Raw genomic sequence first — 115,343 nt, 5'->3', positions numbered from 1 at the left:
TACTGTTTCAAATTTGGCAACTTACTGTGCCCTAATAGAGTTTTTTTAATTATACTGAATAATCGCTTGTGGTATATATCCACATATCGATTTAAAATTGAAACGTTTTAAGTTACCACCTAACTGGGATCGAAAAGGTGTCTTGCTATCAAGAACGGTTGCAGTTCAAGTCAGAGCGCTTATATACTGTTGGCTAATAGAAGTTTCGCCTTCTGATTGCCCACAATCCTGATTAAAGTATTTCTTTTTGAACGATCGGGATTCTTATACCGTAGCCATGTAGATTCTTAGTTAGTCCTAAAGTGGCAACTGCGTTTTCACGCAACTCTCTTGTTAATCTTACGAATTTTTGTGCAAAGTAATGGTCATGGCTCCTGCCAAGATTCTTGTTGTTGACGACGACCCTGCGGTTCGGAATTTAATCCAACGCTTTTTGATTAAGCAGAACTATCAGGTGGAGGCTGCCGAAGATGGAAAGACAGCCTTAACTCTATTTGAGCAATTTAACCCTGATTTGGTGATTCTAGATGTGAATTTACCTGATGTCACAGGGTTTAACCTCTGCCAAGAGATGCAAAGTCGTAATGGTGTTTTTGTTTTGATGTTGACTAGCCGTGCTGACGAAGCTGATAAAATTCGCGGCTTTGCTAAAGGTGCTGACGACTATCTCACCAAGCCTTTTGGGCTAGGAGAGCTAGAAGTCCGAGTTGGAGCTATTTTGAGGCGTCAGCGAGTGATAACTACGGCCGAGCAGAAACGCTTGGTATTTGAAAAACTTATGATCGATCCAGTGCGACGGGAGGTAGCACTTAATAACCAAGCAGTACCCTTAACTGCTCTGGAATTTGACTTGTTGCATTTTTTAGCTAGTCATCCAGGTCGAGTTTGGCGGCGGGCAGAATTAATCCAAGAGGTGTGGGATTATGAATATGTCGGCGACCAGCGGGTCGTAGATGTGCATATCGGCCAAATTCGCAAGAAGATTGAAATTGATGCTAGTCAGCCAGCATTAATTCAAACTGTACGTGGCGTAGGCTATAAGTTTGAATCTGCTGCTCACCCCCAGCAGTTGGAAGGCAAGTCCTGAGTTTATAGTCTAGAGTTTTTTAACTCTTGACTGTTAACTCTTGGGGGAGCCATTAGGGAATTTCTTTGGCTTTAGTAAAAGACAAATTTAGACAATCAAAATAGGTAGATATTCCTCAAATACAGACCAAACAGTTATTTGAGATATTTATTTATCTATTTAAAACAGTGGACAGGGGAGAGAGTCCATTGGAAAATATTTCTTTGTATGTGACCGTTTTGGTATATATAACGTCACTTATATTGGCGTTTGTAGGACACATAGCTGTGGATTAGCGTCAACTTAGGCTATAAGTCCCCTTAAAACTATTGTTTCTAGCCTCTGTCTGGAAACGCTGCTTCATTGGGCTGGTGCTGTAAGTCAGAGAAGCGACAGCCCCAAAATAGGCATTCCCAGTCGGAGACAGAGAACAAAGGTAAATTCTGCTTTATTACCAACTAGTTTTGGCAATAAGAGAAACTATTAGAACTTTTTTAAGGATCGGAATCTACCGATCTTTTTTATTGTAATATTGCCGATCGCTATTAGCTTAAGATCCCGTTAATGGGGCACGGCATACCGTGCACCATTAATCGGGGAATAACGCCCTTCATACCACTACCTATGGGGTGTCTAGTAAATTAGCTGTTGCTGGTGAGTCGGTACAGGGCATTTTTACTGTGGAGTGGTGAAACAAAGTTTCCAGATAGACTCGCGCAACCCGGCGATCGCTATCTCCATTTTGGAGTAAAAACAATGATAGCGCCGCCGTCAATACTCTGTTTTCATCCCAATCGGGATGGGTTTCTAAGTAGTATTTTAAGGATTCGTGGAGTGTTTCAGGAATTTCTGTAAAGATGCTAACCGTTGCTTTCATGAGATTTTCCTCCTATGAGGATAATCAAGAGGGACAAGTTGCTTGCGTTAAAGCGGTTTAGGGCTTCACACGCTCTTTCGCTATCCCGACAATCTGCACTTACATCTGGTAGTAATATATTTTACATATTTGATGTCAACAGTTGAACGGATTACAAAAGCAAGCCGCATCATTGTGCGCCAAGAGGGGGTGGGTTTGTCAATGCTGCGAAATGTTAAAAACGATTGTATAAAAAATAAATACGAACGAAACAATCGGACTTTAAGCCATTTTTTTGTTACTTTACTTCATATAAACTCAGTCCTTAAACTTCTTTGCTACTTCTAATCAACAATCCCCAGTCAGACAGCAAGAAGCTTATTAGCTCGTATAACACCTGTGGAAAACTGCTAAAATCCCTGTGGAAACCCTGTGGAATTAGTGAGGAAAATTGCAGCCAATGATAAGAATTACCAAAATGTCAAAAAACCATGACATTTAAACTCATGAAATTAGCTTCTCAATCTCACTTATCATCGTGGTTGCCCTCGATACATCCCCAAGTCTGGATTTTCGCAATTGGTAGATTTCTCTCGGAAGTTGGCACCGGCTTTACCCTGTTTTATGCGCCCATCTTTTTTGTTAATCAACTTGGTTTATCTGCAACCAGTGTTGGGGTAGCCTTGGGTAGCGCCTCGATTTCCGGCATTGTAGGGCGGATTGCAGGTGGTTCTTTGGCTGATTCTGAATACTGGGGACGCCGCCGCACTTTGTTGCTAGCGACGGCGATTTCAGCAATTGCTTCTCTAGTTTTAGCTGCAACCAATAATTTCACTTCCTTAGTAATCGGTAGCTTGATTAGCGGTTTAGGAATAGGTTTCTATTGGCCGGCGGCTGAAGTTGTGGTTGCTGACGCTAGCCAAATTGACAATCGCCGCGAAACTTTTGCGATCGCCCGACTAGCTGATAATCTTGGGTTAGCGATCGGAATTGTCCTAGCAGGGTTTTTAATCGCGATCGTTGGGAATTATCGATGGCTATTTATCATTGATGCCATCTCTTTTATGCTATTTTTTGGAGTTGTCTATGTAGGGATTAGTGAAACTGAGCAAGAGCAGACAGAGGAATCTGAAAAGACAGAACTTTTTGCTGCTTGGATGGCAGTATTAAGAGATGGGCGTTTCCTAGTCTACATAGTAGTTAATATATTTTTTACAATCTATATTTCTCAAATCCACAGCACCCTGCCGCTTTACTTCAAAAATTATGTCCTTGTAGAAAGTACTGCCAAGGGATTTACTGAAACTACCATTAGCGGACTATTTACTTGGCATCTGGTGTTCGCAATTATTTGTCAGTTGCCTGTCACCAGCATCTTAAAACGCTGTTCTCACACACTCGCACTTACTGTTTCTGCGATTTTCTGGGCAATTGGTTTTGGACTGATTTGGGTAAGTGGGACAGCCCCATCCGATCATTTGCTTTGGGTAACATTGGCATTGGGAGTATTTGCTGTGGCAATTGTTTCCTATACCCCATCTGCTGCCTCTTTAGTGACTGAGTTAGCCCCGAAAAATCAACGCGGCGTTTATTTTTCCATCAACGCTTTGTGCTGGGCTGTTGGCTCTTTTATTGGTCATCCTTTGGGTGGATGGGCATTAGATCAACCACAAATTATTACCAATACTTACTGGCTAGGCTTCATCTTCAGTGTAGCGATCGCTATAGCAATTTTACAGTACCTGAATCGAATTTTGGCTGAGTAGGGGCGCACATCTGTGCGTTTATTTTCCCTCTATTGACGACGTTCTTGCAGCTTGCGATATACAGATTTTAAATCCACTTGATGGTGAGCTAAGGCAACCAAAGTATGATATAGCAAATCAGCCACTTCACCTGCGATCGCATCTTCTTGATCATCCTTAAAAGCCATTACCACCTCAGCAGTTTCCTCACCGATTTTTTTCAAAATTTTGTTATCGCCACCTGCGAATAGTTTACAAGTGTAAGAACTTTCAGTAGGATTATCGCGGCGATCGCATATTATTTGAAACAATTGCGACAATGTATCACCTGGTGGTGCAACAATTTTACCTTCTATTTGGTGAAAACAACTGCGCTCTCCAGTATGGCAGGCAACATCCCCTAATTGCTCTACCCCAATCAGGAGCGCATCACTATCACAGTCATAACGGATACTTTGCACTTTTTGGATATGCCCAGAAGTCGCCCCCTTATGCCACAATTCTTGCCGGGAACGACTCCAAAACCAAGTTTCTTCAGTTTCTAAAGTCTTTTGTAACGACTCCTGATTCATCCACGCCATCATCAGGACAGTACCATCTAGATAGTCTTGGACAATTGCAGGCACCAGACCCCGTTCATCGTAGCGAATTTTCTCAACCGGGATGGTGTAATGCAGCGATCGCGAATCGTTAGAAGACATACCAGCTAGTTTGCTCTCATGAGAATAATTTATGGATTCACGATACCATTCAGAATAGGCTAGCTGGTATATTTTTTGGAATTAAATATCTAAAGTCAAGTCTTCATTGGACTTGCATAACATATTGTTATTTTTTTGGTTCAGCTAATTTTATAGGATAGAAATTCTAAGCAGTGTTTGACCCTATCCTAAGATAGAGCGTTTTATTGCCCACTGTTAGGAGAGAACTTTGGTAAATACCACAATTAAAACAACAAAATCACAAGAAGTCTTCGCCGCTGCTCAAAATCTCATGCCCGGAGGAGTCAGTTCTCCAGTTCGTGCCTTTAAATCTGTGGGTGGACAACCCATCGTTTTTGAGCGTGTTAAAGGCGCGTATATTTGGGATGTAGATGGCAATAAATACATAGACTACGTAGGCACTTGGGGCCCAGCTATTTGCGGTCATGCTCATCCAGAAGTAATTGCAGCGTTGCATGAAGCTTTAGAAAAAGGCACCAGTTTCGGCGCTCCCTCAGTTCTAGAAAATGTTTTGGCAGAAATGGTCATCGATGCCGTTCCTAGCATCGAAATGGTCAGATTTGTTAATTCGGGAACTGAAGCCTGTATGGGAGTTTTGCGGCTGATGCGGGCTTTTACCAACCGAGACAAAATCATCAAATTTGAAGGCTGCTATCACGGACACGCCGATACGTTTCTAGTAAAGGCGGGTTCTGGTGTTGCCACACTTGGCTTGCCAGACTCACCAGGAGTACCTAAAGCAGCAACTAGCACTACTCTAACTGCACCTTTCAATGACCTAGAAGCAGTCAAAGCTTTATTTGAAGAAAACCGCGACGAGATTGCTGGTGTCATTCTTGAGCCAGTCGTCGGCAATGCTGGATTTATTGCGCCTGACGCTGGATTCCTAGAAGGATTACGGGAATTGACTCATGAGTATGGAGCGTTGTTGGTATTTGACGAAGTGATGACAGGCTTCCGCATTGCTTACGGTGGCGCTCAAGAAAAATTTGGCGTCACTCCCGATTTAACAACCCTGGGTAAGGTGATTGGTGGTGGTTTGCCAGTAGGGGCTTATGGCGGCCGCCGAGATATTATGTCAATGGTTGCGCCCGCCGGCCCCGTATATCAAGCTGGAACTCTTTCTGGTAATCCTTTGGCAATGACTGCTGGTATTAAAACTTTAGAATTGCTGCAAAAGCCAGGTACTTACGAGTCTCTTGAGCAGATTACTAAAAAGCTAGCAGATGGTTTGCAGCAAATTGCCAAAGAAACTGGTCACGCAGCTTGCGGCGGTCAAATCAGCGCTATGTTCGGCTTATTCTTTACCTCTGGCCCAGTTCATAACTATGAAGATGCGAAAAAGTCTGATACAGCCAAATTTGGACGCTTCCATCGCGGGATGTTAGAGCACGGTGTTTACTTAGCACCCTCTCAATTTGAAGCTGGGTTTACGTCTTTTGCTCACACTGAAGAAGACATAGAGCAGACTTTAGCAGTTGCACGGGATGTAATGTCGAGCCTGTAACCTGTTTTTTAAGGGATTTCCAAATAAAAAATATTCTGTCAACTCCTGTGGGGTGGGCATCTTACCCCACAAAATGGATGATTTATAGGAAGTCCCTTTTTTAAGAGAGAAACAAGCCTGCGGAATTTTCGGACTCACTTTCAAGCATTACTTGCAGAACTTTCAGCAGTTAATGATGTTCAATCGTTTTGCGCGGTTGGGGATAAAAGAAATTTTTTAACAGGTTTGCTCTTTACCGTCATTACTCAAGAAAGGTCACATCTTTGTCATAATTTCGCAATGGCTTCGTCAATAGGATATGCAATATTTAGCCTACATTAAGATTTATAGTTAATCAGGCAGGATTAATAAATTATAGGAGGTTAAATCCTTCGCAACTAAGAAGTGGCAAGTTTTGTGGCTCTTGTCTTTATCTTCGTTACAAAACTGAATTACGAATTATTTTAATTGCCTTTTACAGTTCTCGAAATTCCCCTCATGCCCTATAGGTTACAAAAATTAATGCGTAAGAAGATTCTCAGCTTCATGGTGAGGGTTTTGCTTATAGATATTAGATTATTCATTGGGTAAGGTATTTTTTCAGAGTCAGGGTTGGAGCTAACTTTAAAAAATATACCAATCATAACTGTAGCTTGTATGGCAAGGCTTACAGAGTAGAAATATCTGCCATAATTATTGTGAAAAAAAGATGGTTTCACCTTGAAGGAGCTATGAAGTGGACGACAATAGGTCATTTTTTGGTCTGCAAAAAATATTAGTTACGTTGCTTGTCTTGAGTGGCAGTGTGAGTGCCAGCACGATGATGCTTATTAAGTCAAGTTCCTCTAATGCTCAAAGTACAGAGAATACAAATGTAAACAATCTACCAATCAAAGTTGGAATTCAGCAGCAGATTGAAGAACTAAAAGCGATAATGCTTCAAAGTTGGCAGCAACAAGTACAAACAAAAGGTTTTTCATATACTTTGCCACAGCGTTTTCAGGGAGCAATAGTTAATGCCGCAAAACTTGCTCCCGAACAGAAAGTAATTGCGCTCACCTTTGATGATGGGCCATGGCCTGAAAGTACCGCGCAAGTACTCGATATTCTTAAAAAAAATCAGATTAAAGGGACATTTTTTCTTATTGGGCAAAATGTGAAGAATTATCCAGGCTTAGTGAAACGGGAGATTGCTGAAGGTCACGTAATTGGTAATCACACTTGGCATCATTGGTATCAATTCTTGAATCCACAAGCAGCTGCCTATGAAATTGACCACACAGCAGACTTGATTTATCAAGTAACAGGGATTAAAACAAATTTATTTCGACCACCAGGCGGAATCATGCACAATGGGGTGGCTAGTTATGCTAGAAATAGCAAATATGCCATCATTCTCTGGTCATCTGACTCTGTAGACTATTCACGTCCTGCTGTACCAAAATTAATTAACAATGTGTTTAGGAGGGCCAAGCCAGGTGGAATTGTGTTAATGCATGATGGTGGTGGTAATCGCTCTAAAACTGTGCAAGCTTTACCAGAAATTATTGCCAACTTTCGGAAACAGGGCTATAAATTTGTTACTATTCCTGAACTTTTAGAAATGCAAGATAAAGATCAAAAGCTGACTGCAAACAAAAAAACCGTCCAAAATTAACATCTGAACGGAATTTTAACCTATTAATACTTTATGCAAATCTAGTTATATTGCCAGTTATACTGATACCGTACAACTACAAGTCAGGAGGTAAAATCACCTGATCGATTGCGTGGATTACGCCGTTACTACCTGTGATATCTGCCTGTGTGACTTTAGCATCATTAACGGTAACACCACTAGCAGGATCAACTTTTACGTTGATTGTTCCGCCTTCAAGGCTTTTAACTTCGCCAGACTTCAAATCAGTAGACAATAACTTACCACTCACCACATGGTAAGTTAAAATCTTCAGCAATACTTCTTTGTTGTCTGGTTTTAACAATTCTTGCAAAGCATCTGGTGGCAACTTAGCAAAAGCTGCATCTGTGGGTGCAAAAATAGTTAAGTTATCTTTGCCTTGCAAAGCTCCGGTCAATCCTGCTGCTTTCAAAGCCTTGGTCAACGTGGTAAAGGAAGCGTTTGACTCTGCCAAGGCTAACAAATTTTTGCCTTGATTGTCACTTGCCCCTGGTCCTGGTGGAGTTGTAGTCGGTGTCTGAGTCGGTGGTGTGGTAGGTTGAGTTTGTGGGATAGTACGTGGGGTGCGGGGTGTAGGTTCACTAGGGGGTGTAGATTCACTAGGGGGCGTAGATTCACTAGGTGTCACACTACCACCACCACGGTTATAGGGAGGCTCGTTGAAAATACTTGGTTTGGGATTTAGCGTTCCACCACTATTCTGTGCTACCGATTTGCGTTTGGTATTGCCCTTTTCTGTTTGGGAAACAGCCTCAGCAGGTGTGTATTGAGCGTTTGCTTGAAGGCGTTGACCCTGGTTATAGAGGGCTTCGTTGAAAATACTGGGGTTAGGATTTAGTGCCTCTTTCGCGTCAGATGGTAAAGTAATGAGGACGCTGAAACTACTCAATCCTGCTATGCCTGCCAACGTGGTCAGCAATTTGCTGTAATTTGTCTTCATAAATTTTGTTTTTCTTTTTGTCCACAGATTACATAAAGATTTATAACATTTTGCTATGCACAAAATCTAACTCAAGAGGGAAGTAAGGTTTTTCTCTAGAAGAGTTTGTGCTAGTGAGGTAAAATGTTTAACCTCCACTCAAACTGATAAGTATGAAATATATCTACCATATATTTAATGTAAATTGAGTAAATTTTCTCCATTACACGAAAATGAGTTAAAAGCCCCACTCGGTGTCACGTAAATTCTCAGAAAGTGTGAAAATCTTATATCTACAAGTTATGAGTTAGAATCAGCTCCAAAGAAAGATTATACTTAAAAGACAATTTATATACGAACTTGTACGTAAATTAGTAGTTGATTCATAAATCCTAAATTACATAGGGAAGAAGGTTATATCTCAGAATTGACCATTGATTATTCAGCAAAAGCATAGAAATTAATTACCGATATATTTTAACGTAGGCTAACGGTGACAGAAACTGAAGTAACTGTTGAAGACCTACGAATAAGGAGTTAGGTTTATATTTATATATATGCTGAATTAAATTACTTAGTTATTCGATATTTTAATCAATCAGAAAGTAATATTTTTTAAAATCGATAATTTTGCCAAAAATTAGGCATCAGTTAAACCCTAATGTCAATTAATATAGATAACTAAGCAACTAATATCAATAAAAATTACTTAAACTAAAGATACAATTGTAAAGTTAAGAAGTTGACCAGTTACAAGATATCCAAAATATGCTGGAATTATACCAATGGGAACTCTCTCAATACTCAGAGAAAGTGCGCCTAATTTTAGATTTTAAAGGACTAGATTACCGCAAAATAGAGGTGACGCCTGGGATTGGACAGGTAGAACTGTTCCGACTGACTGGTCAAAAACAAGTGCCAGTATTAAAAGATCGTAATAAATATATTGCGGATTCTACGGAAATAGCTAAGTATTTAGACTTAGAGTATCCCGATCGCCCGATAATACCGCAAGATCCTAAACAACGAGGTTTAACTTTATTAATAGAAGAATGGGCGGATGAGTCCATAGGCATCAAAGGTCGCAAAGCACTATTTGCTGCCATAAGCCAAGATCAAAATTTCCGTAAGTCTTTATTACCCACCTCAACACCAGATATATTTAAAAGTCTGGTTCAAGGAGTACCTAGTGACTTACTGACAGTGTTGGGTTTTGGCGTCGGTTACAGCCCAGATGTGATCAAGTCAGCGATCGCATCTTTAAAACAAGACTTGGAAGCCTTGACGTTATTATTGGCAGATAGTCCGTATTTAACAGGAGATGAGCCGACTTTAGCTGACTTAGCAGTGGCTGGCTTATCGATATTACTCAAGTTTCCCTCTGGGCCCTATCTGGATTTACCAGCTTCTATCAGAGGTAAAGGATTGCCAATCTTTGCCGAGAATATAGATTATGAACCATTCTTTACCTGGCGCGATCGCCTTTACGCTCAATTCCGCAAACCGTTAATTAGTACCACTCCACCAACGGGAAGTGCGCCAACTTCGATTCAGATTGATTAGATAATAGGGCATGGGAAATTGGGCATGGGGCATAGGGGATGGAGAAGAAAAACAAATGACCAATGACCAATAACCAATGACCAATGACAAATGACAAATGACAAATGACTAATCAGATGAATTCGGCACAGCCATTAGGTTCGGTCATTCAAGGTTCTCTAACTGAAGGTTTAGAAGTACGATTGCATCCTGACATTTCTGTGGAAGATATGCGGGTGGGTAAATTTCTTGTTGTGCAAGGGATGCGATCGCGTTTTTTTTGTATGCTGACAGATGTAGCATTGGGAGCTGCTAATGCGCGAATTATTGCTAATCCCCCCAGTTGGGAAGACACTTTTTTACGAGATGTTTTAGCCGGAAGTGGCACTTACGGTACTATCAACCTCGCGCCGATGTTGATGTTCACTCCCGAATCTGAAGAATCTTTTTCCCCAACAAATGGCAAATCGGCAAATCCTTTCCTCCCATCGATGACGGGTTTAGCTTCATTTGTGCCACAAACCAGCACGACAATGGAATTGTTGCCAGTTAAAACTATTCCTAGCCACTTTAGTCAAGTTTACGAAGCTAGTGTTGACGATTTTCGCCGGGTATTTGGTTGGGAAGATGACCCCCAAAGGCGCAATTTTTCCATCGGCAAACCTTTGGATATGGATGTGCCGGTTTGTATCGATTTAAATCGCTTCGTGGAACGGAGTAATGGGGTATTTGGGAAATCTGGTACTGGTAAATCTTTTCTAACGCGGCTACTGTTAGCTGGCGTTATCCGTAAAAATGCGGCAGTCAATTTGATTTTTGATATGCACTCTGAGTATGGCTGGGAAGCTGTTGCAGAAGGTAAAAATGTTAATACCGTTAAAGGATTAAAGCAACTTTTTCCTAGTAAAGTGGAAGTCTACACCCTCGACCCGGAATCAACAAAGCGTCGGGGTGTGCGTGATGCCCAAGAACTTTATTTGAGTTACGAGCAAATAGAAGTTGAAGATATTAAGTTATGTAGCCGAGATTTAGGACTCTCTGACGCAGCTTTAGATAACGCCAATATTCTGTATAGCGAATTTGGCAAGTCTTGGATTGTCCAGTTGCTGAATATGACTAACGAAGAAATCGAGATGTTCTGCGAGGAGAAGCGCGGACACAAAGGTTCGATTATGGCATTGCAGCGCAAACTCTTGCGGATGGATAGCTTGAAGTATATGCGAGCAGTTTGCCCCCAAAATTATATTAGTAAAATTGTGCAATGCCTGGAATCTGGGAAGAATGTTGTGATAGAATTTGGTTCCCAGTCTAATATGCTCTCTTATATGTTGGTGACAAATATGATCACCCGCCGTATTCACGAGCATTACGTCAAGAAAGCAGATAAATTCCTGCAAAGCAAAAATCCCAGCGATCGCCCGACCCCATTGATGATTACCATTGAAGAGGCGCACCGTTTCCTTGACCCGGCTATCGTCCAAAGTACTATCTTTGGGACCATTGCCCGCGAACTGCGAAAATATTTTGTCACACTTTTGGTAGTCGATCAACGTCCATCAGGCATAGATAATGAAGTTATGTCGCAAATTGGGACTCGCATTACCGCTTTGCTGAATGATGAAAAAGATATTGACGCGATTTTTACAGGGGTATCTGGTGGTAGCGGACTGCGATCGGTATTGGCAAAGCTAGACTCGAAACAACAAGCTTTAATATTGGGTCACGCCGTTCCTATGCCTGTAGTAGTGCGTACCCGTCCTTACGACGCAACTTTTTACGCAGAAATTGGTGAACCAGCCTGGGAAGAAAAACCTGACGCAGAAGTATTCGCCGCTGCTGAACTAGCTAAAGCTGACCTTGGATTTTAGATTGTCATTTGTCAGTTGTCCTACCCTGCGGTCAGCCGCTGATGCGTCTATGTCGTTTGCAAATGACCAATACAACTCTTGGAGAGGCTGCGCCAACGACTTACCTCGGCTCCGGCTCCATTGAGCGAAGTCGAGATGCTCGGTACAAGCGACAAATGACCAATGACAAATGACAAATGACAAATGACTAATTCGTGACATCCCTCCATTATCACAGCAAATTAAGTTCGGTTATCCCGCTAGTTTTGGCAACAGAAGAGGGGTTTTTGGCGTCACTATAGATGTAGTCAGTAATTTTAAGGGTCTTTAAAATTTTTTTATATAACGGCTGCTTTTAAATTATAATGATAGGTTTTATCTTAAAATAGTTTACTATTTGCCTGATTTATCGTATCATAAGTTAAGGAGAACTCATACCGACTTCGGTTTTGCCAATCGGTGTCAGTAACTGTCTAAGAGAAGGATTCTCACAAATAACCAGCGTGCTTATAAAAGATTGAAAATTTAGGGAAGGTAGGGGAACCTATCATTGGGGGCTTACCGTCTTAACAACGGCTGTATCAATTAATTAATTGTTTTTGGTCGCTCCCAATATTTCGAGATAGATGTACTACTTTTCCCATCCATTTTAGTAATAAAACATACATTATCTTTAGGAAGTAGAGGACATCGCACCAATGCCTACTGTCAATACCCAAACGGAAAACCTCAACACCAAATTCACGGCTGATATGGTGCGAACCTATCTGCGAGAAATTGGTCGTGTACCACTGCTAACCCGCGAACAAGAAATTGTCTTTGGGAAGCAAGTGCAACAAATGATGAAGCTCATCGACGCCAAGGAAGCTTTGGCGAAGAAGTTGCAACGGGAACCGGAGATGTCAGAGTGGGCCGATCACGTTCAACAATCGGAAACCGATGTGCAACAAACGGTGGCGCAAGGTAAGCGGGCAAAGCAAAAAATGATCGAAGCGAATTTGCGCTTGGTTGTCGCTATTGCCAAAAAATACCAAAAGCGGAATATGGAGTTTCTGGATTTAATCCAGGAAGGAACACTAGGATTAGAGCGGGGTGTGGAGAAATTTGACCCAATGAGGGGTTATAAGTTCTCGACTTACGCTTACTGGTGGATTCGCCAAGCAATTACTCGTGCGATCGCTCAACAAGGTCGGACTATTCGCTTACCGATTCATATTACCGAGAAACTGAACAAAATTAAAAAAGTGCAGCGCGAGTTAGCTCAAACCTTGGGGCGATCGCCGACTCCAGCTGAAATTGCCAAAGAACTAGAATTAGAACCGACTCAGATTCGCGAGTATCTGAATATGGCTCGTCAACCAGTGTCTTTGGATGTGCGAGTTGGTGAGAACCAGGATACTGAGTTGCAAGAAATGCTCGAAGATGATGGGCCATCGCCAGAGTATTACACCAACCAGGAATTTTTACGCCAAGACCTGAACAACCTGCTAGCAGAACTAACCCCACAACAGCGAGAAGTTGTAGCTTTACGCTTTGGTTTAGAAGATGGTAATGAAATGTCATTGGCGAAAGTCGGTGAGAGATTAAATCTTAGCCGCGAACGCGTCCGTCAGTTAGAGCATCAAGCTTTGGCTCATCTGCGTCGCCGTCGTGCCAATGTCAAAGAATACATTGCTAGCTAAAACTAGAGACGCAAAATTCCGCGTCTCTACATCACTTTGGTGATCCGCCTCTTGAATTCAGGGGGCGATTTTTTTTTGCTGAAAATCAAGAAACGCAGTTAATCAGGTATTTGCTATCGGGATGAAATGCTAATCCGATACCTGCGCTATGCGTGTTTGAGAAACGAAATCCAACATTTTGCCATTAATTATTTTGTATCGGCTGACGAAAGTATGTGTAGCCACGATTTCTAATTGCGAGGGCTACATCCGTTTCAAATCTTGTAAAACTGCGGCGGCTGATTGATAGCGATCGCTAAAATGATAGCAAACCATTTTATCTAAAATCGCCGCTAATTCTTCGCTGACTGGCGCTGTTTGTCGCCACATCACATTCCCTGTTTCTGGATCTGGGTGGAGTTCTTGCGGTGGTATCCCAGTTATGGCTTGAATGCCAATCATTCCTAAAGCATAAATGTCACTGCATAAACGCGGATGACCGGCAAATTGTTCTGGAGGTGCATAACCCCGCGTCCCGATGGCTACTGTGGCTAATTCTGTTTGCTCACTACTCGGCGGTTGCATCAATTTGACAGCACCAAAGTCAATCAATACCAGCCGATTATCTTGAGCGCATCTAATAATATTAGTCGGTTTGAGATCGCGATGAATCACTCGATGCTGGTGAACAAATTCTAGAACTTCTAAAACTTGTTTGAGCATCTCCATCACAAATGATTGGTTCTGCACATTCTGTACAGGTGGTAATTCTTCGCTTAGGGTATGCCCCTCAATATATTGTTGAATTAAATAGAATTCCTGATTATCTTCAAAATAAGCAAGTAGTTCGGGAATCTGATGATGTTTACCCAAAGTTTCTAAAATTTCAGCTTCATTTTGAAACAACCTACGAGCAACTTGCAAAAATCGTGTATCTTGACGGGCTGGCATTAACTTTTTAACTACACAAATCGGATTACCCGGTCGTTGAGTGTCCTGTGCTAAATAAGTCCGACCAAATCCACCTGCACCGAGAGTTTGAGAGATTTTGTAGCGTCCACTCAAAAGCAAATCACCTGATTTTATTTTTGGTGAATCAATTGGGGGAAGAAAGTCAATAGACGAGTCGGGAAGTGCTGTTTTATCTTCTAAGAGTACATTTAATTGAGCGATCGCTTCTTGTTGTTTTTCCACTTGTAGAACAATCACCTGAGTTTGCCGTTGATTTTGGTAGCTAGTATAAGCAATCACACAGATACTACTAGTCACCAAAGCAAGAGCAGGAGGAATTAACGGCACCCATCCAGCTTGCAAAAACAAAGCAACGCAGATTACTACTAAGCCAAATAGAGTTATCGTTCCCACCACTAGCAAAAGCAGCGGATTTTGCCACCGCCATGCTAAAACACCACCTAATAGGGACCAGCCCCATACCCAAATAAGTTCCGCCCAGTCGGGCCAATACCAAATCAAAGGTCGCCCATCCAACACTGTACTGATGAGTTGACTTGCTATCTGTGCATGAATAAATAGAGCAGGCATTCTAGCTGGTTGATCTGGTAAAGCGCTGTAGGGCGTATAAAAGCCACCTGGAGGGATATTAGCTGCCGTAGTGCCAATAATTACCAGACGGTCTTTGAATAAACTGGGGTTGACTTGGCCGCTAAGTACATCTGTAAGGGTTACTTGGTCAGCGAGGCTGTTGGGATGACGGTAATTTAATAATATTTGATAGCCCTGTGCATCCAGATGTTGGTAGCCACCGGAATTAGGTTGTAAACGCAAAAACAGGGTTTTGCCTAACAGAAAATCTCCTTTTTTAGTGAAATCATATTTAATACCTTGTTTTTGCAGATAATCAATTGCAATTAATGCACCAAATGCAAATGATGTTGTACATTTATTGTCTGTAGAGTTAGCAAATAATAAAGTACGGCGGAGAATTTGGTCGTTTTCATTGTCAGCAACCACATCGCTAAACCCAACATTATCTATAGGGACATTTGGCGGTGGGGGAATTTCATCTCTACCCAAGCTGCTGAACAAACAGGTAGTGACAATATTATCTTGATTTTGGAGATTAGCCGCCAAATTATTGTCTTCTGGTCGGAAAAGATATAAACCAACAATTCGCGGTTGATAAGACTCTATTTTCTTTAATAGCTGATTGATTGTCCGATCTGATATGGGCCATTTCTCTCGTTTGAGATCCTCATCAGTAATTTTTACTAGCAAAATCCGCCGATCGGGTGCTTGTGCGGGACGCGATCGCAACATCTGGTCATAAACTCTTAACTCCCAAGGCTGTAACCATTTGAGTTCCCGAACTCCCCAGATAAAGGCGGTGACTCCTATACTGGTAACAAAAATAATTTGCATCCAGCTTTTGCTCTTAGAAGTTTCACGGGAATCTTGAACTTTGACAAAAGGTACGCGGAGTTTTTCTAATAGTCCACTAATCACGGCGTTGAGGCGGTAGCCTGAATTGGGTAGATGTTGTAGGCGCAGAAGTCAATTTTCGGAATCTAGGTTAAAAGCTAGTTAACCTCAGCTTTTATTAATGTAGTAATTTACTTGCTAGTTAGAGACTTTGACCAGAAAGAAAAAGGTACAAGCCCCTAAATTTATTTATGGGATTCAAAATGTTTGACTTTTGACTTTTGACTTTTGACTTCCCCGAAGGGGTTGACGTATTGTTACTTTTAAAGCAAGCTTACGCCCAGTGTCAACTATAGAATCAGACAAGTGCTAATCATCTGTTTGAGATGTTTGAACATCTTCAACAGGACTGGTAATTGGGAAAGAAATCGGATTAGTAGATGGAGTTAGTGAATCTAACTGGGGTTGTTCAAGCGATGCTTCCATGCTTGAATCAGCAAAATAGGAGCCAAAAATTTTATCATAGTTAGAGGCAACAGCTAAAAAAGCGCCACCCAAAATATAGATAGGTAATGGCAGATTAAATTCTTGCAACCAGTCAAACAGTTCCGCTAAGGCAAACAGCACCAAAAAGCAGGCAAGCCAAACCTTCATATTCTTATCCCCTGAATTGAAACAATTCTATTACTAGCTTAAATAGCTTGCACGATCGTTGATGTAGTACATAATCACCAACTTACAATAAAGCGGATGGGCAGAGGAGAAAAATGATTTTCGGTACAAGCCTTGCCCCTTGTAAAGTCTTCTTTCCCCTATATTATCTTGCTCCCCTGCCTCTTATTGACAAGCTCTATAACCCTAGATAGGTGCAGTTAGAGTTATAGCATCTGCTATATTGCATTAGAAAAATAAAAATATATTTAGCTTATGCCAGCGATCGAACAGCCAAGGATTGCACAATTGGTTCGTGAGACTTGGCAGTGCCTCAAATTTACACAGGTAAAACTGGCAACCGTGTTAAGGGTTTCATTCCACACTATAAACCGATGGAAAAACGGACATACACAACCTTCACTACTGGCGATGAAACAAATTAAAGAACTATTACAGCAGATGAGAGAACCCGGTGAGTCGCTTTTAGCCAAATACTTTTAAAATGAGTGAGAACCTGAAAGCTCAAGAGGTTATTGAATTGCAGCAATATTTGAGCGAACAGCAAACTGCACTGCGCGATAGTGAAGCACGTTACCGTTCACTGGCAGAGGCAAGCGCATCAATTGTCTGGAGGGCAGCACCTTGGGGCAACGTTGTTGATGATATTCCAACTTGGCAGGCGTTCACAGGGCAAAATCCCGAACAATATAAAGGATGGGGTTGGGTTGGGGCACTGCACCCAGAAGATCGTGCTTCGATAGCGGAAATTTGGAAACAGGCATTTCCTACACGCAGCGTTGCAGTTGCTGAGTATCGAGTTCTGCGGCATGACGGGGAATACCGTTATATGAATATACGCGGTGTGCCGATACTCGACGAAACAGGCGAAATCCGCGAATGGGTGGGAATGTGCGTCGATATTACCGAACGCAAGCAAGCTGAGGCCAAATTGCGCGACAGTGAGGCGTGTTTTCGGCTGCTGGCTGAGAATTCAACTGATATTATTTCCCGGCATACAGTCGATGGAATTCTTCTCTACGTTTCACCAGCTTGCTACACAGTGCTGGGATATCAACCAGAGGAATTAGTCGGTCATCCTAGCCATGAGTTAGTTCACCCTGACGATTTGGTAGAGATTGCGAGAAATTACCCAGTCAATGGCGATTTACCAGATATTTATACTATTACTCACCGTGCGCGTCATCACCAGGGGCATTATATCTGGTTGGAAGCAACTATTCGAGCGATTCGCGATCGCCAAACTCAAGAAATTTTAGAGATGCAGGCGTCTTCGCGAAATATTACTAAGCGCAAGCAGGTGGAAGAGGAGCAGCGTTTTCTGGCTGAGGCTAGTGGGATTTTGGCTGCATCATTGGATTACGAGACAACCTTAGCAGGTTTGGCACGTTTGGCAGTGCCAAAAATCGCTGATTGGTGCTTAGTTGATATCATTAGTGACAATCAATTACTCCGTCGGGTTGCAGCAGCCCATGCCAATCCAGAGAAACAAGAATTGGTAGAACAGTTACAAAATTATCCGCCTGACTTGGCACAAACAGCAGGTGTTGCTGAGGTAATATGGACAGGCAAATCACAAATTATTCATTTGATTTCTGATCAACAGCTCCAAGAGGCAACCCACAACGCCAGTCACTTGAAAATATTGCAAGAATTAAATCCGACATCTGGTATGAGTGTACCGCTAATCCTTCGGGGACGGGTGTTGGGAGTTATGACTTTGGTATCTTCTTCAGGTCGTCGCTACGACACCAAAAGCCTGATGTTAGCTGAGGAGTTGGCTGGGCGGGCGGCGATCGCTGTTGATAATGCCCGACTCTATAGAGAAGCACAGCAATCTCAACAGGCGGCTTTACACGCAGCATCTCGCACTACCCGTCTGCAAACCATTACCGCTGCACTTTCTGAATCTTTAACTCCGACACAAGTCGCTGAAGTAATTGTAGAGCAAGGTATAGCAGCTTTGGGAGCTAGCTTTGTTTTTGTCGCACTACTGACTAAAAACGGCACTGAATTAGAAATTGTCCGAACTGTTGGCGATCAACAAGAAATAGTCGATTCATCGCGTCGATTCTCGATTAATGCACCCGCGCCACTGGCAGAAGCAGTAAGAACTAAGCAACCTATTTGGCAAGAGCCAAGCGAAACAAGGGTAGCTCGTTACTCAAATATGGCTCAGGAATACGCCCAGTACAACTACGGCGCTTGGATTTCGATTCCATTGATCATCGAGGGACGAGCTATCGGGGGAATGTCTCTAGCTTTTGCTGAAATTCAAAAGTTTAATCAAGACGATCGAGCCTTTATGCTGGCACTAGCACAGCAGTGCGCTCAAGCGATGGAACGTGCCCGCCTATACGAGGCAGAGCAAACTGCCCGCAAGGCAGCAGAAAACGCCAACCGGATTAAAGACGAGTTTCTGGCAGTACTTTCTCATGAATTGCGATCGCCACTCAACCCAATTTTAGGTTGGTCAAAGCTACTCCAAACCAAAAAGCTTGATGAAAAGACAATTCCTCAAGCGCTAAAGACTATTGAGCGAAATGCGAAGTTACAGGCTCAATTGATTGAAGACTTACTGGATATCTCCCGGATTTTACAAGGTAAAATCAGCTTGAATATCTACCCAGTCGATCTGACATCTGTGATTTCGGCAGCAATGGAGACAGTGCGGTTATCGGCAGAAGCTAAATCAATTGAGATGCACATCAGCCTGGAACCAAATTTGGGACAAGTTTTGGGAGACTCCAACCGATTGCAGCAAATCGTTTGGAACCTGCTCTCAAATGCAGTTAAGTTTACACCAGAGGGCGGACGGGTTGATATTCGACTATCATCATGTTCTAAGTCAAATTCCAACTCAGCAATCATTCAAGTCAGCGACACAGGGAAAGGCATTGACCCCAATTTTCTGCCTTACGTGTTTGAATATTTTCGCCAAGAGAACAGCAGCACCACCAGAAAATTTGGTGGATTGGGGTTAGGATTAGCGATCGTCCGTCACTTAGTCGAACTGCATGGCGGCACAGTCCAGGTAGAAAGTGAGGGCGAAGATCGGGGGGCAACTTTTACTGTAAGACTACCGTTAATCCAAAATCAATTAGAGATTAAACAAGACAGTAGCGACTCAGAGCCATCCTCAAATTTGAATGGTGTGAAAATTTTAGTAGTAGATGATGATACAGATACGCGAGAATTTATTACCTTCTTACTAGAGCAATATGGGGCAAATGTGACAGCAGTAACATCAGCCAATGAAGCTCTAGCGACTTTAGCCCAATCCTTGCCAGATATACTTTTAAGCGATGTTGGGATGCCAGATGTGGATGGATGTATGTTCATGCGACAGTTGAGAACATTGCCACCAGAGCAGGGAGGGCAAATTCGAGCGATCGCACTTACCGCTTATGCTGGAGAAATTAACGCCCAACAGGTACTAAAAGCCGGATTTAACAAGCATATTGCCAAACCAGTAGAGCCAAGCGAGTTAGTAGATGCGATCGCCAACTTAATCGCTGAATAAACCTGCCTCTACCTGTTCACCGTTACTTGATACGTTGAGTGGAACATTTTAGTTAAGACTAATAGTCACTCCCAAATCATATCTGTAAAAAGATTCGCGATCGCTTGTTCCTTCCTCGGTTTTTACTTAACCAGACAATAGGCTTAACAAGTTAGTTGAGCAACTTGTTAAGCCCCTTGTTAAAGTTAGGCAAACTTCCGCTACAGTGTAATAGCTAGCCAAGTTAATAGCTGAATAAACCTGCCTCTACCTGTTTACCGTTACTTGATATTATCAGGAACGATAGCTTTATATTCTAGATCAGAAAGAATCCCTTGTTTGATATCTATCTTACGCGAGATGACTTTTTCTGCAAAATAGAAATCAGCAACGCCCTGCTGTTCGGCAATGATAGCAGGTGTCAGTCTTCTCAATTTATAAGTACGACGGCTTGCCACCTTTAGTGCAACTGATGGATCTAATTTCTGTTCATCAGCTAAAATTTTGGCATAATCGCTTGGATCTTTTTCAGCCTGTTCTCCTACCTTCTGTGCTTCCTCTAAAAACACTCGCACCAATTGCGGATTTTGGGTGACAAATGCACGCCTGCCAATATAAAACCCGTTGAGAGTGTTAATTCCTTTTGCATTTCTCAGATTCCGAATCGGGGTAGCCTTTTCCACAGCAGCTAAAAGGGGATCGCCACCCACCCAGGCGTCAGCCTTGTCTTGAATAAAGGCATCGCGGGCTTCAGTTGGAGTCAAAGCAACGATTTGAATATCGCTAATTTTTAACCCTACCTCTTTCAAAGCTTTTGCTAGTAAATACTGTGCATTCGATCCTACCTGAAAAGCAATTTTCTTACCTTTAAGATCCGCTACTTTCTTAATGGGAGAATTAGCTTTCACCACAATACCTTGGTTTGTACCATCGGTGGGCGTGCGTCCAGTAAGATAGACAACTTCAGGGATGAGGCCTGGGCGTGCGGCTTGGTCAAATATTGGAGGTGTCTCTCCGAGAGTACCGATATCCACTTTACCTTCATTCAGCGCTTTTATCAATTGCGGCCCTGCTGCAAATGGCCCAACCCAATTCACGGTTATACCCAATGCTTTGAAACGTGGCTCAACAGCTTTTTTGGACTTGACAATATCACCAGAAGCTTGATACGCCAAGTTAATTACTTTGGCAGGCACCGCTTGAGTGGTTTGCATAAGGCTACCAGCCAAGGGAGATAATAAAGTAAACAGTCCCAATGCAGAATATTGGACAATACGCTTTAAGACTGTACGGCGTTGTGGTTGAAATGACTTGTTCATCAGTTGTAATTTTCCTTGTAAATTTTAGCTTTTACGTTGTCAGTCTTACTTTCTTTCAGTAAGTAAGATAATAGGAAGTTGCTATTTAAACCTCCTAAAACACCAATTTATGAGGAAAATTTGAGATTATGCTAATTTAACAAATCTCCTTTTTTCATTTAGTAAATTGGTATTGTAGTTTGTTTAGAAAAACAAACTTCATATCTGATTATTCTCTACTTTTCACTTATCAGTGTTGGTGGAGTAATAGCTGCATATTCTTGAGGCGTGAGCAATGCTTCGCGAACATCAATCTTTTTGGGTAAGATTTTTTCGTTATAAAACAAATCAGCAACACTTTGTTGGCTTTGCATTAGTTCTGGAGTAATTCCTCTTAAGCGATAAGTAGCACGACTAGAAATTACTTCCTGAATAGGTAAATCAATTTTGAGTACAGGTGCTATGAGTTTGGCTACTTCTTTACGATTAGCTTCTGCCCATTGACCATTTTTATCAATTTCTTCTAAGATGATGCGAATTAATTCAGGATTTTCTTTAGCAAACTGACGTGTTCCTATGTAATATCCGCCTGGAGTACCAATATTTGTAGCATCTCGCAATACACGGGCACCGTAGAGTTTTTCTACCAAAGCTAAATGAGGATCGCCAGTTACCCAAACTGGAATAGTTCCCTGAATAAATGCACCACGTGCTTCAACATTGGGCATACTCAGAACTTTAATATCACTATATTTTAGATTCACCTCTTCTAAGGCTTTGATAATAAAATAGTGAGAAGCCGAACCTTTTTGAAAAACTACTTTTTGACCTTTAATTTGAGCTAAAGTTTTAATTGGAGAATTTTTATGAACTGCGATCGCACTACCTTTACCGGAATTAGGGCCAAGTCTTCTACCAGCCAAATAGATAATTTTTGCACCCGCAGCTTGGGCAAAAATCGGAGGAGTTTCTCCAACTGAGCCAATATCAATTTTACCCACATTCATAGCTTCCATGAGTTGTGGTCCTTGAGCAAATTGTGACCACTCTACTTTCAAGCCCAAAGGCTCCAAACGTTTTTCTAAAACTCCTCTGACTCTAACTAAATCACCAGAGCTTTGATACCCTATTCGCAGTAACTTTGTTTTAAAAGTTATAGTTTTAGCCCCTGCTGGTTCTGCTTTAGGCTCAGTTCCTGTATTTGTGTTAGATACAGTTGACGTACAACTGATTAGAGTAGTAGATAAAGCTAGAAAATCAGGTATTGTAAACAAGGCAAATTTACTGATTACTGTTGTCTTAGGTTTCAGGAAACTTTTAAACATTTTTGCACCTCAATTTTTGATGAAATATTGGTATAAAACCATCAGTCAATAAATTAGAATATCCAATTTGTTAAAGTTGATTACAATGATTTACTTATTAGATTTAATTGAATCAGGTGTGAATGCTGCATATTCTTCTGGAGTAAGTACTCCATCTTTGACATTAACTTTTTTTGGTATAAGTACTTGTGCTATAAATCAGCTATTTTTTGTTGTTTTTTAACAACTTAATCAGTGATTGGTAGCAGACCATATACTGCTTTACTATGAATTTTTTTGAGAGTAAGTACATCAATACCAACGTCACCCGTCTCAAGTTCTGCTAGCTTATCAATATTTTTCTGCGACCAATCTTCAGCTTTGATAAACTCCTCTAGAAAAACTTTGATAATCTCAGGATGCTCTTTGGCAAATTTACGTGAGGTAGTATAAAAGCTACCAAGATCCTGAAGTTCTTGTCCATCTATTAATACACGACGAAGATTTCCTTGGACATTTCTGGTAATGTAAGGTTCCCAAATTACCCAAACATCAATTCCTCCCTGACTAAAAGCCACATTTGCATCTGGAGGTGGGAGAAAAAGGGATTTTACATCACTCAGTTTTAGTCCCTCTTTTTGCAATGCTTTTAGTAAGACTTTAGTTAAATTTAATAATTTTCGTTGTAGCGTTTTTAATAATTGCTAACAACTATCAATTTCAGTCTAAAGTGTATCAATTTTGATCTGTAAATAAAGTATTCAGTAACACTTGTTTTGAAACAAAAAATATTTTTTTACTATTTTTGATTTACAAGCATAGAGTACAATCTTCAGACAAGTTTTATTGGTCAATAGTCCAGAATAACTCTTGACTATTGACAAATAAAATGTATATTTAAACGCCCATTTACTTAATGGGTAAAATTAAATGTAAAACCTCACCCTGCCTCCGGCTTCCCTTTTTGTGAGTTCGCAGAGGGATTGAGGGTGAAGTTTTATCTTATGTTTAATTACGCCTACCTACTTAGCTTAATCTTCTGAGCTATAAATCCTAAAAGGGACGACTACCTGCAAGGCTAACCCGCTTTAATACTCGTCGCTCATTCGGATTGAATGCTTGGCGGTAATGTAAGGTAGCTTGATTATCCCAGTAGACAATATCGCCTACAGACCATTTGTGTTGGTAGTAGAATTTGGGTTGATTTAGATGTTGCCTCAACTGTTCAATTAGTTTAGATCCTTCTTCTGGCTCTAACCCGACAATTTCCACTTCTGTGGCAGCATCTAAGTAAAGATGCTTTTTACCACTCTCTGGATGTGTTCTAACTAAAGGATGGGGAAAAACAGGACTGATTAAAGGAATATTCTTGTCCAAACGATATAAAGGGCGCGGTGCATTCCGGTTTTGTAAGAATGGGTTGTAGGTAATTAGCTGTAAATCTGCAATCCTTTGTTTAGTGGTTTCATCTAACGCCTCATAGGCCAAATTGGTATTTAACCAATAAGTATCTCCACCTTGAGAAGGTATTTCCAAAGCATAAAGAAGTGAACCACTAGATGGAGTGGGAGTCCATTTGTGATCAGAATGAAAAGTTAGTTCTCCAGTACCGGTGTAGCCGCCATCGACATTGGAAATCGGAATCACCACCGGAGTTTCTCCTGGTTTAGAAGCCAATACTGGAGTTTCATCAGATGGTACAAAGAGTGCGCCAAAGTATAGAGAAAAGTTCAAAAGCTGTTCATCAGAGAGCTTTTGGTCTTTGAAGATTAAGATGTGGCGATCGCGCAGTGCTTGCTTCAGTTGTAATATGACTTCAGGTGCGATCGCTTGAGTGGCATCAAAATCGGTAACTATCGCTCCCAAAGGGGCATCAATAGGACTAATTTTAACTTCTGTCAAAGTCGAGGTAGGCATAATACTCTCCTGTGCTTTAATTTTTTTTTAGATAATTACTTATTCGCTAACACGTCTGAGGGAGTAATTTTGGCGTACTCTTCAGGCGTTAAAAAGCCATCTCTAACATTCACCTTCTTGGGGATAAGTCCGAGGCTGTACCACTTATCTGCAACTTCCTGTTGCTTGATAATAGTTTTCTCTGTAATTGGTACTAGCCCATAATCATATTTCTTATGCATTATTTCTAGAGTCGGTGGATCTAGCTGAGTTACAGGAGCAAGCAGTTGTGCTACTTCTTTGGGATGATCCTTAGTCCAGATTTCTGACTTTTCTAGCTCCTCTAAAAACACTTTGATTACATCAGGATGAGCCTGATAAAATTGACGCGAGGTTGAGTAAAAATTGCCCGTATCCCTCAACTTCCCGCCATCTGCTAAAACACGAGCGATTTTATTTTGTACATTTCTAGTACCAAATGGCTCCCAAATATACCAAGCATCCACCTTATTTTGACTGAATGCCGCATTTGCATCTGCCGGTGCTAAAAAAACTGATTGGACATCGCTCAGTTTCAACCCTGCATCTTCTAATGCTTTAACTAATAGGTAGTGACCAATGGAAGCTTTCTGAAAAGCCACTTTTTTACCCTTCAAATCGGTAACACTTTTAATTGGAGAGTTTACAGGAACTAAAAGTGAAATAGCTTTACCACTAGGGCGTGTAGTAGCTAGATAAACAAGAGGCACTCCTGCTGCTTGTGAAAACACAGGAGGCGATTCGGCTGTAGATGCAATATCCAGTCCATTTGCATTTAGGGCTTCTAACTGTTGTGGCCCAGCCGCAAACTCAGCCCACTGGACTTTAAAACCCAGAGGCTCTAATCGCTTTTCTAAGGAACCCTGTTTTTCTAAAACTGCTAAAGCGGAAAGTTGTTTGGAACGTACAATCCGTACTACTTGTTTCTCAGTTGACTTCTCTGTAGTATTAGATGAAACTACTGATTCAGGGGAAGCTGCCGACTGTTGAGTATTATTTTTGGCTTCACCACAACTTGATAGGGTCGTCGATAGCATTAAGCAATAGCCCAAAGCAAATAATAAAGACCGACGTGTTGTTCTCGGGCTTTTTCTGAATTCAAACTTTCCTTTTAAAGCTGGCATGGGTTGTTTTCTTTATTTTCCTCTAAGTGGCTAAAACAGTGATGATTAATTGCAATACAAACAAACAAAAAATCTTTTTTATTAGTTTATTTAATGATTAAAGTAAATTATTTTTTAATCTAAAAGCTTTATATATAAAATTAAGAAATAGGTGGGTTATACCCACCCTAAAACGACTCGAGGAACTGAGAATTTAATAGTTAAGAGGCAAAAATTTAGGAAGTGGAGTGAGAAAGACCCACTTCAATGTCATGCTAGTGGAAGATTGAAATTTGTGAATGGAACTCTGTTTTATTTGCGTGCAATTTTGCTAGTACAACACGGCGTAAATAAACCACCCATTCCAAATCAATAAAACATTTATGCTGTATTCATTTTGACTTTTGACTTTTGAGTTTTGACTTCCGCCTTGCGGCACTAGTGCTTCCAGGCGACTAGGATTGTAGCTTTGAGTTCTTCTGTAAAATGTCCAGACGGTTCAGCTGCTAGTAGCGCTTCTTTGAGATCCGTTTCAAATGCTGGGGCGTTATCGCCATAGAAAATTTTGAGAGAGAAGGCTGTAGTGTATAAGTAGCCAAGATAGCTATCGATAGTCCAAGATTTTTCAAATGGCACTTCATAGGTTTCTTGACGAGCAAAAGCTGAATTGCCAATTACGACTTCGTGGGGAGGATCGACTGGCTTACGAGTCCCTTGTCCTCGTTGTCCAGTTCGGCGTTCTTCACCTAGCCATTTTTTTACTACTCCAACAGCAGCTTGTTTCCAAGGTAGATTGCTTTCCCAAGGATTGTCACTAGTTTGAAGCAGTGCTAATCCACCATCATCAGTGAGCAATTCATAGAGGCGTTCAAGCACTAATTCGCGTTCCATCCAATGGAAGGCTCTACCAATAGTTGCTAACTTAAATTTCCCTAAACTAGAGTCGATTAACTCGGCTCCTTGTTCTAACCAAGTAATATTATTTGCTCCGACTGCTGCTGCTTGACGTTTAGCTTCTGCAATCATGTCAGGATCGGGATCGATCGCTACAACTTCCTCAAATTGGGTTCGCAGAGCAATTGAAATTAATCCTGGGCCAGTACCTAAATCAAGGAGTCGTCCTTCACCATTGAGATTAAATATTTCAGCTAGTTTATCGAATACAACCGGTGGGTATTTAGTTCTATATTGAGCGTAGCCCTCTGCGGCTCCCTCAAATAAACTTGGGTCGTATGTAGGAAGTGTTTTTAGTTGAGTCATATCAATTTTGGATTGGGGAGCATGTAGAGACGCGATTCATCGCGTCTTTTAGGATAAAGGTGGAGAAAGAAATAACCTATGCTCTAAGAATATTGCGTGATAACGGGTAGCTGCTCGTTAAGTACCCAATCGCCGATCGCTCGCAATTTGTAGTCCACAGGATCGTGGAGGGTAAAAGTTCGCAAATCCCGCCAGTAACGGTCAAATCCATATTTAGTTGCAGTGGCGCGGGTTCCGGTAAGTTCAAAGATGCGGTTGGTAATATTTATACCTACACGGGTCGCTAATGCTTTGGCTGCGGAAACTGCGATCGCAACTTCTCCCCTCTCCTGATGAGTGAGTTCTACATCTTTGTCCCAGGCTGCTTGCACCTTTTCGGCTACTTGGTCGGCTAGAGCGATCGCAGCTTGAATTTCCACCCAAAAGTCACCGTAATGATGCAGAATATATGGATCTTGAGTAGCACTATCTACTCCTGATGTAATCCACGGTTTAGTAGTAGTTTTAGTGTACTCACGAGCGGCGGCGAAGGCTCCTTTAGTAATTCCCAGATAAACGTTGGTTTTTGTTAGCTGGGCAATAATGCCAAGAAAAGTTGAGAAGGCGCTATCAGGGGGATTTGCTGGCCCCAAAATCTCATCTTTTTCTACTAGAACATTATTAAATGTATAACTACTGCTATCAGTACGACGTTGCCCAATATTGTCCCAATCTTGATTAGAAACTAACCCTTCCCTGTCTTTGGGAATTATGAATATGAAAGGCAATTCTACGCCATCTTCCAAAGCGGAGAATACCCGGTAATCTGCAACAGAAATACCTGTACCAAAGCTTTTAACACCATTAACCCGAAAATTCTCACCTTCTGGGTTAATTTTCAGCCTAGTATCCTTTGTATTGATAGCATTTGCCCAAAATAAGTTATTTTTAGCAGTTTCTCTATAATATTTTTCCTTTTGGGCTGGTGTACCGGAAACATGACCCAAAGCCGTCAAATTAAGATGATTACCATACAACTGACCAATTGAACCATCTGCTTTTGACAGCTTTCTGACAATTTTTAAGGCATCAATCCAAGTTGCACCAATCCCACCATATTGCTTGGGTACAATCAGTGGTAGCAGTCCAATTTCACGCAGTTTATTAATTTCCTCTTCTGGAACTCCAGCTTTAGCATCCCGTTCAACTGTGGATTGAGCAAGTTCCTTGGATAGAGAAGCTGCTAGGTCAATGTAATCCTTTGGTTTTGTAATATCTAGCACCATAATTAAATCATCCTTGGTATTGTTTCAGCAGTAGGTAGCAATCAGACGCAGAATTTAGGAGAAATGTAGAGTGGGCAAGACCCACCCTACAAGTGAACAGAGGAAATGGAACATGGAACGTTGTAAAGATGGGTATTGAGCATTGGGCATGGGACATAGTTATTCTTTCCCTACTCCCCATTCCCCATTCCCCATTCCCTATTCCCCAGCCAGATATTCGTTTGCGGCTTTCTCAACACCTGTACCTTTGAAGAAGTCTTGATTGAGACTGGTGTACAACTCCAAAGGATGGATTGAGAGGAAGTAGCGGAGGTCTTCTTCGGTAATGATTTCGTGTTCTGCCATTGAGTAGGCGTTGGCAGTAACGGCGGTAATATCTGGCACATCCCAGTGACCAGAATCAGAACCCAAGAAGGCTTTAACTCTATCGCCAAAGGGATTAGCTGCACGGTTAAATGCTTGGCTGACACGGGTATCGTCTGATTCTGTACCGAAGTAGAAATGATTCAAGAAGCGATCGCGCACATCTTCTGGCTGATCAATTCCTGCTAGTTCAAATTCGTCGAGTTCGCCTGGATCTTCTGGGGCTAATAGTTGATGGTGGAATCCTAAACCGTCCCCAATTTGATCTAAGCGTCCATCTACAAGTTCGCCACCGTAGCGGGTGTACAACTCTACTAGTGCTTCCTTATCGATAATCGCAGGATTGTTATTTGACAACAAATGTTGTTTGTTGCGGGTTTCCCAGTGCCAAATAATATCAGCGTATAGACTAGCACCCCAAGCTGAACCACCTTCTAAGAAGGCAAACTTTAATTGTGGGAAGCGACAAGTTACACCACCAAAAAACAACGATTTGCATAATGCTTCTGCTGCAAAGGCAAAGTGATTAATGTGATTATACTGGGCGTTGGTGACAGAACGCTGAGTTGTCCAACCTTGGCTAGATGCATGAGTTGTGGGTACAACTTTCAGTTCTACGCACTTAGCCCAGAATGGATCGTAATCATACTGGCTGTCTAAACCAAAGTTATCAATCCAAACCACTTCGTTAGCCACTTCTTTGCCATACTTTTCAAAGGCAGGAATTGGCCGACGGACGTAACCAGGAATTTGAATTGCTTTGAGTCCCAGAACATTCACCGCATATTCCAACTCTTCAATCCCTTCTTCGGGAGTGTGCAGGGGAATGGCGGCGATGGGTGTTAAGCGATCGCTATAAGGGCGGAAAATGTCAGCATGGTAGGTGTTAACTGCCCGACAAACAGCCCGTCGCATTTCTTCGTTGCCGATATTCGGGGCCATCGTTGCCAAGTTGGGGTACACAACGGCAAAGTCTGTACCTGCTTCTTGCAAGCGCTCATGCAGCAACTTGGGTAAGCTAATGGTAGCCAAATTCAAAGTATTTTTTGTGGGACGACCCCACCAGTTAGGGCGATTGCTGCGATAAGCAAAACGTTCTTCCCAAGTTTGTTTATACCACTTAAAGCGGGAAGATCCTGGTAAATTTTCTTTGAAACGTTCGACAAGTGCAGTTCCACCAACTTGCTCTAAATAATCCAAAACTGCTGGTTCAAATTCTTGGGTATGTACATCGGTGTCAATGATTGGATAACCAAGTTTTTCTCGAATTTGAGCAGACCTGGTTTTTTGTGCGCCGTCTAGAGCGATCGTCATGATAGTTTACCCTCATCAAATGTTTATAGGCATTGGCAAAGACGCGATAAATCGCCGTCTTTACAAGAATCAATCCTTTGTAGAGACGGCGATTTATCGCGTCTCTTAAACCGAACCGTATTGCCTAGCCCCTAATCCCTTTCCCAGCCAAAAATTCATCTGCTGTTTTCTCGACAGCCGTACCTTTGAAGAAGTCACGATTCAGGCTGGTGTATAACTCCAAGGGATGAATTGACAGGAAATATTGCAAATCTTCTTCACTGATAATCTTGCGTTCTACCATTGAATAGGTATTAGCTGCGATCGCAGTAATATCAGGTACGTCCCAGTGACCAGAATCGGAACCTAAGAATGCTTTAACACGGTCGCCATAAGGATTAGCTTTACGGTTAAAGGCTTGAGCTACACGGGTATCATCTGATTCTGTCCCGAAATAGAAGTGATTCAAAAAGCGATCGCGAATATCCTCTGGCTTCGTTACTCCTGCTACGGCAAATTCATCCAAATCACCTGGCTCTAAGGGAGATATTAAGTCAGCGTGGAAACCTAGACCGCTACCTAGCTGATCCAAACGACCCTGTATTAATTCATCACCATAGCGGGTATAGAATTCTAGCAGTTCTTCATAATTAACATTGGCAGGATTGTTATTTTCCACCAAATGAGCTTTATTGCGGGTATCCCAGTGCCAAATCAAATCGGTGTACAAGCTAGCACCCCAAGCTGCACCTCCTTCTAAAAAGGCAAACTTGAGTGTGGGGAAGCGGTGAGTTACACCACCAAAGAACAGAGATTTACATAGTGCTTCCGCAGCCGATGCAAAGTGACCAATATGGTTGTATTGGTAATTGCTAATGGAACGCCGATTGATCCAACCCATACCGGAAGAGTGGGTGGTGGGTACAACTTTCAGTTCTACGCACTTCGCCCAGAAGGGATCATAATCATATTTGCTATCCAAGCCAAAGGTGTCAATCCAGATGGCTTCGTTGGCTACTTCTTCGCCATACTTCTCGAAAGCGGGAATCGGACGGCGAATATGGCCGGGGATTTGAATTGCTTTGAGTCCCAGCACTTTCACCGCATATTCCAATTCTGCGATCGCCTCTTCGGGCGTATTCATTGGAATGGCAGCAATGGGTGTTAAGCGATCGCTATAAGGACGGAAAATATCAGCGTGATAAGTATTAGCTGCACGGCAAACAGCCCGCCGCATTTCTTCATTGCCAATGTGCGGTGCCATAGTTGCCAAGTTGGGGTACACAACGGCAAAGTCTGTACCGGCTTCTTGCAAGCGTTCATGTAGCAACTTTGGCAAACTAACTGTAGCTAAATTTAAAGCATCGTTAGTGGGACGAGTCCAGAAGGGAGGGCGGGCGGTGCGGTTAGCGCGGCGTTCTTCCCAAGATTGGTTGAACCATTTAGAGCGAGATGCACCGGGTAAGTGTTCTTGAAAACGTTGTGCAATCGCAGTTCCAGCAACTTGCTCTAAATAGTCCAAGAATGCTGGGGGAAACTCTTGGGTATGTACATCGGTATCAATAATCGGATAACCCAGTTTTTCCCGAATTTGAGCAGACTTAGTTTTTTGTGGACGGTCTAGTGCAATAGTCATACCATGTTACCTGAATTTTCAAATGAATTGGTCAAACAATTTTGGATTTTAGATTTTGGATTGATTTGACAGATAAATCTATTTGCTCTGTACATCAAGGAATTATTAGTCACGAGGGAAGTTGAGCTTTTGAGGCTGGAAGTTGAGCTTTTGAGGCTGGAAGTTGAGCTTTTGAGGCTGGAAGTTGAGCTTTTGAGGCTGGAAGTTGAGCTTTTGAGGCTGGAAGTTGAGCCTTTGAGGCTGGAAGTTGAGCCTTTGAGGCTGGAAGTTGAGCCTTTGAGCCTGGAAGTTGAGCCTTTGAGCCTGGAAGTTGAGCTTTTGAGGCTGGAAGTTGAGCCTTTGAGGCTGGAAGTTGAGCCTTTGAGCCTGGAAGTTGAGCCTTTGAGCCTGGAAGTTGCACCTTTGAGCTTGGAAGTTGCGCTTTTAAAAGACTTAATTATAAAAATCTGTTTTTCTTGCTCAGAAAAGTTACTGATTTCTCTGCTCCCCCTACTCCCGCATTTGGAATGGCAGATAAAATTAACGCTGTTGTTTGTTCACAACCCAATCTGTTAATTTAAAGTCCGACTTTGCTAAACCCTGCGAGACTAAAAATTTCTTTGTTCCCTCTAAAAGTTTCACACCATCTGCTGGTAATGGTTCTTCTAATACCTGTTTTAGTGGGAACGATACTTTGATAATATCGATGGGATATTTAGTAGTTTGAGCATGATACTGATAATATTCTTCAGAATTAGCTTTTAAATCCTTGGCTGCTTCTGTGAGAATTGCATTAAATTTCTGGGGAAAATCAGGCTGTTTTGCCAGAAAGCTTTCAGTTGCGACAACTAATGATGTCCCGGAAAGACCTTTATGATTTGCAGAAGAATCAATCACTGGAAACCCTTGCGATTTCAGAAAAGGCCCCAAATCGCTTGAAGTTGCATAAGCTGCTACATCACCACGTTCTAAAGCCGCTTTTGCCTCAGTAGTCATCAAGTGGACAACTTTTACATCTTTGGCAATTTTAGCTTCAGCTAACAGACCCAGCAGGTATCGATGCATATAAGAACCTTTTTGGGTAGCTATTTTTTGACCTTTAAGTTCAGCCAGCGATCGCGGTCCATTCTTTTTCGCCACTAACCAGGCGGTTGTATTAAATTGGCTAATCCGTAACAGTCGGGTTTCCTGACCTCTAGCTTTCAGAACTATGGCTGGTGTATCACCTAAAGAACCAACATCTAATTGACCTGCGACAAGCGCCTCATTTAGATCCGGCCCGTTAGGAAATCTTGCAAAAGTAATGTTTTGGAATCCCACTTTTTGCAACTCACGTTCTAATATTCCCTTTTTCTTTGCCCAACCAAGTGATCCTGTAGGTTCTGAACTACCTACATAACCTATTCGGAGGGTAGAAATGTTATTAGATGCAGCGACAGCGTTATTGACATCAACAGCCTCAATGGATTGAGCAGATTTAGTTCCGCCTTGGTTACATGCTGTAGTTAGTAGCAGTAGGAGACAAGCCACCGAAGTTGATAATCTGGAAGTAAATTTATTTTTACCGATAGAATCTGTTCGTACTGGTAACGACAGCATGACTATTTTCTCCGCCGCACTATTTCATCTGCTTGAGAATTTGGAATGTTTGATCGGCTTTTGCTGTTGAGGTGCGTTTATGTCCCCAACCGATGTTTTCCCGATAACTACCCAGTAGCCCAACTTCTGCCAATTCTGCTTCGTTGACTGAAGTCGTCACATCACTTTCTGGTGCAACATAAAGAGCATCAACTGGACAATACAATTCGCACATATAACAGGTTTGACAGTCACTCTGTCGGGCAATCGTTGGCGGCGCATTAGGTACTCTGTCAAACACGTTGGTTGGACAAATATTCACGCAGATATTACATTCTATGCACCGCGACTCGCTGACCAACTCAATCACACTGCTGCTCCTATTTTAGATAAAGATTTTTCAGTACTTTGTAAAGTCTGAGTTTTCACCCAGACTTTATCTAATCCGCCACTAATCAGGTAATGTTGCTGGTTAGCATCTTGTTCTGGATAATCTAGATGTCTGTGCATCCCACGAGTTTCTTTACGTTCAATGGCACTGCTGTACATCCATCGCGCCGTAGCTACCATCGCCGCAGCTTCTCGCGCCCGGATTAGCTCTTTATCTGATGTTACCTGGCTACTGCGAAGTTCTTGCCAAAGATGATTTAGCTTACCCAAAGACTCGGTTAAGCCTTTTTCTGTACGGAAATAGTTCTTTTGGTAGGGAAATACTTCGGCTTGGACTGCTTGAATAATTTCATCAGTTGCCATTTGAGAGCGATCGCTCTCACGCTGTAATCCTACCTCTCCAACACCCTTAACTCGTCGTTGAGTTTTGTGTTCCCCCAAAATGCGGCTATATTCAGCAGCCGATTTCCCCGACCAATAGCCAGAAGATATTGCCCAAGCTGCATTGTGACTACCACCACCAGTAAATCCACCACAAATCAGTTCCCGTGTAGCCGCATCTCCAGCCGCATAGAGTCCCCGTACTGAACTGGTACAACTCTCATCTACAATCCGAATTCCTCCTGTACCGCGCACAGTTCCCTCTAGGCGCAGAGTCACAGGGAAACGTTGGGTAAATGGATCGATACCTGCACGGTCAAAGGGTAAAAAGAAATTAGGCTGTGCTAAACGCATAGATGGCCGCATCGATTCTGCCGCTTTGTCTATGATGGCGTAAACTGGCTGTTGCAGTAATGTCTCGGCAATTACTGAACGTCTATGAGAACTTGCCCCCGGAATTACAGTACCGTCTTCGTAGGTAAAAGTTGCCCAATTATAAAACAGGGTTTTGGTGACTGAAGAAAAGGCGGGGGAGATGCCATAAGCATTGGAAAATTCCATACCCGACATCTCAGCACCTGCTTCAGCCGCCATCAGATAACCATCCCCTGTCAGGACGTTGCATCCTAACGCTTTACTCAAGAATGCACAGCCACCAGTTGCAATAATTGTGGACTGCGATCGCACTATCCATTTCTCGCCAGTCTGACGGTTCACACCTGTTGCACCAGCAACAGCACCATCGTCATCAACCAGTAGTTCTAAGGCGGGGCTGTTATCTAAAATCTTGACTCCTGCCCGTTGAATTTGCCGCCGCATCAGCCGCATGTATTCCGGCCCTTGCAGCGATCGCCGATAGGGTTTGCCTTCATCGTCGGTAGGGAAGGGATAACCCCACTCTGCTAACTGATTGACGTTTGCATAGGTCTGATCCAGTACCCGATCCATCCAGTTGCGATCGGCTAAAAACCCACCCAACGATTCCCGACTCGCCTTTGCTGTTTCCCGTGCTTCTGGATCGGGTGGCACATACCACACACCATTTCCAGAGGCAGCAGCGCATCCAGTTGTGCCGCAATACCCTTTATCTACAAGGATCGCCTTAGCTCCATTTGATGCAGCACTCCATGCCGCCCAAGTTCCAGCTGGCCCACCTCCAATTACAAGCACATCTGCTTCTAAGTCGAGTTCAAAATCGTTTGTTAACGTCTTTAGCATCTACCATTTCCCCCATTTATAAAGTCTTAAGCGTCAAGTCTTCACCCCATCCATGCTGCAAAATAAATATTTAAAAATCTAGAAATTGCGATCCCTTAATACAGGTTCTCACTACCTTGATAATGTAAAAATACTTTATCTCGATCGGTAAACAGTAGTTTAGCATAATAGAGTTTTTCACAGTTTTCGACAAAAAGCAAGCATTTTACCAAACAACTTCAAAGGTAAATTTATGTAAAATCAACTTTGTTGGGGTGAGGCAGGAGGCATGGGTGTCAACTTAAGCTAAAACTCCCTTTCAAACCTCATTTCCAGCCAGAGGCTGGAAATGCTTGTCATTGCGGCTCTGCCGCGAGTAAGGGAGGCGGAGCCTCCCGTTAGGCATTCCCAGTCTCTGACTGGGAACGAGACAACAAGACAATCTCTCAAAGCTATGTCTAGACTGGTTTTTACGTTAAGTTGACACCACTGGGCAGGAGGCAGATAAACGGTTTTGTCTAGATAAGTAGAGACGCGAAATTGGATTGGGCTTTGTCTTTAACGTGTCTCTTTGTAGGTTAAGGGCGATCGCTCCCTTAAGACTGAAGAATCCCCGGACTTTTAAACTGCGTCCACGTTGAAAACCGTAGTTCTGTATGAATAGAAAAACCCTCATCCCCCAGCCCCTTCTCCCAATATTGGGAGAAGGGGAGCCGGAAAGAAGTCCCTCTCCCAAGTAGGGAGAGGGATTTAGGGTGAGGGCAAAAACTACGGTTCTCAACATAGATGAGGTTTAATTAAACAAATGTAAAAATTTTTATTCAGTCCGAGGAGTGCCATTCGGTTAAAACCTAAAGACAGTACGAACCCAAGCAAATAAACTATCGGGATTGCTGGCATCCGAATCAGGTGCAGTAATCCAGATCAAACCTGGCGTAACCTCAATATGATCTCCGATTTTATATTGGTAGAATGCCTCAACGTGCAGAGAAGTATCTCTGTCCGCTTGTCCTAGACCTTTTCCCAAATTTACATTATTACTAAGACTGGTGAGTTTTGGCTCCATACCAACTAAAATCCCCCCTAGAGCACCTTCACTAAAAAGATCCGGGAATGCAAGTCCTACGGCCCAATCCATAGCTTCAGCATCTCCGCGCCCCAAATAACGGTGTACCCCATAACTTACCCACGCATTGATTGCCAACTTGGAATTAACTTGATAGAACGCCTGTAGTCCATAAAGGTTGCCTAGAGTTGCTACTCCAGGCACAGTGCTGTTTACCAGGTTACTCCCGACTGCTGGGCCGAAATTTGTTCCGCTAAAACCTATGGTATTTGGTGGGCTATAGGTATTAACGTAAGTTGCAGCTACCCGAAAATTCCTATTACCGGAGTAGTATATTAACTGTGCTAAAGCTAAATATCTGCCTGTAAATAAGCCGTTATTAGTTGTGGGATTACCACCGTTTGGTGCGCTGTACGCTATCCCGAATTGAAGTTGTTTGCCTAATCCCTGGAGTATGGCAATTCCGGGGCCGCTATCTCCATAGTTATAGACCAAAGACCGCCGTGAAAATCGTGAAATCCCATTAGCACCAGTCACAGAAGACGATTCAAAATATGGGTTAACCGGACCAGAAAGACCTATCTCACTAGCTCCGTCAGACAAGGGATAAATGTTGACTTGGGTATTTGGAAAAGGTAGAAACCGATAGCGAATACCACTAACAATAATAGTATTGCGTGGAAAAGTAATACTGGAGTTATCAGCACTTCTCCCCTCATAAGTTCCCAATAATCCACCTGTTGGATTTAGCGGAGTAGGTGGTGCTTGTCCCAATGATTCAATATTTCCACCTCCTATTGTTATCCCTAGTGAATCTTTACCATTAAAACTGGTGTTTAACCGTAAAGAAGTTGAGCCTTGAAGTGTGGGATTGTGAGGTGCTGGTGTCTTTCTGACGACGTTATTGCCTGCTATAAGATCGCTAAGAACAATCTGAGATCGACCTATAAGTTTGGTTGTGGTCGTAAACTGAGTTGATTCTAACTTCGCATTTCGTACTTCCAAGCTATCTAAGCGTCCCCGAAGTTGAGCGAGTTCTGGAGAAAATTGTTCTTGTAGTTTTTTGATGATATCCAAGTCTTCGCGTTTGACTAAATCTGTTGTCGAAGTCGCTATTAGTTCATTGAGGCGATCTAAAGCTGCATTCAACCCAGCTGCAAATTCATAGCGCGTTAGGGAGCGATCGCCTTTAAATGTACCATCTGTATATCCTGCAATTACACCGTAGCGCTCAACTAGAGACTGTAATGCTTGAAATGCCCAATCTGTCGGCTTAATATCTGATAATTGCGAGACGGATGTTGTTTGCCCTGCTGCATTCTTTGGATTTTTGTTAGTTGGCGGTGCAACTTGCAACAATTGCAAGACAGGTGTCACTCGATCTTGAAGCTCGTTTGGAGCTTTTTTACGAGTAACTGGTGCAATTGAAGTGTCTACTGTTTGATTGACAACTGCTTCTGGAGCTTTGTTCTCTTCTACTTCAGTCGTAGATACATCAGATTTAGGTAGTTCAGCCTGACTTTTGGCTGGATGAAAAATCAGGATAGCTAGAATATTTAGCAACGAAATCAGGAACACTATGGATCTATAATTCCAACGAAAATTCGACATGATTCCTTAACTCCTCAACCTTAAAGATGAATAAATTAGCTCTCACTTGGACAGATAAGCCAAGATAAATCCTTGATCTAATATTTTTATGGCAAACGATTAGAACACAGACTTATCAAAGGTTTAACTGGCGAAAAAGCACAAAATTATGATAAATATCGAAACCAGTGCTAAGTAGTTAAATGTACAATCCGAAATTCACAGTAAACTAGGAATTATGACGCTTAAAAGAATCCTAAAAACGTCTTGAATGAGACAATAACTGTCTTAGCAAAGACTTCTCTACTTTTAAGGGAAAACTCAACCACACGCTATGCGAACTGATAGTTCTGAGACATCCTAAAGTCCATTTTTTTAGTTATGCTGTACAAAGTTCATCAATGGCTACTGACATTGACGAAAGTTTGATTTTGATTCAAGTGATTATTTGCCAATTAATATTAGTTGAAAACACTATTTTGTAATCAGCCATATTTTGACAGCATCAATGACCAATTAAATACGATATTTCTATCGACTTACCGTATATTGGTAGGATTATCTTTGCATAGAGCTTGGTACAATGCAAGACCTAGTACTTTTCCATGAAGCGAAAATATGTCAAAATTCTTGGCTAAGTCAATTCCAGCAACTGCGTAGGCGTAGCCCGTCGTAGACATCGCCGGAAATAGTCAGTCGCTAAAAACGAATAGACCTCTTGTACAAATGCAAAATTCGCCCTCATCCCCCAACCCCTTCTCCCAATTTTGGAGAAAAGGAACCAATTTCAAAGTCCCTCTCCCAAGCTTGGGAGAGGGATTTAGGGTGAGGGCTTTTTAGGATCTTCTAAATTATCTAGTTTGTCAAAATTACTCGTTAAGTTAGAGGATTTGCGATCAAAACCACCTACCTCTGCCAAAGTATAGAGGGGCCTGGCTTTAATTTCTTCGTAGATGCGCCCTATATATTCGCCTAAGATGCCAACACTGACTAACTGCACAGATCCGAGGAAGAAAATTGCCATCAAAATAATCGTAAACCCGGTTAAAGGCGAATGGGGGACAAAAAGACGCCAATACAAAACTAATAAAGCCATGAAGATGGCCGCTGCCGCCGCTACTAACCCTAAGTAGGTTGATAACCGCAGTGGTACTATTGAAAAGGACACTAAACCATTGATGGCAAGGGCTAAGGATTTGCTAAAAGTATATTTAACTTCCCCAGCAAAGCGGGGATTGCGCTCGAACCGAATTGCTGTTTGCTGAAAGCCAACCCAAGAACGCAGACCACGAATATAGCGGGTGCGTTCTGGCATAGAATTGAGAATATCTACGATCTGCCGATCCATTAGACAAAAATCACCAGTATCAGTAGGAATCTCTACATCTGCAAGCTTTTTGAGGATGCGATAAAAGAAATAGGCAGTAAAACGCTTAAACCATCCTTCCTTAAGGCGTTGAGTGCGTTGAGCGTAAACAACCTGATAGCCCTGTCGCCATTTTTCAACCATATCGGGAATTAGTTCTGGTGGATCTTGGAGATCGGCATCAAGGATGACGATAACTTGACCCCGGACAAAATTGAGACCAGCAGTAACTGCAATTTGATGACCAAAGTTACGAGCAAAACTCAGATAGCAGATGCGTGGGTCTTTTTGATGAAGGTCTCGCAGTAATTGTAGGGAGCGATCGCGGCTACCATCATTGATTAAAATTAGTTCGACAAGCCCATCCATCCGATTCATTACTGCACTCACTCTGCGGTATAGTTCTGGAATAATTTCTTCTTCGTTATAAATTGGAACAATGAATGAATACTTTGGTAGCATCTAGAAATATGGTTTAATTTTTGAACAGCCAAGCTAACAGACTGCTTGCGATCGTAAAGGTTTGGTTCTCAGTATACCTAGCAAGACTCAAGTCAGATTCCCATAATTTATTTATTCTTCGGGTCGACGTTATCTGAAGAATCTGATTCTTTAAGACTTTCTACAGCTTTTTTGGGAAAAGTCCGACGATGGCGATACCAAGTAGACCCTGCTACCAGCGTTCCAGTTAAACCTAATGCAAGTATTAGCGGCAAAAAATCGCCTGTATTCACCGCCTTCAGACCAGAACTACCCAATAGTACAAAAGGTAAGACGCTGGGAACAGTACCAAGTGTTGTACCGAGAACATAATCTTTAAAACCGATCGAAGTTAGTCCAGCGACAAAGTTGACCAAACCATAGGGCATGATCGGTACCAATCGGATGGCAAACATATAAAAAAGCCCTCCACGACGCACCTCAGCATCCATAGCTTGCCAGCGTCCTGCTAATCGTTTTGCAACTGTTTGGCGTCCAATAGTCCGAGTAAAAACAAAGGCAATTATCGCTGCAATGATAGCTCCAACACTAGTCCAGACAGTACCCAGCCAAGGGCCAAAAATCGCACCTCCAGTCAAATTAAGCACCGTTGAGGGCAAAACTAACATAGTTGCCACAATATATAAAGCAATATAAATAATAGGTGCCCAGATACCAGAAGATTTCAGCAAGGCTTGGATTTGTGATGGTTCAATGCCACCAAGAAGATATACTGCTATACCAGTTGCAATGATACAACTCAGTGTGAGTAGTAAGATACCAGCTTTCAAGTTCCACACTAGAATACTCCTACTTTTTTTGTAACCCAACCTATCTTTCTTAAATTTTCCCTTTAATTCATTCTTGAAAACTTTGGTTCTGGAAACTAGTACTCTGACACATTAATTTTGATAAATTCGTAGTGTGGCCACATTGTACTAGAAGAAATACAGCAGTTTTCTTTTACATAAAGTACAAAGCTACGGGTTTTGAGGCACGAGGCAGGAAGTAGAAACTCTTTATGTCTGATACGTGAGTCTTGCACTTTGTACCTCATCTACTTAAAAACTGCTATATGTATTAGAGGAGTCGAGTCATCCGCGATCGCAACCTTTATTAAAACACAGACTAAAAAACTCCAAAGTAGCAAGGCTTCTGTCCATGAAACCAGAAGTGAACGCTTCTAAATCGCAAAAATGCTGGGTAATTGACACAAAACTTGTATTCTTTACGACAGCAATTGTTGCAACAAAAGTATCATGATTATGGGGATTGTGCGTCAAAACATCAATTTTGTAGGCAGTTTTCTTTATGAATCGTTAATCTATACTGGCGTTTTAAATAATTTCCTGTAAAATACTGACTATAAACTACGGCAATTCGGTCGAGCTACCGTATAAAATTATCCTTAATACCTTGCCTGACACAAATGCAAATTCTTTGGTTTATTCCTACTGGATCTCATGACGGACGCTATTTAGGCACAGATATTGGCTCTCGTGTTGTCACACCTGATTATTTACAACAAATTGCCCAAGCTGTGGATAATTTAGGTTACACGGGCGCATTGTTACCTACTGGGAGTTCTTGTGAAGATGCTTGGATAACTGCCGCTGCTTTCATATCTGTCACCAAGCAGATGAAATTTCTCGTAGCAATTCGTCCGGGAATTACTTCCCCAGGTGCTGCTGCACGGATGGCAGCAACATTTGACCGAATTTCTAAAGGAAGATTGTTAATTAATGTAGTCACAGGTGGAGATCCTCTGCAACTGGCTGGGGATGGCTTGCATCTTAGTCATGACGATCGCTATGATTTAACCGATGAATTTCTCACAGTTTGGCGGGGTATCGTTAGCGGGGAAACAGTCGATTTTAAAGGAAACTACCTGGATATCAAAGGTGGTAAGCTCCTATTCCCACCAGTTCAACAACCCTATCCACCTTTGTGGTTTGGTGGTTCATCTGCTGCTGCCAAGCGGGTTGCTGCTAAACATATAGATGTTTACCTGACTTGGGGCGAACCTCCACAACAAGTGGCCCAAAAGATTGCCGAAGTTAGGAAATTGGCGGCGGAACAAGGTAGAACAGTCCGTTTTGGGATTCGCTTGCATGTAATTGTGCGAGAAACCGAGTCAGCTGCTTGGGATGCTGCCAATGAGCTAATTAAGTATGTCAATGACGATGCGATCGCTAAAGCTCAGAAAGACCTTGCTAATTCTGATTCTGAAGGACAGCAGCGTATGAGTCAACTACATAGTGGTAGCCGAGAAGCCTTAGAGATTAGCCCCAACCTGTGGACAGGAATTGGATTGGTGCGGGGTGGTGCTGGTACGGCCTTAGTTGGAGATCCTGACACCGTTGCGGCTAGGATGCTGGAATATCGCAATTTGGGCATAGAAACATTCGTTTTCTCTGGATATCCCCATTTAGAAGAAGCGTATCGCACCGCTGAATTATTATTTCCCCGCCTACCGTTGCAAAGCGAACCGGCACCTTTAACGCCACCAGTTTTGAGTCCCATTGGCGATGATTTCGCTAATCAAAAATTTGGGAAACAACTAACAAGTGCTTCATGACCTAATAATTAGTAATTTGTAATTAAAGAGCAAATTACTAATTATTAGGTGATACTTCTAGATTCATCCTTTGGAACAATCTAAAATCCCAAATTCTATGACTATTACCTTTAAAAGCACCAAAAGCAAAAATAATATCTCCCTAAGCGAGGTGTTAGACAACCCGCAAATCGAGAAAATAGTTCCTTGGATTGTGCCTGTTACCGTATTAATTATTTGGGAACTTGCTTCTATAACTGGCCTACTTTCAAGCAGGATTTTGCCAGCACCTAGTGGTGTAATCGCTACAGCAATTAAACTAGGCTCAACTGGAGAAATATTCCAACATATAGGAATTAGTGCTGGACGGGCGATATCTGGTTTTATAGTTGGTGGCAGTATTGGCTTCAGTTTGGGATTACTCAATGGCTTTTCTCGTGTAGCAGAAAAGTTATTGGATAGTTCCCTGCAAATGCTCCGTACTATACCTAATTTGGCATTAATTCCGCTAGTGATTCTCTGGTTTGGTATTGGCGATCAAGCTAGATTATTTCTAGTATCTATGGGGGTATTTTTCCCGTTATATCTCAATACATTTCATGGTATCCGCAGTGTTGACCCTGGACTGATCGAAATGGGAAAAGTCTATGGATTAAAAACACCACAACTTCTGTGGCAAATCATTTTCCCAGGAGCTTTGTCTTCTATTCTCGTTGGTGTCCGTTTTTCTTTGGGGATTATGTGGTTGACATTAATTGTGGCAGAGACGATCGCAGCAGATTCTGGTCTTGGTTATATGGCAATGAATGCCCGTGAGTTTATGCAAACTGATGTTGTGGTTTTGAGTATTGTAATCTATGCACTGCTGGGTAAATTAGCAGATTCTCTTGCCAGAGGATTAGAAACAAAATTCTTGGCTTGGAACCCCAATTATCAAAAGTCCTAACTGCTAAATTCACCAGAATGAAAGGTGGAAAAATCCTATTTTAACTTTTGACTTCTATTGATTTTAAATGTGGTTTACTTTGTTGAACGTCTCATCAAATAATTCCATTCCAATTGTTCTCAAAAGGAGGTTTTGCAAATGAGTTCAAATATACAGGGTACACAATTAAGTATTTTGGATTTGACGAAAGCTTTTGGCAATAAAACTGTTTTAAACTCGCTGAATTTAGAAGTTGAAGCAGGTGAGTTTGTCGCTATTGTCGGGCGAAGTGGTTGTGGTAAGAGTACCTTATTGCGTCTGGTGTCAGGATTAGATAGAGCAACTTCAGGTGGAATACTACTGGATGGAGAACCACTGCATAAACTCAGCCGCTCTGTAACAGTGATGTTTCAAGATCCCCGCTTGCTCCCGTGGAAGCGCGTTGTTCAGAATGTGGGGTTGGGCTTAGAAGGTAATTGGCGTGAAAAAGCTTTGTGGGCACTCAATAAAGTCGGACTCAAAGATAGAGCTGATGAATGGCCTTATGTTTTGTCTGGAGGACAACGGCAAAGGGTATCATTGGCCAGAGCGTTAGTCAGTCAGCCCCGTTTGTTATTGCTAGATGAACCTTTGGGAGCATTGGATGCTCTAACTCGAATAGAGATGCAGGCTTTGATTGAAAACTTATGGCAAGAACGAAGATTTAGTGCATTTTTAGTTACTCACGATGTAGAAGAGGCTGTGGCATTGGCAGACCGAGTGATAGTGATTGAGCAAGGAAAAATTTCTATGGATTTGCCTGTGAAACTTTCACGTCCACGTGATAGAAGTAGCGAAGTGTTTATCAATATCAGAGAAGCAGTTTTAGAACGAGTAATGAGCAATGAAACTACTCAGCCAACTAATCAATTGTTACAGTTGAGTAGTTGAGATTTAGCTTTCGTTAGTTGATTAATCTAATGCTTGAGGTAGCTGCGGTAAAATAGGCTACTTCGAGATTAAAATTTACTCTTAAAAAGCAGCTATAAAAATCGAAAATTATTTATGAATACTTAAAATAACTCTCAACTCTCCTCTCTGCGGTTCTGGGTGATTTTTTCTATATTCACAAACTAGACAAAGTAAAACCTAATATTACTTGATATTGTTAAAAGTAATTTTTCAGCAAAACAACTTTATTTATTATTGGGATTTAAAATATATGGAATAGAGGAAATGGCATATAAATTTAATCATCAATATTTTGATTTAGAGTTTATGCGTTTACAGATTAAATAAAAATATCTTAATTTTTACTAAATATCATGATTTAGACTAATAAAAAAGGGCATTTAATTTTTTTAATCAAACAGAGACAATTTCTAAAAATAGCCCTGTAAATAAAGAAGAGGTAATCTACAATGAAGCTGATTTTACCGCTCGATCTCATTGCTGACATTGAGCCTCATCTACCGCCTGATACAGAGGTTGTCACGGTAGATGTTGAAGGAAATTTAGACGGCGATGCTAGCGATGCTGAAGTTTATTTCAGTTGGTTTTTATCCAGAAGTCCGATACTGCATAAAATAATAGAAGCAGCACCTGCACTATGTTGGCATCATGCACCAAATGCAGGGGTGAATCACATCCTGACACCAACTTATTTAAAAAGAGATATTATCCTCACAAATGGGGCAGGAGTGCATGGGATTCCGATCGCAGAATTTGTAATCACTTATATACTGGCTCATGCCAAGCATCTACAGGAATTATATGCTTTACAAGCAGAACGTCACTGGAAAAGAGGCTTTGCCATCCAAGAGTTGACAGATGCAACCTTGCTAATTATTGGCGCTGGTGGTATTGGTCAAGAAATCGCCGCCCGTGCTAAACCCTTTGGCTTAAGAATTATTGGCAGTCGCCGTCATCCCCAAGAGCTACCAAATTTTGATAAAGTAGTGGGTGCTGATGAATGGCGATCGCTCCTGCCAGGGGTTGATTATGTAGTTATTGCGACACCACTAACTCCAGAAACCAAAAAATTTATTGATGAATCTGTATTGCGATCGCTCCCAACTCATGCTTACCTAATTAATATTGCTCGCGGTGGCGTAATCGATGAATCAGCATTAATAAAAGCGCTTACAGAAGGTTGGATTGCAGGTGCAGCATTAGACACAGTTAACTCCGAACCATTACCACCAGAAAGTCCTTTGTGGTCACTTCCTAACATCTTTATCACACCTCATACTTCCGGTCATTCACCCAAAAGTAAACAGCGTTCAATAGCTCTATTTATCGATAATCTAAAGCGTTACCAAGCTGGTCAGCCGTTACGAAATGTAGTAGATAAAAAAGCAGGATACTAAACGATTAAAAATTAAAAATTAAAAATGAAGAGGTGCTGCCAATTGGGTTGCACAATCCAAAATCAAAATTCACAATGGAATTAGGGAGTAGCAAATTGTGAAATTAATTTTACCCGATCATCTCATTGCAGATATAGAGCCACACCTACCATCTAATATAGATGTAGTAGAGGTGGATAGTGAAGGTAATCTTGATGGTGATGCCAGTGATGCAGAGATTTATGTCAATGGATTTTACCTGAAAACCTCTACTCTTGACAAAGTACTGACAGCAGCACCCACGCTGCGTTGGCAACAGTCACCAAGTGCTGGCGTGAATCACATCCTCACGCCAACTTTTTTGCAAAAGGACATTATTCTCACCAATGGTGCAGGGGTTCATGCAATTCCAATTTCGGAATTTGTACTAGCATTTATGCTCTATCACGCCAAGAATATGCGGAAATTACAAACTTTGCAGAATGAACACACTTGGGTAAGAGGAGTGTTTCTCGAAGAGTTGGCAGACGCGACTTTATTAATTCTCGGCACAGGAAATATCGGTCAAGCGATGCCTTCGGCGGGCTACGCCAACGCATCTCGTGCTAAAGCCTTTGGAGTTACAGTTTGGGGTAGTCGCCGCCATCCCGAACCCCTACCGAATTTTGACAAAGTTGTGGGTGCTGATGAGTGGCGATCGCTCTTGCCGGCAGCAGACTATGTAGTTATTGCTACACCACTTACTCCAGAAACTAAAGGCTTGATCGATGAAGCTGCGTTGCGCTCTATGCGTCAATCTGCTTACCTAATTAATATTGCTCGTGGTGCGATCGTGGATGAAGCCGCATTACTTACCGCACTACGTGAGGGCTGGATTGCGGGTGCTGGATTAGATACGGTTGCAACCGAACCTCTGCCGCCAGAAAGTCCCCTATGGTCGCTACCGAATGCTTTTATCACACCCCATTGTTCAGCCTTGTCGCCACCCCTGAGAGAGCGCATAGCACAACTGTTTATCGACAATCTCAAACGCTATCAAACCGGTCAGCCCTTGCGGAATGTCGTAGACAAACAAGCAGGATACTGAGCAATTCAAAATTCTAAAAAATTAATTATTGCTCCTATAAGGATGCGATAGCACGTAAATATTCAGGCAGTACGATGTGTGCAAAGGGATTTGGGCAATCTCATAACCCAAAAATCAACAAGCTAGTCTTAAAGGGAGTGAGTTATTGCCAGCAACGTAGTCCAGAAGCTTCAATTAAAAGCATTTGCCTCATTATGTCGCTTGAATAAAGATAAATGATAGAGTATATAGCGATCGCTATGCGAAAAATGTAAATAAGATATGGCTGACCAAAAAGATAAAGCTCAAGAAAAAAACCGCCTTGAACAGCTTCAAGAAGAACAAGGCAACACAGATCCTAAACACTCAGGGGGTGCTGGCGCTTCTGGCGGCAACTCAGGTGCAGGCAAATCTGGCACATCAAAAGTTTCTGCCACTGGTACACCTGATGATATCGAAAAAATTGATCAGGAGTAAAGCTGACTCCGACAACGAGTCAAGGTTTAACTACGTCGGCTCTAATTAGTAACTCAACTCAACAAAGTCCTGATTATTTTAAGGGAACTGAGCATTGAGTATGAGGGAAGATTCCTTTCTCCTGTTCACTGCTCTTTGTCCCTAATCCGAATGGCACTAAGTTTAGCTCTTTATTACAGCAGAATTCAAGTATTTGAACCACATCTGTTGTAGGGGCGCAAGGCCTTACGCCCCTACCGCGTGGTCTATTTACCTGAAAATAGCTGTAAGGTGAGGCAGGAGACAGAGGGCTGTCTTGCTGGAGTTATAAAATCCTTTGACCACAAGCTTTAGAGTGCATTTTACAATATTCCCTCCTGCCTCCTGCCTGATCTTAGTGACATTCATTCCTAATCCCTAGTCTTTAATCACTTGACTTTCAGTACAGACTTCCCTAATGACTGACAAATAACATCATTCTGTGGTGTATGTATACGGCTACATAGAACGTCACGGTAGTGACGTTCTAAAGGATTCCTTTTTAATAAACCAGGATTACCAGTTAGTTCTAAGGCAATCTCCACAGCACGAATCGAGTTGGTTGTAGTGAGATATTTAACAGCCTGTGCCTGTAATCCTACCTGAGGCTGATATTCGCCCTTGTCAATATCTTGAGCCAAACTATAAATCAATCTATTATTAGCAAATAGCAGTGCTTCTATCTCACCCACGGCAGTTTGGAAGCGTGGCAGAGTTGCCAGTGGCTCTTGGAGATTAGAAGGCGATCGCTCCCAAAGATATTTAGCAAGCCAGTCTCGCGCACTAGTCGCAACACCCAGATATAAGGCACTCACTGTCAAACTGCCCCAAGTGGAAATTAGCGGATCAAAAGATGGCGCAGCAGATATAGGGTTGATACTTAGAGCATACTCTGAAGGAATTAATACATTCTCTAAAATGAGGTCGTGGCTACCTGTAGCCCTCATTCCCAGGTGATCCCAGGTTTCGACAATTTGCAAACCTGGCAGATCGTGCGGAACTAGAAAATTCCCAACTTGTGGTTTATCTTCGGTTGTCCGTGCCCAAACAACAAAATAGCTGAGGATGGGACTGCCCGTGGTGTATTGCTTATGTCCTGTTAAACGCCAGCCCTCTGCTGTTCGTTCGGCAATTGTCGCAGGCAATCCGCCTCTAGCTGGTGTTCCTAACTCTGGCTCAACACGGGCAGCATTCAGCATAGCAATGCCTTCAATTGATTCACGACACAGTCGCTTATAGACTTCTGGATGCCAGCGACGGCTACGGGCTGCATGAGCATGTTGAAGATAGTGCATTGTCAGTACTAATGCGGTCGAAGCATCGCCACGCGCTATCCCTTCAATCACCTGGCAGATAGTTGCCAACCCCAAATCCTGACCACCAAATTCATGTGGAATGGTGAGGTTGAGCAATCCTGCCTCATGCAAAGCTGTAAAATTCTCGAAGGGAAAGGAAGCATCTCTATCGTGTGCCCCTGCGCGGGTGGCAAAATCTTTGGCCAGAGCCTCAACTCGGTCGAAAATATTAGGGAGAGTTTCTAAGCCTTTGGCTACAAAGGTGTTTGGCACTGCTTGCTCCAACTGTGACATAAATACTCCTTCACAATTCACTGTACTACTAAACCAGAGATGTTTTTCAATATGGAAGCATCTTAAGTTTGCAGGAATATCAATTTTTCGCACGCCGCCAGTCTTCCCTCAATACCCAATCATCATTACACTAACTGTATTACTTCTAGCGATCCTGAAGATACTACTTAAAATCGACCGAAATTTAGTAATTAGTGATTTTTGTAAGTATGACACAAACTACTTTTATAGAGCAAGCCAAGCAAAGAATTCAGCGATCGCCCCACAACTTATATCATGTCCGGTTAAAGTAGTTATCATTAAGACCGCAGAGGAGCAGAGGTGCAGAGGGGAGGGGTTTTTGAGCTTTCTGCATAGAGAAAGGGAATCATAACGTGCGATTCGTTGAGCGGTGAATCACAGTACTCAGTCCGTAAATAGCCTCTCCAACTCACAAGAGTTGAACTCTCAGATAGATGTAGGTTTGAGTCTTTTTCAAAGCCCTGCTCAAGCGGCAAAGCGAAAAAATCTTTGTTTAGAACCAAGCACGGAGAAACAAACGTTTAAATATTCTCTGTTGACAAAAATATAAATATCCCTACATAACAGAAGGATAATTTTCTCATCAAGTAGATGTTCCAATGGATAAATATGCAGCAACGGTATTGCCGATCGCAACCAAGGTGATATTGGTTGCTTTGATAGCGGTTTCTCTGCTACTGAGGTATAACTGGACCTGATATATAAATTTTTTAACTTTGAGGATGTACCTCATCTGATTGAGAACTGTTATGGATGATTTCCTATATTTTACCAAATCTATGGTGTCACACTTTCGTCAGGGCACTGGCTCTATAACCACCATTTTTATCCATTTATTACTTTACTCGATCGCATCGCAATCTTCGGTTTTAAAAGACGAATTTGCGACTTATTGTCATTTTTTGAACTCTAGGCACATTTAAACATGACGGTTATTTCTCAACTTCTATCAAGCTGTAATATGTATTGTTGCTATGCCCTTGATGGAAAAAAAATGCTAAGATTGCCGTAGTTAACTAGTGTGTGTGCTCGATCACAACATTCATGTGTTTTACCTCACAGCTAATTCAAACAACTTAAATACCACCTTTAAGCAAACAATAGTCGCCCTTATGACTCTCATCATGTTATGCCGCCTAGCTATTTAAAGATTTAATGTATAAATAGTTGTGAAATATATTTTTTTTGTTAAAAATCATCTATTAAGTGACTTGTCAGAAAATTTACATTAAGAAACTCCTAAAATATCTAAATTTAAGAGCTAAGAGTGTAAACTAATTATGTAAATATCATGTTTGTATGTAAATATGATGTTCGCAAGTCTCTTTTAGTAACTTGCATTTATTACACTATAGGAGGTATAATACAAACGTTAAATAGCTTGCTAGATGTTCCCTTAAAGATACTAAGTAGTGCTGGGAAAAGATCCATCTTGGAATCTCCAAGCAAACTTAATCAATATTTGTTTAAGTAGAGTTTTGCTTAATTAGTAAAATACTACATTAAACAAAAATTACGATGTGCTTTTATAGCTTTATAGTTTTCTGTTTCCTGTAGCCTACTCAAAACCCTCTTTTGAGCGAGGTTGCACGATAAGAATAAGGCTGTCCCCCAGACTCGCAAAGCACTAGAGGAATATGCCAGGCACTAATTGCACATTGTGTAAATTTCTGATTAACACTACAAGGTTAGTCAGATTTGTAGTTGTGGTTTTTTTGCTGTCAGGATTTGATCACACAACTGCAATGAATTACGTTTTCACATAATTTACGACTCAATGCAATTTATAACTACAATTATGTCACACCATTTAAGTCAAGACAAGGCTGTTAAAAAGTTAGGAATGTCTGAAAAGATTCTTTTAAGAATTATTCCGAGTCAGGTCTTGTTCAAGAACATGAAATAACTTTCAGTCAGAACATTGTCCCGAACTAGAAAAAATTTCCAGATTTTGTGATTGAGAAAGAAAATACTTTGCATAGCTATTGCTGCATATAGCAAAATTATGATCCGAAAATAATTCCTCTTAATCATCACTTACAACTGCCGCTGATTGCCAAAAGGAGCTATCCATATTTGTGTAGAGTATGTTAATGCAGTTAGTTGCTCTTGAAGCCAAATGTAAGTAAATAAAGCTCTAGCTCGATATTTTGACATTTACACTAGTTATGGCCACATCAATAACTGGCTGCAACAAGTGGGTTGTCCACCCAATAAAAATACCTTGTAGTATGTAAAAGATAGATGCTTTGCTACCATGCTATTTCTCTCTAAATTTACTCTAATAAAGCTTAGAGTTTCCTCGGTGAAAATACGGGATTAAATAATATTTTTAATGAACTTTTGAATTGGATTCAGACTGATAACTAAAATTTTTTTGTGGAGATTAGAAAATGCCACCAGTGCTTTCTGAGCAAAATGTGGGTGAAAGACTTTTGTACACCTTGGGTACAAAACTTTCAGAAAAAGAATTAGATAATTTCTTGGCAGAAATGGAAATTGTGGAGCCACCATCAGCAAAGCAATTCTGGCAATCTGCACAAACGAATCCTGGTATATACATTATTCTTACAGGCAAAGTCCGACTGTTAGATAGCTCTGAGAATTTAATTACTACCTTTGGTGCATGGTCTGTTTTTGGTGAATTGACTTTGTTTCCCGAAGCTAACTTTAATCCTTATGTAGTTAGAGCTTCGACAAGCTTAAAACTTGGCTATTTCAGGCAAGAAGCATTGCAAAGCTTGATAGACAAGTATCCTAACATTCGCGATCGCCTATTCGCCCGTGCAGAACTTTGGGATTTGTTGTTGTTGTGTCGCCAAGTATCACAATTTCCACGCCATACATCACAAGTTTCAGGAATGCTCAAAGCCTTATCTTTGTTTGAGCGACACCAGTTAGACACTGGCTCTGTGAGTCCAGAAATATCCCAAGATTCACAGTTGTGGCTATTATACAAAGGTCAACTGCGGCATTCTGAAGGTCATTCTTCGACACCAGGTACAATCTTTGCTCAACCAAAACAAGGAGATTGGCAAACAACCCAACCAACGATTGCTTACATTCTGAAAAACGACCAGATGCAAACAGCACTAGAATACTTCCCAGAGTTGGGGGAGTGGGCTTTTGCCATGAGTGTCAGCAAAACGGAATCGGAGACTGAGGACTGGGGACTGACTACTAGAGAAAAAACTTTCCAATCTCCAAAATCTAAATCTAAAATTATTCCTTTTCCCCAAAGAGAGAACCAGTCACAACAACAGCCAACAAAAAAATCACCTTTTTACTTTCCCAGTCCGAAAGTACAAATGGGGCATTGGTGGAAACGTATCACCAAAAGCTATCCCTTCTATGCCCAACAAAGTGCAGCTGATTGTGGCTCTGCTTGCTTGGTGATGATTGGTAACTATTGGGGCAAACATTTTAGTATCAATCGCCTACGGGATATGACCAATGTCACTCGCAACGGTGCATCCCTAAAGGCGATGGCAGCAACAGCAGAATACCTGGGTTTTGCCACCCGTCCAGTGAAAGCTACTCTTGATAAATTAGCAGAACAACCTTTACCTGCAATTGCTCACTGGGAAGGTAAACACTTTATTGTTGTCTATGAAATTACCAAAAAGCGGGTGATTGTATGTGACCCGGCTCTTGGTCAACGCAGTCTGACAAAAGCTGAATTTCAAGCAGGTTGGACTGGTTATGCATTGTTACTGCAACCTACAGCTCTACTAAAAAGTGCTAAGGACGAAAGTAGAAGCTTCTGGAAATTTTTTGAGTTAGTCAAACCTCACTATCGAACACTGGTAGAAATTTTCATAGCTTCGATAGTAATTCAATTATTTGGGTTAGTAACGCCAGTATTTACCCAGTTGTTGCTCGACAGAGTACTTGTGCAACGTAGTGTTCCAACCTTAAACGCCATTGGTTTGGGAATGATTGTTTTTGGGTTGTTTGGTGTTGCTGTCAACGGTGTACGGCAATATCTCTTATTTCACACTGCTAACCGCATTAGTATCGCCTTACTCGTAGGCTTCATCAAACATACCTTCCGTTTACCCCTTGCTTATTTCGAGTCGCGTTTCGTTGGGGATATAATCTCGCGCATCCAAGAAAACCAGAAAATTCAGCACTTCCTAACTGGTCAGACACTCTCCATTGTGTTGGATATGCTGACATTAGTGGTTTATCTGGCTTTGATGTTCTCCTATAGCTGGCGGATGGCATTATTCGTGCTGTGTACTGTACCGCCATTTTTTATCTTGGCGCTGGCCAGCACAAGTATTTTGCGCCGCATCTCCAGAGATATTTTTAATGCAGCTAACAAAGAACAAAGCTATCTCATAGAATCCCTAAGTGGAATTCGTACTGTCCGCTCATTAGCAATTGAACAGACAGTGCGTTGGCGTTGGGAGGAACTGCTAAACGATTTAATCAAAAAAGACTTTAATGCTCAAATTATTGGCAATCGCCTACAAATTATCAGTGGCGTCATCCAAACCTTTGTAAATACTTCATTATTGTGGTACGGAGCAACCCAGGTAATTAATAACGAACTGACTATAGGACAACTAGTTGCTTTCAATATGTTGGTGGGTAACGTCTTGAGTCCTTTCCAACGGCTAGCTCTGCTGTGGAATGAATTACAGGAAATCGTGATTTCTACCGAACGGATTAATGATGTGTTGGAGGCGGAACCAGAAGAAGACTTAGCAAATAAACCTCGCAAGTCGTTGGGTAAACTCCGCGGTAACATTTGTTTTCAGAATGTTACCTTTCGTTATCACTCAGAAAGTGACACTAACGTATTAGAAAATCTCAACTTTGAAATTCAGCCGGAACAGATGGTTGCAGTCGTAGGGCGCAGCGGTTCTGGAAAAACAACTCTCAGTAAATTGATTTTGGGTTTATACCCACCGACAGATGGCAAAATACTCATTGATGGTAACGATATCACCAGTGTATCTATGCGATCGCTCCGTTCCCAAATCGGCGTTGTAGACCAAGATACTTTTCTGTTTGGTGGGACTGTTCGCGAAAACATTGCGATCGCTAATCCAAATGCTTCTTCTGAAGAAATTATCCAAGCAGCAAAATATGCCGGAGCCGATGAATTTATTCAAAAATTACCGATGGGTTACGAATCCGAAATTGGTGAAAGCGGCGGAATGCTCTCTGGTGGACAGCGCCAACGCCTAGCAATTGCTCGTGCTTTGCTCGGAAATCCTCGGTTATTACTGTTTGATGAAGCCACTAGTCACCTAGATTCAGAATCAGAACGGATTATTCAAAACAACCTCAAAACAATTCTTAAAGGACGCACAAGTGTAATTATTGCCCATCGCCTCTCTACAGTCCGCAACGCGGACTTAATCCTGGTTTTGGATCAAGGTATTTTGGTAGAAAGCGGTACCCACGACGAATTAATCGCTAAAAAAAGTCATTATTACTACCTGAATCAACAACAGATGTCTCAAGTTAGTTGATGGGGCATTGGGTAGTCTTTTTCTTCTCGACGAAATGCGCGTAGTTGCTTCCCTATAAGGGTACAATTTTGAATTGATTTCTCCTGCACTCCCCATCTACTGTTATCGGAAATAAAACCATGCCACATCCCAATAGATCGTCCCCACTTCCCCAAGATAAGCAAGATGAATATCAAGGTTACAAACAGCAAGAGGAATCGGTAGAATTTGACGAGCAGACAGAGGCAGAAAATGAAAGTCAAGATTTGTACTATGGTACAGAAAAACTACTCGATGCCTTACCTCGAATTTGGACTCGTGGTTTGTTGTATGCGCTCATCGCCTTTGCTGGTCTATTCTTACCTTGGGCAATTCTTTCAAAAGTAGATGAAACTGGTAGCGCCAGAGGGCGGATAGAACCTAAAGGCGCAACTCAAAAATTAGACGCTCAAGCAGGTGGGAGTGTCAAAGCAGTTACAGTCAAAGAAGGAGATACAGTCAGAGCCGGTCAGGTTTTACTGGAACTGGATTCTGAGTTGCTACAAACGGAACTGCAACAAGTCCAGAGCAAATTGCAAGGGTTACAAAATCGGCAATCCCAACTGGAAGTGCTGAAAAATCAACTCCTAATGTCAACTAGTCTTTTAGAACAACAAAATAAATCCCAAGAATTAGAAAAAATGGCTCAAGTTAACCAGGTGCAGCAAAACCTGGATGCCAAACTGAGTAGCTATAACCTCCAAAAGTTAGAAAAACAATCATTAGTTAAACAAGCAGAGCAGCAAATTTCTACCAGTCGCGACGATCGGAAATCGGCTGAGACCCTTTTGAGTATAGATTCTAAGCAAGTTGAACGTTATAGCAAACTCGTTCAAGATGGTGCAGTGTCTCCAACCCAAGTTGATCAACTCAAAAAAGAAGAGCAAGAAAGCAAACGACTCTATAACAGGTCTCTATCAGATATTAAACAAGCTCAATTGCGTTTAGCCCAAGAGCTAAATAATTATCAAGTAACTATCAAAACGTTGGAGTCTGATATCAAACAAGCAAAACTCCGACTGCAAGAAGAACAAAGTAGCTATAAAAGTGCCACGCAAGCCGGAGAACTAGCTGTAATGAAAAATCAGGAACAGCTAAAAGATATACAGGGACAAATAACAGCAACGCAATCAGAAATCGCTCAGACTAAAAGCCAGCTTATAGCTACAAAACTGCAAATTCAGCAGCGCGTGGTGCGATCGCCGATTAATGGGGTGATTTTTGAATTACCCACCACTAAGCCAGGAGCAGTGGTACAAGTCGGTCAAAGGATTGCCCAAATTGCACCCACAAAAACAGACTTCGTACTCAGAGCAAATATGCCTAATCAGGATAGCGGTTTCTTGAAGGTAGGAATGCCAGTAAAAGTTAAGTTTGATGCCTATCCCTTCCAAGAGTATGGCATTGTACCAGGGAAAGTTACTTGGATCTCTCCTGACTCGAAAGTTAGCCAAACACCCCAAGGAAACATCGAAACCTATGAATTAGAAATCACCTTAGACCAGCAGTATGTCCAAAATGGCAACAAACGTATTCCATTAGGTGCCGGTCAGACAGCAAATGCTGAAGTCATCATTCGTCAACGGCGAGTAATTGACTTTGTTTTAGATCCGTTCAAGAAACTGAAAAAGGGCGGTTTAGAGATGTAGTTAAAGGTATCGCACTGGAATCAGGAAATAGGACAAGCCAGGCTGGAGGAATAATCAATACCCTGTGCCCGATGCCCAATTCCCAATCCACTTAATTATTGGAGATATCGTGTTATGCCCCACAATCTGAACATTTCCACTTCAGATATCATTCACAGTCTGAAACTCTCCTGTCAGATACCTGCTGTTGTGGAAGCGATCGCATCGCAAAGTATTATTACCGAAGCAGCTCAAGCGGCAGGAATTACAGTCACACCAGAAGAACTACAGCAAGAAGGAGATGACTTACGGTTCGCCAAGAAGCTTGTTAAAGCTAAAGACACCTGGTCATGGCTAGAAAAACACCACCTGTCTGTAGATGAGTTTGAAGAATTAGCCTACAACAACATCCTTTCGCGGAAGTTAGCGAATCATCTATTTTCCAATCAACTGGAAAAGCACTTTTACGAACATCAGCTAGATTATATCGCCGCCGTTACCTACGAAGTTGTCTTCGAGGATCGAGACTTGGCTTTAGAGCTTTTTTATGCCCTAGAAGAAGGCGAAATCAATTTTCCAGATATTGCTCGTCTATATATCTCAGAATCAGAAGCCCGTCGTGCTTATGGATACAAAGGACTCCGATACCGCAAAGATTTTCGTCCAGAAATTGCAGCCGCTGTATTTGCTGCTGCACCACCAGAAGCTCTCAAACCGATAACAACTCCCAAGGGAGTGTATTTAATTTGGGTGGAAGAAGTCATTCAACCCCAATTAGATGAACAGTTGCGCCAAAAAATCATTACAGAATCCTTTTCTGATTGGTTAAAGCAACAAATCACCGCTATGAAAATAGTTACTCAAATAGACTCAGACGGTTCACAAGAGGAATTAATAGATACGTTATTCACCAAGACTAAATAATTTAGGAAATTTCAAATGTTTTTGTCGCTAAGTATCTCCCCTGACTTAGGCTAGATTTCTCTAGTCTTCAAAAATATTGCAGATACAGGTTTTGTTTGCTTAAAAACTTAATAGCTTTTCTTTTTTAGTATTTTGTAAATATATCTATAAAATGCCGCTTTTGCGTTCTTTAAAACCTAAATAAAATCGCTATAAATCTTGCTAGGCAATAATTATTTCAATTATTGCTTAAATTTATAATGCAATCTTTTCTGAATTCAATTACTATTATTTATGATGATTTTGGAAGAAAAACACATTAGTTTTTTTAATCATAAATTCCTCAAAAAAGCGTTGACTTTTTTGAGGAATCAAGTATATTAAACATATAACCAACAAAAAAAAGTTGGTTACACAAAATATTCCCAACAACAGTTACAAATTTTAGGAGAAACTCAAATGATCATTTCTGATCTTAACTACTTAGAAAATACCTCAGAAGAAATTATTGGTGGTGGTAACACAGTCCCCAACAAACCACCTAAACCCAAGAAGTACTTCAACTTTGCAGAAGCATTTGCAGATTCTTCTGCATCGGGCGGCCTCGTCAATCTAACTTCAACCGTTACTGAAACAACCACCACTAAGAATAGTGCTACTTCTTCATCTGCCAGCGCTGCTCAAACTTCTTCATAAGTAGTAATAATTAAACTCTACTCACAAGAAGTATTAACTTCTGCAAGTAGAGTTAGCCTCAAAAGCCTGGTATATTGATAAATCGCCGAAGGCTCTTAGCTCATTTGAGCCTTCGGCTTTTACCAAAAATACATCCTTTGATCTCAAAAAACTGTTTCCGCAATAAAATTTTACAACATTTTAGTCCTCAACCTATTTTACAGTCTGTTCTGTTTGCCCGCCCTGAATTAAAACTCTGGGCTAAAGATTTTTGTAAAAATAACCTAAACAACTTTTATGTGAAAGTATGTGAATGCTAGATTTAGCAAGCTATTTCAAATAAACTTTGTTGTACAACTTATTTTTACATGATGCCTAATAGTCATAAGTAAGACACTTTATCGTAGATTTTAAGCTTTTCATAGCTCCTCGAAAGGTAGAGAGTTTAGTAAGTAATCAAGCAGACATGATATCAATCGATTTTAAGCAAATTAAGTTATAAGTTTCAAAAACTTGAGTTCCTTGCAGATATAGGAACAAAAGACATATTAAATCAAACTAATTGTATAAATTATGACCCATAAATAAAAGAAGGCAAGCTCCTAAGTTTATTTATGGTTACTGAGCTTGTCGAAGTATGGGGATTGTTAATTTTGAATTTGGAGCAAAGCGACGTGACCACAATTCCTGAGGCTCTCCAACTCGCTGGTCAATATCACCAAGCCAAGCGCTTCACCCAAGCCGAAGAGATTTATCATCAAATTATAGAGGTAGATCCCAAGCAGTCAGAGGCATTATATGGATTAGGTCTGCTGGCACAGCAGCGAGGACAATATCAAAATGCAGAACAATTTTTTCAAGCAGCTCTGCAATTACAACCAGAAGTAGGGGAAATACATAACAGCTTGGGGTTTACTCTGCAACAACAGGGTAAACTAGAAGAAGCGATCGCCTGTTATAAAAAAGCACTGGAAATTCTCCCTGATAGCATAGAAGTGCAAATCAATATTAATAATATTCTCCACATTCAAGGAAACCTGTCACCAGAAGAACAAGTCCACTACGCAAAGTTGAATGAGCAGTTTGGTTTAGGTAGGCAACAGGCAGGCGATTTCAAGATAGCAGAGTTATATTATCGGCAAGCTATTGCATTACAGCCAGATTTTGTATCATCTCATACTCATTTAGGAGAAGTACTCCAAAAGCAAGGGCGATTAAATGATGCCATCAATTCTTACCAACAAGCAATAAAAATTAAACCAGACTATCATCAAGTCTATCACAACTTAGGGTGTCTTTTCGAGGAGAAAGGAAAATTTGAAGAAGCAATAGAAGCTTACGAAAAAGCTTTAAGCATTCAACCTGATTTTGCAATCACCTATAACAATTTGGGATATATTCTCAGGCAACAGAATAGATTTGATGCTGCCATAGAATCCTTTCAACAAGCTATTAAAATTAAACCTGATATTGATTACATCTATTGCAACTTAGGACTAGTATTTAGAGATATTAACAAAACAGAGGCGGCAGTCCAGGCATTCGAGCAAGCCGTCAAGTTAACGCCAAACTATGATATGGCTAAATTTGGTGTTTGTATGAGCCAACTGCCAATTATCTATTCTAGTGTTGATGAAATTTCATTCAGGCGAAATCAGTATCAACAGCATTTGCAAAATTTAGCTAAATATTATGAATTAACTAATCAGGAAGAACGGGCAAAAGCATCTGAAGCTGTGGGAACATTTCAGCCTTTTTATTTGGCATATCAAGGCTTAAATGACCAAGATTTACAGCGAACTTATGGGGAAATGATTTTCCAGATTATGTCGAGTCGCTATCCCCAAAATTGCCAGCCGCTTGTTCTGCCTAATTTAGATAAAAATCAAAAGGTTCGTATTGGTATTGTCTCTGGGTTTTTATCTAGTCATTCTAATTGGAAAATCCCTATTAAAGGTTGGGTAGAAAATATAGATCGAAGTGAGTTTGAATTATTTGGTTATTACACTGGGGACAAAACAGATAATTCAACAGTTAGTGCCGCCAAGGCTTTTGATAAATTGGTTCAAGGTGATCGTTCAGTTGAAGAATGGTGTGAGGTAATAACAAAAGATAAATTACATATCTTGATTTTACCAGAATTTGGGATGGACCCAATGGCATTAAAACTAGGTTGTCTGAGATTAGCGCCAATTCAAATGACATCTTGGGGACACCCTGAAACGAGTGGACTTCCAACAATTGATTATTACTTGAGCAGTGACTTAATGGAACCAGAAAATGCTCAAGAACATTATACAGAAAAATTAGTTAGATTACCCAATCTATCTATTTATTACATACCTTTAGCAATTCAACCCGAAGAAATTAAGAAACCAGATATAGGTTTAAAAGAGGATGATATTTTCTTTTGGTGTTGTCAGTCATTATATAAATATTTGCCTAATCATGATGATGTTTTTCCCTCTATTGCTAAAGAGTTAAGAAATGCTAAGTTTGTATTTATTAAAAACTCAAGTGAAGAGGCTACAGAAGTATTTCGCCAGCGCTTAAACCATGCTTTTGCAGCATTAGGGTTGGATTATCAAAATCATTGTTTATTTTTGCCTACACTAAATAATAAGAAGTTTGCTGGGACTACAGCCTTAGCAGATGTTTTTTTAGATAGTATTGGTTGGTCTGGATGTAACTCCACCCTCGAATCTATTGCTCATAATATACCGGTTGTCACTTTACCAGGAGAGCTGATGCGGGGACGGCATTCTCTGGCAATTTTGCAGATGATGGGTATAGAAGAGACGATCGCTTCAAATCAAGCAGAATATGTAAAAATCGCTATCCGTCTGGGGAAAGATGCCAAATATCGGCAACATATCTCCCAACAAGTTGCAGAAAATAAACATAAATTATATGGCGATTTAAAGCCAGTCAGAGCGCTGGAAGATTTTCTTTTGCAGCTGGTTAATAAACCAAGGCAATTTGACGCTAAAGATGTTGCTGAACTCTTTCAACTTGCACTTGAACATCATCGAGCTAATCGCCTAGATGCAGCCGAACAGCTATATCGTCAGGTAATAGAAAAACAACCAGACTATTCAGAAGCATTATACGGTTTAGGAATGTTGGCACAGCAGAAAGGTGCGTTACAGGAAGCCCAAAAGCATTTGAGTGCAGCTTCGCAAGTTCAGCCTAACTCTGTGAAAATTTGGTTTAGTTTAGGCAATTTGCTGCAAGGCCAAGGACAGTTACCAGAAGCTGAAGCAGCTTACCAAAAAGCTATTGTTTTGCGACCAGATGCAGGGACAATTTACAACAATTTGGGCTACACCTTGCAACAACAAGGTAAGTGGGAAGAAGCGATCGCATCTTATCAAAAAGCTCTGGAATTTCAGCCCAACTGCACAGAAGCGGAAATCAATTTAGGAAATGCACTTTTTGCCCAAGGGAGGCTTTCAGCAGAGAAACAAGCCTATTATGCTGAATTGAATTATCAGCTGGGCATGACTCGCAAACAAGCAGCTGATTGGCAAACTGCTGGTGTTTACTATCGAGCTGCGATCGCACTCAAGCCTGATTTAGTAGAAGCTCATTATAACTTGGGGGTGGTACTGCAACAACAAGGAGAGATAGAAGAAGCGATCGCTTGCTATCAAAAAGCTTTGGAGTTCAATGCTCAACACCAGGAAGCCAACATGAATTTAGCACAGATTTACCAAACCCAGCACCAAGAAGTTACACAATTTGACTCACTAAAAATTTATGGTTAAATGGTCGTCTCAAAACTTTTTATGACGGACAAAAAGAATCATCTTTAAGGAGAAAACAAGAATATGTCTCTGGAAATTTTAGAAACCGCCCCGCCTGTACAAGCGTTATACGGAGCAGTTGTCCAACCAGAAGTACAATAACCCGATAAAACGATGAAGACGTAGAATGCATTACGTGCCTAATGCACCATACAATAGTGATAAGTTATGAAATCCATATAGTAAAAACGTATCCGCTCAATAAATCGGGGCGAACTACCAGTTAAGGAATGATTTGACGCCATTTTAGGCTTGTCCCTGAGCGATTTACTCCGGATTATTGAGCGATTACGTAAAAACTTCTCTACCAGAATAAAGAGGTTTTCTAATTAATTTCATAACTTTCCAAAGATCCGAGTAATGTTGAAAAAGGCTCATTTAGCTATGGATATCCGTGATTTATCTTATTTAGAAAGTGTTACGAAAGACGAGTCGATTTTAGGTTCTGCTAGAGTCACTATCACATCTAAGGCATTTGCTTCAGGGTCAAAATATGCTAGTGCAAGTAGTAGTTCCACAACAACAAGTGATGGTTTGACAGCAAAGGGTACAGGATTCGCTAGGGCAGTAGGCTCTCATACTACGGCTAAAGTAACAGCCGAGGGTAATGCTTCTTTAGTAATTAAGAGAATTAAATCCAAATTCTCTAAAAACAGTGCTACTGCAAGTGGTTTTGTAATTGCAACTAATTGGTTCTAAAACCAGACTTTTGCACGAGTATTTTCTACTTTACTCAGTGTTCACCACTGAGTAAAGTAAACTTCTTTCTAAAACCTAAATTGAGAATTAACATGACATATCACCGCAAAAGCTATGCAGTTGGGGAAATTACCTTAAAGTAAAGTGCAATCTAGCTTGTAGTCACTGTGGTTCCCGCGCCTGACATGAGCGCACCAAAGAACTCTCTACAGAGGAAGCTTTGGATCTGAAGTAGGTATTTCCTTTGGTTGCAACACCCAAATTAACCGTCTGTCAGCCCTAGAGTTTCCGCGCATCTATTGGCAGAAAATTTAGAAATTACCACAATTTCAGAAAACAAAACTGACCTTAAGTCATTACCATTTCCAGAATTAGAAAAAATCCCCCTGCTTCCACGTTCAGCTTGGAATAATCAATTAAGCTATTTAAAAGTGCTGTTAAAAGCAAAGCAAGTCCTGGATAAAAGCTGATAAGTTCATTAGGGATATCGAGAGATTTAGCTCGGAAATTGGGAGAGAATTACTCCCCGAATATTTACGCGCAAATTTGTTAACAAACAAAATCAACACAGGTTTTTTATGGCATCAAGAGTAAGTCTAAGACTGACACCTCAAAAGTTACTTTCTTTCAATGGTAGAGTTAATCTCAATAACAGGCCCGATCCCAAGCCCGATCCTAATCCTAATTTTGTTACCGCTGAAGGGGATGCTACTTTTTCCAACTACAGTGAAGGTGCTTCAGGAGTTTTAACTGCTACCCAGACGGATGCATTAGTTTCAGGTGGCGTGAGTGCTGCTATTGCTGAGGCTCAAGCAAGTTTTGACCCAACTTTTTCATCACTTTTCACTCAGGCTGCTGTTGTTGGATTAGATGGTCAGTTTGAAGGTACTTCCAACAGCGAAGCAAAGGTACTTGCTAGTTTTGCGGTTGGCCGTAATGAAGATTTCTCTTTTGATTTTTCAGCAGATTTAGAACTGGCAGCCAAAGAAATTGAAAATCCTGATGTTGAATATAACAAGGGTCAGTCAACAAGCACTTTTTTGGTGTTAGATACCACAAATCCTAACAAGGCTAAAGTTTTAGATTATTTTGGCATCCAGGGTAAATTAGTCTCCTCCGAGCAAATCGGCAATCTAACATTTGGTCGTAGTCGCAATGTCACAATCGACAGTCGTGATAAAGATTCTGATATTGATAACGACAATGGTACTGACTTCTTGAATGGTAGTGCTGTTGGTACTTATGAGCGGAATTTTAATCGTAATACTAACCTAACTATAGTCAAAATTAATACTAGTTCTGTTGAATTGGCAGGAGATACTTTAATCGGCAACCTGGGTAAAGATGTTATCTATGGCACGATTCGCAAGGATAATCTGACGGGAACCAACGGGGCGGACAAACTTTATGCCAGCTTGGGAAATGATAAGCTATTTGGAAACAGAGGTAATGATGTCCTCGACGCAGGCCAAGGTAATGATTCGCTAAATGGTGGCGATGGCAATGATACACTCTATGGCGGTTTAGGCAATGATCTTCTGAACGGTGGTAGTGGTAATGATGTCTTGGTTGGTGGCGATGGTAATGACACATTTACTTTCAAACGTACCGATATCTTGTTGAAAAATGACTTTGATGTTATTCAAGATTTCCAGGTTGGTGTTGATAAACTTGTATTAGATGGCTGGGGAAGTCAAGATAATATAACAGATACCAAAGATGGCGCTCTTCTCACCTTAAATTCTTTGTCTCTCGTTAATTCTTTGTCTCTCATTAATAATCCTCAAGAAAGCATACTATTTTCAAACCTGAGTGCCAGTGACATCAGCTCGGTAATATAATTTGCTTAAGGCTAATTGCTCGTTTCATTCCCTAACAGACTCTGATTTCCAAGCATCTGAGTCAAAAAAATTAGGTGAGTAAAAAATCTGATTGCACAAGAAAATGTCAATACCTTTTCTGGGAGAGGTTTTGCCAACAGTAACCCCTATAGTGTACGCATTGAAATTACTTGAGTTGGTAATTTTTGATTACTAATTTAAGGCTTATTTCTCAGGAGCATCCCAATGCAAGCCAAAAGACACAGGATTGGTACAAAAAACCTGTACAAACCTCTTCTCTTTTATTTGCGTCCTTCTCTAACGAGACGCTGCGCGAATGCGGTTCGTTATTTCATTCTCTGCCTAAGTCCAAATACCGTATAAAAATAAACTTGCACATTTGGTATGCTCCCTATTTCTCGCCCATACTGTTGACAAAATATTTGTTTTATCTTAATTTAAGAACCTTGTTTTCTTATACAGGCAAAAATAGGTAAAATATTTTATTAATAGTTATCACCTATGATTCTGAAGTTATAGTAATCTATAACAATCTAATATCAAATTAAATATAGTTATAAATACTACATAATTATGAATACTACAAACATTTCAGAATCTAAAGTTAAATCTCTTATTGAAATTGCAGTACAGAAGCATCAGTCAGGTCAAAAAGATGAAGCTGAATTGCTAGATAAAACAGAAGTAGCTGAAATCCTTGAACTAGCAGTTCAACAGCAACGAGACAATAGTTTAGTGGAAGCAGAACTGCTATATATTCAAGTTTTGGAAAAACAACCTGACAACCCCGAAGCTTTATATGGTTTAGGGATGTTGGCGCAGCAGATAGGACAACCCCAAACAGCTGAACAGTGGCTAAGTGCAGCTTCGCAAGTTCAACCAGATTCTGTTAAGACTTGGTTCAGTTTAGGTAATTTGCGTTTAGCTCAGGAACAGTTTTCAGAAGCAGAGAAAGCTTATCGGCAAGCTTTAGTTTTATTACCTAACTCCCTGCCAATTTACAATAACTTGGGCTATACTCTGCAACAACAAGGATTATTTGAAGAAGCGATTAACTATTATCAAAAAGCTCTAGAGTTAAAGCCAGACTTTATAGAAGCAGAGGTTAGTTTGGGTAATGCGTTACACGCTCAAGGTAAGCTCTCCAGCAATCAACAAATGCACTATGCACAATTAAATAATCAATTGGGTATTGCCCGGAAAAAAGCTCTTGATTTGAAAAATGCTATTACTTGTCACAAGCAAGCGATCGCACTCAAGCCAGATTTGTTAGAAGCTCATTATAACTTGGGGTTGGCGCTGCAAGCACAAGGACAATTAGAAGAGGCGATCGCATCCTACCAACGAACCTTGGAACTTAATCCCAACTATGGAGAAGCTTACCTCAACTTAGGCAAAATTTACCAACAGCAGAACAATTTAACAGAGGCAATTTCTGCTTATCAACAAGGGTTAAAGCTGATTAATCCCCACTATGCCAAAGCATTAGCAGCTACCCAAGCACTTGAGAACACAGATGAAATACCAGTAACTCCCCTGTATCCTCAAGGGGAAGTGCAAATAGGTAAGTATTACTTCCCACTAATCCCTCCAGTATCCGAAACAGGAGACAAGCGACCTTTTTGGAGTGTGGTTATTCCAGCATATCAACGTACTGACTATCTGCTAGAGTGTTTGGTCAGCGTCCTAGCTGAATGGTCAGGTACTGAAGAAATGGAAATACTTGTGATTGATGATGCAAGTACGCCACCTCTATATCAACTAGTAAATGCGATCGGACGAGGAATAGTACGCTATTACCGCAATCCGCAAAATCTCAGACAGCAAGGAACTTGGAATGCAGGAGTTAGTAATAGTCGAGGATTGTGGATTCATTTACTTCATGATGATGACTATGTGTTGCCAGGTTTTTATACTCGCCTCAAGCAGAGTCTAGAAGGTTGTCCAGATTCCGTTGGAGCAGCTTTTACAGGTTATGAAAATATCAATGAAACAAGAGAAATTACTTTCCGCCAACAATTATACGGCACATATAAAGGTATAGTTTCAGACTTATTGCTATATGTTGGTGTCGCAAACCCATTGAATCCACCTGCTGTTGTGATTCGTCGAACAACCTATGAACGGCTAGGTGGATATCATCCAGAATTAACCTCTACTCTCGACTGGGAAATCTACAAACGGATCGCCACCTTCTATGATTGGTGGTACGAGCCAGAAATTTTGGTTCATTATCGCGTGCATTCCCAAAGTATGAGAACTGAACTTTCCTTATCTGGAGATCGGGTAGCATCTATTCGTCGTTCTATTGAGATTTCTGAGAGCTATCTTCCAGCCGATCTTTGTGTAAAAATTACAGCACAATCACGTAAACATTACTTCATTAATTGTTTAGCAGATACAGAAATTCCTCTTGAGGCTGGTCATTTGACTGGCGCTTTTCGCACCCTTGAAGAGATTCTCAAAATCGATCGGTCTGCTGAGTCACTAGCGCAGTTATTTGCTTGGCTGAGAACAGATATTGCCACTCCTCTGAGGGATGAGATCGCCTTCAGATTGATCTCTTTGCCTCTAAACAATTAGATAGTCAAAACCTTAACTAAGTCCTGGGAGTTCGCCCATTTTTTTGAAGTTAGAGAAATTGGTAAATCACGTAAGAATAAGGGTTTGGAAAAAATCAAGTTTTTGGGTGGTGGTGAGTGGTGAACCAATACCCAAGATTAATTCTCTAGAATAGCGATCGCAATCTCAGACAAACGCTGTAACCCTTATTTTTACCTTACCTCTTTTTTATAACTGCCTAGAAAATGAGCGAATCGGCAGTAAATACTAATAATAAAATAATTAAAATGGCAACAATTACAGAATCTCTCCAAATAGCATCGAAACATCATAGAGCCAATGATTTAACCAAAGCTGAACAAGTGTACCGTCAGATTCTGGAAAAACAGCCTAACCATCCAGAAGCTTTATATGGGTTAGGCATACTGTCACAGCAGGTTGGTAAGTTTCAAAATGCTGAACAGTTGTTGAATGCACTCCTCCAGATTCAGCCCAACTCCGTCAAGGGTTGGTTCAGTCTAGGTAACTTACATCAAGCCCAAAGTCAGTTACCAGCAGCTGTGGAAGCATATCAGCAAGCTATAGCGCTACAGACAGATTCAGCGCCACTTTATAATAATCTGGGCTATACTTTGCAACTACAAGGCAAATGGGAAGAGGCAGTTGCTTGCTATCAAAAAGCCTTAGAGTTACAGCCCAACTGTACTGAAGCTGAGGCAAATTTGGGTAACGCATTGCACGCCCAAGGAAAGCTCTCTTGCCAACAACAGGCTCAATACGCAGCGTTAAACAATCAGTTGGGCAGAAGTCGGCAACAAGCAAAAGATTTAAAGAATGCTGTAGCTTGCTATCGAACTGCGATCGCTTTACAGCCTGATTTCCTCGATGCTTACTATAACTTGGGAGTTGCCCTTCAAGAACAAGGTGATTTGGAAGAGGCACTAGTCTCTTATCAAAAAGTATTGGAACTGAATCCTGACAACGGAGAAATTTACCTGAAATTAGGCAAAATTTACCAAGATCAAAAAAAATTATCAGAGGCAATATCTGCCTATCAACAAGGGTTAAAGCTCATCAATCCCCACTATCTCAAAGCATTTGTAGCTGATGCTGGAACGGAAAAAGCTGAGGAAGTACCGATTACACCAGAGCTTCCTCAAGAGGAAGTAATTGTGAGAAACTATAAATTTCCCAAAATTCCAGCTGTTGCGGCTAGTGAAAAAAAGAGGCCATTTTGGAGTGTGGTGATTCCTGCATATAAACGTACTGACTATCTTCTCGAATGTCTAGCTAGTGTTTTAGCACAATGGACTGGAGAAGAGGAGATGGAAATTCTGGTAATGGACAATGCCAGTACGCCACCACTTTTCGATCTAGTGAATGCTATTGGCAGAGGTATAGTAAGTTACTACCGGAATTCGCAAAATATTGGGTTAGCGGGAAACCATAATACAGGTATTATCCTCAGTCGAGGGCAATGGATTCACATACTTCACGATGATGATTATGTTCTCCCTGGTTTTTATTCCCAACTCAAGGAGAGTTTGGAGAATTGTTCGGATTCTGTTGGAGCAGCTTTCACAGGTTTTGATAATATTAACGAAAAAGGGGTGTTTCTTTCCAAAGGGGATATTTTTTACTGGTATGGAGAGAACAGAGGTATTATTCAAAATTGGCTGTTGCAAATTGGAGTGACAAATCCGTTGAGACCCTCGGCAATAGTTATTCGTCGGCAAACCTATGAAAAAATAGGGGGATATTGCTCTGAGTTGAGCGATCTTAACGGGTGGGAACTGTGTAAACGTATTGCTACTTTTTATGATTGTTGGTATGAACCGAAAATTTTGGCTTGTTATCGCCTAGATACAAGTTTGTACGCTCAGAAAATGTCGAATGAGCTTTTTGCGACAGGAAATCACGCAGTATTTCTCCGCCGTGCCATCGAGATTACAGAGAGCTATCTTCCTGCCGATCTTTGTACAGAGATTACAACAAATGCCCGGAGCTATAACTTTGAATATCTTCTAGAAAACAGGGTAATCTTTCCTCTGATGTCTGGTAATATGACTGGTGCTTTGCGTATTCTCCAAGAGGCTTTAAAAATCGATCGGTCTCCGGAAGCAGTAGCAAAGTTATTTGCTTGGTTGACTAAAGATGAAGCAGCTCCCTTACGAAATGAGATTGCTGCCAAGTTGCTTGCTATTCCTCAAGAAAATATTCCAGACAATATTCCTATTGAATTAAAATCCCCACAAACTGCGATCGCACCATAGGATATGAAAATACTTGTAACTGGAACTGAAGGTTATATTGGCTCGTTATTAGCTCCTCTGTTGATCCAAGAAGGTCATGAAGTTATTGGTTTAGATACTGGCTTTTATAAAGTAGGTTGGCTATATAATGGCACCAAGGTAACTGCCAAAACCCTCAACAAAGACATCCGCCACATTACAATAGAAGACCTGCAAGGTGTGGAAGCAGTAGTTCACATGGCAGAACTCTCCAACGACCCTTTAGGTCAGTTAGCCCCTGATATCACCTACGATATCAACCACAAAGGCTCAGTACATTTAGCAAAGCTGGCGAAAGCATCTGGAATCCAACGCTTTGTCTATACATCATCATGCAGTGTCTATGGTTTTGCCACTGAAGACTACGTTAGCGAAGAGTCTATCATCAATCCCCAAACAGCTTATGCCAAATGCAAAGCACTTGTCGAACAAGATGTGAAACTCCTTGCTGATGATAGCTTTTCTCCCACCTTTCTCCGAAATGCCACAGCCTATGGCGCCTCTGGGAGAATGCGCTTTGATATTGTCTTAAACAATCTAGCCGGTTGGGCATGGACAATTAAAGAAATCAAGATGAACAGCGACGGTACACCTTGGCGTCCCCTAGTGCATTTATTGGATATCTGCAAAGCAATTATCTGTACCTTAGAAGCTCCGCGTGATGTAATTCACAACCAAATTTTCAATGTCGGTGATACAAATAGCAACTATCAAGTCAAACAAATTGCTCAAATAGTTGCAGAAGTTTTTACAGATTGTAAATTGAGCTTTGGTAAACACGATCCTGACAATCGCAGCTATCGGGTTTTATTTCATAAAATTAACCAAAATTTACCAGGATTCAAATGTGAATGGGATGCCCAGCGCGGTGCCCAACAACTATATAATGTCTTCCAGCAAATTGATATGGATAGAGGAATATTTGAGTCGAGAGGTTTTACTCGTCTGAAACAACTGGAATACCTCATTCGCACTCAGCAAATCAATCAAGATTTCTTCTGGCAGAGTGTTTAAAAATTTCATATAATAAGTTATGAATTTACTGAAACCAACAAATAATCAGCTAATAACTGGTAACTGTCTATTCTGTGAAACAGGGTTGCACCATACCTTCGTAGATTTAGGTATGTCTCCTCCCTGCGAAAGCTATCGCAGTCTCAAACAACTCAATGAAGTAGAGCCATTTTATCCTCTGCATGTCTATGTTTGTGAGAAGTGTTTTTTAGTTCAACTCCAAGAATACATTAGCCCAGAAAATATTTTTAGCGACTACGCTTATTTTTCTTCATACTCTGATAGCTGGTTACAACACGCCAAAAAATACGTTGATTTGGTAGTAGAACGTTTTCAATTAAACCAGGAAAGTCAAGTAATAGAAATTGCTAGTAATGATGGCTACTTGCTGCAATACTTTGTTGCCAAAAACATTCCGGCGCTGGGAATAGAGCCAGCAGCAAATGTTGCTGAGGTAGCAATTCAAAAAGGTATTCCTACAGTTGTCAAATTTTTTGGTCAGGAGACAGCAAAAGAACAGGTTGCTAAGGGCAAACAGGCAGATTTATTACTCGGAAATAATGTCCTTGCTCACACACCATATCTCAATGATTTTGTAAAAGGAATGAAAATTATCCTCAAACCGCATGGTGTAATTACTATGGAATTTCCCCACTTGATGCGGTTAATCGAGGAAAATCAGTTTGATACTATTTACCATGAGCATTTCTCTTATTTTTCATTTCTTACCGTAGATAAGATTTTTGCTGCTCACGGGTTGAAAATTTTTGATGTAGAAGAATTAACTACTCATGGTGGTTCTTTGAGAATTTATGCGCGCCACAATGAAGATTATTCTAAACCTATTAGCAACCAAGTATCAGAACTGAAAAATAGAGAAAAAGCGGCTGGTTTTACGCAATTAGAATACTATTTTTCCTTTGGAGAACAAGTTAAAGAAACTAAACGCAACTTATTAGATTTTTTGATAAAAGTTAAGCGAGAGGGAAAATCGATTGTTGGTTACGGTGCTCCAGGGAAGGGAAATACTCTCTTAAACTATTGCGGTATCCGCACAGATTTTCTTGACTATACAGTAGACCGTAACCCTTATAAACAGGGTCAATTCTTACCAGGCACTCATATTCCGATTTTTCATCCAGACAAAATTGCCGAAACAAAGCCTGACTATATACTAATATTACCCTGGAATCTAAAAAATGAAATTATGATACAAATAGCTTACATTCGGGATTGGGGAGGTCAATTTGTTGTACCAATTCCTGAAGTTAATGTCTACTCTTAAGTATTTAATATTTTTGATTGTCAAAAAGGGGTAAGTTATATGAAAGTAGTTTTATTTTGCGGTGGTTTAGGAGCCAGAATGAGAGAATATTCAGAAAGTATTCCTAAGCCAATGGTGAATATTGGTTATCGACCAATATTATGGCATGTCATGAAATACTATGCTCACTATGGGCACAAAGATTTTATCTTATGTCTTGGTTACAAGGCTGACCTAATTAAAAGCTATTTTTTGAATTACAATGAATGGCTTTCTAATAACTTTAGCCTTTCCAATGGAAGCAAAATTGAGTTGTTTAATCGGGATATTCAAGATTGGAATATCACATTTGTAGATACAGGGTTAACTGCCAATATTGGACAAAGATTCAAGGCAGTAGAAAAATATTTAGAAGGAGAAGAAGTATTTTTAGCTAACTACAGTGACGGTTTGACAGACTTACATTTACCAACTTATATTAATAATTTTTATCAGCGTGATAAAATCGGTAGTTTTTTGTGTGTTAGACCAAGCCAAAGTTTTCACCTAGTTGATATGAACGAGGATGGTTTGGTACAAAATATTCAAGATGTAAAACAATGTGATATTTGGATTAATGGAGGATATTTTGTCTTTAAAAAAGAGATTTTTAACTATATAAATTATGGTGAAGAACTTGTCCTTGAGCCTTTTCAAAGATTGATTGCCAAAGAAGAGCTTTTTGCCTATAAATACACTGGCTTTTTCGGAGTAATGGATACGTTTAAAGAGAAACAACAGTTGGATGATATGTATGCTCAAGGTAAAAGACCTTGGGAAGTCTGGGGAGATCAACAACTAGAAGTCGACCATGTATGATCCAACTTAGTTTGAATAAGACAGAAGAATCTGAGTACAAAATTCTTTGTCTCGGTTCTCATTGTGATGATATCGAGATTGGTTGTGGAGGGACAATCTTAAAGCTGATAGAGAATTACCAACATGTTGTTATCTATTGGGTTGTCTTTAGTTCCAATCAGCAAAGAGCAGAGGAAGCAACCACAAGCGCTAGTCTCTTCTTAAAAGAAATCCCAGTCAAGAAAATTATCATTAAAAATTTTCGAGATGGCTTTCTATCTTTTCAAGGGATAGAGGTGAAGGAATACTTTGAACAATTGAAGCAAGAATTTTCACCAGATATAATCTTTACTCATCATCGAGACGATCGCCACCAAGATCACCGCTTAATTTCTGACTTAACTTGGAATACCTTTAGAAATCATTTAATTTTGGAATATGAAATACCCAAATATGATGGTGATTTGGGTATTCCTAATTTCTTTGTCCATTTAAATGAAACACTGTGCCGTCGAAAAATTGAATATATTTTGGATGCGTTCGCTACCCAGAATAATAAGCAGTGGTTTACAGAAGAGACTTTTCGTTCAATTCTCAGAATTCGTGGGATTGAATCAAATTCACCGAGTAAATATGCTGAAGCATTTTACTGTCGAAAAATATTTTTCTAAAAAATTAGAATTTGAATTTTCTCTCAGGTTTGTAAATTTATGATATTTACTGAAACTAAAATAAAAGAAGCATTTATTGTTGATTTAGAACTGCACCGAGATATTCGCGGCTTTTTTGCTCGGAGTTTCTGTACTCAAGAATTTCAAGATCGTGGTTTAAAACCTACTATTGCCCAATGCAATTTATCTTTTAACTATAAAAAAGGAACGTTGCGGGGTATGCATTATCAAATGCCTCCTTCTCAGGAAACAAAATTGGTGCGTTGCATCAAAGGAGCTATTTATGATGTCATTATCGATTTGCGTCCAGATTCTCCTAGCTATTTATCTCATATTGGTATAAAGTTAACTGCTGAAAATCGTCTTGCTCTCTATATTCCAGATAGGTGTGCTCACGGTTTTCAAACTCTAAGCGATGAGACGGAGGTGATGTATCAAATGGGTGACTTTTATGCACCAGAATATGCTGGCGGGTATCCGTATGATGACCCAGCTTTTGGTATTGAATGGCCTCTATCTGTGACTGAAATTTCGGATAAAGATCGGGCTTGGAGTTTATTTGAATCGGAAAAAATTGTAACGCCTACGGTGACGTAAGACTTTTAAGAGCAATTTAAAAATATATAGTTGCTGAGTAAATATTAGGATTAGGATCGCACAGAGGCGCAGAGACACGGAAAATCAAAATTTGAAAAATTAAATTTTGAGTTTCATCCTTAACACTGTGTTCAAACTTTGTTACAGCAGATGAGGGGCGAAGTGAATACAATTTATTTTGATTCGATTTTTAGTGATGAAATCAGACGCAAGCATCTTTATAATGGACAAATGTTTGTCTTTTCTGCTTGCGCCAGTGCGATCGCTCTATGTGATTTTGCTCGTGGCATGGTTGAAGAAGCGTTTGCCCCTTTAGATCCGAGAGAAGCACAACATAGTCTGCCTGTAGAGAAATACGTTGAGATTTTGGCACAACTCAAGCCAGCTTTTATCCATCACCCTGAATCTAAACAACTCATTCAAGGCATCTTGAAAGAAAGTGGATGTGACTTGAACAAAACCTATTTCGATGTACCTCGCCTAAGAACAGCAACCAGCGATCGCTATCTGACTGCTGGTATTGCTTACGCTTTCCATCCTCATCGTGACACCTGGTACTCTGCTCCTTTGTGCCAGATCAACTGGTGGATTCCTGTCTACGATATTACCCCAGAGAATGCGATGGCATTCCATCCGCGCTACTGGAGTCAACCAGTTAAGAATAGCTCAAGAGATTATAACTACGCTCAGTGGATTAAAGAAAGTCGCAAAAATGCGGCACAGCACATTAAAACAGATACGCGCAAGCAACCCCATGCGGAAGAAACTTTAGAAATGGAGCCGCAATTGCGCTTAATTACACAAGTCGGTGGCATGATTCTCTTTTCAGGAGCGCAGATGCACTCCACTGTTCCCAACACATCAGGCTATACCCGTTTCAGTATTGACTTTAGAACCGTACATTTTGATGATGTAATAGCTCAACAGGGTGCACAAAATATTGATTCAGCTTGTACAGGAACTTCTTTAGGCGACTTCTTACGGAGTAAGGATTTCTGCTCTATTCCAGAATCTTTGGTGGCTTTATATGACACTCCAGCACCAACACTACTCCAAAACTGAATTGCAACACTAATACTCTCATTATGGAAACTTTAATAGATCAGGTTGCAGTTGTCACAGGAGCTAGTAGCGGTATCGGTAGAGCGATCGCCTTGGCTTTGGCAGCACAAGGTGTACAACTTTGTTTGTTAGGACGCAACCTTGAAACCCTACAAATAGTTGCTGCTATCGCTAAGGAAACTTCCCCTAAAGTTGTTTGTTATGCAATCGATTTGATAGTTGATAAGGATATCAGTAAGCTACAAACAAGTATTGAGGAAGATTTTGAACAGGTCGATTTGCTGATTCTGAGTGCAGGTATGTTCTCAATGGGGACATTTCAAAAGAGTTCTGTTCAAGACTTTGACTTGCTTTATCAGACTAATGTTCGTGCGCCCTATCTCTTGACACAAACTTTACTCCCCATGCTTTTATCCAGTCGAGGACAAATTTTGTTTATCAACTCCAGTGTAATTATGAGTCCCAGAGCGAATGTAGGACAATTTTCTGCCACTCAACACGCCCTCAAGGCGATCGCTGACACTCTCCGTGTAGAAGTTAATGCCGACCAAGTGCGGATCATGAGCGTGTTTCCTGGGCGTACTGCTACTCCTCGACAAGCAATAATTCACGAGATGGAGGGTAAACCCTATTACCCTGAACGTCTTATGCAACCAGAGGACGTGGCCGCTGTAGTCATTAATGCCTTAAGTTTACCTCGAACTGTTGAAGTTACTGATATTAACCTCAGACCATTCGTGAAACCCTGATTTACTCAAAGTCCAAAATAGCTGAAACTGACAAAGACATGAGCCTTAACTTTATCACAACACCGTCAGATCAAATTGCTCAGGAAATTTATCAACTCATCTTCCAGCTATATCCTATTTGCCGTAGTATTACAGGTAATGGTTTTAGAGAAACTTTAAAAATTATTCAGCAGCATATTCCTTTGTCGGTTCATGAAGTGCCGACAGGAACAGAGGTATTTGATTGGACAGTCCCTAAAGAATGGAATATTAAAGATGCCTATATTAAAAACTCTCAAGGTGAAAAGATTGTAGATTTTACTAATTCAAATTTGCACGTTGTTAACTATAGTATTCCTGTACATAAAAAATTATCTCTCGAAGAACTTAAATCACATTTATTTACACTTGCCGATTATCCTAATTGGATTCCTTACCGAACTTCATATTACAAGGAAAGTTGGGGGTTTTGCCTCACTCACAATCAGTATTTGGAACTAGAAGATGAAGAGTATGAAGTATGTATTGATTCTTGTCTAGAGCCTGGTTATCTGACTTATGGCGAGTATTATATTCCAGGAGACAGTACTGATGAAGTCTTGATTTCATGCCATGCCTGTCATCCTTCACTGTGTAATGATAATCTTTCGGGAATTGCGATCGCTACTTTTATCGCTAAATATTTAAGTCAAACTACACCAAGATATTCCTATAGATTTCTCTGGATTCCCGGAACCATTGGCTCAATTACATGGTTGGCTCTCAATGAAGCTAAAGTCAACAACATTAAACATGGCTTGGTATTAACTTGTTTAGGAGATTCAGGCAACTTTACTTACAAAAAAAGCCGTAGAGGTGACACTGAAATCGATAAAGTTGCTGCTTATGTACTCAAAAACTCAAAACAAGATCACAAAATTATAGATTTCTTCCCCTATGGCTATGATGAGCGACAATATTGCTCACCTGGATTTAATTTAGCTGTAGGTTGCTTTATGCGATCGCCTCATGGTAGTTTTCCTGAATACCATACTTCAGCTGATGATTTAAATTTCGTTCAACCCCAATATCTTGCTGAGTCATTCTTTCAATGTCATTCAATGTTGTATATCCTCAACAATAACGAAATCTACTACAACAAAAATCCCAAATGTGAGCCACAGTTAGGTAAAAGAGGAATATATCGGACAGTTGGTGGTAACAAAGATAGTGGGCTAAATGAAATGGCAATCCTGTGGGTTTTAAATTTATCTGACGGTCAGCATACTCTATTAGATATTGCAGAAAGGTCGGGAATGTCATTTGATGTGATTAAATCTGCTGCCGATACATTATCAACACATGACTTATTAACAATTAAAACCAACTAAGTACAGTTAACCCTGAAGTTCGTAGCAAATGGACTCAAACAAACTTTGCGCTCCTTTGCGCTATACTCTGTGTCCCTCTGCGTTTAAACTCAAACCCTCAATTGGTCATGAATTTACGAAACTGTGTACTAAGTTTGAAAAATATTGGGAAAATGAAATTCGCTACGACACAAACGTAGGCAAGTCCTTCTCACCAGGTAGTCTAAAAGAAAATCCTGGCTTGAAAACCTCTGGAGGTGGGTTTGATGTGTGTAGCCGCGAATTCTATTTGCTAGGGCTGCCAACTTTTTCTATATTATTATCCTCAACTGTTCTGTGAGAATACTTATTTTGTATTGATATATTTGATGTTATTTTTACATTATATTTATAATTACTGCCCAGAAAGTAGCCTAACTTTATAATCTAGAATAAACTTCACCTCTTCACTATTACTTTGAAAAATATCCTATAGGACTCCTGTCTGATTTCCGAACAAGATTTCAAATGAAACCCTGAGAAAACGGGCTTTTCAGTCTCAGTATATTTTCAAAAATCAAATCGGAGTCCTATATTTAACTTCATGATTACTTGAACTAAATGTCATTACTTATACCATTGTAAGAGCAGTTTAGATGATTGATATTAGAGAAGTAGTTTAAAAACATACCTTGTCTAGTACATGAATAAAAAATGGGCTGTTAAACGACTTACAATCAATCTCACATCAGGCGAGGCACAGAAGCTTGAACAATACTGTTCAACAACGGGGAGACCAGCAACTGATGTAATTCGGGAGTTAATTCGCTCTCTTTATCCTAAAGATGAAAAAGCCTCTGAAACCTCGTGAATCAGACTGCAAAAAAATCAAACAGGATAAGTACATCTTAATTTGTGGCTGAAATATGCTGCTTAACAGTTATCAGCTAACAGTGAATCCCCATAACTAAAGTTAGGGAATTTAAATAAGAATATTCTCTTACAAAGTTCAGAGCTGAGGAAATCTTCGCTCTGACTTTTGCTTTGAATATGCCGCAATCATCTTGATACACTTGCATAATTAAAAATATCAAATTAATTAAAGAAAAGGTAGAATTCAGAATCAAGATGCTCTTGCTATAGCAATCCTAAATGAGATTGTAAAAATTCTTATTATGGTCGTCCTTGGTCATTTGTCAAGAGTCATTTGTGATTCAAAGGACAAATGATTGCCAACAGAAAAATATTTCACATTTAGGACTGTTATAGCTTGCTTACCCGTAGCGTTAGCGAGTCTGCAAGCGTTTTGGAAACCACCAAACTTCAAGTTTTGTGGATGTATTTAACCTAATTATATTTTTTTGGGCACTAATTTATTTAATTACAAATAATGGTTAGAAAAATCTTGGTTATAAATCAGCTAAAGGTAAGCAAGTCCGTGGACAAACTGAGGGTTTTTGCTGGATTTATAACACTCAGCTTTGCGATCGCCTTGTTAAGGGTTCAAAATCATACCGTTTTGGGCAACCTAAAATACAAGGTATAAATAAAGGCTTGGCAATGACAACGACCTCCATTTGCTTGGGTCTGTGCAGTAGAATAGTGCCGTTGATGGTAATGTCACTTTGGTGCGGCTTTGCCAACGCCCAGGTAACTCCCGATGGCAGCTTGAATACTACTGTCTCCCAAAGCGGTAATAACTTCACCATTATTAACGGTAGTGCCGCCAACAGTAACTTATTTCATAGTTTCCAGCAGTTTTCGGTTCCCACTGGCGGTTCGGCTACTTTTGATTTAGCGAACACGCCCAACATTTCTAACATCTTCAGCCGTGTTACTGGCGGTAATATCTCTAACATTAATGGCTTGATTCAGACGATTAACGGCAAAAACCCCGTTAGTCTCTTCTTGATCAACCCTAGTGGGATAATTTTTGGAGCCAATGCTCAACTGAACATTGGGGGTTCGTTTATTGGTACAACTGCCAGCAGTATTAAATTTGCTGATGGTGCTGAGTTTAGTGTAATTAATTCTGAATCTGCCCCGTTGTTAAGTATCAATGTTCCTATTGGGTTGCAACTGGGTAACAATCCCGCACCCATCAACATTCAAGGCACAGGACACTCTTTGAAGAATGTCACTGGACTAGCTCTGGCTCCTCCGATTCAGATTCCCAGTTCTACAAAACTGCGGGTACAGCCGGGAAATACCCTAGCTCTAGTGGGTGGCGACTTACATCTAAATGGGGCAAACCTGGTCGCTGAAAAAGGGCGAGTTGAATTGGGTAGTTTAAGCGGTGCAGGATTGGTAAAGCTGATACCAACCGTACAGGGCTATACACTGGGATATGAGGATGTACAAAGCTTTGGCGATATTCAGCTGGCACAGCGATCGCTATTAGATATCAGCGGCGTGAATGCAGGTTCCGTTCAAATTCAGGGTAGGCAAATTCAATTCACCGATGGCTCTCTGGTACTGGCGCAAAATTTTGGTAATCTCCCCGGTGGTGACATTCGCCTTCAGGCTACAGAGTCCATCGATCTGATTGGCAGAACAGCTGATAGCACAATTCGGAGCGGAGTGCGTAGTGATGCTCTGGGTATCGGAGCTAGTGGTAATATCAGCGTGATTACTCCCAGACTGACCATCAATCGGGGAGCGGGGTTGAATAGCACAACTCTTGGAGCCGCTACCAGTGGCAATATTTACATCAATGCAACCGCCATTGAATTGTCAGGCTTTTTACCCACTAATCCTGCTGACGTGACCACAATTAACACTACTACACTCGGCACTGGAAATGCTGGTGATGTTTTCGTCAATGGTAATAGTCTACTAATATCAAGCGGAGCCTCACTATCTTCGGCTACCTTTAGCAGTGGTTCTAGCGGTAAAGTGATGATTCGCAACACCAACACTACGGTGATCGGAGAAAGTCCCTCTGCAATTTACAGCAACATTAGCTCAACTACATTTGCAACCGGAAGTGCGAAAACTTTGACCCTGGATACTGCCAAATTGCAAATTCTGGATGGGGGAGCAGTTGCCACCACCTCATTTTTTGCAGGTAATGGGGGAGATTTGAGCATCAACGCTACTGAATCGATCGTCATCAGTGGTCAAGGTCGGGCAACTAATAGTAGCATTAACGCTTCCACCATCCGACCCGATCCGTCGTTGCAAAAACGATTTGGTCTGCCAGATATATTAACAGCGAATGCCGGCACTGTGAGCATTACCACACCGAACCTAACACTGACGGATGGCGGGACAGTCAGTGTCACCAGTCAAGGCACTGGCAATGGTGGCAATCTTAATATCACAAGCGATCGCATCCAATTACAAAATCAAGGCTTAATCCAAGCACAGACAGAATCTGGTAATGGTGGCAACATCAGCTTACGAGTTGGTAAGTTGTTGCTGATGCGCGATCGCAGCAATATTACTGCCACAGCAGGCGGTAATGGTAATGGAGGTAACATCAATATTAATGCACCGATCATCGCTGGATTAGAAAACAGCAACATTATTGCTAATGCACTGCGAGGACGTGGGGGTAATATTCAAATCGCCACACAAGGGCTTTTCGGACTGAAGTTTCGTCCTCAACTGACACCAGAGAATGACATCACTGCTAGTTCCCAATTTGGGGTTAGCGGCACGGTTCAAGTCAATACCATCGGCGTCGAGCCAAATTCCGGTTTAGTCGAACTGCCAGCAAATGTTACCGATCCATCTCAGCAAATTGCCACAGGTTGTTCGGGTACTCAAGGCAGTCGCTTTGTGGCAACGGGACGGGGTGGTGTGCCGCAAAATCCCAATCAGCAAGTAACGAGCGACCGCACTTGGTCTGATATCCGCGACCTCAGAGCATACCGTAAAACTGGTAATGTCACTGCCCAAACGCCTACATCACCAGAGGTTATCCTCGAAGCTACTTCCTGGCATCGTAATGCTAATGGCCAAGTTGAATTAATTGCGGCTCCATCTCCTAGCTATGTGCAGCAACCATTAACCTGTGCTGCTTCAGCTAAGAGTTAACTACAAATAAAGTTAGCAACAATTCCATTTTGGGAAACCTAAGTAGACAGATCAAAATGGAGACGAGGTGTGAAAGTAATTTCTGCTAGGTTTGGTTTGATTGGTGGAATGTTGATATGTGGGATTTGGAGTAGTTGTGCAAATGCTCAAGTAATTTCCGATGGCACTCTCAACACCACAGTTTCCCAGAGCGGCAATAACTTCACGATTACCAACGGCAATCGTGTCGGCAACAACCTGTTTCACAGCTTCAGTCAATTCTCTATTCCTAGCAATGGTTCTGCATCTTTCAACAATGCCGCAGATGTGCAAAATATTTTTAGTCGTGTGACTGGGGGCAATGTTTCTAATATTGATGGTTTAATTACAGCCAACGGTAGCGCCAATCTATTTTTGCTTAATCCCAATGGGATTATTTTTGGAGGCAATGCCAAATTAAATATCGGTGGTTCGTTTATTAGCACGACAGCCAATAGCATCAAATTTGCTGATGGGACTGAATTTAGCGCCATTAATCCCCAAGCTAACGCATTATTAAGTATCAATGTTCCCATTGGACTGCAACTAGGTCATAATCCTTCAGCGATACAAGTCCAAGGTACAGGGCATTTAGATATCGAGAGCGATATTATTCCTACGATTCGCAATCCTAGCCCAACAAGATTGCAAGTACAGGCGGGAAAAACTTTGGCGTTGGTGGGTGGTAATCTGAATCTGAATGGCGCTACATTGACTGCCGAAACAGGGCATATAGAATTAGGTAGCCTGGGAGGTGCAGGATTAGTTAGTTTAGTGCCAACCACTCAGGGATATAAATTGGAGTATGGCAACGAGCAAAACTTTAGTGACATTCAACTAGCACAAAAATCACTATTAGATGTCAGTGGGGTAAATGCGGGTTCAGTTCAGCTTCAGGGACGAAATATTCGCTTGAGCGATGGTTCGTTAGTTTTAGCGCAGAATTATGGAAATCTTGCTGGTGGAGACATTCGTTTTCAAGCATCAGAAGCCATCGATATGATTGGCGGAACATCCGCAACCACAATTCGAGGTGGGATTCGCACTAACACCTTAAGCACCGGAACTGGTGGGAATATAAGTATCATTACTCCCCGGTTAACACTCCAACAGGGTTCAGGGATAGAGAACTCAACACACGGAGTAGCTGACAGTGGCAACATTCAGATTGAAGCGGCAGCAATAGAGATGTCCGGCTTCTCACCCCTGACGCCCATTGCAACAAACATTCTCACTGGCACATACGGTACTGGGTCAGCAGGTGATATCTCTATTAATGGGGATAGATTGGTAATATCTGGTGGAGCTTTATTGACTTCATATACATATGGCAGTGGCTCTAGTGGTAAAGTGACAATTCGCAATCAAAATACCACAGTTATGGGGAAAACCCCTTTTGAAATTTCTAGTAGCATTAGTATCAGTAGCTTTGCAACCGGAAATACAAAAGATTTGATACTAGATACTGGTAAGTTACAAATCTTAGATGGAGGAGCACTTGGTTCATTAGTATTTTATGCTGGGAATGGAGGAAATGTCAGTATTAATGCTAGAGAGGCGATCGCAATTAGTGGTGTCAGTCCTAACACTTACAGTAGCCTCGGTTCATCTGTCATCCGTTCAAGTCCACAACTACTTAAGTTATTTGGCTTACAGGATGTACTGACGGGAAATGCAGGTAGTGTTAGTATTACCACACCAAATTTGACACTCAATGATGGCGGTATTGTAAGCGTTACCAGCCAAGGTAGTGGAAATGCTGGCAATCTCAACATCACCGCAGATCGCATCCAATTAAAAAATCAAGGCTCAATCCAAGCACAGACAGAATCTGGTAATGGTGGCAACATCGACTTACAAGTGGGAAATTTGTTGCTAATACGCGATCGCAGCAATATTAGTGCTACAGCAGGCGGTAACGGTAATGGAGGTAATATCAATATCAATGCACCGATCATCGCCGGATTAGAAAACAGCGACATTATTGCTAATGCGGTGAAAGGTAGGGGGGGTAATATTCAAATCAGCACACAAGGGCTTTTCGGACTGAAGTTTCGTCCCCAACTGACACCAGAGAATGACATCACTGCTAGTTCCCAATTTGGGGTTAGCGGCACGGTTCAAGTCAATACCATCGGCGTCGATCCAAATTCCGGTTTAGTAGAACTGCCAGCAAGTGTTACCGATCCATCTCAGCAAATTGCCACAGGTTGTTCGGGTACTCAAGGCAGTCGCTTTGTGGCAACGGGACGGGGTGGTGTGCCGCAAAATCCCAATCAGCAAGTAACGAGCGACCGCACTTGGTCTGATATCCGTGACCTCAGAGCATACCGCAAAACTGGTAATGTCACTGCCCAAACGCCTACATCCCCAGAGGTTATCGTCGAAGCCACTTCCTGGCATCGGAACGCTAATGGCCAAGTTGAGTTAGTTGCAGCGCCATCTCCCGCAAATATACAGCCTCAATTAACTTGTGCTGTGGTTCCTAGAAATTAATTTGCTCCAGGAATTTAAACATAGTAGGCATTGCAATTACTTTACTAAACAAACTCTTAAACCATCAGTAACCTGTGACTTTCCAAATTAAAAAATGTCGTTGGCTATATATTAGTTTGAGTATTTTGAGCTTGTGTTTGGCAGTGACAATAACACCTGCAAAAGCATCTGTGCAAGTACCGACAACTTCTATCCTGAATGTGTCAACATCTACTCAACCTAACAATTGGCTGGAACAGGGACGGAACCTCTACCGTTCAGGAAACTTTACAGAAGCAGTGACGATTTGGCAAACGGCAGCACAACAGTACCACACCCAAGGCGATCGCCTGAACGAAGCTCTAAGTTTAAGTTATCTGTCACTGACACAACAGGAACTTAATCAATGGCAAGCAGCCCAACAGTCTATTGAGCAAAGTCTGAAACTATTGCAAACCTCTATTCCCTCTGCCGATCCAATTCTTTGGGCACAAGCACTTAATACCCAAGCAAATTTGCAATTGCACACTGGCAAAGCCGAAACCGCACTTGCAAGTTGGCAACAAGCTCAAAAATTTTATGAGCAAGCAGGCGACAAAATGGGAAGCCTGGGTAGTCAAATCAATCAGGCACAAGCTTTACAAACTTTGGGATTTTACCGCCGTTCTAAACAACAGTTAGAGGTACTGACTGAAAAACTCCAAGGGATGCCGGATAATGAAATCAAAGTTAGTGGACTGCGATCGCTTGGTTTAGCTGTGCAAATAACTGGTGACTCTAGTAAAAGTCAACAGATTTTAGAGCAAAGTTTAGCGATCGCTCGTAAAATTTCAGCCCAACCCCAATTAAGTTCTATTCTTCTCAACCTAGGCCAAACTGCCGTTGACTTGCAAGATCCGGAAGCCGCATTAGATTACTTTGAACAGGCTCAACTTTTAACAACTAACCCAAGCGATCGGTTACAAGCGCGTTTAGCTCAGTTCAAACTTTTCCTCAATTACGACAAACTAGAGTTTGTTAACCCACTCGCACCTCAACTACTCCAAGAACTCCGAGAACTGCCCCCCAGTCACACCTCACTCTACGCGGCGATCAATTTTGTTGCCACCCTCAACCGCCAGTCAAATTCTGACCCAATCCTACCGCTAAAAGATTTGGCGCAACTGATGGCAATCACAGTCAAATCTGCACAGCAAATCCAGGATACTCAAGCCGAAGCTTATGCACTACATCAGTGGGGAAAACTCTATCATCGTACACAGCAGTTATCACAAGCACAGGAGTTAACTCAGAAATCCCTCAACATTGCCCGCCAACTCCAAGCTAACGATATCATTGCTCAATCTGCTCGGCAGGTGGGACAGTTGTATAAACAACAAGGCGATCGCTCAAAAGCAATTACCGCCTATACAGAAGCAGTCAATGCCTTAAAGGCACTGCGGGGAGATTTGGTGGCTATTAACCCTGATGTCCAGTTCTCTTTTCGCAGCAGTGTGGAGCCGGTCTACCGGGAACTGGTTGATTTACTTCTAGAGGATCAACCGAGTCAAGCAGAACTAATAGAAGCTCGTGAATTGATTGAGGCACTGCAAATTGCGGAACTCGATAACTTTTTTCGGGAAGCCTGTTTAGATAGAACTCAACAGATCGATCGGGTTGATCCCACTGCAACCGTCATTTATCCGATTATCCTGAGCGATCGTTTAACAGTAATTATCTCCAAAGCAGGGCAACCACTCCGTTCCTATGTTACTCACAAATCTCAAGCTGAAATTGAGCAGACTCTAGACAATTTTTTGGTTGCTCTTAACCCTGTCTCAGATTCCCAAGACCGGGATCGATTGTCCCAACAGATTTATGATTGGTTAATTCGCCCAGAGGAAGCAGAGCAAGCATTCATTGATACCAAGACATTGGTGTTTGTTTTGGATGGTCGATTGCGGAACATTCCCATAGCAGCTCTTTTTGACGGGAAGCAATATCTGATTGAGAAATATGCTGTGGCGCTCTCACCAGGATTGCAACTGATGGCGACGCGATCGCTTCATCAAAACCACATCAGTGCGATCGTGGGTGGCATTAGCCAATCTCGCGCTGGCTTTAGTGCTTTACCCGCCGTGGAATCAGAAGTGAAACAAATCTCCAAGGCGGTGTCGTCCTCTGTGTTGCTGAACCAGGAATTTACCAGTCAGGCCCTTGCTAAACAGGTGAAATCCAGTAGTGCAGGTATTGTCCACCTAGCAACCCACGGACAGTTTAGTTCCCGCCTCGAAGATACCTTCTTGCTCACTTGGGATGGAGAAGTCAATGTTAAAGAGTTATCTGAACTCCTGAAAAATCGGGGTAGCGATCCATCAAAAGCCATCGAACTGCTGGTACTTAGTGCCTGTGATACAGCAGCAGGAGACGATCGCGCCGTCCTGGGACTAGCAGGCTTGGCTGTCAAATCCGGCGCTCGCTCAACTATCGCCACCCTATGGCCCGTCAAAGATCGGGCAGCTGCGATGCTCATGACTCGCTTCTATGACCAACTGCGACAACCCAAAATCACTAAAGCCGAAGCACTAAGACAAGCACAAATTAGCCTAATTCGCCAAACTGATTTCCACGATCCGTTCTTTTGGTCTGGCTTTGTTTTGATCGGCAACTGGATTTAGCTAAGTAATACAACGGAGTTTATTACAAATAATTTAGGCTATTTTTTACAGTGTTTTAGCTCAGGCTCGCCTATACTGCTAGTAGAAGTTCTCTGACTTTACTATTACTTAGACTTATTCTCTGAGCTTCTGACCACAGTCAAAAAAACGTATTTTGTTTGTATCACATTTCAATGAGATAAGGAAAAACATCATGAAACGTCGATATTTAGCTAGTACATTGAGCGTCATCGCTCTGATCGCTAGCAGTGCATGGACAAGTGCTCATGCTGTTACATTTACCCCACCCGCCAACAGTGGCTCTCCCAGACAAGCAACTGGAGGAGCTTCTCGCGGTAGTATGTTTACACCTACTGTCGGGAAAGGTGCGCCCAGACAGGCAACTGGAGGAGCTTCTCGCGGTAGTATGTTTACCCCTGCTGTCGGGAAAGGTGCGCCCAGACAGGCAACTGGAGGAGCTTCTCGCGGCAACCTCTTTACACCTGCTGTCGGCAAAGGTACGCCCAGACAGGCAACTGGAGGAGCTTCTCGCGGCAACCTCTTTACACCTGCTGTCGGCAAAGGCGCTCCCCAACAAGCAAGTGCGGGTGCTTCTCGCGTTGGTACTTACTACTTGAATCCAGCAACTACAAGTACAACACAACCAGCAGCGCTAATCGCCCTCTTGCCCCAAAACTTCTATGGCACAACACTGTCTGAACGTCCCACAATATTGGTGTATCTGCCAGTTTCCAATGCTCAAGAAGCCGTGTTCAGCCTCAAAGATGAAGCTGGCAATATGCAATATCAGATGAACATTTCAGTTGCAGAGAGAACTGGGGTAATCGCGATCAAATTACCAGCGAATGCACCCGCTTTAGCTGTTGGTAAAAATTATCAATGGTTCTTAGCACTCAAAGTAGATGGGCAACTCAGTCCAAGTACGCCTTACGTCGATGGTTGGGTTCAGCGTATTCAGCCCAGCGCTGAGTTGGCAACAGCAATCCAAGAGCAAGATGCTCTGAAGCGGGCTACTGCTTTGGGTAAAAACGGTGTTTGGTATGACTGTGTGGCAACACTTGCAGCGGTATACACCGCTCAACCCAACAATGCAACTCTCCGCAAACAATGGGAAGAACTTCTATCCTCAGTCAGTTTGAAGGAGATTGTAACAGCGAACTTATTAGCATCTACTAACTAATTGCAGTTTGGGAATTCGGCATTGGGCATTAGGTTAAGAGTAATTATTCTTTTTGTCCCTCTCTTGTTTCTTCTATCCAGTCCCCATTACCCCTTATTTTCAGAGGGGACGCCGAGTTCCCCAATCCCCATTTATATAGTACAAATATGTGGCGCAAATTCCAGGCTTTTGTCCAACGCACTCGCAGCGTTTTGATTATTACTCCTAGCGTTGCCTTGACGGTTATGGTTGGGCAATCGTTGGGACTTTTCAATTTACCGGAATGGGAAATTCGCGACGAATGGGTTCGTCAGCGATCGCCTGTGGCGATCGCTGATGAGATTGTGATTGTTACAATCGATGAGCGCGATATCCAATCGGTACGTAAATGGCCAGTTCCAGACTGGGCGCTAGCACGATTACTAGAAAAAATCCGAGCGCAGCAGCCTAGAGCCATTGGCTTGGATCTCTATCGAGATTTACCGGAAGGAAGCGGACACGAGCAACTTGTTCAAGTTTTTCGCAACACTCCCAATTTGATCGGAGTTGAGAAAATTACTGGCGAACGCGTCAATCCCCCGCCGGAATTGAAAAAACAGGATCGGGTAGGATTAGCAGATTTAGTGTTAGATGGCGATCGCTTTGTACGTCGCGCCCTCTTGACAGCTGAAGATGCCAAAGAGAAAAATACCATTAAAGCCGGACTAGCAACCCTTGTAGCTCTAAAGTACCTCGAAGCTGAAAAAATTAGCTTAGAAAGCATTGACCCTCAACAGCAAAAGTTTCAGTTGGGTAAGGAAATTTACTTACCACTGCAAAATCAAGAAGCAGGTTACACCGATGCCGATTTAGGAGGTTATCAAATTCTGCTCAATTGGCATGGAACAGATGCCGCATTTCGGACAGTTGCGATGCGCGATGTGTTAGCAGGGAAAATTCCAGCAGATTTGATGCGCGATCGCATGGTATTTATTGGGTCAATTGCCTCCAGTACCAATGATTTCTTCAGCACACCCTTCTCTTCTTGGATATCTGCTCAAAAACCGACTCCAGGTGTGGTTGTTCATGCGAATATTGCTCATCAACTAGTACGAGGAGCAAAAACAGGAAAAGCCAGTCTGCACGGGTTTTCTGGCATTTCTTTATCACTCTGGATTATTTTGTGGTCTGTCATTGGTTCTACAGGTAGTTGGTTATTATCCACTAGTAGCAAGCTGCGGGTTCCCGGCGGCAAAATTCTTTGGGCAACTGTAGCCATCAGTGGAGCCTGTATATTATGTGGCTATGGGATGTTTTTGTATGGTGTTTTGATTCCGGTAACACCCACCTTAGCGGCGTTTATCGGTAGTGTGATTGCAACAACTAATGCCTATAAACAGCGCAAGTTAGAAGAAACAAATCGCCAACTAGAAATTGCCAACAGTCAACTATTGGATTATTCCAAAACCCTAGAGACGAAAGTCGAAGAACGAACTCATGAATTAGTCGAGGCAAAACAAGCTGCCGATGCTGCCAATCAGGCCAAGAGTGAGTTTCTCGCCAATATGAGCCACGAACTACGCACACCTCTAAATGGCATCCTTGGTTTTGCCCAGCTACTAAAAGGATCGCCAAACATCACAGCTAAAAACCTCGAAGGAGTCAGCATTATCTACCAATGCGGTTCGCATCTTTTGATGCTGATCGATGACATTCTCGATCTCTCGAAGATAGAAGCGAGGAAATTGGATTTGGTTGTCACTAGCGTCCATCTGCCCAGTTTCTTACATGGTGTAACTGAGATTTGTGGTATCCGGGCTGAACAGAAAGGGATTGGATTTAATATCTTAATTAGCGATCGCCTACCACTTGCCATTCAAGTCGATGAAAAACGGCTGCGGCAAGTGTTAATTAACTTACTGGGCAACGCGATCAAATTTACAAATAGCGGTAGCGTAACGTTCAAAGTGGAAGTCATTAGTCATTTGTCATTAGTCATTGGTCAAGAGTCTAAACAAATGACTCATGACAATGGACAAATGACACATCAAAATATTCGTTTTCAGATTGAAGATACGGGTATTGGGATGTTACCAGAGCAACTTGAGAAAATCTTTTTGCCGTTTGAGCAAGTGGGTGAAGCAGGGCAACGATCTGAAGGTACTGGCTTGGGATTGGCAATTAGCCAAAGAATTGCAGCATTGATGGGGAGCCAAATTCAGGTGCAGAGTCACCTGGGCGAAGGAAGTCTGTTTTGGCTGGATTTGACAGTATCAGTACCACTCGCTCATGACTGGCGTAAAGAAGCGATGTCTACGACTCCTTACACTCCAACTCCCCAGAAAATTACCGGGATTCAGGGTAGTGCGCCTCAAATTCTAATCGTCGATGACGATCGCAACCACTGTTCTATGTTGACCAATCTACTGCAAGAAATTGGCTGTCGAACCTTAGAAGCAACCGATGGCAAACATGGGCTACAGGTGGCAATTGAACACAATCCAGATGTGATTCTGCTCGATTTAGCCATGCCCAATATGGATGGTTTTGAGTTAATGGTTCACCTGCAAGCGAATCCACAAACCTGTTCTATTCCGATTATCGTCTCTAGTGCCAGCGTCTTTGAGTCAAATCGTCAGCGGAGTTTAGAGGCAGGGGCAACAGCATTCCTACCCAAACCTCTCCAGATTGAGGAACTACTCAATAGACTGCGATCGCTGTTGGGAGTGGAATGGATATATGCCGAATCTTCGCCTCCCAAAGGTGAGCAGATCGGTGCTAGTGAATGGGTACTACCATCCCAAGATGTTTTGCAACAACTCTATCATTTGGCAATGATGGGAGATATCTCGGCGATTGAGGGAATGTTAAAAGAACTAATTGAGCAAAACAGTCAACTAGCTCCTTTTGCAACAGAGTTAAGCAAACTCACTGCCAATTTCCAAACTGGAAAAATCCGTAAGTTACTCAAATCATTTGTCACAACGGAGTTACATCCATGATCGCTGTTCCTCTCTCGAAACCCATACATATTTTGTTAGTGGATGACAATCCAAACAATCTCAAGGTCTTATCTGAAGCGATTCAGAGGTGTGGCTGGAAAGCCCTGATGGCAACAGATGGAGAGTCAGCGATCGAACAAACAGCTTATGCTCATCCCGATCTGATTCTCTTAGATGTAATGATGACAGGTATTGATGGATTTGAAACTTGTCGCAGACTGAAAAACAATCCGATCACTCAGAATATTCCAGTAATTTTCATGACTGCCCTATCCGATTCTACAGACAAGGTGGCCGGACTGGAAATAGGTGCAGTTGACTATATTACCAAACCTTTCCAACAAGAAGAAGTCATTGCCCGTTTAAAGTTACACCTAAAAATTTCCCATCTCACCCGCACATTAGAAGAACGTGTGCAAGAACGCACCGCAGAGTTAACTCAATCTCTACAGCAGTTACAGCAAACCCAACTACAGATGATCCAGAGTGAGAAAATGTCCACTTTAGGGCAGTTGGTTGCAGGTATTGGTCATGAGATTAATAATCCGGTTGGTTTCGTTAGCGGAAATTTATCTTATATAGAGGAATATGTAAATAATCTGCTTCGCCTAGTGAACCTGCAACAGCAGAAGCTACCGCAGCCAGACCAGGAAATTCAAGAGCTTGTTGAAGAAATTGACTTGGAGTATCTGGCAGAGGATCTACCGAAACTACTGGCATCAATGCACCAGGGAATTACCCGTCTTAAAGAGATCAGTCTCTCTCTGAGAACTTTTACTCGCGCAGATATTTCATCTCAGGTAGAGTTTCAGATTCACGAAGGAATTGATAGCACCTTAATGCTGTTGAAACATCGACTCAAAGGCAATGGCGATCGCACTAAAATCCAGGTTGTCACACAATACGGTGAGTTACCTCCAATCAGTTGCTATCCCGGACAACTGAACCAGGTGTTCATGAATATCATCGCCAATGCCATTGATGCATTTGATGAACTCCATCAAAACAATTCCAATCGAGAGATTGCTGCTTGCTTGAACATCATCACCATTACCACATCGGTCGATCCCCAACAACAAACCGTCACAATTTGCATCCAAGATAACGGCCCCGGTATGCTTACCGAGGTGCAATCTCGAATTTTTGAGCAATCTTTCACAACCAAGCCCGTAGGTAAGGGAACCGGGCTGGGATTAGCGATTAGCTACCAAATTATTGTTGACAAACACAACGGACAAGTCAACTGCTTGTCAGTACCTGGTGAGGGGACAAAATTTATTATTACTTTGCCCATGTAAATGAATATACATTGCTTTTATCAGAAATTCTGCAACTCTACATAACTACACTCGATTTAGCCCATAACCTGAGTAAAACCAAATTCACTTCTCTTTAAATTTTCTTTACGAATCAACTCTAAAGGTTGCACCTGATTTTATTGATTATTTGAAGTTTACAACAAATCAATTATCCAATCTTGTTAGATGGACTGAAAAGCCTGCATTTGGCTACGGGCAGGCGAGATACCCACCCTAATTATGCAATTTCAATTTGGAATAGCTGAATTCAGAGCGCAGAACCATCAAACGCAGTTTTGTAAGCATCAGCAGTTTCTATGCCAAAACCTCCAGCTTCGAAATTATGATTCTTCAAACAGGCGATCGCCTTTATGCAAGCGATCAGCAATTTGATAGGTTTGCTCTTGCGATCGCATTGTGGGCGCGTGTGCTGCTAAATAACGAGCAGCAGCAACTAGTACATGAATACCAGCAGTTTCACTTAAGAGTGAGTATTGTCTAAAAGCTGCTTCCATTTCCTGAATCACATGAAACTCCCGATTTTCGCGCAGCATCAACTTACCCAACATTGCCATCAGTCGCTCAACAGAGCCGCCATTGTACAAATAATCAGCCACTAACTGACCTGTCTGATTTACTTGTTGTTGGCGATTTAATAAATCTGGTAGTTGGTTGAGCAATTCTTCTGGATTTTGAGCAGAGTCTTTTGGTTCTGGGAGTCTTGCTGGTGGGACATTCAAAAAACGATTCAGATATACACTCATAGCAGCATCAAACACACCTCGTAGTAATTCAAGCGTTGGCACTCGTCGTAATCCTTGATGCACTGCATTGGCAAAAGTGAACGGATGGTGCGCTGAATTCCAGTCGCTAAAGTCGTTGTTAGTGTGGAAACGAGCTACCCGAAGTGCTGCTGTGTAAGTAACTACACCTGCCAATTGTTCTTCAGTACAACCAGCTTTTAGAGCAGTCAGAAGAGAATTGATAATTTTCTGTGGATCTTCCCCTAACAAAATCGGCACTAATTCCTCCTCACCTGACCAAGTTCCTTGTCGAGGTCGTCCTACTGCCAAAACCATAGGTAACTGCTCAAAGGCAGATTTCAGAATTCCTACTAAATCCACAGGGTAGCACCAAGAATTGGATTCTTCCATGCGAGAAGCAGTTGCTAAACCAGAAACTAGACTCGCCAAAACTGACTCTGCCCCTTGCCAATCAACGGCATCCAGGGCTTCCAGTGCCTTGTTAATGAAGTCGAGTACATGACCGCTATCGATGTAACAGTGGTCTGTGGCAGATGTGAACAGCATGTCTGCGATCTGCTGAGAATTAGCTCCTGCCCGAATTGCAGATATCAGACATCTCTCTGCTGCTTCACTATCACGCACCTCAATAAACTGGCAAAACCAGCTTTTGAGGGTACTAACGTCAACGATAGAATTGGGCAATGGATGAACTACAAAATGAGGCGGCGCTCCAGCGCTATCACTAGCGACTGCTGAAAGTCCTTGGAAAAGGGCGCGGGGTTTGTCTTCTGCATCTAGATAAGGCAGCAAATTCATCATGCAAGTATGGATGGTTAAGCCTGTACTCCAGCCTGCTTTGTTATAACGTGTGCCAAATTCCAGTCCCACCTGAAATGGTTCGGTAAAATCTGCCCCCATGTCTAGTAATGCGATCGCTGATTTGGCAATAACTAACGAAATATTCTGTTCTAAACCATCCTGAAGACGTTGGCTGTGGTGGGCATAGAGGTTAACTGGGGGATCTAAATTTACCCAAACTTCCCCATCGCGGATTTCTACACCAAAACAGGGAACATCATCTGCCCAAGAGTCAAATGTTCCGCCACTAGCGAGATCGAAACGCGCATAGTGCCAAGGGCAAGTCACAATGCCATTTTTGCAAGTACTTCCGTGGAGGGGAAAGCCCATATGAGGACAACGGTTATCAATTGCATAGACTTTATTGTGTGAGTAAAACAGAGCAATGCTATGTTTTTCGCTGCGAACCAACAAACTACCTGCTGCTTGAACATCTGCAAATTTAGCAACACGGATGTATTTGCCTCTATGGATTGGGGTTGTAAATTTTTGAATCATTTCAGTTTTCCACAAAAGTAATATAAAAACTCCTACTCGCACTCTGGCGAACTTTCTAACGGTTTGAGCAACGATGCAATTGTAATTTTTGTTAACTGGTAGGGCATTTACGAGAAAGGTGATTGGTGACGACAATTTAACAAGGCACAACACCACTGCATCAAGACAATTGGCAAAATCGTTAATTACGACTAGAACCAGTGCGAATTCTATAAGCCACAGTGCATTAAGGGAGCAACGCAATTTTGTGAGATCGGGTTTGAATTCTCAGTCACATAGCCAGATTCTCAATAAAAACAGCTATCTCGCTGCGATGCCTGCGGCGCTCACTGACTTGTACTGAGCGCAGTCGAAGTAGCTTTGCCGTACCATTTCGTGGAAGCAAGCTACGTGTAGCGTCTCGTAGAGAAGTGCGGGCGTAGCTGGGGCACTATTAAACAGGTGGTTTATACCCCTAATTTTTAGCACCTCACAAAATCGCGTTGCTCATGTGCATTAACTACAAGCACATAATCAAGGCTTGAGGCGATCATTGAATGAAATAGTCATCTCTTTTCGGCAAAGTTTAGATTTCCCAGCCTCCTAGTTCGGCATTTCGAGTTCTGAGCATCAAGTTCCAAGATAAAAGCTCGGCGTTTCGAGTTCTGAGCTTGAACCATGAGGCTCAAAGGTGGAATGATGAACTTGAAAAGGCGATGTCTACGACGGGCTATTCGGCGTCGCACCATTTCCCCCAATCCCCAGATGAGCCACTGAGTCCTCCACTCCTGAGAGGACAAGAGTTTTAGCCTCCTTCACTTTGATTTACATAGGTTGTTTTTCTTGTGCTGACTTACTTAATAAATAAAAAAATAGGAGAAGCATGAAAAGTTTTATCCTCTTTCACAGCCCGTGATTTTCAGTCAAGGGTTGCTTAGTGATTTAGATCCAAATTATTGACAAACTTTTATCCTATACCTTGTTTTTAATAAACATACTGATAGTAAGTAATTTATGATTATTTGTCAAATTCATAGAATAAATAATGTCTATGCATGAAATAAATTTGCTGGAATTGGATCTTAATCTTTTACTGGTGTTATATGCCTTGCTGCAAGAGCGTAACGTCACGAATGCTGGAGAAAAAATTGGTTTGAGTCAATCAGCCACCAGTCACGCACTTGGGCGATTACGCCAAGTGTTCAACGATCCATTACTTGTGCGGTCTAAGAAAGGCATGGTTCTTACACCACGAGCTCTTGAGCTACTCGAACCACTAGAGAAAATTTTGTTAAATATTGAGCAGTTAATTCAACCAACCGGTTTTGAACCTAAAACAGCACAAGGTACAATCCAGCTAGCTGCATCAGATTACGCAACCGTTTTGATTCTTCCGAAGGTTTTGAAGCAAATTTCTCAACAGGCTCCCCAACTGAATTTGGAATGCCATCATTGGCGTTCTGATACATTAGATTTACTGAGAAATGGAGTTATCAATCTAGGCTTAGGAGTTCCTAATCTACCAAAAACTTCGGAGTTTAGATCCCAAAAGTTATTTGTAGAGGATTATGTATCTGTAGTTCGGGCTGACCATCCCATTACTCAAACGGATCTTACAATTGAATCTTATGTTGCTTGGCCACATGCCTTCATTACGCCTATAAACGCAATACCGGGTTCGACTAAAACCCGTGTGGATACTCTGTTGGAAGGCTTAGGTGTGAAGCGTCGAGTGATGTTGAAGTTACCACATTTTCTCTCGGCTCCTCTGATAGTCGCTCAGACTGATCTCATTGTTACGTTGCCTAGTCGAATTGCAATGCTCTTTGCTGAATATACAAAGCTTGCTATCCTGAAGCCACCGATTGAACTTGATAAGTACAATTTTCTACAGATTTGGCATGAGCGTTGCGATCGCGATCCGCTACACATTTGGCTACGCGAGCTAATAGCGTCCCAAACTCAGCACCTCTGAAACAAAGAGAAAAAGTGTCGTTTCAGGCACTTAAAAATTTCTAAGCGTACAAAAAACCTGAACGGGCACGGTGAGGAAAAAATGAATACCGTAAATTGCCTCAAGAGAGATTTGTGTGTACACGGTGGCTTTTTAAGGGGGTCGCCACAGCCGGGAGGATTTTATCCGAACCGTTTGCGATCGCATTAATATTCTAGTTTCATATTCAATACGGTTGGGTTAAGCATTTCTTTCTTCTCTCGGTGTCGCGCTAGTACGCCACGGCGTAAATAAAGCAACCATTTAAAATCCCTAAAAAGCCCATTCCATTATACTTTTGACTTTTGACTTTTGACTTTTGACTTCCGCCTTGCGGTACTAGTTGCTACAACTCTTAAGCAGCGCGGTCTTCTCACATTGGGAGAGGCTAATTCATTTGAAAACTGCATTAAAACAATTAGTAAAATCCACACCTGAAAGTATCCGGTTTTGCTCACTAGCCCTCAAGCTAGCTTGTTAAGTTAAAGAAGTGTTCAATTGCAAGCTCAATATTTACTCACAATAATCATCAATAACTATAGTCTTTAGGGTTTGCAGAAAATTTTCATGCAAAGAAAAAAGTGGCTTTTAAGAACAGGACTTGCTCTCTTAATTTTTATTATGGTTGTAGCGGCAAAATTTATGGATAAAACTCATCCCATCACAGAACTGTATGTATTTGGGGATAGTCTTTCGGATACAGGGATGGTATTCCGGGCGACAGGAGGAATGTACCCGCCTAACCCAACTTACTTTCAAGGGCGTTACTCGAATGGTCGGGTTTGGATTGAGTATCTTGCCGAATCCCTCCATCTATCCTCCAAGCAAACTAATAATTTTGCTTATGGAGGATCGACTACTGGCAGTGTTGGCAACAGCTATGTACCTAGCTTGCTAAATCAAGTGCAGTCGTTTACGCAAACACATCAAAAGACGAATTCAGATGCTTTGTATGTGCTGTGGGCAGGAGCAAATGATTATCTGCAAGGAGTAAGCAGTGCAACTATTCCTGTTAAAAATGTGACAACGGCAATCAATTCTCTAACTGATGTGGGTGCTAAAAAGATTTTGGTAGCAAATTTACCAGATTTAGGACAGTTACCTGCCACTAGAAACAGTGCGAATTCTGTGAATCTTAGTGCATTAACACAAGCACATAATCAAGGCTTGAGGCGATCGCTCAAGGTACTTAGTCAACAGCATTCTGATCTGGAGATTGTGCAATTAGATGCTAACACGCTGTATCGAGATGCAATTGCAAATCCGGCAGCTTTTAACTTTACCAATGTCACCAGTCCATGTCTGTCTGGCTCTAGCATCTGTAGTAACCCAGACCAGTTTTTGTTCTGGGATGGCATTCATCCGACGGCTGCGGCTCATCGGATCATCGGGGAAACTGCTTTTTCAACAATTAAAAAGGCAGGGATGATTAATCCGGGTTTAATAATGGTTCCATGAAAGGGGAAGGGTAAGGAATTAAAGCTTTTTCCCTTCCCCTTCTTCGTTAATATTGCTTTTTGCAGAATAAAATTCTTTATGGGCTAAAAGCATGACCTGGAAAGGATTACATCCAATCGTTACTTTTAGCAAAACTGTTTACCAAAAAGGGATTTCTTTAACTAAGAAAGATATGAAGCCAGTCGAGTCTAGATTGCAACGAAATCCACTTTTGCCCAAATGGGACATCTTGATTCAACCACTTTAATTGGTAATTTCTTTTTCGGAAATCACCTTACTTTCAAAAACTGTACTATCCGACTAGAACCATCCTACTAAATCAGTTGTGACATTGCACAGCAGACGGTGGCATCAGTTAGTCCAACACCATTGCGGAACCAACGGGAGCGATGGCGGCAATAAAAATATTCGCTCGGTAAAGTCTATTTAATCCAAGCCATAAAGTTGCAAATATACTAGCAGCAATGGTCATACCAAGTACTAAAAAACAGTTTCATGATTTGAGGTTTAGCGATTTAATAAAAGATGCCCCATTCGTTTTTAGCTCTTCAGATGATGGGGTTATTATTACAGCCTCAACAGCATAATTATTGTTTATACAAAGCAGACTTCTCTGATATAATATTTTATTATTGATATTTAATCCTTTTTTCTTAATTACTTCTTGCAAGTAAGTACTGGGCTTGCCCATTAAAGTAAAGTCTTGACAGTTATATCCACTTTGATTAACGGAAGCTTGAGATACTTGTTTACCATCAATAAAATTTGTTTTATTAGCAGTTTTAATTAGAATCTGTAAAACTTTTGGAACTCTCTGTGGAGTTATTTATTTAGGAAAAGTTGAATGGGTCACTAAATATATAGATTCCCTCTTAAGAGTTGTCCAATTCCGGTTATTAATCCCTTTTCCTGGAGAACTAACTTCTTCTAAAATATTCCCTGGCATTAAAATCCTAAAATTTCCTTCTTTGGATGTTAAAAGTTTTTCTTGGGATGATGCAGGTGTGCAAGCTGATAAAACAAATATCCCGAAATAATTAATTATCCAAAAACGTTTAATAATTTTGATAAGTAAATCCATAAATTGTTATTCTACAATAATTTTTATTTAGAACCTAAAGCTATTCCTCAACTCATGCACACGTTGCCACTCATGTTGTGTAATCTTGTAATTTATAGCGTTTAGCTGACGAATTACAGCAAATGTCTTTAACACAGGGTCTTGTCTTAAGTTTTCCCAAAATAGTGGTTTTTCTAACACAAAAGCTGTCAAATCAAATCTTGACCCAAGATTTCCCACCAACACGGCTTTCGGTAATTTTGGGAAAATCGATTGTTCCTGCGATGGACTACGCCCCGCCTTCTTGCGATGTCTACAACGGGCTGCACCTATGCGTCCTTGCTTTATCCCAGCTTTCTTGTAACTAAAAAAGGTTACTCGGAAAATACGATTAAATTGAGCTTCAAAACTCGGAATTTGAGCTTTAAAATTTAAAACGTCAAATTCTCTACTCAAACTCCGAGTTTCTGAGCTTCTAACTTTCAACCTCTTAAACAAAATTGCTGATAGATTTTCTGCACTATTGATTCTGTGGCTGCACTTTTTCAGATTTACAGATGAAATTGCGCCTTCATCAATTTTTAGTTTCTACCTTTGAAAGAGTTTAGCCATTCTTGAACTTGCTCTCGTGCAATATCGCGCCCTCCAAGACCAAAAGCTAGGGCAATAGCAACTGCGATCGCACCTAGTAAAAGTCCAAAGGCTAAATTCACAATATCACTGGCAACTCCAATCTGTTGCAGTGCCATTGCCGAGACTAAGCCAATGATGGCAATCCGCGCCACTTGTCCCAAAATCTGGGCTTGGCGATCGCCGGAACTGGTAATGATATTAAAAGCTAGATTTGCCAGGAATAAGCCAATGGCAAATATTATCAATCCTGCCAAAATCCGCCCGAATACGATCACAATCCCAGACACTAATGCCGTCAGGGCTGGAATATTCAGGATATTCACCGCCGCCACCGTTGCAAACAGCATGATCCCCACTAAGGCAATAATGCCTGCAATTTCCGATGGTGTGCGGCTTGGAATCGGGGGAGTTGTTGGTTCTGTAGAAATTACGACTCGTCTGCTGGGTGTTGTCAGACCCAGTATGCTGAAAATGTTATTAAAGCCTAAATTGGTGAGAATACTTGTAACCAGATCCGCCACAAACCGCCCGACGAAATAGGCAACAATCAAAATTGCCACGGCTGTAAAGATTGCAGGGAGGGCGTTGAGAACCTGTTGCAGCATTGCGATTGCAGGCACAGATATCGCATCAATTCGCAAGGCATTCAGCGCTGCGATCGCTACAGGAATCAAAATCAAAACATAGACAATTGTGCCGATAATACTCGATAGAGGTTGCACCCCCGCAGCCGAAGATAATCCCAATCGACTACCTAAATGGTCGATACCAGTTGTCGCCAGCAAGTTTGTTACAATCCGCCGCACCACATTAGCTATGAACCAGCCAACTACAGCAATTAATATTGCCGCTAAAATGTTTGGCAGAATTAGCAGAACTTCTGTAATTAAAGCTTGTACTGGTTGTAGAGCCTGCTGTAGTCCGAGAGTATCCAAAATTGGAGCGAGAAACAGTAAAAATATAAACCAATACAGAGCGTTGCCAATCGTCTGACTCAGAGACAGCTGATTGAGGCTGGGTGTCCTGTCTTCTGGTTCTGGATTCAAACGCTCATCCAGGTTAAATGCCTGTAATGAGCGCACAGTGATAATCCTCACAATGGTCGCCAAAAACCAGGCTGCTACCAAAATGATTCCTGCACCAACCAACTTTGGCAAAAAGCCAATAAGTTGATTGAGAAAATTATTCAGAGGTCGAGAGGCTATCTCCAGATCCAATGTCTGTAAAACAGCTACCGCAGTTAACAGGATAATGCTCCAAAAAACTAAGCTGGAGATTAATTTCTCCACTTGGGGAACATCTTGACGACCCGTTATCCCAGCGGCAATGCGGTTATCTATATTTGTGCGCTTGAGGATTCCTTGCGTCAGTGCCGCTGCGATCGCTGCAATGAGCCAACCTACTAGTAAGATTGCTACCGCCCCTAAAAGACGAGGCGTAAACAGAATCAACTGTTGAACAATACCTTGCACATCAGCAATTCCTTGATTCACTGCTGGTTGTATTGGTTGCAGGCTGGGCGATGATTGTGCCAAAAATTGCTGCACCCTTGTGGATAAACCAACTCCGTAGGCGTAGCCCGTCGTAGACATCACCTGGGTTATTTCTTGCCAAGTTGTGTTCATAGTTTTCGGGAATTATGCTTAAGTATTCGCCGCAAACACTGAGTCAGTGTTTTGCCTATCAATTTACCAGTAAAAACATACATATTATTGATTGATATCAAGACTAATTTTTGGCTTTGTTACTCATATTGGATTTAATCTACTGATATGGGGCATCCCTTCGGCTTCGCTCAGGGCATGGGGGACAAGAGGCAGAGGGGCAGAGGGAAAAAACTTACTGCAACTTCTCCTCTGCTCCCCACTTCCCAAAATTTTGCGTTACTCTAATTGCAGCAACAGCACCAAAGATGTGGAATGTCCCAAGTTTTGTCACAATCGATTCAAATTAATGCTACAGCTAGGGTGGTGGAGCGCTGTATTAGCGATTTAGCTCTTATGCACCGCTGGCTCAACCCCGTCCTGCGTTGCGAACCTGTGGGCGAAGCTTGGAGTACCGATGTCGGCAGTGAAAGTCGTTTTATCATTCAAATTCCTCTACTCAAACCCACATTGAATAGCGTAGTTGTAGAACGACAACCGGGTTTGGTAGTCTGGGAATTTCAGGGGTTTTTTCAAGGGCGCGATCGCTGGGAATGTCAACCCACAGAAAAGGGAACGCTTCTACTGAACCGCTTTGAGTACGATATCCCTAACCCCTTAATTAGTTGGGGTTTTAACACTTTTGCTGCGTCTTGGACAAAAGAAGATATGCAAGCCCAACTGCGCCGCCTCAAACGAGTTGCAGAAGAACAAAATAATTCGTAATTCGTAATTCGTAATTGGCCAAACAGGGCATTAGGGCAGAGGGGAAAGACTTACTGCAACTTCCTTCCCTTCCCCATCTCCCTACTCCCTACCCATCTTTACCCAATTCGGTAAGTAGCCGCCGAATCACAGATGCATCCTCAGCATCGGGAACTTTTGCTAAATAATTTTGTAAGTCGTCTACGGCTTGGGGGTAGTAACCGAGTTGATAATAAATCAGACCGCGATCGCGTAATTCTAAAGTTAAACCAGGAAACAGCAACAAAATTCGTTCAACTGCTGCCAGCGTTTTTTCTAACTCTTGCTGTTTGAGGTAAATAAATTTTAAATTTGTCAACATCCGGGCCAAAAATTGCCGATTACTAACTACAGCTAAAAATTCTGGTTGTAGCGTTACAGGTTGCTGATAAAGTTGAGACAGTCGGTCTTCGCAATCTTGGGTAAATATTATTTCACCGCCATTGAAAGCATCCACAAAAATCTCTATATCGGGAATATCTGGGCGGATCAAGAAATGCCCTGGCATCCCCACACCCACCATCGGGAAATCAATCCGTCTGGCAACCTCTAGGTAAACAAGTGCCAAGGTAATAGGAATCCCCAATCGGCGATCGATTACATCATTGAAAAAGCTGTTGCGCGGGTCGTAATAGTCAATTTTGTTACCAGAAAATTTTAAATCATCGTAGAGATACTGATTAATACTTTGAACTATTCGCAAAGGATATCGTGAGTCAGGCAGGCGTTCTTGAAGCTCCCACGCCATTGTATCAAGGGTATTGAGGTATTCCTCTGGGTCTAGGTTGGGATATTCTTCTAGTGCAATATACAAAGCTGCCTTTGCTAGGTCAATGTGCTCGTCAGACTGCTGAATCTCTTGGTAAAAATATTGTCGTGCTGACGAGAAATTCATAAGCTATTGCTCGGTGAAAGTGTGAGGATGAAGCCTAGATTAGCAAAAACCGCAGCCATCGCCGCTTGGCTAAAAGCAGTTTTTTGTATCTATCTTTATCTTATGAATATTCAGAAGATTTGAAAATGGAGTTTGCACATAGGTTTCATGACATCAATCTATTCAGGGTATGAAAATAGGTTAGTGTAGCTTTTTGATATTGACTAAAGTACACATTTATAGTATGTGATTGTGCTAAATCTGCTTTGAGCAATGTAAAGATGTATGGTATTAAACTACAAATTAGTCATTACAGCAGTTCCCGCTATTGTGAGGTACGTGTTTAGTGCTGAAAGGGTAAAAAAGAGGGAGTGTCGAGGGAGAAAGACTGTACTTCATAACACCAGGAAGCGCTGTATTCTGACTGGAATAGGAGGAGATAATGCGTTTGGATATGACAATCTTTCTTTTACTCCTGCAAGTAAGTCAGTTACCGAATCTTGATCTGTGCTAGGTTTACTTGCATTCGGTGCTTAAGGTGCAACTTCGCTCCTAAAACGCAAACAACAGCATAAAGCCGCATCTAAAGCCTAAAATTCATTTTTAACCTATTTTGATGACTGCCATGTCTGTTATTGCAAGACACGGCAGTTTTTGATTTCGAGTCTCCCAAGCAGTTTAGGAACCTAGCCTAATTTCCGTCCCCAAGCCCCAGTCTTAAGGATCAATTTATGGCGTAGAGTAGGGTCGTTCAGTGCTAATCTGAAAGGTGACATTGCTTAATTTTATGTCTTCTCCGACCTTAATCTGAAATCTAGCTTCACTCATTAGGCGCAGCATGGTCACAACCGCAGAAAAAACAAACATTGGCTACATTACCCAAATCATTGGCCCAGTTGTAGACGTTAAATTTCCCGGCGGGAAATTGCCACAAATCTACAACGCTTTGAAAATCAAAGGCACCAACGAAGCTGGACAGGAAATCAACCTCACTGTTGAAGTACAGCAACTGCTGGGCGACAACCAGGTGCGGACTGTTGCGATGAGTTCCACCGAAGGCTTAGTGCGCGGTTTGGAAGTCACCGATACAGGCGCTCCCATCAGCGTACCCGTTGGTAAAGCCACTTTGGGTCGGATTTTCAACGTCCTTGGCGAACCTGTGGACAACAGGGGCCCTGTAAATGCTGAGGCAACTTTACCTATCCACCGCTCTGCTCCTCAATTCACTGACCTGGAAACCAAACCTTCGGTGTTTGAGACTGGGATTAAAGTTGTTGACCTGATGACTCCCTATCGACGCGGCGGTAAGATTGGTCTGTTCGGCGGTGCTGGTGTTGGTAAGACCGTGATCATGATGGAGTTGATCAACAACATTGCTACCCAGCACGGTGGAGTATCTGTATTTGCTGGCGTGGGTGAGCGCACCCGTGAAGGTAATGACCTCTACAACGAAATGATTGAATCTGGGGTTATCAACAAAGACAACCTCAATGAGTCAAAAATTGCTCTAGTCTACGGTCAGATGAACGAACCACCCGGAGCGAGAATGCGGGTTGGTCTATCGGGATTGACAGTAGCAGAATACTTCCGGGATGTAAACAAGCAGGATGTGCTGCTGTTTATTGACAACATCTTCCGGTTTATACAAGCAGGTTCGGAAGTGTCCGCACTACTGGGTCGGATGCCCTCAGCGGTTGGATATCAGCCCACTTTGGGAACCGACGTGGGTGAACTGCAAGAGCGGATTACCTCGACTACTGAGGGTTCCATTACATCCATTCAGGCAGTGTACGTACCTGCAGATGACTTCACCGACCCCGCACCTGCTACCACCTTTGCCCACTTGGACGGTACAACATTGCTGTCTCGCGGTTTAGCAGCTAAGGGAATTTATCCCGCAGTTGACCCCCTTGGTTCAACTTCCACCATGCTCCAGCCAAATATTGTCGGTGACGAACACTACAATACTGCGCGGGCGGTGCAATCAACTCTGCAACGTTATAAAGAACTCCAAGACATTATCGCCATTCTCGGTCTAGATGAATTGTCTGAAGAAGACCGTCTAATCGTAGCGCGCGCGAGGAAAGTTGAGCGTTTCTTATCTCAGCCGTTCTTTGTAGCAGAAGTATTTACTGGTTCTCCTGGTAAGTACGTGAAGTTGGAAGACACCATCAAAGGGTTCCAAAAGATTCTGTCTGGTGAGTTAGATGCTTTACCAGAACAGGCTTTCTACTTAGTTGGCGATATTAACGAAGCGATCGCTAAAGCTGAAAAAATCAAAGGTTAGTCATTGGTCATTAGTCATTAGTCATTAGTTCAACTGCTAATGACTAATGGCAATTACAAAGGACAAAGGACATAGACGCGCCAGCGGCTTCCCGCAGGGTAGGACGAAGGACAAAGGACAAAAGACAAATGACATTAACCGTTCGTGTAATTTCCCCAGATAAAACAGTCTGGGATGCTCCAGCTGAAGAAGTAGTTTTACCTAGCACCACTGGTCAACTAGGTATCCTCACTGGACACGCACCACTTTTAACCGCCCTGGATACTGGTGTCATGCGAGTTCGTGGCGCTAAAAATCAGAATTGGGAAGCGATCGCCCTTTTGGGTGGCTTTGCCGAAGTTGAAGAAAATGAAGTGACAATTTTGGTTAATGGTGCTGAACGTGGCGACAAAATTAACCTTGATGAAGCTCGTACTGCTTACAACCAAGCAGAAACACGTCTAAATCAAGTTTCCGCAGACGATCGCCAAGCCCAAATTCAGGCAACCCAAGCCTTCAAACGGGCCCGCGCTCGGTTTCAAGCTGCTGGCGGTTCGGTCTAATTTAACTTTATATTTTCACTTTGTAGGTTGGGCAATGTCCAACCTACAAAATATTTATTAAATTTAAAAAAATTACATCAAGTTTAAGAAATAGAGGCAAGCCTTAGTGAAGTGTTAATTTAGCTAATTAGTTGCCCAGATGGGCACAAATTATGAAAAGGTTTTCATCTTTACTTGGTACTCGTAAACAAAATAAGGTAGCTCGCTTTGCAGCATCTGTCGTAGCAACCTTAGCGATCGCTGCGCCAGTTTCTTTGACGAACGTTAGAAGTATTCACTCTGCCAATGCGGTTCCTGTAAAAACGACTTCTGCATCAGTCCAGCTAAATCAGACCAAACCAAATATTTCCCAGTTACAAATTAGCAGGACTCAATATCAAGCTGCTGGAATTGATCCTTTTGTATTAATCCCCATCGTCCTTGTTGGGGGTTTAGTTATATTTGTCCCCCTATTCTTTGGTGGGCTTGTAGTAATTGGGGAGCGTGAAGTCGGTATTGTAGTTAGGAAATTTACCCTTTCCGGGCGCGGACTCCCCGCAGGCAGTTTGATTGCCCTCAACGGCGAAGCTGGCTTGCAGGCAGATACTTTAGCTCCTGGCTGGCATTGGGGCTATTGGCCTTGGCAGTATTCTGTAAAAAAAGAGTCGGTAGTTGTCGTTCCCCAAGGGGAAATCGCTTTGATTGTGGCAGCAGATGGTCAACCCAACCCACCAGAGCGAATTTTGGGTAAAATTGTCAGTTGTGACAACTTCCAAGATGCTCGGAAATTCCTCGCCCAAGGTGGTGAAAAAGGACGGCAAATGGGTTTTCTCACGGCTGGTACGTACCGGATCAACACTGCCCTGTTTAAAGTCATCTTGGCAACAAATGCCAGCACTCATGGCATGACTCCAGAACAGTTGCGGGTGTACAGTCTGGCATCTGACAAAGTTGGCATTGTCACAACCTTAGATGGTTTGCCAATTTCCGCCGGTGAACTCGCAGGGCCGATAATTGAGGGACACGACAACTTCCAAAATGGTCAAAAATTTATTGATGGCGGTGGACGGCGAGGTTTACAAGAACAGACTTTGCTTTCGGGTTCTTGGAACTTGAACCCTTGGTTTGTCCAGGTTGAGCAAGTACCGATGACGGAAATTCCGATTGGGTATGTGGGTGTGGTAATTTCTTTCGTGGGTAAAGCACATCAAGATGTCAGTGGTGCAGCTTTCACCCACGGTAACTTGGTGAATCAGGGACATAAGGGTGTGTGGGTCGAACCGCTATATCCTGGTAAGCACCCGATTAACTCCCGGATTATGAAGATGGAACTCGTGCCAACGACCAACATTGTTTTAAACTGGTCAGGTCGGACTGAACGCCATAGCTATGATGCTCAACTGGCTTCTTTAACAGTGCGATCGCGTGATGGGTTTGCTTTTGATTTAGAAGTAGCGCAAATTATCCATGTGGGTGCTTTAGATGCTCCAAAGGTAATTTCTCGCGTTGGTGCAATGCAAAATCTGGTAGACCATGTATTAGAACCAACTATTGGTAATTATTTCCGCAACTCAGCCCAAGACTATACTGTACTTGACTTTCTCACCGCTCGCAGCGAACGACAATCTGAGGCTGCTGAGTATATTAAAACAGCACTACGGGCTTATGACGTGCAAGCGATCGACACCCTGATTGGTGATATTCAGCCACCAGCATCACTAATGCAGACACAGACAGACCGGAAAATTGCCGAAGAAGAACGCAAGACTTATGAAGTCCAGCAGATGGCGCAAACCCAACGGCAGCAGCTTGTTCGGGAAACTGCACTCGCTGATATCCAGCAAGAAATGGTGAAATCGGAGCAGAGTGTACATATTGCTGACCTCAAAGCCCAAGCCCAAATTAAGCAGGCGACTGGTGAAGCCGAGGGGACAAAACTCCGGTCAATTGCTGAGGCTGAAGGTATTCGGGCCACAGGTAACGCCAAAGCTGAAACCTACCGCGCTGGTGTGGAAGCTTTGGGGTCACAAGGTTATACAGCAATGCAACTGATGCAGATTATCGGCGATCGCAATGTCCGCTTGATTCCAGATGTCTTAGTTGGCAGTAATGGTAGCAATAACGGCTTAGTGGATGGGCTACTATCCATGATTTTATGGAATCAAACTGGTAAGGGTGAATTTACACCAACACCTTTGCATCCACAACCAGTAGTTACCCAAGGACAACCAACTACAGAAAACGGTCTGCCACCTATAGTTGTGAATTTCCCGGCGGATAAGTAATATTAGGAACATCTGGTAGGGGCGCAGATATGTGCGCCCCTAGCCATACATCTGTCGTATTCTTATTTCAAATTGGTTAGAACCAACGCACAAGCATGGGTCATAGGTTAAAATCGTCAACCATTTGTCAATAAGTAATAGCGCTTAAAATTGTCTCCTAATTAGGACTACAGTTGTACTATTGCTGCTCTACCAATTACACAAGTTTTTTGGGCTTTTTAGAAATATTTCTTATCCATTAAAGCTCGCAATAGATACCAGAGAATTTGGTAGTTTTGGCAACGAGCTACAACTGTAGTATTAGCAACATAAGACTTTTGGTAGCTTAACTATCTGTCTTGCTCACGGCAAAGCTAATCTGTTCATAGTCCGTACTGGTTCTAAGGTTAGATATCTTTGCTGTGTAGCGACTTAGACAACTAGTAGCAGTAAATTCAACAATCTTATAGTTATTGTCATAACTCGCACAACTGGCAACCATTGTGCTACCACAGAAAACTTCAAGATCCAGGTCTGTGGTAGGCTCAGTCAATTGGTAACAGTGTCCCCATGTCAGTCCTAATGAGAAGTTTTCAACCGGACATGATATGAAACTGAAGTTCCGAGTTCTGAGTCCCTAAAAATAGCTATATTTTATTGTAGATGTTGTGTAGGCAAAGAAATTTTGCTTTTACAAGAACGTTATCGTTTAATCAAGCAGATTGGTAAAGGGGGATTCTGTAAAACCTTCCTCGCTGTAGATGAGGGTGAGTTTCCTCCAGTTCCTTGCTTAGTTCAAGAATTATCGCCAGAATACGAGACTTCTATTACTTTTGAGCAAAAGGCGCAACAGCTAGAAGAATTAGGAAAGCATCCACAAATTCCCGCGTTATTAAATTATTTTCAGCAGAAGGGACATTTTTATTTAGTGCAGGAGTTTATTGCAGGCACTAATTTAGCTCAGATGGTTGAAGAGGAAGGTGCTTTTAATGAAATTCAGATTTGGCAACTTTTAGAAGATGTGTTGCCAGTTTTTCAGTTTATGAGCGATCGCAACATCATCCACCGCGATATTAAACCCCAAAATATCATTCGTAGATCCCCAATTACCAAGAAGGGGGATTTCGTCATAGTCGATTTTACCACTGCGAAAATTTTCACAGAAATCGATCGGCTAAGATCACAAACCAGTATTGGCAGTCCAGAATACGCTGCACCAGAACAAACGAAGGGAAAAGCGGTTTTTGCTAGTGATTTATATAGCTTGGGTGTAACTTGTATTTACTTACTTACCCAGATTCCTCCCTTTGATTTATTTGATATTGCTAATGATTGCTGGGTTTGGCAACAATATCTTACTACCAAAGTTAGCGATGTCTGGCGACAAGACTCAAAGAGTCTACGCTTAGTGCAAATCCTCGACAAGCTATTGCAAAATGCTGTTAACCGCCGCTTTCAATCGGCTGATGAAGTTATGCAAGTAATGGGTATGGAATGTAAAACTCAAAATCTCAAAATCCAAAACTCACCTTGGCAATGCTTACATACCTTAACTGGGCATTCTGGGACATTAAATAGTGTGAATGCCCTTGCCATTAGTCCAGACGGTTACACTTTAGCCAGTGCTAGTGATGACAAAAACATCAAATTGTGGGATTTAAATACCAAAAAAGTCCTAGCTAGCTTATCAGGACATACACACGCTGTAAAATCAGTTACCTTCAGTCCAAATGGTCAAATTCTGGCAACTGCTAGCGATGATAAAACTATCAAATTGTGGCAGGTTGAGACATTAGAAGAAATCTGCACCCTCTTGGGACATGCACACGCTGTAAAATCAGTTGCTTTCAGTCCAGATGGGCAGATTCTCGCTAGTGGTAGCTGGGATAAGACAATCAAACTCTGGGATGTCAATACTGGCAGAGAAATTTGCACTATAGGTGGACACCAATTAAAGGTAAATTCAGTGGCATTTAGCCCCCAAGGACAGCTTTTAGCCAGTGCTAGTTATGACAGAACAATTCGTTTGTGGCAGATACCTGCATTAGGAAGTTCCCAGAGAGAATTTGAAAACCGCCCATGCTATAGCTTGTTAGGCACCCTTTCAGGTCATGCATGGGCGGTTTTGACAGTCGCTTTTAGTCCTGATGGTCAAATTTTGGCGACGGGTAGTGATGATAACACTATTAAACTGTGGGAGGTAAACACTGGTCAGTTAATTTGCACACTAGTAGGCCATTCTTGGTCTGTGGTGGCTGTGGCTTTTACTGCCGATGGCGAAACCCTCCTAAGCGCAAGTTGCGACAAAACAGTTAAACTTTGGAGGGTAAGCACAGCAGAAGAGATTGTTACTCTCTCTGGTCATGTAGACTCAGTATCTGCTGTTGCTGTGAGCAAAGTTACACAATTAATTGCAAGCGGCAGCCGGGACAAGACTATCAAACTTTGGCAGCTTGTAGATCGGGACAATAGCTAATTTTGTAATATCAAGCGCTACCTGTGAAGGCAACTTCTGGAAATTTCAACTGAGCTTCTGCCATTGGACGGTTTCTGCCTTCCTCTTGCCAGTAGTTAATCACTTCTGTCGCTTTGTTAAGCAACTCGACACGATCTAGGTCAGTAATCCAATGTTTGGACTCTAATTCCTTTTTTAACTCTTCCCAGGCATCATTTCTGGGCCAAAAAAAGTACTTAGTCAAGGGACTTGTGCCTTTGCCGACAATTTGATCGACTGCTAGAGCAACGTTCTCGTCTAACCACAGAATTTTCAAAATAAACTTGGTCAATCACACCTCCGGGAATTTCCGGGCATTACTTAACTAGGATAGCGATCGCTTATTTTAACGCAATACCCTATCAAATGACCAAACAGTGATTGAGAATGGGCTACCATAAGGATTAGTCAGCGCTAACTAAATATGCTTGTGACCGAAACAGACTGATGATAGAGAGCAAGTAAATTTGTTTATGAGAATTATTAATTTTGAATTTTGAAGCCTGACTTTGATCGGGTTTTCGATGAAAGCTATCAAGCCGCTAGACGACTGACGGTAATTGAAACCGGATTAGCGATCGCTACCCTCCCTAAACAATCTTCCTTTACACTAGAGCAACTCCTCGACTCTGATTTTTTCCCAAAGTCACAATTTCACGCTCTTGCTTGGATGAATAATCACCGAAAGCAAGCCATCGATAAAGCGATCGCACTACTTCTGTCATCTGGCTAAAAGTCTTTGGATGCACGCCACACCAGCGTTTGAATTCTTCCGGCTTGAGGTTCTTTACATGCATCGTAGGTCATAGATGTCAATAAAGCTCTAACCTACTTGTCCCACGCTCATAAGACTTTTGCAAGAGGTCTATTGACCGCGGCTTAGAAGCCCTCAATGTCGATTAATGACCACGATCGCTTCACTTCTAAACTCAATAATTGGGTTAATCAAATCTCTTTAGAAAAATTAGACATTTTTGGGCTACCGGAAAACAAAACGTTTATCCATACTTTCATTGCAACAGTACCTGTGATGATTGATTCTTTTACCAAGTTTTGGATTTTCAACTACTTAAACTGCGTCCACGTTGAAAACCGTAGTTCTGTATGAATAGAAAAACCCTCATCCCCCAGCCCCTTCTCCCAATATTGGGAGAAGGGGAGCCGGAAAGAAGTCCCTCTCCCTACTGGGGAGAGGGATTTAGGGTGAGGGCAAAAACTACGGTTCTCAACATAGATGAGGTTTAACACAATATTCTCCGATATCTTCTGCTATTTATGAAAGGATGAATACATAGGCAAGATAAAAATAAAACTCTTTTCCTCCCTACCCATGATTCAAGCAACTTCACCAAAAGCGATCGTTGTTTTCGATATTGATGGCGTTGTGCGCGATGTTAGCGGTTCCTATCGCCGAGCGATCGCAGATACCGTAGAATATTTTACTACCCAAGCATATCGTCCAACCCCACAAGATATTGACCAACTAAAGTCTGAAGGTATGTGGAATAACGATTGGGAAGCATCGCAAGAATTAATTTACCGCTACTTTGAAACTCAAGAACAGACCCGCGAACAACTGCAACTAGATTACAGTGCGATCGTTGCTTTTTTTCAATCCCGCTACCGCGGCCCAGACCCAAATAATTTTACTGGGTATATCTGTAATGAACCCTTATTATTACAAACTAGCTATTTAGAACAACTTACCCAAGCTGGGATTGCTTGGGGATTTTTTAGCGGTGCGACTCGTGGTTCAGCTAACTACATTTTGGAAAAGCGTCTGGGCTTAGAATCTCCAGTATTGATTGCGATGGAAGATGCGCCAGGTAAACCTGACCCAACTGGACTTTTTGCTACAGTTCGTGAATTAGAAAATGGAATTGAGCAAAAATCAGCGATCGTGTATGTGGGAGATACGGTAGCAGATATGTATACTATCGAGAAAGCGCGGCATTTAGATTCTTCTCGCCCTTGGATTGGAGTAGGAGTTTTACCGCCCCACGTCCAGGAAACAGTACCGCGTAGTGATGCATACAGTAAAACATTAATAGCAGCCGGAGCAGCAGTAGTTTTGCGTAATGTGCAAGAATTAACCCCAAGGCAGATTCAAGAATTGGTAAGTTCATCTATCCAATCTGTGTTCTAAGATTAATCAAGCTAGGGGTGCATAAATGACTGGCTGAATAACAATCTTGCTCGAATAATTGGGAGATTAATAAAAATGTCTGCACTTAAACTGCCTAACGGCCCTCAAACTCACCCTTGGGTACAAACGTATCAGTGGCTGACTAATCCCTTAGAATACATGGAAGCCTGTGCTAAACGCTATGGTGATATCTTCACTCTTCGGATTGGCCCTGTTTTTACTCCTCAAGTGTTCATTAGTAATCCCCAGGCGATTCAGCAGATTTTTACCACAGATCCAAAACAGTTGGACTCTGGTGAACCGGCGGGTATTAAATCGCCCTTATTGGGAAAGCAATCACTATTAGCTCTAGAAGGTAAGCCTCACCAACGCCAACGAAAGTTGTTGACACCCCCTTTTCATGGAGAAAGAATGCTAGCTTATGGTCAGTTAACCCGTGAGATCACCAAGCAAGTAATTAGTCAATGGCAAGTTGGGGAATCTTTTTCAGTTCTGCCATCTATGCAAGAAATCTCCTTAGAAGTGATTTTGAAAGCTGTATTTGGTCTAGCAGACGGGCCACGTTATGAAAAACTCAAGCAAGTGCTGCTGGAAATCCTGAATCCACAGCAACCTTTCGTTACGGCAATGATGCTTGTTTTCCCATCACTGCAACGAGATTTAGGTTCTTGGAGTCCTTGGGGAAAATTTCTGCGTTTACGAGAGCAAATGGATGAACTCATATATGCTGAGATTAGCGATCGCAAACAGCAACCTGACACATCTCGAACTGATATCCTATCTTTAATGATGGCAGCTCGTGATGAAGAGGGGCACTCGATGACTGATGTAGAGTTACGCGATGAGTTAATTACCCTCTTGGTGGCAGGTCACGAAACTACTGCAACTTCCTTAACATGGGCTTTGTACTGGATTCACCATTTGCCAGAGGTGCGTGCAAAACTACTCCAAGAAATAGATAGCCTGGGCGAAAACCCCGATCCAAATGCTATTTTGCGTTTACCTTACTTGAGTGCTGTTTGTTCAGAAACTCTACGCCTGTATCCAGTGGCAATGTTAGCATTAAATCGCTTGGTTAAATCTCCGCTAGAAGTCATGGGTTATGAGTTAAATCCTGGTACTGTGGTAATTCCCTCCATATATCTGACCCATCATCGAGAAGATTTATATCCGCAGTCGAAGCAATTTAAACCAGAGCGTTTTCTAGAACGGCAATTTACCCCTTCTGAGTATTTGCCCTTTGGTGGCGGAAACCGTCGCTGTATTGGAATGGCATTTGCGCTGTTTGAGATGAAGGTGGTTTTGGCAACAGTGCTGTCTCACTGGCAGATGGAATTAGCTGATACCAAACCAGTGCAACCAACCCGTAAGGGGGCGTTGTTGGGGCCAGGAGGAGGTATCAAAATGAGAGTCAAAGGGAGACGCCAGCAAAATCAGGGAGTCCGAGAGACTAGTTTGGTTTAAAAAGTTTGAAATGATATGAGATAGGATGGGAGCGATCGCATCGTATCCTATTGGATTTCCATATTTAGGTTTCAATATTATTAGGTTAAGCCAATGATTTCTCATCAAGCTGCTAGCGCAAGGCATACAGATTAAAAATCTTAGAACCCTTGAAAATAGGTTCCTGCTCAATTGTAATTTTGCTCAAACCGTGTTCTTTTAGTAAAGTTGTAATCTTTTCGACTCTGCTATCAAAATCATGAACTTCAACAACCACTTGCTTGATTATTTGCCAATCCGGTTCTTCTATGCCTAACAGTACATCTAACTCGCTTTTCTCCACATCCACTTTCAGTAAATCAATCTGCTGAATATTATGATTACGAACGATATCTGATATGGTTCTCAACTGGCAATTGACTGTCTCTATTTGAAAAGCTTTTTCTAATTTAAAGTCGAGAATAAACGAGCTAAGGAATGGAGGAAGCCAACGAAGCCAACGAATAAATGGAGGAGCATCTTTGAGATTTTTTAGGACAGTCCTCTTTAGTTGCTCTCGATCCTCCTTTAAGCCTTCTGGGTATGCATTAGATAAAGGTGTAGCGTTGGGATAGTAAGCAAAGGTCATTATCTTTGCCTCCCTTGAAAGTCCACAGGGAAATACTCTCAGTTTTTCTGGATCAACACGTTGAGCATTAGCGTGCAGCACATCAAAAATAGCTGGGATAGGCTCGAACGCGTATACATTAACATTTTGATTACACAGATGATATACGCAAAGGGTAAATAAACCAATGTTGGCTCCCACATCAAAAACAGTATCACCCTCGTGTAACTCTATCCCATTCCTGAAATATTCCTGGATTTGTTCGTAAAGAGTCAGTACTTCTTCTTCTCGCAAATAAAAGATTTTCATGCCATTGGGAAGTATAGTTTCGCGAGTTAAAGCTGTCATATATAAATCCCCGATGAATAAAACAAAGAAACAATTCGCTGAAAAATTCCCTAATCATTTAACATCCGAAAGTACAGGCTTTCCTGTAGCAACAACCTGTTCGACAATATCAGCGGCTCGACTCACACCATCGGCTCGCTGAATCGCCTCTTGTAGTCTCAAAGCATTCTGTTTGTAAGAATTTTCCGTTAGCACCTTTTGTATAGCAGTTCGCAACCGGGGAACATTCAATCGAGCCAGGGGAATCATTTCACCAGCACCAGCCCAAACTAAACGTGCTGCTACACCTGGCTGGTCATTGGTAATTGGTATTGCCACCATCGGCACCCCATTACTCAGAGATTCCAAAGTGGTATTCATGCCAGCATGGGTAATGGTGAGAGTAGCTTTTTGCAGCAATTCTAGTTGGGGTGCATAACCAACAACCAAGGGATTTCCCGGTAGCCCTTGCAGAGACTCTGGAGTTGCAGAACCACCTAAAGAAATAACTAATTGAGCATCTAACTCTTTACAAGCTTCGGCAAAAAAGTTGAAAATTCTCAATAGGCGATTTTGTACAGTCCCCATCGAAGCGTAAATTAACGGTTGCCCAGACAACTTTTCAAAGGGGAAAGATAGGGGTTCCCTAGTGACTGTGTTATGGTATGGCCCTGTGAAATGGAAACTATTGGGTAAATTCTCCCTTGGAAATTCTAACTCCGCAGGCTGTTGGCTGATCTGAGCTAGTTGAGAGTAAGAGTCGTTGGCACTAAAATGAGGGGATAACTTCCATTCTCGGCGATACTCATCTATGACCTCCCTGATTGGTCGCCCAACATAGTTTAACAACTCATAACCTGCTCTGTTGCGTAACAATCCCCACCAGGTAGAACTATAGCTCCAAGAGGTGTTAAAAGGTGGAACGCTGACATCCCGATTAATCATCATGGCGTTGCACACGCTGACAAAGGGAATGCCTAAGAATTCTGCAATTGTTCCCCCTTCGGGTGAAACCTGGTCTACTAGCAACGCCTCTACCCCAGCTTCTTTAAGGGCTTGTGGAGCTTCCCTAAGAAACATAGCCGCCATCTTCTGTATCCAAGCGATCGTATACCGCAATGCAGCTAATCCACTAAGTTCTCCTAGTTGGGCAAACAATTGCGCCATCACTCCACGAGGAAACTCAGACTCGCCAATCGCCCAAAATTCCAATCCAGCTGCTAGTGTCTTAGATTGAGCGTCAAGTATACCGAATAGGGTGACACGATGACCACGTTTTTTAAGTTCGTACCCTAGCGTGGTCATGGGGTTGAGATGACCAGTTGCTGCTGGGCAGATCAGTCCAAAATGAGTCATAATTCCTACTTCTGGTTAACTACAATGATGTATACCAGAAAACAGGTAGATAGGCAAAGAAAAGAAATCTTTGTTTGTTGAGTTAAAAGTGCCTACTTGATTTTCAAAAATTTATCTAAAGCCACCACCATACTTGGAGGCCAACGGCGGATATTTTTTACCCAGTCGATATCCTTATAGCGGCTATCAAGTCCATAAGCTGCAACCCAGTTGCTTTCGGCTTCACCTTGTTCTCCATTTACCCAATATGCAGCTGTGAGGGCGGCACGCACATCAGCAAACTTAGGATATTTACGGACAATATTTCGCATTTCCCGGATTGCTTGCTCTTTTTGACCAGTTTCATAAAGGGCGAGGGCGTAGTTAGCACGGGCGAAAGCAAAATTTGGGGCTATCTCATTAGATTTTTTGTAGTCTGCGATCGCCTCATCCCATTTTCCCAAACCCGCTGTGGCGTTACCGCGATTGTTATACGCCATCGCATCGTTAGGATCGAGTTCTAGAACGCGATTGTAATCTGCGATCGCCGAATCCCATTTTCCCAGTCCTTCCAACGCCGCGCCCCGATTCAAGTAAGGATCAGTAACATTCGGCGCTAGTTCTATCGCTTTGTTATAATCTGCCAACGCTTCTTGTAACTTATTTTGACTCACCCGCGAATTTCCCCGGTTACTCCACGCCCCCGCATTAGTGGGAAATTGCTCAATAATCTTTGTCCAGTAAGTCTCAGCCGTCGCAAAATCACCTTGATTCGTCGCTATAAACGCTTGATTTGCCCACTCATCACCTTGTTTTAACTGTTCTTGAGTAATGGGTGGTTGAGATTGTGCCATG

General features: G+C 41.8%; 84 protein-coding genes and 1 pseudogene (1 of these 85 cut by a window edge). 54 read left to right on the top strand and 31 right to left on the bottom strand.

Translation table 11 applies throughout. The features are described 5' to 3' along the window. Positions 1-367 precede the first annotated feature (367 nt). A complete protein-coding gene (locus NLP_RS05840; RefSeq protein WP_104905561.1) occupies positions 368-1,087 on the top strand; it encodes a response regulator transcription factor in 720 nt (239 codons plus the stop codon). Between the two features lie 664 nt (positions 1,088-1,751). On the opposite strand, the pseudogene NLP_RS05835 reads toward NLP_RS05840, so the two are convergent. Then, a pseudogene (locus NLP_RS05835) lies at positions 1,752-1,943 on the bottom strand (DUF2811 domain-containing protein); the annotation flags it as partial. 485 nt (positions 1,944-2,428) lie between these two features. Between NLP_RS05835 and NLP_RS05830 the strand changes: the two are divergent. Then, positions 2,429-3,688: an MFS transporter gene (locus tag NLP_RS05830; RefSeq protein WP_234017228.1), complete on the top strand. Its 1,260-nt coding sequence runs from the start codon at positions 2,429-2,431 to the stop codon at positions 3,686-3,688. Between the two features lie 29 nt (positions 3,689-3,717). Here the strand turns inward: NLP_RS05830 and hisIE are convergent, their stop codons facing one another. Beyond that, the gene (gene hisIE / locus NLP_RS05825; RefSeq protein WP_104905558.1) at positions 3,718-4,368 is read right to left on the bottom strand and encodes a bifunctional phosphoribosyl-AMP cyclohydrolase/phosphoribosyl-ATP diphosphatase HisIE; all 651 of its coding nucleotides are present in this window, start codon (positions 4,366-4,368) and stop codon (positions 3,718-3,720) included. A 229-nt stretch (positions 4,369-4,597) separates the two neighbouring features. Between hisIE and hemL the strand changes: the two genes are divergently transcribed. Both hemL and NLP_RS05815 read left to right on the top strand, forming a co-directional pair. Beyond that, positions 4,598-5,896, top strand: coding sequence for a glutamate-1-semialdehyde 2,1-aminomutase (hemL, locus tag NLP_RS05820; protein ID WP_104905557.1), 1,299 nt, complete (start codon positions 4,598-4,600; stop codon positions 5,894-5,896). 715 nt (positions 5,897-6,611) lie between these two features. Further along, the gene (locus tag NLP_RS05815) at positions 6,612-7,532 is read left to right on the top strand and encodes a polysaccharide deacetylase family protein (protein WP_104905556.1); all 921 of its coding nucleotides are present in this window, start codon (positions 6,612-6,614) and stop codon (positions 7,530-7,532) included. A gap of 76 nt (positions 7,533-7,608) precedes the next feature. On the opposite strand, the gene NLP_RS05810 is transcribed toward NLP_RS05815, so the two are convergent. Beyond that, positions 7,609-8,493, bottom strand: a complete 885-nt coding sequence (locus tag NLP_RS05810; RefSeq protein ID WP_104905555.1) for a fasciclin domain-containing protein — start codon at positions 8,491-8,493, stop codon at positions 7,609-7,611. A 747-nt stretch (positions 8,494-9,240) separates the two neighbouring features. On the opposite strand from NLP_RS05810, the gene NLP_RS05805 reads away from it, so the two are divergent. From NLP_RS05805 to NLP_RS05795, 3 genes are all read left to right on the top strand, one after another. Then, positions 9,241-10,035 carry a glutathione S-transferase gene (locus NLP_RS05805; RefSeq protein ID WP_104905554.1) on the top strand — a complete coding sequence of 265 codons (795 nt, stop codon included), beginning with the start codon at positions 9,241-9,243 and terminating at the stop codon, positions 10,033-10,035. Between the two features lie 116 nt (positions 10,036-10,151). Further along, the gene (locus NLP_RS05800; protein WP_104909787.1) at positions 10,152-11,882 is read left to right on the top strand and encodes a helicase HerA domain-containing protein; all 1,731 of its coding nucleotides are present in this window, start codon (positions 10,152-10,154) and stop codon (positions 11,880-11,882) included. A gap of 677 nt (positions 11,883-12,559) precedes the next feature. Continuing rightward, positions 12,560-13,543, top strand: coding sequence for an RNA polymerase sigma factor, RpoD/SigA family (locus NLP_RS05795; RefSeq protein WP_104905553.1), 984 nt, complete (start codon positions 12,560-12,562; stop codon positions 13,541-13,543). A 243-nt stretch (positions 13,544-13,786) separates the two neighbouring features. Here NLP_RS05795 and NLP_RS05790 read toward each other — a convergent pair whose 3' ends face one another. Beyond that, positions 13,787-15,985 carry a CHASE2 domain-containing protein gene (locus tag NLP_RS05790; RefSeq protein WP_104905552.1) on the bottom strand — a complete coding sequence of 733 codons (2,199 nt, stop codon included), beginning with the start codon at positions 15,983-15,985 and terminating at the stop codon, positions 13,787-13,789. Between the two features lie 285 nt (positions 15,986-16,270). Further along, a complete protein-coding gene (locus tag NLP_RS05785; RefSeq protein ID WP_104905551.1) occupies positions 16,271-16,555 on the bottom strand; it encodes a hypothetical protein in 285 nt (94 codons plus the stop codon). Positions 16,556-16,828: 273 nt separating this feature from the next. On the opposite strand from NLP_RS05785, the gene NLP_RS35755 reads away from it, so the two are divergent. After that, the gene (locus NLP_RS35755) at positions 16,829-17,056 is read left to right on the top strand and encodes a helix-turn-helix domain-containing protein (RefSeq protein WP_104905550.1); all 228 of its coding nucleotides are present in this window, start codon (positions 16,829-16,831) and stop codon (positions 17,054-17,056) included. A gap of 1 nt (position 17,057) precedes the next feature. Beyond that, entirely contained in the window at positions 17,058-20,096 is a 3,039-nt protein-coding gene (locus NLP_RS05775) for a hybrid sensor histidine kinase/response regulator (RefSeq protein ID WP_104905549.1), read from the top strand. Positions 20,097-20,356: 260 nt separating this feature from the next. Here NLP_RS05775 and NLP_RS05770 read toward each other — a convergent pair whose 3' ends face one another. From NLP_RS05770 to NLP_RS05730, 9 genes are all read right to left on the bottom strand, one after another. Further along, on the bottom strand, positions 20,357-21,394 hold the full coding sequence (locus tag NLP_RS05770) for an aliphatic sulfonate ABC transporter substrate-binding protein (RefSeq protein WP_104905548.1): 1,038 nt from the start codon (positions 21,392-21,394) through the stop codon (positions 20,357-20,359). A 215-nt stretch (positions 21,395-21,609) separates the two neighbouring features. Beyond that, a complete protein-coding gene (locus NLP_RS05765) occupies positions 21,610-22,698 on the bottom strand; it encodes a sulfonate ABC transporter substrate-binding protein (protein WP_104905547.1) in 1,089 nt (362 codons plus the stop codon). Positions 22,699-22,925: 227 nt separating this feature from the next. Beyond that, on the bottom strand, positions 22,926-23,321 hold the full coding sequence (locus NLP_RS05760; protein WP_104905546.1) for an ABC transporter substrate-binding protein: 396 nt from the start codon (positions 23,319-23,321) through the stop codon (positions 22,926-22,928). A gap of 409 nt (positions 23,322-23,730) precedes the next feature. After that, positions 23,731-24,594 (bottom strand): TauD/TfdA dioxygenase family protein, encoded by an 864-nt coding sequence (locus NLP_RS05755; RefSeq protein WP_104905545.1) that lies wholly within the window; start codon positions 24,592-24,594, stop codon positions 23,731-23,733. Positions 24,595-24,629: 35 nt separating this feature from the next. Further along, entirely contained in the window at positions 24,630-25,736 is a 1,107-nt protein-coding gene (locus NLP_RS05750; RefSeq protein ID WP_104905544.1) for an aliphatic sulfonate ABC transporter substrate-binding protein, read from the bottom strand. A 417-nt stretch (positions 25,737-26,153) separates the two neighbouring features. Continuing rightward, positions 26,154-26,975: a class I SAM-dependent methyltransferase gene (locus NLP_RS05745; RefSeq protein WP_104905543.1), complete on the bottom strand. Its 822-nt coding sequence runs from the start codon at positions 26,973-26,975 to the stop codon at positions 26,154-26,156. Between the two features lie 83 nt (positions 26,976-27,058). Then, a complete protein-coding gene (locus NLP_RS05740) occupies positions 27,059-28,240 on the bottom strand; it encodes an acyl-CoA dehydrogenase family protein (RefSeq protein ID WP_104905542.1) in 1,182 nt (393 codons plus the stop codon). Between the two features lie 198 nt (positions 28,241-28,438). Further along, complete coding sequence (locus NLP_RS05735) at positions 28,439-29,917, bottom strand: amidohydrolase family protein (protein WP_104905541.1); 1,479 nt, start codon at positions 29,915-29,917, stop codon at positions 28,439-28,441. 124 nt (positions 29,918-30,041) lie between these two features. Further along, complete coding sequence (locus NLP_RS05730; RefSeq protein WP_104905540.1) at positions 30,042-31,532, bottom strand: amidohydrolase family protein; 1,491 nt, start codon at positions 31,530-31,532, stop codon at positions 30,042-30,044. A 129-nt stretch (positions 31,533-31,661) separates the two neighbouring features. On the opposite strand from NLP_RS05730, the gene NLP_RS34040 reads away from it, so the two are divergent. Continuing rightward, complete coding sequence (locus NLP_RS34040; protein WP_199784769.1) at positions 31,662-32,087, top strand: hypothetical protein; 426 nt, start codon at positions 31,662-31,664, stop codon at positions 32,085-32,087. Here the strand turns inward: NLP_RS34040 and NLP_RS05720 are convergent. The 7 genes from NLP_RS05720 to NLP_RS05695 all read right to left on the bottom strand — a co-directional run bounded on the left by NLP_RS05720 (position 32,052) and on the right by NLP_RS05695 (position 40,359). Continuing rightward, complete coding sequence (locus tag NLP_RS05720; RefSeq protein ID WP_104905539.1) at positions 32,052-33,110, bottom strand: ABC transporter substrate-binding protein; 1,059 nt, start codon at positions 33,108-33,110, stop codon at positions 32,052-32,054. The two genes, NLP_RS34040 and NLP_RS05720, sit on opposite strands and share 36 nt — an antisense overlap. A gap of 19 nt (positions 33,111-33,129) precedes the next feature. After that, a complete protein-coding gene (locus tag NLP_RS05715) occupies positions 33,130-33,459 on the bottom strand; it encodes a 4Fe-4S dicluster domain-containing protein (RefSeq protein ID WP_104905538.1) in 330 nt (109 codons plus the stop codon). After that, the gene (locus NLP_RS05710) at positions 33,456-35,078 is read right to left on the bottom strand and encodes an FAD-dependent oxidoreductase (protein WP_104905537.1); all 1,623 of its coding nucleotides are present in this window, start codon (positions 35,076-35,078) and stop codon (positions 33,456-33,458) included. The genes NLP_RS05715 and NLP_RS05710 overlap by 4 nt, the downstream gene beginning before the upstream one ends. 454 nt (positions 35,079-35,532) lie before the next feature. Then, the gene (locus tag NLP_RS32855) at positions 35,533-35,841 is read right to left on the bottom strand and encodes a hypothetical protein (RefSeq protein ID WP_158680301.1); all 309 of its coding nucleotides are present in this window, start codon (positions 35,839-35,841) and stop codon (positions 35,533-35,535) included. Between the two features lie 60 nt (positions 35,842-35,901). Further along, on the bottom strand, positions 35,902-37,734 hold the full coding sequence (locus NLP_RS05705) for an iron uptake porin (protein ID WP_104905536.1): 1,833 nt from the start codon (positions 37,732-37,734) through the stop codon (positions 35,902-35,904). Positions 37,735-38,533: 799 nt separating this feature from the next. Continuing rightward, complete coding sequence (locus NLP_RS05700; protein WP_104905535.1) at positions 38,534-39,541, bottom strand: glycosyltransferase family 2 protein; 1,008 nt, start codon at positions 39,539-39,541, stop codon at positions 38,534-38,536. Positions 39,542-39,648: 107 nt separating this feature from the next. Beyond that, complete coding sequence (locus tag NLP_RS05695) at positions 39,649-40,359, bottom strand: TVP38/TMEM64 family protein (protein ID WP_104905534.1); 711 nt, start codon at positions 40,357-40,359, stop codon at positions 39,649-39,651. Positions 40,360-40,988: 629 nt separating this feature from the next. Between NLP_RS05695 and ssuD the strand changes: the two genes are divergently transcribed. The 6 genes from ssuD to NLP_RS05660 all read left to right on the top strand — a co-directional run bounded on the left by ssuD (position 40,989) and on the right by NLP_RS05660 (position 46,911). After that, a complete protein-coding gene (ssuD, locus tag NLP_RS05690) occupies positions 40,989-42,137 on the top strand; it encodes an FMNH2-dependent alkanesulfonate monooxygenase (RefSeq protein WP_104905533.1) in 1,149 nt (382 codons plus the stop codon). Positions 42,138-42,234: 97 nt separating this feature from the next. After that, positions 42,235-43,062 carry an aliphatic sulfonate ABC transporter permease SsuC gene (ssuC, locus tag NLP_RS05685; protein WP_104905532.1) on the top strand — a complete coding sequence of 276 codons (828 nt, stop codon included), beginning with the start codon at positions 42,235-42,237 and terminating at the stop codon, positions 43,060-43,062. Positions 43,063-43,200: 138 nt separating this feature from the next. Beyond that, complete coding sequence (locus NLP_RS05680) at positions 43,201-43,971, top strand: ATP-binding cassette domain-containing protein (RefSeq protein ID WP_104905531.1); 771 nt, start codon at positions 43,201-43,203, stop codon at positions 43,969-43,971. Between the two features lie 470 nt (positions 43,972-44,441). Then, on the top strand, positions 44,442-45,389 hold the full coding sequence (locus tag NLP_RS05670; protein WP_104905530.1) for a D-2-hydroxyacid dehydrogenase: 948 nt from the start codon (positions 44,442-44,444) through the stop codon (positions 45,387-45,389). A 94-nt stretch (positions 45,390-45,483) separates the two neighbouring features. Continuing rightward, positions 45,484-46,455 carry a D-2-hydroxyacid dehydrogenase gene (locus NLP_RS05665; protein ID WP_104905529.1) on the top strand — a complete coding sequence of 324 codons (972 nt, stop codon included), beginning with the start codon at positions 45,484-45,486 and terminating at the stop codon, positions 46,453-46,455. Positions 46,456-46,716: 261 nt separating this feature from the next. After that, the gene (locus tag NLP_RS05660; protein WP_104905528.1) at positions 46,717-46,911 is read left to right on the top strand and encodes a hypothetical protein; all 195 of its coding nucleotides are present in this window, start codon (positions 46,717-46,719) and stop codon (positions 46,909-46,911) included. 407 nt (positions 46,912-47,318) lie between these two features. Here NLP_RS05660 and NLP_RS05655 read toward each other — a convergent pair whose 3' ends face one another. Next, positions 47,319-48,518: an acyl-CoA dehydrogenase family protein gene (locus tag NLP_RS05655; protein ID WP_104905527.1), complete on the bottom strand. Its 1,200-nt coding sequence runs from the start codon at positions 48,516-48,518 to the stop codon at positions 47,319-47,321. Positions 48,519-50,932: 2,414 nt separating this feature from the next. On the opposite strand from NLP_RS05655, the gene NLP_RS05650 reads away from it, so the two are divergent. From NLP_RS05650 to NLP_RS05525, 26 genes are all read left to right on the top strand, one after another. Then, positions 50,933-54,025 carry a peptidase domain-containing ABC transporter gene (locus NLP_RS05650; RefSeq protein WP_104905526.1) on the top strand — a complete coding sequence of 1,031 codons (3,093 nt, stop codon included), beginning with the start codon at positions 50,933-50,935 and terminating at the stop codon, positions 54,023-54,025. 119 nt (positions 54,026-54,144) lie between these two features. Beyond that, complete coding sequence (locus tag NLP_RS05645) at positions 54,145-55,692, top strand: HlyD family efflux transporter periplasmic adaptor subunit (RefSeq protein ID WP_104905525.1); 1,548 nt, start codon at positions 54,145-54,147, stop codon at positions 55,690-55,692. Positions 55,693-55,806: 114 nt separating this feature from the next. After that, positions 55,807-56,595 carry a peptidylprolyl isomerase gene (locus tag NLP_RS05640; RefSeq protein ID WP_104905524.1) on the top strand — a complete coding sequence of 263 codons (789 nt, stop codon included), beginning with the start codon at positions 55,807-55,809 and terminating at the stop codon, positions 56,593-56,595. 438 nt (positions 56,596-57,033) lie between these two features. Then, entirely contained in the window at positions 57,034-57,270 is a 237-nt protein-coding gene (locus NLP_RS05635) for a hypothetical protein (protein WP_104905523.1), read from the top strand. A 593-nt stretch (positions 57,271-57,863) separates the two neighbouring features. Next, complete coding sequence (locus NLP_RS05630) at positions 57,864-61,016, top strand: tetratricopeptide repeat protein (RefSeq protein WP_104905522.1); 3,153 nt, start codon at positions 57,864-57,866, stop codon at positions 61,014-61,016. Positions 61,017-61,415: 399 nt separating this feature from the next. Beyond that, positions 61,416-61,754, top strand: coding sequence for a hypothetical protein (locus tag NLP_RS05625; RefSeq protein ID WP_234017227.1), 339 nt, complete (start codon positions 61,416-61,418; stop codon positions 61,752-61,754). 299 nt (positions 61,755-62,053) lie between these two features. After that, positions 62,054-62,224 carry a hypothetical protein gene (locus NLP_RS34035; protein ID WP_199784768.1) on the top strand — a complete coding sequence of 57 codons (171 nt, stop codon included), beginning with the start codon at positions 62,054-62,056 and terminating at the stop codon, positions 62,222-62,224. A gap of 108 nt (positions 62,225-62,332) precedes the next feature. After that, positions 62,333-63,595, top strand: a complete 1,263-nt coding sequence (locus NLP_RS05615; protein ID WP_104905520.1) for a calcium-binding protein — start codon at positions 62,333-62,335, stop codon at positions 63,593-63,595. A gap of 573 nt (positions 63,596-64,168) precedes the next feature. Further along, positions 64,169-66,178, top strand: coding sequence for a tetratricopeptide repeat protein (locus NLP_RS05610; protein ID WP_104905519.1), 2,010 nt, complete (start codon positions 64,169-64,171; stop codon positions 66,176-66,178). 266 nt (positions 66,179-66,444) lie between these two features. Next, a complete protein-coding gene (locus tag NLP_RS05605; protein WP_234017226.1) occupies positions 66,445-68,430 on the top strand; it encodes a tetratricopeptide repeat protein in 1,986 nt (661 codons plus the stop codon). A 3-nt stretch (positions 68,431-68,433) separates the two neighbouring features. After that, entirely contained in the window at positions 68,434-69,462 is a 1,029-nt protein-coding gene (locus NLP_RS05600; RefSeq protein ID WP_104905517.1) for an NAD-dependent epimerase/dehydratase family protein, read from the top strand. A 19-nt stretch (positions 69,463-69,481) separates the two neighbouring features. Continuing rightward, positions 69,482-70,747: a class I SAM-dependent methyltransferase gene (locus NLP_RS05595; RefSeq protein WP_104905516.1), complete on the top strand. Its 1,266-nt coding sequence runs from the start codon at positions 69,482-69,484 to the stop codon at positions 70,745-70,747. Between the two features lie 39 nt (positions 70,748-70,786). Then, entirely contained in the window at positions 70,787-71,584 is a 798-nt protein-coding gene (locus NLP_RS05590) for a sugar phosphate nucleotidyltransferase (RefSeq protein ID WP_104905515.1), read from the top strand. Continuing rightward, positions 71,581-72,234, top strand: a complete 654-nt coding sequence (locus NLP_RS05585; protein WP_104905514.1) for a PIG-L deacetylase family protein — start codon at positions 71,581-71,583, stop codon at positions 72,232-72,234. Before NLP_RS05590 ends, NLP_RS05585 begins: the two co-directional genes overlap by 4 nt. 39 nt (positions 72,235-72,273) lie before the next feature. After that, on the top strand, positions 72,274-72,831 hold the full coding sequence (rfbC, locus tag NLP_RS05580; protein ID WP_104905513.1) for a dTDP-4-dehydrorhamnose 3,5-epimerase: 558 nt from the start codon (positions 72,274-72,276) through the stop codon (positions 72,829-72,831). A gap of 162 nt (positions 72,832-72,993) precedes the next feature. Further along, the gene (locus NLP_RS05575) at positions 72,994-73,893 is read left to right on the top strand and encodes a hypothetical protein (protein ID WP_104905512.1); all 900 of its coding nucleotides are present in this window, start codon (positions 72,994-72,996) and stop codon (positions 73,891-73,893) included. Between the two features lie 23 nt (positions 73,894-73,916). After that, positions 73,917-74,642: an SDR family oxidoreductase gene (locus tag NLP_RS05570; RefSeq protein ID WP_104905511.1), complete on the top strand. Its 726-nt coding sequence runs from the start codon at positions 73,917-73,919 to the stop codon at positions 74,640-74,642. A 38-nt stretch (positions 74,643-74,680) separates the two neighbouring features. Beyond that, entirely contained in the window at positions 74,681-75,991 is a 1,311-nt protein-coding gene (locus NLP_RS05565) for a DUF4910 domain-containing protein (protein WP_104905510.1), read from the top strand. A 28-nt stretch (positions 75,992-76,019) separates the two neighbouring features. Continuing rightward, the gene (locus NLP_RS05560) at positions 76,020-76,310 is read left to right on the top strand and encodes a hypothetical protein (RefSeq protein WP_104905509.1); all 291 of its coding nucleotides are present in this window, start codon (positions 76,020-76,022) and stop codon (positions 76,308-76,310) included. A 342-nt stretch (positions 76,311-76,652) separates the two neighbouring features. Continuing rightward, complete coding sequence (locus NLP_RS05555; protein ID WP_094348841.1) at positions 76,653-76,820, top strand: CopG family transcriptional regulator; 168 nt, start codon at positions 76,653-76,655, stop codon at positions 76,818-76,820. 740 nt (positions 76,821-77,560) lie between these two features. Then, a complete protein-coding gene (locus NLP_RS05550; RefSeq protein WP_442946659.1) occupies positions 77,561-79,990 on the top strand; it encodes a two-partner secretion domain-containing protein in 2,430 nt (809 codons plus the stop codon). A gap of 69 nt (positions 79,991-80,059) precedes the next feature. Beyond that, positions 80,060-82,504, top strand: a complete 2,445-nt coding sequence (locus NLP_RS05545) for a two-partner secretion domain-containing protein (protein WP_442946645.1) — start codon at positions 80,060-80,062, stop codon at positions 82,502-82,504. Positions 82,505-82,578: 74 nt separating this feature from the next. Further along, complete coding sequence (locus tag NLP_RS05540) at positions 82,579-85,140, top strand: CHAT domain-containing protein (RefSeq protein ID WP_104905507.1); 2,562 nt, start codon at positions 82,579-82,581, stop codon at positions 85,138-85,140. A gap of 193 nt (positions 85,141-85,333) precedes the next feature. Continuing rightward, entirely contained in the window at positions 85,334-86,320 is a 987-nt protein-coding gene (locus NLP_RS05535; RefSeq protein WP_104905506.1) for a DUF928 domain-containing protein, read from the top strand. Positions 86,321-86,466: 146 nt separating this feature from the next. Continuing rightward, positions 86,467-89,280 carry a CHASE2 domain-containing protein gene (locus tag NLP_RS05530; RefSeq protein ID WP_104905505.1) on the top strand — a complete coding sequence of 938 codons (2,814 nt, stop codon included), beginning with the start codon at positions 86,467-86,469 and terminating at the stop codon, positions 89,278-89,280. After that, on the top strand, positions 89,277-90,578 hold the full coding sequence (locus NLP_RS05525; RefSeq protein ID WP_104905504.1) for a hybrid sensor histidine kinase/response regulator: 1,302 nt from the start codon (positions 89,277-89,279) through the stop codon (positions 90,576-90,578). Before NLP_RS05530 ends, NLP_RS05525 begins: the two co-directional genes overlap by 4 nt. 341 nt (positions 90,579-90,919) lie before the next feature. Here the strand turns inward: NLP_RS05525 and NLP_RS05520 are convergent, their stop codons facing one another. Further along, on the bottom strand, positions 90,920-92,680 hold the full coding sequence (locus NLP_RS05520; protein ID WP_104905503.1) for a Rieske (2Fe-2S) protein: 1,761 nt from the start codon (positions 92,678-92,680) through the stop codon (positions 90,920-90,922). A 1,030-nt stretch (positions 92,681-93,710) separates the two neighbouring features. Here NLP_RS05520 and NLP_RS05515 point away from each other — a divergent pair. The 3 genes from NLP_RS05515 to NLP_RS35985 all read left to right on the top strand — a co-directional run bounded on the left by NLP_RS05515 (position 93,711) and on the right by NLP_RS35985 (position 96,357). Next, positions 93,711-94,634, top strand: a complete 924-nt coding sequence (locus NLP_RS05515) for a LysR family transcriptional regulator (RefSeq protein ID WP_158680300.1) — start codon at positions 93,711-93,713, stop codon at positions 94,632-94,634. Positions 94,635-95,219: 585 nt separating this feature from the next. Then, positions 95,220-96,110 carry an SGNH/GDSL hydrolase family protein gene (locus NLP_RS05510; protein ID WP_104905501.1) on the top strand — a complete coding sequence of 297 codons (891 nt, stop codon included), beginning with the start codon at positions 95,220-95,222 and terminating at the stop codon, positions 96,108-96,110. Between the two features lie 91 nt (positions 96,111-96,201). Next, a complete protein-coding gene (locus NLP_RS35985) occupies positions 96,202-96,357 on the top strand; it encodes an ISAzo13-like element transposase-related protein (RefSeq protein ID WP_158680299.1) in 156 nt (51 codons plus the stop codon). 579 nt (positions 96,358-96,936) lie between these two features. Here the strand turns inward: NLP_RS35985 and NLP_RS05500 are convergent. The 3 genes from NLP_RS05500 to NLP_RS05490 form a co-directional block, all read right to left on the bottom strand. Continuing rightward, complete coding sequence (locus tag NLP_RS05500; protein ID WP_104905499.1) at positions 96,937-97,191, bottom strand: hypothetical protein; 255 nt, start codon at positions 97,189-97,191, stop codon at positions 96,937-96,939. A gap of 27 nt (positions 97,192-97,218) precedes the next feature. Continuing rightward, positions 97,219-97,626, bottom strand: coding sequence for a hypothetical protein (locus NLP_RS05495; protein ID WP_104905498.1), 408 nt, complete (start codon positions 97,624-97,626; stop codon positions 97,219-97,221). A gap of 125 nt (positions 97,627-97,751) precedes the next feature. Further along, on the bottom strand, positions 97,752-99,428 hold the full coding sequence (locus tag NLP_RS05490) for a mechanosensitive ion channel (RefSeq protein ID WP_104905497.1): 1,677 nt from the start codon (positions 99,426-99,428) through the stop codon (positions 97,752-97,754). A 294-nt stretch (positions 99,429-99,722) separates the two neighbouring features. Here NLP_RS05490 and NLP_RS05485 point away from each other — a divergent pair, with 294 nt between their 5' ends. Beyond that, complete coding sequence (locus tag NLP_RS05485; protein WP_104905496.1) at positions 99,723-100,172, top strand: SRPBCC family protein; 450 nt, start codon at positions 99,723-99,725, stop codon at positions 100,170-100,172. A gap of 88 nt (positions 100,173-100,260) precedes the next feature. Here NLP_RS05485 and NLP_RS05480 read toward each other — a convergent pair whose 3' ends face one another. Beyond that, positions 100,261-101,085, bottom strand: a complete 825-nt coding sequence (locus tag NLP_RS05480; protein WP_104905495.1) for a SirB1 family protein — start codon at positions 101,083-101,085, stop codon at positions 100,261-100,263. Between the two features lie 817 nt (positions 101,086-101,902). On the opposite strand from NLP_RS05480, the gene atpD reads away from it, so the two are divergent. The 4 genes from atpD to NLP_RS05460 all read left to right on the top strand — a co-directional run bounded on the left by atpD (position 101,903) and on the right by NLP_RS05460 (position 108,612). Beyond that, complete coding sequence (gene atpD, locus NLP_RS05475; RefSeq protein ID WP_104905494.1) at positions 101,903-103,351, top strand: F0F1 ATP synthase subunit beta; 1,449 nt, start codon at positions 101,903-101,905, stop codon at positions 103,349-103,351. A 128-nt stretch (positions 103,352-103,479) separates the two neighbouring features. Continuing rightward, on the top strand, positions 103,480-103,893 hold the full coding sequence (gene atpC / locus NLP_RS05470; protein ID WP_104905493.1) for an ATP synthase F1 subunit epsilon: 414 nt from the start codon (positions 103,480-103,482) through the stop codon (positions 103,891-103,893). A 152-nt stretch (positions 103,894-104,045) separates the two neighbouring features. Beyond that, a complete protein-coding gene (locus NLP_RS05465; protein ID WP_104905492.1) occupies positions 104,046-106,157 on the top strand; it encodes an SPFH domain-containing protein in 2,112 nt (703 codons plus the stop codon). Between the two features lie 664 nt (positions 106,158-106,821). Then, positions 106,822-108,612 (top strand): serine/threonine-protein kinase, encoded by a 1,791-nt coding sequence (locus tag NLP_RS05460; protein WP_104905491.1) that lies wholly within the window; start codon positions 106,822-106,824, stop codon positions 108,610-108,612. 10 nt (positions 108,613-108,622) lie between these two features. On the opposite strand, the gene NLP_RS05455 is transcribed toward NLP_RS05460, so the two are convergent. Then, a complete protein-coding gene (locus NLP_RS05455) occupies positions 108,623-108,922 on the bottom strand; it encodes a 30S ribosomal protein PSRP-3 (protein WP_012410744.1) in 300 nt (99 codons plus the stop codon). Between the two features lie 204 nt (positions 108,923-109,126). Between NLP_RS05455 and NLP_RS05450 the strand changes: the two genes are divergently transcribed. The 4 genes from NLP_RS05450 to NLP_RS05435 all read left to right on the top strand — a co-directional run bounded on the left by NLP_RS05450 (position 109,127) and on the right by NLP_RS05435 (position 112,240). Further along, positions 109,127-109,363, top strand: coding sequence for a DUF29 family protein (locus NLP_RS05450; protein WP_234017224.1), 237 nt, complete (start codon positions 109,127-109,129; stop codon positions 109,361-109,363). A 159-nt stretch (positions 109,364-109,522) separates the two neighbouring features. Further along, on the top strand, positions 109,523-109,738 hold the full coding sequence (locus tag NLP_RS05445; protein WP_104905490.1) for a hypothetical protein: 216 nt from the start codon (positions 109,523-109,525) through the stop codon (positions 109,736-109,738). Between the two features lie 222 nt (positions 109,739-109,960). Then, positions 109,961-110,776 (top strand): TIGR01548 family HAD-type hydrolase, encoded by an 816-nt coding sequence (locus NLP_RS05440; RefSeq protein ID WP_104905489.1) that lies wholly within the window; start codon positions 109,961-109,963, stop codon positions 110,774-110,776. 75 nt (positions 110,777-110,851) lie between these two features. Next, positions 110,852-112,240, top strand: a complete 1,389-nt coding sequence (locus tag NLP_RS05435; RefSeq protein ID WP_104905488.1) for a cytochrome P450 — start codon at positions 110,852-110,854, stop codon at positions 112,238-112,240. Between the two features lie 112 nt (positions 112,241-112,352). Here NLP_RS05435 and NLP_RS05430 read toward each other — a convergent pair whose 3' ends face one another. The 3 genes from NLP_RS05430 to NLP_RS05420 form a co-directional block, all read right to left on the bottom strand. Continuing rightward, entirely contained in the window at positions 112,353-113,174 is an 822-nt protein-coding gene (locus tag NLP_RS05430) for an FkbM family methyltransferase (RefSeq protein ID WP_199784767.1), read from the bottom strand. A 54-nt stretch (positions 113,175-113,228) separates the two neighbouring features. Further along, on the bottom strand, positions 113,229-114,509 hold the full coding sequence (locus NLP_RS05425; RefSeq protein WP_104905487.1) for a glycosyltransferase: 1,281 nt from the start codon (positions 114,507-114,509) through the stop codon (positions 113,229-113,231). A 92-nt stretch (positions 114,510-114,601) separates the two neighbouring features. Next, positions 114,602-115,343: the 3' portion of a tetratricopeptide repeat protein gene (locus NLP_RS05420; protein ID WP_104905486.1), read on the bottom strand. Its footprint extends 62 nt past the window's final position; only the last 742 of its 804 coding nucleotides appear in the window; the start codon falls outside the window, past its right edge — the gene reads right to left on this strand; it ends in the stop codon at positions 114,602-114,604.

This window comes from Nostoc sp. 'Lobaria pulmonaria (5183) cyanobiont' (assembly GCF_002949795.1).
In the GTDB taxonomy this organism is placed as follows: domain Bacteria; phylum Cyanobacteriota; class Cyanobacteriia; order Cyanobacteriales; family Nostocaceae; genus Nostoc.
This window is presented reverse-complemented; position numbering and strand designations above follow the sequence as displayed.

Bases quoted from the DNA above. Each gene is read 5' to 3' on its own strand.
- NLP_RS05840 (WP_104905561.1), top strand. From the start codon at position 368: ATGGCTCCTGCCAAGATTCTTGTTGTTGACGACGACCCTGCGGTTCGG.
- NLP_RS05830 (WP_234017228.1), top strand. From the start codon at position 2,429: ATGAAATTAGCTTCTCAATCTCACTTATCATCGTGGTTGCCCTCGATA.
- hisIE (WP_104905558.1), bottom strand. From the start codon at position 4,368: ATGTCTTCTAACGATTCGCGATCGCTGCATTACACCATCCCGGTTGAG.
- NLP_RS05810 (WP_104905555.1), bottom strand. From the start codon at position 8,493: ATGAAGACAAATTACAGCAAATTGCTGACCACGTTGGCAGGCATAGCA.
- NLP_RS05805 (WP_104905554.1), top strand. From the start codon at position 9,241: ATGCTGGAATTATACCAATGGGAACTCTCTCAATACTCAGAGAAAGTG.
- NLP_RS05800 (WP_104909787.1), top strand. From the start codon at position 10,152: ATGAATTCGGCACAGCCATTAGGTTCGGTCATTCAAGGTTCTCTAACT.
- NLP_RS05795 (WP_104905553.1), top strand. From the start codon at position 12,560: ATGCCTACTGTCAATACCCAAACGGAAAACCTCAACACCAAATTCACG.
- NLP_RS05785 (WP_104905551.1), bottom strand. From the start codon at position 16,555: ATGAAGGTTTGGCTTGCCTGCTTTTTGGTGCTGTTTGCCTTAGCGGAA.
- NLP_RS35755 (WP_104905550.1), top strand. From the start codon at position 16,829: ATGCCAGCGATCGAACAGCCAAGGATTGCACAATTGGTTCGTGAGACT.
- NLP_RS05775 (WP_104905549.1), top strand. From the start codon at position 17,058: ATGAGTGAGAACCTGAAAGCTCAAGAGGTTATTGAATTGCAGCAATAT.
- NLP_RS05770 (WP_104905548.1), bottom strand. From the start codon at position 21,394: ATGAACAAGTCATTTCAACCACAACGCCGTACAGTCTTAAAGCGTATT.
- NLP_RS05765 (WP_104905547.1), bottom strand. From the start codon at position 22,698: ATGTTTAAAAGTTTCCTGAAACCTAAGACAACAGTAATCAGTAAATTT.
- NLP_RS05755 (WP_104905545.1), bottom strand. From the start codon at position 24,594: ATGCCTACCTCGACTTTGACAGAAGTTAAAATTAGTCCTATTGATGCC.
- NLP_RS05750 (WP_104905544.1), bottom strand. From the start codon at position 25,736: ATGCCAGCTTTAAAAGGAAAGTTTGAATTCAGAAAAAGCCCGAGAACA.
- NLP_RS05745 (WP_104905543.1), bottom strand. From the start codon at position 26,975: ATGACTCAACTAAAAACACTTCCTACATACGACCCAAGTTTATTTGAG.
- NLP_RS05740 (WP_104905542.1), bottom strand. From the start codon at position 28,240: ATGGTGCTAGATATTACAAAACCAAAGGATTACATTGACCTAGCAGCT.
- NLP_RS05735 (WP_104905541.1), bottom strand. From the start codon at position 29,917: ATGACGATCGCTCTAGACGGCGCACAAAAAACCAGGTCTGCTCAAATT.
- NLP_RS05730 (WP_104905540.1), bottom strand. From the start codon at position 31,532: ATGACTATTGCACTAGACCGTCCACAAAAAACTAAGTCTGCTCAAATT.
- NLP_RS05720 (WP_104905539.1), bottom strand. From the start codon at position 33,110: ATGCTGTCGTTACCAGTACGAACAGATTCTATCGGTAAAAATAAATTT.
- NLP_RS05710 (WP_104905537.1), bottom strand. From the start codon at position 35,078: ATGCTAAAGACGTTAACAAACGATTTTGAACTCGACTTAGAAGCAGAT.
- NLP_RS32855 (WP_158680301.1), bottom strand. From the start codon at position 35,841: ATGTTGAGAACCGTAGTTTTTGCCCTCACCCTAAATCCCTCTCCCTAC.
- NLP_RS05705 (WP_104905536.1), bottom strand. From the start codon at position 37,734: ATGTCGAATTTTCGTTGGAATTATAGATCCATAGTGTTCCTGATTTCG.
- NLP_RS05700 (WP_104905535.1), bottom strand. From the start codon at position 39,541: ATGCTACCAAAGTATTCATTCATTGTTCCAATTTATAACGAAGAAGAA.
- ssuD (WP_104905533.1), top strand. From the start codon at position 40,989: ATGCAAATTCTTTGGTTTATTCCTACTGGATCTCATGACGGACGCTAT.
- ssuC (WP_104905532.1), top strand. From the start codon at position 42,235: ATGACTATTACCTTTAAAAGCACCAAAAGCAAAAATAATATCTCCCTA.
- NLP_RS05680 (WP_104905531.1), top strand. From the start codon at position 43,201: ATGAGTTCAAATATACAGGGTACACAATTAAGTATTTTGGATTTGACG.
- NLP_RS05670 (WP_104905530.1), top strand. From the start codon at position 44,442: ATGAAGCTGATTTTACCGCTCGATCTCATTGCTGACATTGAGCCTCAT.
- NLP_RS05660 (WP_104905528.1), top strand. From the start codon at position 46,717: ATGGCTGACCAAAAAGATAAAGCTCAAGAAAAAAACCGCCTTGAACAG.
- NLP_RS05655 (WP_104905527.1), bottom strand. From the start codon at position 48,518: ATGTCACAGTTGGAGCAAGCAGTGCCAAACACCTTTGTAGCCAAAGGC.
- NLP_RS05650 (WP_104905526.1), top strand. From the start codon at position 50,933: ATGCCACCAGTGCTTTCTGAGCAAAATGTGGGTGAAAGACTTTTGTAC.
- NLP_RS05645 (WP_104905525.1), top strand. From the start codon at position 54,145: ATGCCACATCCCAATAGATCGTCCCCACTTCCCCAAGATAAGCAAGAT.
- NLP_RS05640 (WP_104905524.1), top strand. From the start codon at position 55,807: ATGCCCCACAATCTGAACATTTCCACTTCAGATATCATTCACAGTCTG.
- NLP_RS05635 (WP_104905523.1), top strand. From the start codon at position 57,034: ATGATCATTTCTGATCTTAACTACTTAGAAAATACCTCAGAAGAAATT.
- NLP_RS05630 (WP_104905522.1), top strand. From the start codon at position 57,864: ATGGTTACTGAGCTTGTCGAAGTATGGGGATTGTTAATTTTGAATTTG.
- NLP_RS05625 (WP_234017227.1), top strand. From the start codon at position 61,416: ATGTTGAAAAAGGCTCATTTAGCTATGGATATCCGTGATTTATCTTAT.
- NLP_RS05615 (WP_104905520.1), top strand. From the start codon at position 62,333: ATGGCATCAAGAGTAAGTCTAAGACTGACACCTCAAAAGTTACTTTCT.
- NLP_RS05610 (WP_104905519.1), top strand. From the start codon at position 64,169: ATGAATACTACAAACATTTCAGAATCTAAAGTTAAATCTCTTATTGAA.
- NLP_RS05605 (WP_234017226.1), top strand. From the start codon at position 66,445: ATGGCAACAATTACAGAATCTCTCCAAATAGCATCGAAACATCATAGA.
- NLP_RS05600 (WP_104905517.1), top strand. From the start codon at position 68,434: ATGAAAATACTTGTAACTGGAACTGAAGGTTATATTGGCTCGTTATTA.
- NLP_RS05595 (WP_104905516.1), top strand. From the start codon at position 69,482: ATGAATTTACTGAAACCAACAAATAATCAGCTAATAACTGGTAACTGT.
- NLP_RS05590 (WP_104905515.1), top strand. From the start codon at position 70,787: ATGAAAGTAGTTTTATTTTGCGGTGGTTTAGGAGCCAGAATGAGAGAA.
- NLP_RS05585 (WP_104905514.1), top strand. From the start codon at position 71,581: ATGATCCAACTTAGTTTGAATAAGACAGAAGAATCTGAGTACAAAATT.
- rfbC (WP_104905513.1), top strand. From the start codon at position 72,274: ATGATATTTACTGAAACTAAAATAAAAGAAGCATTTATTGTTGATTTA.
- NLP_RS05570 (WP_104905511.1), top strand. From the start codon at position 73,917: ATGGAAACTTTAATAGATCAGGTTGCAGTTGTCACAGGAGCTAGTAGC.
- NLP_RS05565 (WP_104905510.1), top strand. From the start codon at position 74,681: ATGAGCCTTAACTTTATCACAACACCGTCAGATCAAATTGCTCAGGAA.
- NLP_RS05560 (WP_104905509.1), top strand. From the start codon at position 76,020: ATGGACTCAAACAAACTTTGCGCTCCTTTGCGCTATACTCTGTGTCCC.
- NLP_RS05555 (WP_094348841.1), top strand. From the start codon at position 76,653: ATGAATAAAAAATGGGCTGTTAAACGACTTACAATCAATCTCACATCA.
- NLP_RS05550 (WP_442946659.1), top strand. From the start codon at position 77,561: ATGGTAATGTCACTTTGGTGCGGCTTTGCCAACGCCCAGGTAACTCCC.
- NLP_RS05535 (WP_104905506.1), top strand. From the start codon at position 85,334: ATGAAACGTCGATATTTAGCTAGTACATTGAGCGTCATCGCTCTGATC.
- NLP_RS05530 (WP_104905505.1), top strand. From the start codon at position 86,467: ATGTGGCGCAAATTCCAGGCTTTTGTCCAACGCACTCGCAGCGTTTTG.
- NLP_RS05525 (WP_104905504.1), top strand. From the start codon at position 89,277: ATGATCGCTGTTCCTCTCTCGAAACCCATACATATTTTGTTAGTGGAT.
- NLP_RS05520 (WP_104905503.1), bottom strand. From the start codon at position 92,680: ATGATTCAAAAATTTACAACCCCAATCCATAGAGGCAAATACATCCGT.
- NLP_RS05515 (WP_158680300.1), top strand. From the start codon at position 93,711: ATGCATGAAATAAATTTGCTGGAATTGGATCTTAATCTTTTACTGGTG.
- NLP_RS05510 (WP_104905501.1), top strand. From the start codon at position 95,220: ATGCAAAGAAAAAAGTGGCTTTTAAGAACAGGACTTGCTCTCTTAATT.
- NLP_RS35985 (WP_158680299.1), top strand. From the start codon at position 96,202: ATGACCTGGAAAGGATTACATCCAATCGTTACTTTTAGCAAAACTGTT.
- NLP_RS05500 (WP_104905499.1), bottom strand. From the start codon at position 97,191: ATGGATTTACTTATCAAAATTATTAAACGTTTTTGGATAATTAATTAT.
- NLP_RS05490 (WP_104905497.1), bottom strand. From the start codon at position 99,428: ATGAACACAACTTGGCAAGAAATAACCCAGGTGATGTCTACGACGGGC.
- NLP_RS05485 (WP_104905496.1), top strand. From the start codon at position 99,723: ATGTCCCAAGTTTTGTCACAATCGATTCAAATTAATGCTACAGCTAGG.
- NLP_RS05480 (WP_104905495.1), bottom strand. From the start codon at position 101,085: ATGAATTTCTCGTCAGCACGACAATATTTTTACCAAGAGATTCAGCAG.
- atpD (WP_104905494.1), top strand. From the start codon at position 101,903: ATGGTCACAACCGCAGAAAAAACAAACATTGGCTACATTACCCAAATC.
- atpC (WP_104905493.1), top strand. From the start codon at position 103,480: ATGACATTAACCGTTCGTGTAATTTCCCCAGATAAAACAGTCTGGGAT.
- NLP_RS05465 (WP_104905492.1), top strand. From the start codon at position 104,046: ATGAAAAGGTTTTCATCTTTACTTGGTACTCGTAAACAAAATAAGGTA.
- NLP_RS05445 (WP_104905490.1), top strand. From the start codon at position 109,523: ATGTCGATTAATGACCACGATCGCTTCACTTCTAAACTCAATAATTGG.
- NLP_RS05440 (WP_104905489.1), top strand. From the start codon at position 109,961: ATGATTCAAGCAACTTCACCAAAAGCGATCGTTGTTTTCGATATTGAT.
- NLP_RS05435 (WP_104905488.1), top strand. From the start codon at position 110,852: ATGTCTGCACTTAAACTGCCTAACGGCCCTCAAACTCACCCTTGGGTA.
- NLP_RS05430 (WP_199784767.1), bottom strand. From the start codon at position 113,174: ATGACAGCTTTAACTCGCGAAACTATACTTCCCAATGGCATGAAAATC.
- NLP_RS05425 (WP_104905487.1), bottom strand. From the start codon at position 114,509: ATGACTCATTTTGGACTGATCTGCCCAGCAGCAACTGGTCATCTCAAC.